General features: G+C 73.0%; 98 protein-coding genes, 2 tRNA genes, 1 pseudogene and 1 riboswitch (2 of these 102 only partly in view). Of the genes and pseudogenes, 63 read left to right on the top strand and 38 right to left on the bottom strand.

Features of this window, described 5'->3' with window-relative positions; all coding sequences use genetic code 11:
* Positions 1 to 190 carry the start of a S41 family peptidase gene (locus F0L17_RS09900; RefSeq protein ID WP_155070780.1) on the bottom strand. The gene continues 3,221 nt to the left of window position 1, outside the view, so the window shows 190 of its 3,411 coding nt (coding positions 1-190); the start codon lies at positions 188 to 190; its stop codon lies beyond the left edge, outside the window.
* Between the two features lie 154 nt (positions 191 to 344).
* Positions 345 to 752, bottom strand: a complete 408-nt coding sequence (locus F0L17_RS09895; RefSeq protein WP_155070779.1) for an SsgA family sporulation/cell division regulator — start codon at positions 750 to 752, stop codon at positions 345 to 347.
* A gap of 349 nt (positions 753 to 1,101) precedes the next feature.
* Here F0L17_RS09895 and F0L17_RS09890 point away from each other — a divergent pair, with 349 nt between their 5' ends.
* The 3 genes from F0L17_RS09890 to F0L17_RS09880 all read left to right on the top strand — a co-directional run bounded on the left by F0L17_RS09890 (position 1,102) and on the right by F0L17_RS09880 (position 3,988).
* Entirely contained in the window at positions 1,102 to 2,280 is a 1,179-nt protein-coding gene (locus F0L17_RS09890; protein ID WP_162466019.1) for a serine hydrolase, read from the top strand.
* A gap of 21 nt (positions 2,281 to 2,301) precedes the next feature.
* On the top strand, positions 2,302 to 3,117 hold the full coding sequence (locus F0L17_RS09885; RefSeq protein WP_155070778.1) for an SDR family NAD(P)-dependent oxidoreductase: 816 nt from the start codon (positions 2,302 to 2,304) through the stop codon (positions 3,115 to 3,117).
* A 202-nt stretch (positions 3,118 to 3,319) separates the two neighbouring features.
* On the top strand, positions 3,320 to 3,988 hold the full coding sequence (locus tag F0L17_RS09880; protein ID WP_155070777.1) for a lytic polysaccharide monooxygenase auxiliary activity family 9 protein: 669 nt from the start codon (positions 3,320 to 3,322) through the stop codon (positions 3,986 to 3,988).
* A gap of 199 nt (positions 3,989 to 4,187) precedes the next feature.
* Here F0L17_RS09880 and F0L17_RS09875 read toward each other — a convergent pair whose 3' ends face one another.
* From F0L17_RS09875 to rsmI, 6 genes and pseudogenes are all read right to left on the bottom strand, one after another.
* Positions 4,188 to 5,159: a 4-(cytidine 5'-diphospho)-2-C-methyl-D-erythritol kinase gene (locus tag F0L17_RS09875; RefSeq protein ID WP_155070776.1), complete on the bottom strand. Its 972-nt coding sequence runs from the start codon at positions 5,157 to 5,159 to the stop codon at positions 4,188 to 4,190.
* Entirely contained in the window at positions 5,156 to 6,043 is an 888-nt protein-coding gene (rsmA, locus tag F0L17_RS09870; protein ID WP_162466018.1) for a 16S rRNA (adenine(1518)-N(6)/adenine(1519)-N(6))-dimethyltransferase RsmA, read from the bottom strand. The genes F0L17_RS09875 and rsmA overlap by 4 nt, the downstream gene beginning before the upstream one ends.
* On the bottom strand, positions 6,040 to 7,569 hold the full coding sequence (locus tag F0L17_RS09865) for a ubiquitin-like domain-containing protein (RefSeq protein ID WP_338018024.1): 1,530 nt from the start codon (positions 7,567 to 7,569) through the stop codon (positions 6,040 to 6,042). The genes rsmA and F0L17_RS09865 overlap by 4 nt, the downstream gene beginning before the upstream one ends.
* Positions 7,570 to 7,749: 180 nt before the next feature.
* On the bottom strand, positions 7,750 to 8,616 hold the full coding sequence (locus F0L17_RS09860) for a TatD family hydrolase (protein WP_155070775.1): 867 nt from the start codon (positions 8,614 to 8,616) through the stop codon (positions 7,750 to 7,752).
* A 74-nt stretch (positions 8,617 to 8,690) separates the two neighbouring features.
* Positions 8,691 to 8,987 (bottom strand): annotated as a pseudogene (locus F0L17_RS09855) (hypothetical protein); the annotation flags it as partial.
* Between the two features lie 119 nt (positions 8,988 to 9,106).
* Positions 9,107 to 9,967 carry a 16S rRNA (cytidine(1402)-2'-O)-methyltransferase gene (rsmI, locus tag F0L17_RS09850; protein WP_162466017.1) on the bottom strand — a complete coding sequence of 287 codons (861 nt, stop codon included), beginning with the start codon at positions 9,965 to 9,967 and terminating at the stop codon, positions 9,107 to 9,109.
* 107 nt (positions 9,968 to 10,074) lie between these two features.
* On the opposite strand from rsmI, the gene F0L17_RS09845 reads away from it, so the two are divergent.
* The 3 genes from F0L17_RS09845 to F0L17_RS09835 all read left to right on the top strand — a co-directional run bounded on the left by F0L17_RS09845 (position 10,075) and on the right by F0L17_RS09835 (position 12,634).
* Positions 10,075 to 11,847 carry a dolichyl-phosphate-mannose--protein mannosyltransferase gene (locus tag F0L17_RS09845; protein WP_155070774.1) on the top strand — a complete coding sequence of 591 codons (1,773 nt, stop codon included), beginning with the start codon at positions 10,075 to 10,077 and terminating at the stop codon, positions 11,845 to 11,847.
* A gap of 68 nt (positions 11,848 to 11,915) precedes the next feature.
* On the top strand, positions 11,916 to 12,413 hold the full coding sequence (locus tag F0L17_RS09840) for a DUF2975 domain-containing protein (protein ID WP_155070773.1): 498 nt from the start codon (positions 11,916 to 11,918) through the stop codon (positions 12,411 to 12,413).
* Positions 12,413 to 12,634, top strand: a complete 222-nt coding sequence (locus F0L17_RS09835; RefSeq protein ID WP_155070772.1) for a helix-turn-helix domain-containing protein — start codon at positions 12,413 to 12,415, stop codon at positions 12,632 to 12,634. The genes F0L17_RS09840 and F0L17_RS09835 overlap by 1 nt, the downstream gene beginning before the upstream one ends.
* Positions 12,635 to 12,803: 169 nt before the next feature.
* Here F0L17_RS09835 and F0L17_RS09830 read toward each other — a convergent pair whose 3' ends face one another.
* Both F0L17_RS09830 and F0L17_RS09825 read right to left on the bottom strand, forming a co-directional pair.
* A complete protein-coding gene (locus F0L17_RS09830) occupies positions 12,804 to 13,196 on the bottom strand; it encodes a hypothetical protein (protein ID WP_155070771.1) in 393 nt (130 codons plus the stop codon).
* 384 nt (positions 13,197 to 13,580) lie between these two features.
* Positions 13,581 to 13,814, bottom strand: coding sequence for a hypothetical protein (locus F0L17_RS09825; RefSeq protein ID WP_155070770.1), 234 nt, complete (start codon positions 13,812 to 13,814; stop codon positions 13,581 to 13,583).
* 509 nt (positions 13,815 to 14,323) lie between these two features.
* Here F0L17_RS09825 and F0L17_RS09820 point away from each other — a divergent pair.
* The 3 genes from F0L17_RS09820 to F0L17_RS09810 all read left to right on the top strand — a co-directional run bounded on the left by F0L17_RS09820 (position 14,324) and on the right by F0L17_RS09810 (position 18,938).
* Positions 14,324 to 15,976 (top strand): penicillin-binding transpeptidase domain-containing protein, encoded by a 1,653-nt coding sequence (locus tag F0L17_RS09820; protein WP_155070769.1) that lies wholly within the window; start codon positions 14,324 to 14,326, stop codon positions 15,974 to 15,976.
* Between the two features lie 284 nt (positions 15,977 to 16,260).
* Positions 16,261 to 16,902, top strand: a complete 642-nt coding sequence (locus F0L17_RS09815) for a hypothetical protein (protein WP_155070768.1) — start codon at positions 16,261 to 16,263, stop codon at positions 16,900 to 16,902.
* A 182-nt stretch (positions 16,903 to 17,084) separates the two neighbouring features.
* Positions 17,085 to 18,938, top strand: coding sequence for an ABC-F family ATP-binding cassette domain-containing protein (locus tag F0L17_RS09810; RefSeq protein WP_155070767.1), 1,854 nt, complete (start codon positions 17,085 to 17,087; stop codon positions 18,936 to 18,938).
* An 81-nt stretch (positions 18,939 to 19,019) separates the two neighbouring features.
* Here the strand turns inward: F0L17_RS09810 and F0L17_RS09805 are convergent, their stop codons facing one another.
* Entirely contained in the window at positions 19,020 to 19,490 is a 471-nt protein-coding gene (locus F0L17_RS09805) for a hypothetical protein (protein ID WP_155070766.1), read from the bottom strand.
* 365 nt (positions 19,491 to 19,855) lie between these two features.
* Here F0L17_RS09805 and F0L17_RS09800 point away from each other — a divergent pair, with 365 nt between their 5' ends.
* Together F0L17_RS09800 and F0L17_RS09795 are read left to right on the top strand one after the other, a co-directional pair.
* Positions 19,856 to 21,847 carry an outer membrane protein assembly factor BamB family protein gene (locus F0L17_RS09800; protein ID WP_162466016.1) on the top strand — a complete coding sequence of 664 codons (1,992 nt, stop codon included), beginning with the start codon at positions 19,856 to 19,858 and terminating at the stop codon, positions 21,845 to 21,847.
* A gap of 295 nt (positions 21,848 to 22,142) precedes the next feature.
* Positions 22,143 to 22,859, top strand: coding sequence for a response regulator transcription factor (locus F0L17_RS09795; RefSeq protein ID WP_155070764.1), 717 nt, complete (start codon positions 22,143 to 22,145; stop codon positions 22,857 to 22,859).
* Positions 22,860 to 22,899: 40 nt separating this feature from the next.
* Here F0L17_RS09795 and F0L17_RS09790 read toward each other — a convergent pair whose 3' ends face one another.
* A complete protein-coding gene (locus F0L17_RS09790; RefSeq protein ID WP_162466786.1) occupies positions 22,900 to 23,220 on the bottom strand; it encodes a hypothetical protein in 321 nt (106 codons plus the stop codon).
* A 137-nt stretch (positions 23,221 to 23,357) separates the two neighbouring features.
* Entirely contained in the window at positions 23,358 to 25,028 is a 1,671-nt protein-coding gene (locus F0L17_RS09785; protein WP_155070763.1) for a sodium:solute symporter family protein, read from the bottom strand.
* 119 nt (positions 25,029 to 25,147) lie between these two features.
* Here F0L17_RS09785 and galT point away from each other — a divergent pair, with 119 nt between their 5' ends.
* From galT to F0L17_RS09765, 4 genes are all read left to right on the top strand, one after another.
* A complete protein-coding gene (gene galT, locus F0L17_RS09780; RefSeq protein WP_162466015.1) occupies positions 25,148 to 26,263 on the top strand; it encodes a galactose-1-phosphate uridylyltransferase in 1,116 nt (371 codons plus the stop codon).
* Complete coding sequence (gene galE, locus F0L17_RS09775; protein ID WP_162466014.1) at positions 26,260 to 27,288, top strand: UDP-glucose 4-epimerase GalE; 1,029 nt, start codon at positions 26,260 to 26,262, stop codon at positions 27,286 to 27,288. The genes galT and galE overlap by 4 nt, the downstream gene beginning before the upstream one ends.
* Positions 27,289 to 27,299: 11 nt before the next feature.
* Positions 27,300 to 28,511, top strand: a complete 1,212-nt coding sequence (gene galK / locus F0L17_RS09770; RefSeq protein ID WP_155073419.1) for a galactokinase — start codon at positions 27,300 to 27,302, stop codon at positions 28,509 to 28,511.
* Between the two features lie 302 nt (positions 28,512 to 28,813).
* On the top strand, positions 28,814 to 29,575 hold the full coding sequence (locus tag F0L17_RS09765; protein WP_162466013.1) for a LuxR C-terminal-related transcriptional regulator: 762 nt from the start codon (positions 28,814 to 28,816) through the stop codon (positions 29,573 to 29,575).
* A gap of 83 nt (positions 29,576 to 29,658) precedes the next feature.
* Here the strand turns inward: F0L17_RS09765 and F0L17_RS09760 are convergent, their stop codons facing one another.
* A complete protein-coding gene (locus F0L17_RS09760) occupies positions 29,659 to 30,165 on the bottom strand; it encodes a MarR family winged helix-turn-helix transcriptional regulator (RefSeq protein ID WP_155070761.1) in 507 nt (168 codons plus the stop codon).
* Positions 30,166 to 30,337: 172 nt separating this feature from the next.
* Between F0L17_RS09760 and F0L17_RS09755 the strand changes: the two genes are divergently transcribed.
* Positions 30,338 to 30,700 carry a VOC family protein gene (locus F0L17_RS09755; RefSeq protein WP_162466012.1) on the top strand — a complete coding sequence of 121 codons (363 nt, stop codon included), beginning with the start codon at positions 30,338 to 30,340 and terminating at the stop codon, positions 30,698 to 30,700.
* A gap of 124 nt (positions 30,701 to 30,824) precedes the next feature.
* Here the strand turns inward: F0L17_RS09755 and F0L17_RS09750 are convergent, their stop codons facing one another.
* Together F0L17_RS09750 and F0L17_RS09745 are read right to left on the bottom strand one after the other, a co-directional pair.
* Positions 30,825 to 31,493 (bottom strand): TetR family transcriptional regulator, encoded by a 669-nt coding sequence (locus tag F0L17_RS09750; protein ID WP_162466011.1) that lies wholly within the window; start codon positions 31,491 to 31,493, stop codon positions 30,825 to 30,827.
* Positions 31,494 to 31,500: 7 nt separating this feature from the next.
* A complete protein-coding gene (locus F0L17_RS09745) occupies positions 31,501 to 32,505 on the bottom strand; it encodes an acyl-CoA desaturase (protein WP_155070760.1) in 1,005 nt (334 codons plus the stop codon).
* Between the two features lie 230 nt (positions 32,506 to 32,735).
* Between F0L17_RS09745 and ppc the strand changes: the two genes are divergently transcribed.
* The gene (gene ppc, locus F0L17_RS09740; RefSeq protein ID WP_162466010.1) at positions 32,736 to 35,567 is read left to right on the top strand and encodes a phosphoenolpyruvate carboxylase; all 2,832 of its coding nucleotides are present in this window, start codon (positions 32,736 to 32,738) and stop codon (positions 35,565 to 35,567) included.
* Between the two features lie 101 nt (positions 35,568 to 35,668).
* Here the strand turns inward: ppc and F0L17_RS09735 are convergent, their stop codons facing one another.
* The 8 genes from F0L17_RS09735 to F0L17_RS09700 all read right to left on the bottom strand — a co-directional run bounded on the left by F0L17_RS09735 (position 35,669) and on the right by F0L17_RS09700 (position 45,850).
* Positions 35,669 to 36,562, bottom strand: a complete 894-nt coding sequence (locus F0L17_RS09735) for an LPXTG cell wall anchor domain-containing protein (RefSeq protein WP_155070759.1) — start codon at positions 36,560 to 36,562, stop codon at positions 35,669 to 35,671.
* 313 nt (positions 36,563 to 36,875) lie between these two features.
* On the bottom strand, positions 36,876 to 37,466 hold the full coding sequence (pth, locus tag F0L17_RS09730; RefSeq protein WP_155070758.1) for an aminoacyl-tRNA hydrolase: 591 nt from the start codon (positions 37,464 to 37,466) through the stop codon (positions 36,876 to 36,878).
* A 181-nt stretch (positions 37,467 to 37,647) separates the two neighbouring features.
* Complete coding sequence (locus F0L17_RS09725) at positions 37,648 to 38,238, bottom strand: 50S ribosomal protein L25/general stress protein Ctc (RefSeq protein WP_155070757.1); 591 nt, start codon at positions 38,236 to 38,238, stop codon at positions 37,648 to 37,650.
* 231 nt (positions 38,239 to 38,469) lie between these two features.
* Positions 38,470 to 39,447 carry a ribose-phosphate diphosphokinase gene (locus F0L17_RS09720; protein ID WP_162466009.1) on the bottom strand — a complete coding sequence of 326 codons (978 nt, stop codon included), beginning with the start codon at positions 39,445 to 39,447 and terminating at the stop codon, positions 38,470 to 38,472.
* A gap of 100 nt (positions 39,448 to 39,547) precedes the next feature.
* On the bottom strand, positions 39,548 to 41,014 hold the full coding sequence (glmU, locus tag F0L17_RS09715; protein ID WP_162466008.1) for a bifunctional UDP-N-acetylglucosamine diphosphorylase/glucosamine-1-phosphate N-acetyltransferase GlmU: 1,467 nt from the start codon (positions 41,012 to 41,014) through the stop codon (positions 39,548 to 39,550).
* A gap of 186 nt (positions 41,015 to 41,200) precedes the next feature.
* Positions 41,201 to 42,193: a coiled-coil domain-containing protein gene (locus F0L17_RS09710; protein WP_202917857.1), complete on the bottom strand. Its 993-nt coding sequence runs from the start codon at positions 42,191 to 42,193 to the stop codon at positions 41,201 to 41,203.
* A gap of 340 nt (positions 42,194 to 42,533) precedes the next feature.
* Entirely contained in the window at positions 42,534 to 44,840 is a 2,307-nt protein-coding gene (locus F0L17_RS09705; RefSeq protein WP_162466785.1) for an SUKH-4 family immunity protein, read from the bottom strand.
* Between the two features lie 5 nt (positions 44,841 to 44,845).
* Positions 44,846 to 45,850 carry an SMI1/KNR4 family protein gene (locus F0L17_RS09700; protein ID WP_155070755.1) on the bottom strand — a complete coding sequence of 335 codons (1,005 nt, stop codon included), beginning with the start codon at positions 45,848 to 45,850 and terminating at the stop codon, positions 44,846 to 44,848.
* Positions 45,851 to 46,146: 296 nt separating this feature from the next.
* Between F0L17_RS09700 and F0L17_RS09695 the strand changes: the two genes are divergently transcribed.
* Positions 46,147 to 46,653, top strand: coding sequence for a YwqJ-related putative deaminase (locus tag F0L17_RS09695; protein ID WP_155070754.1), 507 nt, complete (start codon positions 46,147 to 46,149; stop codon positions 46,651 to 46,653).
* Entirely contained in the window at positions 46,650 to 47,177 is a 528-nt protein-coding gene (locus F0L17_RS09690) for an SUKH-3 domain-containing protein (RefSeq protein ID WP_162466007.1), read from the top strand. The genes F0L17_RS09695 and F0L17_RS09690 overlap by 4 nt, the downstream gene beginning before the upstream one ends.
* Before the next feature lie 66 nt (positions 47,178 to 47,243).
* Here F0L17_RS09690 and F0L17_RS09685 read toward each other — a convergent pair whose 3' ends face one another.
* Positions 47,244 to 48,671, bottom strand: coding sequence for a sensor histidine kinase (locus tag F0L17_RS09685; protein ID WP_155070753.1), 1,428 nt, complete (start codon positions 48,669 to 48,671; stop codon positions 47,244 to 47,246).
* Between the two features lie 176 nt (positions 48,672 to 48,847).
* Here F0L17_RS09685 and F0L17_RS09680 point away from each other — a divergent pair, with 176 nt between their 5' ends.
* The 8 genes from F0L17_RS09680 to F0L17_RS09645 all read left to right on the top strand — a co-directional run bounded on the left by F0L17_RS09680 (position 48,848) and on the right by F0L17_RS09645 (position 61,791).
* Complete coding sequence (locus tag F0L17_RS09680) at positions 48,848 to 49,549, top strand: helix-turn-helix domain-containing protein (RefSeq protein WP_155070752.1); 702 nt, start codon at positions 48,848 to 48,850, stop codon at positions 49,547 to 49,549.
* Positions 49,550 to 49,556: 7 nt separating this feature from the next.
* Positions 49,557 to 49,628 (top strand) — tRNA-Gln (locus F0L17_RS09675).
* A 404-nt stretch (positions 49,629 to 50,032) separates the two neighbouring features.
* Positions 50,033 to 50,821, top strand: coding sequence for an ATP-binding cassette domain-containing protein (locus F0L17_RS09670; protein ID WP_162466006.1), 789 nt, complete (start codon positions 50,033 to 50,035; stop codon positions 50,819 to 50,821).
* Complete coding sequence (locus F0L17_RS09665; protein ID WP_155070751.1) at positions 50,818 to 53,394, top strand: ABC transporter permease; 2,577 nt, start codon at positions 50,818 to 50,820, stop codon at positions 53,392 to 53,394. Before F0L17_RS09670 ends, F0L17_RS09665 begins: the two co-directional genes overlap by 4 nt.
* Positions 53,395 to 53,582: 188 nt before the next feature.
* Complete coding sequence (gene mfd, locus F0L17_RS09660; RefSeq protein ID WP_155070750.1) at positions 53,583 to 57,125, top strand: transcription-repair coupling factor; 3,543 nt, start codon at positions 53,583 to 53,585, stop codon at positions 57,123 to 57,125.
* A gap of 169 nt (positions 57,126 to 57,294) precedes the next feature.
* Entirely contained in the window at positions 57,295 to 58,278 is a 984-nt protein-coding gene (locus F0L17_RS09655) for an aldo/keto reductase (protein WP_155070749.1), read from the top strand.
* Positions 58,279 to 58,474: 196 nt separating this feature from the next.
* A complete protein-coding gene (locus F0L17_RS09650; RefSeq protein ID WP_162466005.1) occupies positions 58,475 to 59,749 on the top strand; it encodes an ATP-grasp domain-containing protein in 1,275 nt (424 codons plus the stop codon).
* Between the two features lie 8 nt (positions 59,750 to 59,757).
* Complete coding sequence (locus tag F0L17_RS09645; protein ID WP_162466004.1) at positions 59,758 to 61,791, top strand: CocE/NonD family hydrolase; 2,034 nt, start codon at positions 59,758 to 59,760, stop codon at positions 61,789 to 61,791.
* 121 nt (positions 61,792 to 61,912) lie between these two features.
* Here F0L17_RS09645 and F0L17_RS09640 read toward each other — a convergent pair whose 3' ends face one another.
* The gene (locus F0L17_RS09640; RefSeq protein ID WP_238419312.1) at positions 61,913 to 62,527 is read right to left on the bottom strand and encodes a DUF4352 domain-containing protein; all 615 of its coding nucleotides are present in this window, start codon (positions 62,525 to 62,527) and stop codon (positions 61,913 to 61,915) included.
* 200 nt (positions 62,528 to 62,727) lie between these two features.
* Here F0L17_RS09640 and F0L17_RS09635 point away from each other — a divergent pair, with 200 nt between their 5' ends.
* The 5 genes from F0L17_RS09635 (at position 62,728) to F0L17_RS09615 (ending at position 68,671) form a co-directional block, all read left to right on the top strand.
* A complete protein-coding gene (locus tag F0L17_RS09635; protein WP_155070747.1) occupies positions 62,728 to 63,837 on the top strand; it encodes an N-6 DNA methylase in 1,110 nt (369 codons plus the stop codon).
* Positions 63,838 to 63,954: 117 nt separating this feature from the next.
* Positions 63,955 to 64,605: a hypothetical protein gene (locus tag F0L17_RS28025; RefSeq protein ID WP_155070746.1), complete on the top strand. Its 651-nt coding sequence runs from the start codon at positions 63,955 to 63,957 to the stop codon at positions 64,603 to 64,605.
* Positions 64,602 to 65,999: a protein kinase domain-containing protein gene (locus tag F0L17_RS09625; protein ID WP_162466003.1), complete on the top strand. Its 1,398-nt coding sequence runs from the start codon at positions 64,602 to 64,604 to the stop codon at positions 65,997 to 65,999. The genes F0L17_RS28025 and F0L17_RS09625 overlap by 4 nt, the downstream gene beginning before the upstream one ends.
* A gap of 199 nt (positions 66,000 to 66,198) precedes the next feature.
* Positions 66,199 to 67,191: a glycosyltransferase gene (locus tag F0L17_RS09620; protein ID WP_162466002.1), complete on the top strand. Its 993-nt coding sequence runs from the start codon at positions 66,199 to 66,201 to the stop codon at positions 67,189 to 67,191.
* A gap of 1 nt (position 67,192) precedes the next feature.
* A complete protein-coding gene (locus tag F0L17_RS09615; protein ID WP_238419309.1) occupies positions 67,193 to 68,671 on the top strand; it encodes an alpha-2,8-polysialyltransferase family protein in 1,479 nt (492 codons plus the stop codon).
* A 146-nt stretch (positions 68,672 to 68,817) separates the two neighbouring features.
* Here the strand turns inward: F0L17_RS09615 and F0L17_RS09610 are convergent, their stop codons facing one another.
* Positions 68,818 to 69,900: an acyltransferase gene (locus tag F0L17_RS09610; RefSeq protein WP_338018250.1), complete on the bottom strand. Its 1,083-nt coding sequence runs from the start codon at positions 69,898 to 69,900 to the stop codon at positions 68,818 to 68,820.
* A 378-nt stretch (positions 69,901 to 70,278) separates the two neighbouring features.
* Between F0L17_RS09610 and F0L17_RS09605 the strand changes: the two genes are divergently transcribed.
* The 3 genes from F0L17_RS09605 to F0L17_RS09595 all read left to right on the top strand — a co-directional run bounded on the left by F0L17_RS09605 (position 70,279) and on the right by F0L17_RS09595 (position 72,461).
* Positions 70,279 to 70,929, top strand: coding sequence for a SurA N-terminal domain-containing protein (locus F0L17_RS09605; protein ID WP_155070744.1), 651 nt, complete (start codon positions 70,279 to 70,281; stop codon positions 70,927 to 70,929).
* Between the two features lie 88 nt (positions 70,930 to 71,017).
* Positions 71,018 to 72,070: a nucleoside triphosphate pyrophosphohydrolase gene (locus tag F0L17_RS09600; protein ID WP_162466001.1), complete on the top strand. Its 1,053-nt coding sequence runs from the start codon at positions 71,018 to 71,020 to the stop codon at positions 72,068 to 72,070.
* 28 nt (positions 72,071 to 72,098) lie between these two features.
* Entirely contained in the window at positions 72,099 to 72,461 is a 363-nt protein-coding gene (locus tag F0L17_RS09595; RefSeq protein WP_155070743.1) for a DUF6479 family protein, read from the top strand.
* A gap of 260 nt (positions 72,462 to 72,721) precedes the next feature.
* Here the strand turns inward: F0L17_RS09595 and F0L17_RS09590 are convergent, their stop codons facing one another.
* On the bottom strand, positions 72,722 to 73,159 hold the full coding sequence (locus tag F0L17_RS09590; protein ID WP_162466000.1) for a DUF4190 domain-containing protein: 438 nt from the start codon (positions 73,157 to 73,159) through the stop codon (positions 72,722 to 72,724).
* 198 nt (positions 73,160 to 73,357) lie between these two features.
* A complete protein-coding gene (locus tag F0L17_RS09585) occupies positions 73,358 to 73,948 on the bottom strand; it encodes a VanZ family protein (RefSeq protein ID WP_238419308.1) in 591 nt (196 codons plus the stop codon).
* A gap of 240 nt (positions 73,949 to 74,188) precedes the next feature.
* Here F0L17_RS09585 and F0L17_RS09580 point away from each other — a divergent pair, with 240 nt between their 5' ends.
* Positions 74,189 to 75,688, top strand: coding sequence for an MFS transporter (locus F0L17_RS09580; RefSeq protein ID WP_155070742.1), 1,500 nt, complete (start codon positions 74,189 to 74,191; stop codon positions 75,686 to 75,688).
* Positions 75,689 to 75,702: 14 nt separating this feature from the next.
* Here F0L17_RS09580 and F0L17_RS09575 read toward each other — a convergent pair whose 3' ends face one another.
* Positions 75,703 to 76,155, bottom strand: coding sequence for a DUF4190 domain-containing protein (locus tag F0L17_RS09575; RefSeq protein ID WP_155070741.1), 453 nt, complete (start codon positions 76,153 to 76,155; stop codon positions 75,703 to 75,705).
* Between the two features lie 187 nt (positions 76,156 to 76,342).
* Between F0L17_RS09575 and F0L17_RS09570 the strand changes: the two genes are divergently transcribed.
* The 9 genes from F0L17_RS09570 to F0L17_RS09530 all read left to right on the top strand — a co-directional run bounded on the left by F0L17_RS09570 (position 76,343) and on the right by F0L17_RS09530 (position 87,549).
* Positions 76,343 to 77,626, top strand: a complete 1,284-nt coding sequence (locus tag F0L17_RS09570; RefSeq protein ID WP_162465999.1) for a cytochrome P450 — start codon at positions 76,343 to 76,345, stop codon at positions 77,624 to 77,626.
* Positions 77,627 to 77,842: 216 nt separating this feature from the next.
* Positions 77,843 to 78,841 (top strand): transglycosylase family protein, encoded by a 999-nt coding sequence (locus F0L17_RS09565; protein WP_274389090.1) that lies wholly within the window; start codon positions 77,843 to 77,845, stop codon positions 78,839 to 78,841.
* A gap of 238 nt (positions 78,842 to 79,079) precedes the next feature.
* A riboswitch (cyclic di-AMP (ydaO/yuaA leader) is annotated at positions 79,080 to 79,270 on the top strand.
* Positions 79,271 to 79,273: 3 nt separating this feature from the next.
* The gene (locus F0L17_RS09560; protein ID WP_155070739.1) at positions 79,274 to 79,978 is read left to right on the top strand and encodes a LysM peptidoglycan-binding domain-containing protein; all 705 of its coding nucleotides are present in this window, start codon (positions 79,274 to 79,276) and stop codon (positions 79,976 to 79,978) included.
* Between the two features lie 268 nt (positions 79,979 to 80,246).
* Positions 80,247 to 81,536 carry a phosphopyruvate hydratase gene (eno, locus tag F0L17_RS09555; RefSeq protein ID WP_162465998.1) on the top strand — a complete coding sequence of 430 codons (1,290 nt, stop codon included), beginning with the start codon at positions 80,247 to 80,249 and terminating at the stop codon, positions 81,534 to 81,536.
* 141 nt (positions 81,537 to 81,677) lie between these two features.
* Positions 81,678 to 82,190, top strand: coding sequence for a septum formation initiator family protein (locus tag F0L17_RS09550; RefSeq protein ID WP_162465997.1), 513 nt, complete (start codon positions 81,678 to 81,680; stop codon positions 82,188 to 82,190).
* Positions 82,191 to 82,288: 98 nt separating this feature from the next.
* Positions 82,289 to 82,846: a DUF501 domain-containing protein gene (locus tag F0L17_RS09545; RefSeq protein ID WP_155070738.1), complete on the top strand. Its 558-nt coding sequence runs from the start codon at positions 82,289 to 82,291 to the stop codon at positions 82,844 to 82,846.
* A gap of 2 nt (positions 82,847 to 82,848) precedes the next feature.
* Complete coding sequence (locus tag F0L17_RS09540) at positions 82,849 to 83,829, top strand: Ppx/GppA phosphatase family protein (RefSeq protein ID WP_162466783.1); 981 nt, start codon at positions 82,849 to 82,851, stop codon at positions 83,827 to 83,829.
* Positions 83,830 to 84,669: 840 nt separating this feature from the next.
* Positions 84,670 to 86,052 (top strand): NAD(P)/FAD-dependent oxidoreductase, encoded by a 1,383-nt coding sequence (locus F0L17_RS09535; protein WP_155070737.1) that lies wholly within the window; start codon positions 84,670 to 84,672, stop codon positions 86,050 to 86,052.
* Positions 86,053 to 86,247: 195 nt separating this feature from the next.
* Positions 86,248 to 87,549: an SAM-dependent methyltransferase gene (locus tag F0L17_RS09530; protein ID WP_155070736.1), complete on the top strand. Its 1,302-nt coding sequence runs from the start codon at positions 86,248 to 86,250 to the stop codon at positions 87,547 to 87,549.
* Between the two features lie 127 nt (positions 87,550 to 87,676).
* On the opposite strand, the gene F0L17_RS09525 is transcribed toward F0L17_RS09530, so the two are convergent.
* Positions 87,677 to 90,214, bottom strand: coding sequence for an ABC transporter permease (locus F0L17_RS09525; RefSeq protein ID WP_155070735.1), 2,538 nt, complete (start codon positions 90,212 to 90,214; stop codon positions 87,677 to 87,679).
* A 112-nt stretch (positions 90,215 to 90,326) separates the two neighbouring features.
* Entirely contained in the window at positions 90,327 to 91,115 is a 789-nt protein-coding gene (locus F0L17_RS09520) for an ATP-binding cassette domain-containing protein (RefSeq protein WP_162465996.1), read from the bottom strand.
* A 376-nt stretch (positions 91,116 to 91,491) separates the two neighbouring features.
* On the opposite strand from F0L17_RS09520, the gene F0L17_RS09515 reads away from it, so the two are divergent.
* Positions 91,492 to 91,573, top strand: a tRNA-Leu gene (locus tag F0L17_RS09515).
* Between the two features lie 361 nt (positions 91,574 to 91,934).
* Here the strand turns inward: F0L17_RS09515 and F0L17_RS09510 are convergent.
* The gene (locus F0L17_RS09510; RefSeq protein WP_155070734.1) at positions 91,935 to 92,534 is read right to left on the bottom strand and encodes a hypothetical protein; all 600 of its coding nucleotides are present in this window, start codon (positions 92,532 to 92,534) and stop codon (positions 91,935 to 91,937) included.
* Positions 92,535 to 93,064: 530 nt separating this feature from the next.
* Here F0L17_RS09510 and F0L17_RS09505 point away from each other — a divergent pair.
* The 9 genes from F0L17_RS09505 to F0L17_RS09465 all read left to right on the top strand — a co-directional run bounded on the left by F0L17_RS09505 (position 93,065) and on the right by F0L17_RS09465 (position 100,343).
* Positions 93,065 to 94,255 carry a helix-turn-helix domain-containing protein gene (locus F0L17_RS09505; RefSeq protein ID WP_162465995.1) on the top strand — a complete coding sequence of 397 codons (1,191 nt, stop codon included), beginning with the start codon at positions 93,065 to 93,067 and terminating at the stop codon, positions 94,253 to 94,255.
* 109 nt (positions 94,256 to 94,364) lie between these two features.
* Positions 94,365 to 94,832, top strand: a complete 468-nt coding sequence (locus F0L17_RS09500) for a hypothetical protein (protein WP_155070732.1) — start codon at positions 94,365 to 94,367, stop codon at positions 94,830 to 94,832.
* Positions 94,833 to 95,181: 349 nt separating this feature from the next.
* Positions 95,182 to 95,616 (top strand): hypothetical protein, encoded by a 435-nt coding sequence (locus F0L17_RS09495; protein WP_155070731.1) that lies wholly within the window; start codon positions 95,182 to 95,184, stop codon positions 95,614 to 95,616.
* Positions 95,613 to 96,263, top strand: a complete 651-nt coding sequence (locus tag F0L17_RS09490) for a hypothetical protein (protein ID WP_155070730.1) — start codon at positions 95,613 to 95,615, stop codon at positions 96,261 to 96,263. The genes F0L17_RS09495 and F0L17_RS09490 overlap by 4 nt, the downstream gene beginning before the upstream one ends.
* Before the next feature lie 175 nt (positions 96,264 to 96,438).
* A complete protein-coding gene (locus F0L17_RS09485; RefSeq protein WP_155070729.1) occupies positions 96,439 to 96,846 on the top strand; it encodes a roadblock/LC7 domain-containing protein in 408 nt (135 codons plus the stop codon).
* 174 nt (positions 96,847 to 97,020) lie between these two features.
* Entirely contained in the window at positions 97,021 to 97,485 is a 465-nt protein-coding gene (locus tag F0L17_RS09480; protein WP_202917856.1) for a glycine-rich domain-containing protein, read from the top strand.
* Positions 97,486 to 97,517: 32 nt separating this feature from the next.
* Complete coding sequence (locus tag F0L17_RS09475) at positions 97,518 to 98,195, top strand: class I SAM-dependent DNA methyltransferase (RefSeq protein WP_338018022.1); 678 nt, start codon at positions 97,518 to 97,520, stop codon at positions 98,193 to 98,195.
* Between the two features lie 188 nt (positions 98,196 to 98,383).
* On the top strand, positions 98,384 to 99,154 hold the full coding sequence (locus F0L17_RS09470; RefSeq protein ID WP_338018021.1) for a phosphotransferase: 771 nt from the start codon (positions 98,384 to 98,386) through the stop codon (positions 99,152 to 99,154).
* A 349-nt stretch (positions 99,155 to 99,503) separates the two neighbouring features.
* A complete protein-coding gene (locus F0L17_RS09465) occupies positions 99,504 to 100,343 on the top strand; it encodes an SDR family NAD(P)-dependent oxidoreductase (RefSeq protein WP_155070728.1) in 840 nt (279 codons plus the stop codon).
* Between the two features lie 111 nt (positions 100,344 to 100,454).
* Here F0L17_RS09465 and F0L17_RS09460 read toward each other — a convergent pair whose 3' ends face one another.
* The gene (locus tag F0L17_RS09460) at positions 100,455 to 101,093 is read right to left on the bottom strand and encodes a choice-of-anchor C family protein (protein ID WP_420802468.1); all 639 of its coding nucleotides are present in this window, start codon (positions 101,091 to 101,093) and stop codon (positions 100,455 to 100,457) included.
* A gap of 351 nt (positions 101,094 to 101,444) precedes the next feature.
* Between F0L17_RS09460 and F0L17_RS09455 the strand changes: the two genes are divergently transcribed.
* Together F0L17_RS09455 and F0L17_RS09450 are read left to right on the top strand one after the other, a co-directional pair.
* Positions 101,445 to 102,308: a Bax inhibitor-1/YccA family protein gene (locus F0L17_RS09455; protein ID WP_155070727.1), complete on the top strand. Its 864-nt coding sequence runs from the start codon at positions 101,445 to 101,447 to the stop codon at positions 102,306 to 102,308.
* 184 nt (positions 102,309 to 102,492) lie between these two features.
* Positions 102,493 to 102,849 (top strand): hypothetical protein, encoded by a 357-nt coding sequence (locus F0L17_RS09450; protein WP_162465994.1) that lies wholly within the window; start codon positions 102,493 to 102,495, stop codon positions 102,847 to 102,849.
* On the opposite strand, the gene F0L17_RS09445 is transcribed toward F0L17_RS09450, so the two are convergent.
* The 3 genes from F0L17_RS09445 to F0L17_RS09435 all read right to left on the bottom strand — a co-directional run bounded on the left by F0L17_RS09445 (position 102,833) and on the right by F0L17_RS09435 (position 106,531).
* Complete coding sequence (locus F0L17_RS09445; protein WP_420802467.1) at positions 102,833 to 103,765, bottom strand: hypothetical protein; 933 nt, start codon at positions 103,763 to 103,765, stop codon at positions 102,833 to 102,835. The two genes, F0L17_RS09450 and F0L17_RS09445, sit on opposite strands and share 17 nt — an antisense overlap.
* 335 nt (positions 103,766 to 104,100) lie before the next feature.
* Positions 104,101 to 105,321 carry an acetyl-CoA C-acetyltransferase gene (locus tag F0L17_RS09440; protein ID WP_155070726.1) on the bottom strand — a complete coding sequence of 407 codons (1,221 nt, stop codon included), beginning with the start codon at positions 105,319 to 105,321 and terminating at the stop codon, positions 104,101 to 104,103.
* A 67-nt stretch (positions 105,322 to 105,388) separates the two neighbouring features.
* Entirely contained in the window at positions 105,389 to 106,531 is a 1,143-nt protein-coding gene (locus tag F0L17_RS09435; protein ID WP_155070725.1) for an SGNH/GDSL hydrolase family protein, read from the bottom strand.
* Positions 106,532 to 106,747: 216 nt separating this feature from the next.
* Between F0L17_RS09435 and F0L17_RS09430 the strand changes: the two genes are divergently transcribed.
* Positions 106,748 to 108,163: a cystathionine beta-synthase gene (locus F0L17_RS09430; protein WP_162465992.1), complete on the top strand. Its 1,416-nt coding sequence runs from the start codon at positions 106,748 to 106,750 to the stop codon at positions 108,161 to 108,163.
* 264 nt (positions 108,164 to 108,427) lie between these two features.
* Here the strand turns inward: F0L17_RS09430 and F0L17_RS09425 are convergent, their stop codons facing one another.
* A complete protein-coding gene (locus tag F0L17_RS09425) occupies positions 108,428 to 108,871 on the bottom strand; it encodes a hypothetical protein (RefSeq protein WP_155070723.1) in 444 nt (147 codons plus the stop codon).
* Between the two features lie 213 nt (positions 108,872 to 109,084).
* On the opposite strand from F0L17_RS09425, the gene F0L17_RS09420 reads away from it, so the two are divergent.
* The 5 genes from F0L17_RS09420 to F0L17_RS09400 form a co-directional block, all read left to right on the top strand.
* Positions 109,085 to 109,942 (top strand): MurR/RpiR family transcriptional regulator, encoded by an 858-nt coding sequence (locus F0L17_RS09420; RefSeq protein ID WP_155070722.1) that lies wholly within the window; start codon positions 109,085 to 109,087, stop codon positions 109,940 to 109,942.
* Positions 109,943 to 110,126: 184 nt separating this feature from the next.
* A complete protein-coding gene (locus F0L17_RS09415; protein ID WP_162465991.1) occupies positions 110,127 to 110,747 on the top strand; it encodes a hypothetical protein in 621 nt (206 codons plus the stop codon).
* A 269-nt stretch (positions 110,748 to 111,016) separates the two neighbouring features.
* The gene (gene hutU / locus F0L17_RS09410) at positions 111,017 to 112,717 is read left to right on the top strand and encodes a urocanate hydratase (protein ID WP_155070721.1); all 1,701 of its coding nucleotides are present in this window, start codon (positions 111,017 to 111,019) and stop codon (positions 112,715 to 112,717) included.
* Positions 112,718 to 112,800: 83 nt separating this feature from the next.
* On the top strand, positions 112,801 to 113,991 hold the full coding sequence (locus tag F0L17_RS09405; protein WP_155073395.1) for an allantoate amidohydrolase: 1,191 nt from the start codon (positions 112,801 to 112,803) through the stop codon (positions 113,989 to 113,991).
* 29 nt (positions 113,992 to 114,020) lie between these two features.
* Positions 114,021 to 115,343, top strand: partial view of a formimidoylglutamate deiminase gene (locus F0L17_RS09400; protein ID WP_162466780.1) — the 5' portion only. It continues 57 nt past the right edge of the window; the window shows 1,323 of its 1,380 coding nt (coding positions 1-1,323); the start codon lies at positions 114,021 to 114,023; the stop codon falls past the right edge of the window.

Here is a 115,343-nt window from a genome sequence, read left to right as displayed (position 1 = left end):
CGGGGGCGAGCGGGGCGAGCCACAGGTCGTCCTCCGCGGTGAAGCAGATCAGCTCGCCGTGCAGGTGCGGAAACCTGAGGTAGGCGCCCGGGGAGCCGGACGGGCCGGGAAGGCGGGCGGAACCCGCGGAGGTCGGGGCCACCGGGGTGGAAGGGCCTGGGGATCCGGATGTCGCGGTCACCCCTCCCATGGTCGACAGCGGAACCACCTGCGGCAACTTCGGGGGGCACCGCGCCGGCTGGTGTGATCCGGGTCTCACCGCGGGGTTCCGCGCCCCGACCGCGCGCCGAGCGGAGCGGAGCGGGGAAGGGAGGAACCGGGAGAGGGGAGAGGGGGGCCGGGACTCAACCGAGCAGGGACGTCAGCCCCCGGTCGAGGTCCAGCTCCATGTGCTCCGTGCCGGACGGCACCAGCTCGTACGTGCCGTGCAGGAAGCGCAGCAGGTGGCCGGTGTCGAACTCGACCACCGCCACTCCCTCCGGGGCGCGCAGCTCGATGACGGTCTTCTCCGCTCCGGACGGCCGGACGTTCACGTCCCCCGGTCCCACCCGGGCGCGCATGCCGTTCTCCAGCAGCTCGCGGGAGAACACCCAGGCGACCTCCTGGCCGTCGAGCGAGACCTCGGAGGGGAAGACCAACTGCACGGCGAAGGGATCGTGCCGGTCGTAGCGCAGTCCCACGGCGATCTCGCGGGTGACCGACGGGACGGTGATCAGACGGGCCTGGACGGTGTGGTCGACAACTGCGGGCATCGGATGCTCCTTCCGGGGGGGCCTGCTTTCCTTCGTCCCCGTCGAGGCGTTTTCATGACGCCCTACCGTGGGTAATCACGACGGGTTTCGTGAGGGTTCCGTGAAGGTCGGGTATTTCTCCGCCTTCCCTGGTGGTGGAGGCCAAACCCGAGGGTGGCGAAACGGCCTCCGTGCCCCCTCCCGTGCCCCTCCCGTGCCCTTTCCGTTCCCTCTCCGTGCCCGTCCGCCCCGCGCGCCCCGTCCGGTCGTCGTCGCCGCCGGATCCGACCCCAGGTCGGTGGCGCCTCCTCCCACATAGGACGATGGGGGAGCACACACCACCTTTCCGACCGGCGGGAGCAGAACCACAGTGGCGGACGTCCAGGGCACGGTCGCGGACGGCTACGAGCCGGTCCGCGACGCCTTCCGCGCCAACCTGACCGAACGCGGCGACCGCGGCGCGGCCGTGGCCGTCTACCGGGACGGGCACAAGGTCGTCGATCTGTGGGGCGGCCTGGCCGACCCCGACGGGCGGCAGCCGTGGACCGAGGGAACCGCCCAGGTCGTCCGGTCCGTCACCAAGGGACCGGCCGCCGCCGTCCTCCACCTGCTCCACCAGCGCGGACGGCTGGACCTGGACGCCCCGGTGGGCACCTACTGGCCGGAGTTCAAGGCGGCGGGCAAGGAGCGCGTCCCGGTCCGCCACCTGCTCACCCACCGCGCGGGACTGCCCGCCCTCGACGCTCCGCTCACCCCCGAGCAGGCCCTCGACGGCGTCTCCGGTCCGGCCGCCGTCGCCGCCCAGGAACCCGCGTGGGAGCCGGGCACCGCGCACGGCTACCACGCGCAGACCTACGGCTGGCTGCTGGGCGAGGTCGTCAGACGGGTCACGGGACGCTCCCTGGGCCGCTGGTTCGCCGACGAGGTGGCCGCGCCGCTCGGCCTCGACGTGTGGATCGGCCTGCCCGAGGACCAGGCCCACCGGGTCGGTCGGATCGCGGAGGTGGAGGCCCCGCCCGCGCCGGCCTCCGCGGGGCCGCGGGTCCGCCCCAAGCGCGAGGTCGTCGAGGCGTGGCGCGATCCGGACTCCCTCACCCGCCGCGCCTTCGGCACCATCGATCCCCAGCCCGACGAGAACGCCCCCGCCTACCGGGCCGCCGGGTTCGCCGCCTCCGGCGGTGTGGCCACCGCCCGTTCCCTGGCCCGTTTCTACGCCGCGCTCATCGGTGATCTGTCAGACGGCACCAGACGGCTGTACGCCCCCGCCACCCTCACCCAGGCCCGCACCGAGGAATCGGCGGGCCCCGACCGCGTCCTGCGGGTCGCCACCCGCTTCGGGCTGGGCTACATGCTCCACGGGCCGTCCTGCCCGATGCTCGGCCCCGGCTCCTTCGGACACCCGGGCCGGGGCGGATCGCTGGCCTTCGCCGACCCCGAGAGCTCCCTGGCCTTCGCCTACGTGACCAACTCCCTCCGCACGTCGGTCACGTCGGATCCGCGCGCCGGTGCTCTCGTCCGGGCCCTGCACAGGGTGGCGACAGAGGGCTGATCACGGCCTTACGCTGACCCGATGCGGCGATTCGAGGGACGTCTCCAGGGGTACGCGGCGCTGGTCACCGGCGCCGGGCAGGGCATCGGCGCGGCGGTCTGCCGGCGGTTGGCCGCCGAGGGCGCCCGGGTGCTGGCCACCGACGTCGACGGCGAACGGGCCGAGCGCACGGCCCGCGAGGTGGCCGAGGCGGGCGGGCAGGCCGGTCACACCGTCTGCGACGTGGGCGACGGCGACTCGGTGCGGGCGGCCGTGGGGTACGCGGTGGAGCGCTTCGGCGGCCTGGACGTCCTGGTCAACAACGCCTACGGCATCCACCCCGACGCCCCGCTCTTCGAGGATGCCTCGGAGGAGGAGTGGCAGCGGGACCTGGACCTCACGCTCACCGGCGCGTTCCGCTGCGTCCGGGCCGCCCTGCCCCACCTGGCCGCCGCTTTGGACCGGCGCGGGGCGATCGTCAGCGTCGGGTCGGTCAACGGCGAGCGGGACTTCGGGGGGCACGCCTACAGCGCGGCCAAGGCGGGCCTGGCCTCCCTCACCCGCACCCTGGCCGGGCACGCCGCGCCCCGGGGCGTGCGGGTCAACCTGGTCGCGCCGGGCACCATCGCCACACCGGCCTGGGAGGGGAGGGACGAGGCGCTGGAGCGCGCGGCCCGGGAGTATCCGCTGGGCCGGGTGGGGCGTCCCGAGGACATCGCCGCGGCCGTCGCCTTCCTCGCCTCGTCCGACGCCTCCTGGATCACCGGGGTCACCCTTCCGGTGGACGGCGGACTGTTGACCTCCAACCTCGGACTGCGCCGTGCCCTGGGGGGCGAGGAGGCCCGAGGCGGCGACTGACGCGGACGCCGTGGCGGTCGCCGGGCCGTGACGGGCGGGGCGGTGCCGATGAACCCGGCATTTCGGCGTTTCGGCCAACCCTGGGATTTCGGCCACCCTAGGGGTCCGGAGGTTTCCACTCCGTGTCGTCGGGTAAAGCCCACGTGACATGGGAGCGCTCCCATAGCCCGGGAACCCCACACCGGAAAACGGAGACCGCACAATGCATTGTCATGAACGGGTTGAATCGCCCCGCTGGACCGTCCGCGTCTTAGTGGCGCTCTTCGCCGGGATCCTGGCCCTGATCCCCTGGACGAACGACGCCTCCGCACACGGCGGGATCGTCAATCCCGCCTTCCGGGCCTACAGCTGCTGGGAGCGTTGGGGCAGCGACCACCTGAACCCCGCCATGCAGCAGGAAGACCCGATGTGCTGGCAGGCGTGGCAGGACAACCCCAACGCCATGTGGAACTGGAACGGCCTGTACAAGAACGGGGTCGGCGGCAACTTCCAGGCGGCCCTCCCCGACGGCCGGCTCTGCAGCGGCGGCCTCGCCGAGGGCGGACGCTACCGCTCCCTGGACGCCGTCGGTCCGTGGAAGACGACGGACGTCCGCACCAACTTCACGATGCACCTGTACGACCAGGCCAGCCACGGCGCGGACTTCTTCCGCGTCTACGTCACCAAGCAGGGCTTCGACGCCACCCGCGAGGCACTGGGCTGGGACGACCTGGAACTGGTGAAGACCACGGGTCGCTACGCCCCCGCCCAGAACATCTCCTTCGACGTCAGCGCCCCGGGCCGCAGCGGACGCCACATCGTCTTCACGATCTGGCAGGCCTCGCACATGGACCAGTCCTACTACCTGTGCAGCGACGTGAACTTCCGCTGACACCGGTGACCCCGATCCGCCGGGCCGCATCCTCGGCGCCATCGGTAGTGGTGGGGGCCCCGTCGGGCGCGAACGCGCCCGGCGGGGCCCCGTCGTTCCCTCTCCCGTCCCGCCCTCACCGCGCGGGGCGGCCCGCCCGCGCCACCGGCAACCGGACCACCGCCCGCACCCGGCCGCCTCGCGCCCCGGACGCCCCTGCTCACTCCGCCGGAGGCAGCACCGTCGCGCCCGGCGCCGGGCCCGTGGCGGTGTGGGCGGCGCGGCAGACGTCCTCGGCGCGCAGCACCCGGGCGATCTCCGTCGCCGAGGCGGCGTCCTCGGCCAGGAACGCGCAGGTCGGCCCGGAGCCGGAGACCAGCGCGGCCAGCGCGCCGGCCTCCGTCCCCACGGCCAGGGTGTCGTCGAGGGAGGGCAACAGCGAGATCGCCGCGGGCTGGAGGTCGTTGGCGAGGTTCGCGGCCAGCAGCTTGGCGTCCCCGGAGCGCAGCGCGGCCAGCAGGACGGGGGAGGGCTCGGGCTCGGGGACGGCGTCGACGCCCGCGCCGGGGCCGCGTTCCCGGCGCAGCCGGTCGCACTCGCGGTAGACGGCCGGGGTGGACAGCCCGCCGTCGGCGACGGCGAACACCCAGTGGAAGGAGCCGCCGACGTCGAGCGGCGTCAGCAACTCGCCCCGGCCCCGCCCCAGGGCCGCCCCGCCGACCAGGGAGAACGGCACGTCCGACCCCAACTCGGCGCAGAGGGCGAGCAACTCCTCGCGCGGGGTGCGGGTGCCCCACAGCGCGTCGCACGCCAGCAGGGCCCCCGCCGCGTCCGCGCTGCCCCCCGCCATGCCGCCCGCGACGGGGATCTCCTTGCGGATGTGGAGCCGGACGTCCGGTGAACGGCCGTGCCGCAGGGCGAGCGCGTCGGCGGCGCGCACGGCCAGGTTGGTGCGGTCCAGCGGCACCTGGTCGGTGTCCGGTCCCCGACAGGTGACGGAGGGCCCCTCACCCGGCTCCGCGGGGGAGGCGGTGACCTCGTCGTACAGATCGACGGCGAGGAAGACGTTCGCCAGGTCGTGGAAGCCGTCCGGCCGCAGCCCGCCGACCGCGAGCTGCACGTTGACCTTGGCGGGGACGCGTACGGTGACCGGCGTCCGCGCGGCGGTCCCCGCACCCTGGACGGTGCTCATGCGATGGTGCCCTTCCGCTCCGCGACGGCCGCGAAGTCCTCGATCGTCAACGACTCCCCCCGGGCCCGGGGATCGACCCCCGCCGCCCGCAGCGCCTCCTCGGCCGCGGCGGCCGAACCGGCCCAGCCCGCCAACGCCGCCCGCAGCGTCTTGCGGCGCTGCGCGAAGGCGGCGTCCACCACGGCGAAGACCTCCTCGCGGCGGGCGCCGGTGCGCGGCGGCTCCCGCCGCACCAGCGACACCAGCCCGGAGTCCACGTTGGGCGCGGGCCAGAACACGTTCCGCCCGATCGCCCCGGCCCGCCTCACCTCGGCGTACCAGGCGGCCTTCACCGACGGCACCCCGTACACCCTGGAGCCGGGCTCGGCGGCGAGCCGGTCGGCCACCTCCGACTGGACCATCACCAGACCGTGCTCGATGCTCGGGAACGTCGCCAGCATGTGCAGCAGCACGGGCACGGCGACGTTGTAGGGCAGGTTGGCGACCAGCGCGGTGGGTGCCGGGCCGGGCAGTTCGGTGACGCGCATCGCGTCGTGGTGGACGAGCGCGAAGCGGTCGGCGCGGTCGGGCAGCCGGGCCGAGACCGTCGCGGGCAGCGCCGTCGCCAACACGTCGTCGATCTCCACCGCCGTCACCCACGCGGCCTGCCCGAGCAGCGCCAGCGTCAGCGACCCCAGGCCCGGACCGACCTCGACCACCACGTCCTCGGACGTCACCCGCGCGGTCCGCACGATCCGGCGGACGGTGTTGGCGTCGATGACGAAGTTCTGGCCGCGCTGCTTGGTGGGGCGCACGCCCAGCGCGGCGGCCAGCTCGCGGACGTCGGCGGGCCCCAGGAGCGGGTCGGCGCCGGGGGAGACGGGAGGGACGGGGACTGAGCTCACCGGTGCAGTTTACGGCCGCACACCGGCCACGGGCTCGCGCCCTTCTGCACGTACAGCTTCTTCGCCCGGTAGGTCTGCTCGGCCGGCGGGGCGTCCTGCGGGCGGCCCTTCCCGCCCAGGCTCCGCCAGGTGGGGGTGTCGAACTGGTACAGCCCCCCGTGGGTGCCGGAGGGGTCCACCGCGTCCGGGCGCCCGCCGGACTCGCAGCGGGCCAGGGCCTCCCAGTCCAGGTGGTCGGCGCCGCGCACGGAGGAGGGCGGCTCCTTGGTGCCCACGCGCACGATCCGCGGCGTGGGCTCGCGCACCACCTTGGTGCCGGTGTGCCGCGGCTCCTGCCGCACGCCGTTGACCGTGCGCACCCGGTACGTCGTCCGCCGCAGTCCCGGCGAGCCCTCCCGGTCCACCACCTCCGTGCCCCGCGGCAGGGTCGGGTCCGCGCGCCGTTCGGTGGGGAACGGGATGGGCTCGTCGTGCACCTGCTCGGTCTCGGTGACGCGCAGGACGGTGACGGTCTGGCCCTCGCGCGGGAAGGAGTCCAGGGGGACGGAGACGGTGTCCTCGCCGCGCAGCTCCACGTCCGCCGCGTCCAGCACCTCGCGCACGGTCGCGGCGTTGGTGCGGACGGTGCGCTCGCGTCCGTCGGCCAGGACGGTCACGGCCCGCTCGGTGCGCACCGTCAGCGTCAGCCCGTAGCGTCCGACGGACCGGTCGCCGGGCACCGACAGGTACGCCCCCTCGGTGCGCACCCCGACGTCGCGCAGCGCCTCGGCCACGGTGCGGGCGGTGGTCCACACCCGCCGCCGGTGGCCGTCCAGGGTGAGGACCAGGGGACGGCCGTAGCGGACGGTGACGCGGTCGCCGTGGGCGAGCGGTTCGCCGGGGGCGGGGGAGACGGCGTCGTGCGCGCCGATCCGCACGCCCTCGTCGGCCAGCAGCTCGGAGACGTCGTCGGCGAAGGTGTGCAGGGTGCGGGGCTTCCCCTCGACCGTCAGCTCGACGGCCTTGTCGTCGGCGACGAAGGCCGAGGTGCCGCCCGCCAGGAAGGCGACGACGCACGCCTGCGGCACCAGTCTGCGCAGGTCCTCGGGGAACCGGCCGGCCTTCCGCTCCCGCGCGGCGCGGCGTGCGGCGGCCCGGCCGCCGCCGGCCTGGCGGGGCATCGGGGCGGGGGGCGCGTACGCCCCGGCCACCCAGGTCGGTTCGGGCGCCGCGAGCGGTTCCGGGGGGCCCTCCGGCAGTTCGGTGTGCCGGGTGTGCTCGGTGTGCTCGGTGTGCTGGGTGTGCGCGCCGGGCGCGCCGTGACCGCCGTCCGGACACGCGTCGTCGTACGGGGGAGGGGGGCCGTAACCGCCGCCGTACGGCTCGTACCCGGGGCCGGACTCGTACGCGGGCCGGTAGGTGTCGTACGGGTTCCGCTCGTATCCGGGCCCGTGCTCCGGGCCGTCCTCCGGGTACGGCCACGGCCGGTGCGGAGGTGCGGAGGGGTACGCGTACGCGTACTGCTGGATCCCCTGCGGGTGGCTCACGACGTACTCCCAAGCGGTCCGGGTGGCGGGCCGGGACCCTAGCGGAGTGTGCGTCACTCTCCCAAGTCGTACGACTACCCACAGGTGTGAAAAGCGTTCGGTCCCCGCTCCGGCCGGCGCTCCCGGCGCACGCGGGAGCCTCCGCGCCGCCCCCGCGGCGGCCCTGCGGCGACCTCGGCGTCACCAGCCGAAGGCGCGGACGCCGTTGGCCGCCACGTGCTCCGCGAGCGTGTCCACGGACAGGCCCTTGACCTCGGCCATCGCGCGCAGCGTGTACGGGATCAGATAGGGGGCGTTCGGCCGTCCCCGGTACGGCGCCGGCGTCAGGAAGGGCGCGTCCGTCTCCACCAGCAGCAGCTCGGGCGGGGCGACGGCCAGGGCGTCGCGCAGCGGCTGGGCGTTCTTGAAGGTGACGTTCCCCGCGAAGGACATGAAGTACCCCTTCCGCGCGCACACCCCGGCCATCTCCGCGTCGCCGGAGAAGCAGTGGAAGACGGTCCTCTCGGGCGCCCCCTCCTCCTCCAGGACGCGCAGCACGTCCTCGTGGGCGTCCCGGTCGTGGATGACCAGCGCCTTGCCCAGCCGTTTGGCCAGCTCGACATGGCGGCGGAAGGAGTACTCCTGGGCGGCGCGGCCCCCCTCGCCGGTGCGGTAGTGGTCCAGTCCGGTCTCGCCCACGCCCAGGACCTCCGGGCGGGCGGCCAGTTCGGCGATGCCGTCCAACGCCTCGTCCAGGGCCCCGCGGCCCCCTTCCGCCTCCAGCCGCGGCGCCTCGTTGGGGTGCAGGGCGACGGTGGCCCACACGGCGTCGTGACCGGCCGCGGCCTCGGCCGACCAGCGGGAGCGCTCCAGGTCGCAGCCGACCTGGACCAGGGTCGTCACGCCCACGGCGGCCGCCGCCGCGATCGCCTCCTCGACCGTGGCGTCCTGCATGTCGAGGTGGGTGTGCGAGTCGGCGACCGGCACGTCCAGCGGTACGGGCGGCGGCGCGGGCTGCACGGGCTTCGCCGACTTCGCGGCGCTCGTCGGCTTCGCGGACTTCTCCATGCACGCGATCCTAGGACGCGCTTCCGCGCGCCTTCACCGGCCGCCTCGCGCCCCGCGTCCGCGCGCGGTCACCCGGGGGGTGGGGCGTGCTCGGCCGAGGACACCCGCCCCGGCCGCATGATCCGCACCACGTGCGTCTCGCAGTTCGGGCACACCGGACGCGTCAGCGGCGACGGCACGCGCCGCCCGTCGGCGGGGTCGTGGTAGGTGACGAACGGGCGTCCGTCCAGGTCGGTGTGGTGTCGGATCTCATACGCCTGCTCCCAGCCGTACCCGCAGCGCATGCAGGCGAAGGAGTACTCCTCGTGGCCGCCCCGTGACGCGGTGGTCGGGGTGGTGGGGGCAGCCGTGGGGATCCTGGGGTCGATCATGGGAACCTCCTCCCACTCTCCTACCAGGAGACTCCTTTTCGGGCGGAAATGCACGGGTGTGCGGTGAAATTCTCGGGCTGGTTCCGTCCGGCCCGTCCGGCCCGTGCCGACCGCCCCGCTCAGGGTCCTGCCGGCCCCCGGGCGTTCTTGGCCGCCACCACGGCGTCGAACACCTCCCGCTTGGGTATCCCGGCCTCGCGCGCCACCGCGGCGATGGCCTCCTTGCGCCGCTCCCCGGCCGCCTCGCGCACCGCGACCCGGCGCACCAGCTCGGCGGCGTCCACGTCTCCCGGCTCCGGGGCGGGAGCGCCCTCGACGACGACCGTGATCTCGCCCCGCACCCCCTCCTCCGCCCAGGCGGCCAGCTCCTCCAGCGTGCCGCGCCGGACCTCCTCGTAGGTCTTGGTCAACTCCCGGCACACCGCGGCCCGGCGCCCGGCGCCGAAGACCTCCGCCATGGCGGCGAGGGCGGCGGTCAGCCGGTGCGGCGCCTCGAAGTACACCAGGGTGCGCCGCTCCCCGGCGCACTCGCGCAACCGCGACAGCCGCTCACCCGCCTTGCGCGGCAGGAACCCCTCGAAGCAGAAGCGGTCCACCGGCAGTCCCGACACCGCCAGCGCCGTCAACACGGCGGACGGCCCCGGCACGGCCGTCACCCCGATGCCGCGCTCCACCGCGGCGGCCACCAGCCGGTAGCCGGGGTCGGAGACGGACGGCATCCCCGCGTCCGTCACCAGCAGCACCCGGGCGCCGCCGGCCAGCGCGTCGGCCAGCTCCGGGGTGCGCGCGGCCTCGTTGCCCTCGAAGTACGACACGATCCGGCCGGTGACCTCGACCCCCAGCGCCTGGGTGAGCCGCCGCAGCCGCCGCGTGTCCTCGGCGGCGACGACATCGGCCTCCGCCAGTTCCCGCGCGAGCCGCGGCGGGGCGTCGGAGACGTCGCCGATGGGGGTGCCTGCCAGTACGAGTGTTCCGCTCACCCCGCCATCCTCCCAGCTTCCGCGGCTCCGCCCGGAGCCCGTCCGTCACCCGCCGAAGCCCTCGCCCTCCCGCGGCGCCGCGCCGCGGGGGGAGGGCGTTCCCTACGATGGCCCGCGTGACCAGTGACACCGCGACTCAGGCCCGGCACGGGGAGTCCGTCGAGGAGCGCCCCACCGCGTGGCGGGCACGGCTGCGGCGCTACGGCTACGCGGCGCCCCCTCGCCCCGGCGCCCGGGAACGGCTCGTACCGCCCCAGCCGGAGCCCGGCGGCGGCCGGGTGTGGGGGGCGTTCGGGCTGGCCGCGGAGGACGCGCGGCGGCTGGGGCGCCTGACGGGGTGGGGCGGCCCGCTCCTGGTCACCCTGTTCGCCGGGATCCTGCGCTTCTGGAACCTCGGCTCGCCGCACGCGGTGATCTTCGACGAGACGTACTACGCCAAGGACGCCTGGTCCCTGTACCGACTCGGCTACGAGGGCAGTTGGCCGGAGAAGGCCAACGAGACGATCCTGGAGAACCCCGCCGCCGCGCCGCTGAGCGAGGCCGCCTCGTACGTGGTCCACCCGCCCGTGGGCAAGTGGGTCATCGCCCTGGGCGAGGCGATGTTCGGTCTGACGCCCTTCGGCTGGCGCTTCATGGTCGCGGTGCTGGGCACCCTGTCGGTGCTGATGGTCTGCCGCATCGGCCGCCGCCTGTTCCGCTCCACGGCCCTGGGCTGTCTGGCCGGTCTCCTGCTGGCGGTGGACGGGCTGCACCTGGTCATGAGCCGCACCGCGCTGCTGGACCTGGTGCTGATGTTCTTCGTGCTGGCGGCCTTCGGCTGCCTGCTGGTCGACCGGGACCGCGCCCGCGCCCGACTGGCCGCGGCGCTGCCCCCCGACGGGCGGCCCGACGCGGAGGTCGGCGACCGGCTCGGCCTGGGGGCGCGCCCGTGGCGCCTGGCGGCCGGGGTCTGCCTGGGCCTGGCCTGCGCCACCAAGTGGAGCGGCCTGTACGTCCTGGCGGCCTTCGGGGTCCTCACGGTGCTGTGGGACGTGGCCTCCCGTCGCACCGCCGGGGCCCGGCGCCCGTACCGGTCGGCGCTGCGCCGCGACGCCGGACCGGCGTTCCTGTCGTCGGTGCCGGTGGCGGCCGTCACCTACCTGGCCGGCTGGGCGGGCTGGTTCGCCGGCCGGGACGGCTACTTCCGCACCTGGGCGGACGACCGCCGCGGTCTGTCGCCGGACTCGCTGGCCCTGCCCTTCACCGACCTGAAACTGCCCCTGCCGCAGTTCGACATGACGTGGGTCCCCGCGTCGCTGCGGAGCCTGTGGCACTACGAGGCCGAGGTCTACCGGTTCCACGTGGGGCTGACGTCCGAGCACACCTACCAGTCCCACCCCTGGAGCTGGCCGGTGACCGCTCGCCCGGTGTCGTACTTCTACGAGTCCTCCGAGCGCGGCGAGAACGGCTGCACCGCCGACTCCGGATGCGCCCGCGAGGTGCTCGCGCTGGGCACCCCGCTGTTGTGGTGGGCGGCCTGCTTCGCGCTGCTGTACTGCCTCTACCGCTGGGGCCTGCGGCGCGACTGGCGGGCGGGGGCGATCCTGTGCGGGGTGGCGGCGGGCTGGCTGCCGTGGTTCCTGTACCAGGAGCGCACGATCTTCTACTTCTACGCGGTCGTCTTCGTGCCGTTCCTCTGCCTGGCCCTGGCCATGGCGGTCGGCGCGCTCCTCGGGCCGCCCGGGAGCACGGAGCGGCGGCGGACGGCGGGTGTCGTCGGCGCGGGCGTGCTGGTGGTGTTGATCGTGTGGAACTTCGTGTACTTCTACCCGATCTACACCGGCTTGGAGATCTCCAAGGACGCCTGGCAGAACCGCATGTGGCTGGACACCTGGATCTAGGGTCCACCCCTTGCCGACCCTATCGAATTTCGATAGCTTCCTATCGTTGGTCGATGGGAGGAGCGACGATGGGAAAACCGACCGTGCTCGCGCTGCGCGCCGTGCTCGTGGCACTGCTCGCCGGCTCGGTGTTCGTCCAGACGGTGATGGTGCCGCTCCTGGCCACCGACCTGGAGGAACTCGACACGGGCTCGGCCCACCTGCGCGTCCCCATCCTGGTGATCGTCCTCCTGGGGGCCGTGACGGTCCAGGTCGTCCTGGTCTGCGTGTGGCGACTGGTGACCATGGTGCGTCGCGGAACCGTGTTCTCCCACGCCGCCTTCCGCTACGTGCACATCGTGCTCGGCGCGTTCACGGCCGCCGCGCTCCTGGTGTTCGCCCTCGCGGTCCTGTTGGCGCCGGGCGAGGCCGTGGCCCCGGGCATCGTGCTCCTGCTGTGCGGGACCTCCCTGGCCGTCTTCGGCGTCGCGCTCATCGTGCTCGTGCTGCGGATGTTGCTCGCCCAGGCCGTCGCACGCGATGTCGAGGCGGCGCGGATGCGGGCCGAGCTGGCCGAGGTGATCTGATGCCGATCGCCGTCGACATCGACGTGATGCTGGCCAAGCGGAAGATGACCGTGGGCGAACTCGCGGACCGCGTCGGGATCACCCCCGCCAACCTGGCGGTGCTCAAGAACGGCCGCGCCAAGGCGGTGCGCTTCGCGACGCTCGCCGCGCTCTGCGAGGTGCTCGAGTGCCAACCGGGCGACCTGCTGCGCTGGGAGCCCGAGAGGACCGCGGACGGATGACGCCGGCCGCCTCACGGCGGCGGTCTCGCCCCGCGAGGCGGACGCGGTGGTCCCGGACGGACCCCGGGCGACCGGTCCCGTCCGGGACCGGTCCGCGCACACGCGGCGCCGCCCGCCGGAGAACCGGCGGGCGGCGCTGCGAACTGTTCCTGCAGAGGGGGGAAGGACGTCAGTCCTGGAGCTTGGCCTTCTGGCCGGTCTCCTGCTCGGCCTTCTGGCCGGCCTTCTGGTCCTGCTCGCCGGCCTGCTTCTGGCCCTGCTCGGCCTTCTGACCCTGACCCTGGCCCTGACCCTGCTCCTGCTTCGGGGCAACGACGATGTCGGAGTCCTTCTCGACCTTGACGGTCTTCTTGATCGTGGTCTCCTCCTCGTAGTTCCGCGAGCAGTCGAGGTTGTTGGCTTCGCTCGACAGGATCAGGAGGTTGATGACCTCCAGGTTCGGGCAGGGCAGGATCTGCGCGTCATTGCTGAACTTGGCCTCGCCGGCGTGGGCGCTGGCGGCCCCGCCCGCGAGGAGCATGGCAGCGGTGAAAGAAACGGCGAGCGTCTTCTTCAGCTTCATTCGGTCTTGTCTCCTTGACGAGAGAAGGAAAGGTCCGATGTTCCCCGGCCGCCGCCGAGCGGCCGGGGAATCGGTTTCCGGAGCACTGTCACCATGCGGCCGTTCCACCGGAAGGCGGGAGTGACCCCCACACCGGCGACATTAACGGAACGAAACTCGGATTGCTCGCTTATGCGTTTCTGCGTGTCCTGCGGAAAGTCGGCCGATGGGGTCGCCGAACGGCGTACGGGGCGGGCCGCCAAGTGTTGTTGCGCCACACGGGTGTCACTGTTCGGTTGATATGGGGAATGTGGGTGCGGCTGTGGGCCGGAGAAAGCGGAAAGGCCGCCCCCGGAGCAGTGGGGGCGGCCGTCACCTGCCGTGTCGTGTCCTCGGAGGGTTTCCTCAGCCCTTGAAGAACTTGTAGACCTCGATCGAGGTCTTCTTCTTGTGGTTCCGCGAGCAGTCGAGGTTGTTGTTCTCGCTCGACAGGATCGGGATGTTGAGGATCTCCAGGTTCGGGCAGGGCAGGATCTGCGCGTCATTCTGGAACTTCGGGTCGGCGTGGGAGACGCCGGCGCCGGCGAGCACGAGCGCCGTGGCGGAAAGTGCGACGGCGGCGGTGCGCTTCAGCTTCATGGCATGTACCTCCAATGTACGAAGCCGCTTCTCAAGCTTGCGACCGCAATGCTAGAGCGATTTCCCCGGAGGTGCGGTAGGCGTCGCCGCGCACCACCCGCCTGTTTTCCTTGATTACGCGGTTCGGGCCCGCGCCGCCGGGCGGCGGCGCGGGCCCGAACGGTATTGCCGGGAAGGAGGAACGACCTTCTGCGTCACAGTGGAAACGACGCGGGGTTCGGGGAGTTGTGCCGACATACGGGTGAACGGACGTCCGTCGCCCGCATGCGGGGGCCTCTCTCGCGCGCTTTTAAATAGGAAAAGAATACTTTTCTTTCGTGGGGGAGAAAGGGAGACGGGGCGGCGTCCGGCCCGGACGACACGGCCGCGTTTCCACCCGAACAGCCGCCGAACACCCGGCGGCGGCACTTCGGGACACCTGGATCGGGGCGTGTCACGCCGGTGCTCTAGGGTGCCTCGCACGGGCCTCGGTAGCGATGTTCCGGGGCGGGGCGGAGGTTTGGACACCCATGCGTGACGGTCGGAAGGTGGCGGTGGTCGGAGCGGTCTTCACCGCCCTGGTCGGAACCGCCGGGTTCGGGGCGTACACCCTGATCGGGGACGGTGGCGCACCCGGTGACGGGGGCGGGCGGGACGTGACGGTCGCGGACGGCGGGACCGCCGCGGCGGTCGAGACCGGCCCGCCGACCCCGAAAGAGGTGCGGACGGTCGCCGAGGAGTTCCTCGACGCCTGGCAGAACGGCCGGACCGAGGAGGCCGCCGAGCTGACGGACGACGGCACCGCCGCCGCCGAGGCCCTCACCGGCTTCCGCGAGGACGCCCGCGTCTCCCGGGTGACCCTGGAGCCGGGCGCCGCCACCGGCTCCGAGGTGCCCTTCACCGTCCGCGCCCAGGTGCGCCACGACGAGGCGGAGCAGCCCGGCGAGTGGACCTACGAGTCGGCGCTGACGGTCGTGCGCGACACCGGGACCGGCCGGCCCGTCGTCGACTGGGAGCCGTCCGTCCTCCACCCGGAGCTCAAGGCCGACCTGCGCCTGGAGACCGGTGAGACCGAGGCCCCACCGATCAGGGCGCTGGACCGCAACGGCACCGAGCTGACCGCCGAGGCCCACCCCGAACTGGCCGCGATCCTGGCCGACCTGCGCAAGCGGTACGGCGGCAAGGCCGGCGGCGAGCCCGGCGTCGAGACCCGGATCGTCGACGCGTCCGGCAAGAAGGTCAAGACGCTCAACGAACTAGACGAGGGCACCCCCGGCGAGCTGCGGACCACCATCGACGCGCGGGTGCAGAAGGCCGCGGTGCGGGCCGTCACGAGCAAGCCCAAGGCGTCGGTCGTCGCCCTGAAGGCCAGTACCGGCGAGATCCTGGCGGTCGCCAACAACCCGGCGAACGGTTTCAACACCGCCTTCCAGGGGTCCCTCGCCCCCGGCTCCACGATGAAGATCGTCAGCGCCTCGATGCTCATCGAGAAGGGCCTGGCCTCCAGCTCCGAGCAGCACCCGTGCCCGAAGTACTTCACGTACGGCGGCTGGAGGTTCCACAACCTCGACAAGTTCGAGATCAAGGGCGGCACCTTCGCCCAGTCCTTCGCCGCCTCCTGCAACACCGCCTTCATCAGCCAGGCCGAGAAGCTGGCGGACGACGACCTGACCCGGCAGGCCCGCGACGTCTTCGGCATCGGCCTCACCTGGAAGGTCGGCACGGTCACCTTCGACGGATCGGTGCCCGTGCAGACCGACGCCCCGATGGCGGCCTCGCTCATCGGCCAGGGCGGCGTCCGGGCCAACCCGCTGATCATGGCCTCGGTGTCGGCGACGGTGAAGAGCGGCACCTTCCACCAGCCCTACATCGTCTCCCCCGAGGTGGACGGCCGCACCCTGACCAGGGCACCGCGCACCCTCTCCCCGGCCGTCTCCCAGGAGTTGCGCTCCCTGATGCGGCTGACGGCCACCAGCGGTTCGGCCGCCCAGGCGATGGCCGGCACCACCGGCGACATCGGGGCGAAGACCGGATCGGCGGAGGTCGACGGCCAGGAGAAGCCCAACGCCTGGTTCACCGCCTACCGCAACGACATGACCGCCGCGGCGGTCGTCCCCGCCTCCGGCCACGGCGGCACCAACGCGGGACCGATCGTCCGCCAGGTGCTCGACTCCGTCGACTGAGGCGGCCCGGTCCCACGGCCCGGTCCCACGGCCCGGACCCACCCCGTACGGCCCGCGCGGGAACCTCCTCGCGCGGGCCGCTCCCGTCCGGGCCACGTCCCGCCGCCTCTCCGCCGCGGGGGCGCCCGTCCGCCCGACGGGGCGGGGCGGAGGGAGATCGCGGTGGGTGAACTCTCCGTGACGAACACCTCCCCGAAGCCGTCGCGGAGCGATACGGTACGGCCCCGAAACGCAAGGCCGAAGCCGCCGAACCACGCGGTTTCGGAAGGAGGGGGGACCCGTCCGTGCCCACTGACTACGCGTGCCAGGCGGCAGCCGAGCAAGCGGCCCGGGGCATCGCGCCCGTACGGGCGCACCTGGTGCCCGCCCAGCGGAACGCTCCGCAACAACAGGAGGAGGTCTCGGTCGTCATCCGGTCCTTCCTCGGACCGGACGCCTCCGGAAGGCCGCCGGCCGACAACGCCCCGCCCCGCGTCGAGCCCGTCGACCCCTACACCGGCGCGGCCGTGCTCCTCGGCTTCCTCGACGGGCTGCGGGCCGACCTGAGCGGTGCCCTGGTCGACTGGTACTCCTCCGTCCACACCGACCTCCCCCTGACCCTGGGGGCGCCGGGCGCCGAGCAGCGCGGCCGGACCTCGGCCCGCGTGCCCAACGGCTGGCAGACCCTGTCCGACCTCCAGACCAACGCCCAGGACGTGCTGACCGTCCTGTCGAACCGGCCCGGAGGCCAGGTCGGCCCCGCCGAGCTGAGCTGGCGGTTGGCCCTGCTGGAGGACGTGTTCGCCGGTGCCCTGCGCCGCATGGGCGTCCCGGACGGGACGTCGGTGGAGAGCGCCGCGGAGCTGACGAGCGCCGCCGGCTCGCTGTTCGGCCTCAGCCGGCCGACCCCCCGGTCGACCTCGGAGCGGCAGGGCCGGTCGTACTGAGCCCGTACCGAGCCGTACCGGGCCGGGGCGGCTCGGGCGGCCGGCGACCGCCCGGCGGGGCGCTCCCGGCGGGCGGGGGGGGCGGGCATGGGCACCGGTCCCGGGACGACGACTAGGCTGAGGAACCGACCAGCCCACCCGAGACCACACCAGTCCGGCACGCGCCGGGCAGCGGGAGCCCCATGGCCACGAACCTCGTCAATCTGGAAACCGTCGGCAAGGTGTACGGCACGCGTACGTTGCTGGACGGCATCTCCCTCGGCGTCAGCGAAGGGGACCGGATCGGCGTCGTCGGGCGCAACGGCGACGGCAAGACCACGCTCGTCCGCATCCTGTCGAAGCTGGAACCCGCCGACGACGGGCGGGTCACCCACGCCGGCGGGCTGCGGCTGAGCGTGCTCACCCAGCACGACTCGCTCGACCCGGACGCGACCGTCCGCCACGAGGTCGTCGGCGACATGGCCGACCACGAGTGGGCCGGGGACGCCCGCGTCCGCGACATCCTCACCGGCCTCTTCGGCGGCCTGGACCTGCCCGGCTTCCCCCAGGGCCTGGACACCGTGATCGGCCCGCTCTCCGGTGGCGAGCGGCGGCGCATCGCGCTGGCCAAGCTGCTCATCGCCGAGCAGGACCTGATCGTGCTGGACGAGCCCACCAACCACCTCGACGTCGAGGGCATCGCCTGGCTCGCCGGACACCTGCGGGCGCGCCGCTCGGCGTTGGTCTGCGTCACCCACGACCGTTGGTTCCTGGACCAGGTGTGCACCCGCATGTGGGACGTGCAGCGCGGCACGGTGCACGAGTACGAGGGCGGCTACAGCGACTACGTCTTCGCCCGCGCCGAGCGCGAGCGCATCGCCGCCACCGAGGAGGCCAAGCGGCAGAACCTCGTCCGCAAGGAGCTGGCCTGGCTGCGGCGCGGCGCCCCGGCCCGCACCAGCAAGCCCCGCTTCCGGGTCGAGGCCGCCAACGCGCTGATCGCCGACGTGCCACCGCCGCGCGACAGCGCGGAGCTGATGAAGTTCGCCAACTCGCGGTTGGGCAGGACCGTGTTGGACCTGGAGGACGTGACCGTCCAGGCCGGCCCCAAGGTGTTGCTCAAGCACCTCACCTGGCAGCTCGGCCCCGGCGACCGCGTCGCGCTGGTCGGCGTCAACGGCGCGGGCAAGACCTCCCTGCTGCGGGCCATGGCGGACGCGGCGTACAGCGGCGGCGAGCGGCAGCCCGCGGGCGGCCGGATCAAGGTCGGCCGGACGGTGCGGCTGGCGTACCTCTCCCAGGAGGTCGCCGAACTCGACCCGACCTGGCGGGTGCTGGAGGCCGTGGAGCAGGTGCGTTCCCGCGTGGACCTGGGCAAGGGCCGCGAGATGACCGCCTCCCAGCTGTGCGAGCGCTTCGGCTTCGGCAAGGAGAAGCAGTGGACGCCCGTCGGCGACCTGTCGGGCGGTGAGCGGCGCAGGCTCCAACTGCTGCGGCTGCTGATGGACGAGCCGAACGTGCTGTTCCTGGACGAGCCGACCAACGACCTGGACATCGAGACCCTGACCCAGTTGGAGGACCTGCTCGACGGCTGGCCCGGCTCGCTGGTCGTCATCTCCCACGACCGCTTCTTCGTCGAGCGGACCACGGACCGGGTGTACGCGCTGCTGGGCGACGGCACGCTGCGGATGCTGCCGCGCGGCGTCGACGAGTACCTGGAGCGCCGCGAGCGGATGCGGCAGGCCGGTACCGTTCCCCAGGCGCCGACGTCCCGGACCTCCGGCGCGCCCGCCGGGACGGGAGGCTCCGGCGGTTCGGCGGCATCCGGCGGGGCGGCCAAGCCCGCGGCGCTCTCCCGGGCGGCGCAGAAGGAGTTGCAGCGCATCGAGCGCAGGTTGGAGCGGATCGGCGAGCGGGAGGCGACCCTGCACGCCGAGATGGCCGAGCACGCCACCGACTTCGAGAGGGTCGCCGGACTCGACGCCGAACTGCGACAGTTGGCGGGCGAGCGGGACGAGTTGGAGACGCGCTGGTTGGAGTTGGCCGAGGAGGGCTGACGGCGTCGACGGCGGTGCCCGTACGGCAGAGGGCGGGTGGACCGGATGGTCCGCCCGCCCTCTGCCGTACGGTGCGGTCGGTCACCCGCAGTGGACGCCGTAGGACGGGCTGGAGCCGCTGGCGATCGGCTGCTCGGAGCTGACCTGTGCGTGGACGTGGATGCACTTGCCGGCGGCGTAGAGCTCCACCGGGCCCGCGTAGTAGCTGAAGGTGCCGTAGTCGCTGTCGTTGGGCTGCCCGGCCCAGTCGCAGAACGCGCCGGGGGTGCTCGTCTTGCAGCGGAACAGCGTGACCGCGACGTAGTTGGGCGTGCCGTAGCCGCCGGCGGCGGTCTTGACGGCCACGGCGCAGTTCTTGCCGGTGGACGAGTCGTAGTAGAGGTAGATGTTGCCGTAGAGGGTCCCGGCGTCCGTCTTGATGGGGTAGCTGTTGATCTGGCCGCCGGGGCAGCCGTAGGCGCCCGCGGAGGCGGCGGGCGCGTTGACGATGCCGAAGGCGCACATCGCGAGCATCGATATCAGGACGGAGACGACGCGCTTGGAGCTTCTCACCGGTTCCCCTCAATTGGATGATCTTGAAAAGAAGCCCTCAGCCTAATGATCGTCACCTTTCCCGGAAACCGTTGGTGAGCGATTTTCCGCCTCGCCCCGCCCGCCCGGCCGGGGTCGGGCGGAGCGAGGCGCTCCCGGGGGGCGGGCAACGGTAACGCCGGGGTCGCGGACCGGTCTCGCCCAGGGGATCGGCCGGAACCGGAGGCGGCCTTTTTGGTGTCCGGTGGTAGAAAGAGTGCCGTTCCATCGTCGGTGTCAACTGGCCGAAAAACATCGAGAAGTGGCGGACCATGTCCGATTCGCTCTGCCCTACGGGGGCTTGAGGGGCTGGGCAACCGGTCCGCGCGTGAATGAGGAAGACCACCATGTCGCAGCCGCCACCACCTCCCAACCAACCGTCGCCGGACGGCTTCGGCGCACCACAGGAGCCGCCGGCGTCCGCCGGCGCAGAGCAGCAGGACGGGCCCGAACAGGCCGAACGACCGGAGCGGTCGGACGGGACGGAACGGTCGGAGGGAGCGGAGCGGCCCTCGCTGAGCAAGTCCTCCCAGCCTCCGTCCGACGAGTCGCCGCAGGGCCCTCCGCGGACCCCGACGCAGGTCGCGCCGCAGGTGGCGCCGTCCGACCAACCGCCGTCGGGCGGTTTCGGCGCGCCGCAGGAGCCGACGACGCCCTACGGGCAGCCACCGCAGCCCCCAGGACAGCCGGGTTCGCCGGGGCAGCCGCCCTCGTACGGCTACCCGCAGCAGCCGGGCGGGGCGCCGGCCTACGGTCACCCGGGGCAGCCCGGCCAGGGCCCGTACGGTCAGCCGCAGGGATACGGGCAGCAGCCGCCGTACGGTCAGCCGCAGGGATACGGGCAGCAGCCGCCGTACGGCCAACCGCAGGCGTACGGACAGCAGCCGCCGTACGGGTACGGGCAGTACGGCCAGTACCCGACGCAGCCCATGACCGCCGGCAACGGCGGGGGCGGCAACAGGAACAAGGTGATGATCGTCGTCGCGGCGGTCGTCGCGGTCCTGTTGGTGGCCGGTGGCGGCGTCTGGTTCCTGGCCGGCCAGGGCGGTGAGGACGAGCGGGCCAAGGGCGACAAGAGCACCGGCGAGGGCACCACGGACGGCGGCACCGGAGCCGAGGGGGAGAAGAAGGGCGCCGAGGGCGGGACGGAGGTGATCGACGCCGAGGTCGCCTGGGAGGTCGAACCGCCCGAGGTGGACAAGGACGACATCCTCACGGACGTCCCCGGCACCTGGTTCGTGGGCGACAACCTCGTCAAGACCACCACGACCTCCACCACGGCCTACGACATGGAGACCGGCGAGGAGGCGTGGTCCATCGAGATGCCCCGCCCGAAGAGCTGCGCCGCGGCCTACGAGACGTCGGGCGACAAGACCGTGGTGCAGTACGGTCGGCGCTGCGAGTTCATCATGGGCATCGACCTCGCCAAGGGCGAGGAACTGTGGAAGAAGGAACTCCCCTCGAAGCGCGAGAGCGCCTCGGAGTTCAGCTACACCGAGATGGCGGTCAGCGGCAACATGGCCGCCGCCGCCTGGATCGGCAACGCGGTCGGCTACGACCTGACCACCGGCAAGGAGCTGTGGCAGCAGGAGCAGGGGTCCGAGTGCAAGGACCGCGGCTACTCCGGCGGAGCGCAGCTCATCGCCAAGATCGAGTGCGGCTTCGGTGGTGCGCAGAAGGTCCAGGGAGTGGGCCAGGGCGGCAAGAAGGCGTGGGAGTGGAGCGTTCCCAAGGGCATCGACGTCCGCAAGGTGTTCTCCACCGACCCGGTGGTGCTCGGTGTCAACGCCGGCGGTGAGTCCAGCATCGACATCACGGACCTGATGATCCTGTCGAAGGACGGCGAGCTCCAGCGCAAGATCTCCATATCCAAGGAGCGGCACGACCTGGGCTGCCGCGGCATCTCGCTCGGCAACTGCCCCGGCACGGTGGTGGACGGCGACACCCTGTACCTCACCTCGCAGCCGCACCAGGGTGACGCCGAGTACGGCCGTACCAACGAGGTCATCGCCTTCGACCTCACCAACGGCAAGCCGAAGTGGCTGGGCGAGCCGACCGACGGGGGCCAGATCGTCCCGGTGGCGGTGGAGGACGGCACGCTGATCGCGTACGAGCTCCCCGACTACCGGAACCCGGGCCAGGTCGTCGCGCTCGACCCGAAGACCGGCGAGGCGTCCCCGCGGATGGAGATGCCGGACGACGCGGTGAAGAAGGAGTACGACATGGCCACCGGCACGGACGTGGCCCCGTACTGGAAGGACGGTCGCCTCTTCCTGGTGAACCACAAGTTCTACGCCCGCGCCGGCCTGAGCAACATGGCGATCGTGGCCTACCACTGACCGGGTGCCGCCCGCCCGCCCCGCCCCACGGGGCGCGGGGGCCGACGGGCGGCGAACCGGGGGTGATCGAGCCGGTCGGTCCGGGGAGCGGCGAGGCGGCCCCGCGTCCCCCCTGTGGGGGAACGCGGGGCCGCCCGCGTGCGTTCGGGTCGGATCCCGTCGGGATTCCGGAGTTCTTGTCCGAAGGGGAGCGCCGTGCCGGGCGAGCGTGTAGCTTCCGGGGGCATGGCGGAGCCGGGCCGGGGTGGGCCGGTACGGAGCCCGGCCCGCGGCGGACCGGACGACAGGGGTGTGGATGACCGTGCGGCTCGTGGTGGTCGACGATCACCGCCTGCACGCCGAGGCGCTCGCCTCGGCGCTGAGATTGCGCGGACACCGGGTGCTGGCCGCCGCCGCGCCGGCCGCGGGGGCGGCCGAGTTGGTGATCGGCCGGGCACCGGAGGTGTGCCTGTGGGGGACGACGGCGCCCGCGGGGCCGGGCGCGTTCGACCCCGTGGCGCGGATCAAGCGGGAGAGGCCGCGGGTCGCGGTGGTGGTGCTGGGGCCGGTGCCCGACCCGCGGGGCATCGCGGCGGCGTTCGCGGCGGGCGCGTCGGGCTACGTGCGGCACGACGAGCGGATCGAGGGCGTCGAGCGCGGCATGGTCAGGGCGCGCGCCGGGGAGGTGGCGGTGGCACCGCAACTGCTCCAGGGCGCCTTCGCGGAGTTGCTCGACCCCAGTGCCGAACCGGACGACGAGGGCGCCCGGCTGCTGCGGATGCTCACCCCGCGGGAGGTCGAGGTACTGGTGCGGGTGGCGGAGGGGGAGGACACCCGGCGGATCGCGGTGGGCATGGGGATAGCCTCCAGCACCGCCCGTACGCACGTGCAGCGGGTGCTGATGAAGCTCGGGGTCGGCTCGCGGCTGGAGGCGGCGGCGCTCGCGGCCCGCACCGGGCTGCTGGACCGGGCCACCGGCTCCGGCGCGGCCGGGGCGTTCGGTGCGGGAGGAGGAGGCGAGGGGACGGGCTGACGGGCCGGTCCCCTGCCGCGTCGGACGCCCCGGCCGGGGCTCATCGGGCGTCGGGCGCTCCGGCCTCCGGTCCGGTCCCGGGGCCGGGGCCGGGCCCCGGCCCCTCCTCCGCCTCCCGTCGCGGCGGCGGCGGAACGGTCGGGCTCAGTCGCAGCCAGAGCAGGAACAGCAGCCCGAGCGCGAGCATCGACAGCCCGGTCCAGAGGTTGATGTTGATGTCCTGGGCCTTCCTCAGGTCCTCGTCGGAGACGAAGAACCCGGCGAGGGTGACCAGGACGCCGTAGACCACGAAGAGCACGCCGATGACGCGGCGGATGTCGAACAGTCGGGCGGCGCTGACCGAGCGCCCCTCCAGCTCGATCTCCTCCTCGCGCCAGTCCGTGCCCGGGGTGCCGGGCGCGCCGGTCTCGTGGGGGTCCTGGGAGCCGTGGGGTCCGGTCGGGTCGTTCTTGCCGTTCGTCACGGTGGATCACATCCTTCGCTGTGCGGTGCGGGCGCTCAGAAGGAGAACGGGATGTAGCACAGGGCGGCGAGCACGAGAGCGCCCCAGCCCAGCAGTGCGGGCCTGCGGTACCACGCCTCGTCGCCCGCCGCCGCCGGCTCGGCCACGCCGGGCGCCCGGGTGCCGTACACCAGACCGGCCAACTGCTCGACGGGCTTCGGTTTGGTGAAGAGGGTGACGGCGCCGACGACGACGGCGCCGACGACGAAGGCGATGATGGCGGAGACGAAGTTGGCGCCCTGGTCGGAGGGGATGTCGACCAGCCCGCCCCGGTAGAACCAGAAGTAGTTGATCATCGCCGCGACCGTGCCGGCCAGCAGTCCCCAGAAACCGGCGGCGGGCGTCATCCGCCGCCAGAACATGCCGATGATGAAGACGGTGAACAGCGGCACGTTGAAGAAGGAGAACAGCGTCTGGAGGTAGTTCATGATGTTGCTGAACGTCGCCGCGATGAACGCCGTCCCCATGCCCAGCAGCACGCCGACGGCGGTGACGACCCGGGCGGTGGTGACGTAGTACGAGTCGGGGCGGCCCTTCACCAGGTAGGCCCTCCAGATGTCATGGGTGAACACCGTGTTGAAGGCCGAGACGTTGGCGGCCATGCCGGCCATGAAGGCGGCGAGCAGACCGGTCACCGCGATGCCCAGCACACCGTTGGGCAGCAGGTCCCGCATCAGCAGCGGGATCGCCTCGTTGTACTCCAGGCCGCTGCCCGGGCCGATGTCGGGGGCGACCACCAGCGCGACCAGGCCGGGGATGACGACGAGCGCCGGAATGAAGATCTTGGGGAAGGCCGCGATCAGCGGGGTGCGCTGGGCGGCGGAGAGGTTCTTGGCGGACAGGGCGCGCTGCACCTCGGCGAAGTTGGTCGTCCAGTAGCCGAAGCTCAGGGCGAAGCCCAGGCCGAGCACGATGGTGAGCCAGTTGGCGCCGAGCGGGTTGTCCGAACCGATGCCGGTGCCGCCCCAGGCGGAGACGAAGTTGTCGCCCTGCGAGGCGGTGAGCGAGTCGCGCAGCCCGCTCCAGCCACCCACCCGGGTCAGGGCGAGGACGGTCAGCGGGATCAGCCCGGCCAGGATCACGAAGAACTGCACGACCTCGTTGTAGATGGCCGAGGACAGGCCGCCCAGGGTGATGTACAGCAGCACGAACAGGCCCGCGACGACGATGGAGACCCACTGCGGCCAGCCCAGCAGCGCCTCCAGGACGATGGCGAGCGCGTAGAGGTTGACGCCCGCGATCAGCACCGAGGCGGCCGAGAACAGCACGCCGCTGAGCAGGTGGGAGGACGGGCCGAAGCGGTGCAGCAGGAACTCGGGCACCGAGCGCACCCGTGACCCGTAGTAGAAGGGCATCATCACCAGACCGAGGAAGACCATGGCCGGGATGGCGCCCACCCAGTACCAGTGCACGGTGTAGACGCCGTACTGCGCGCCGTTGGCGGCCATGCCCAGGATCTCCAGGGCGCCGAGGTTGGCCGCGATGAAGGCGAGGCCGGTGACCCAGGCGGGCAGCGAGCGGCCGGAGAGGAAGAAGTCGAGGCTGGTCTTGATGCTGCGCCGGGCCGCGAACCCGACTCCCAGGACGACGAGGAAGTAGATGGCGAGGATCGCGTAGTCGAGCGCGTTCGTGGGGAGCCGGAGATCCTGGGCCAACTGGTGGGGCATGAGCAGGTCGCCTCCATGGCGTGACGGGGCCGGTGTGGGGGGGAGCCCCTTGACGTCAATGTTCACTCATGGTTTTTTATGTTCGATTATGTTTGGGTCGTAGTATAGGGAGACCCCAGGTGAAGAAGACCCCGACCCGCCTCGCCGATGGCCGTGAACTCGTCTACTACGACGTTCACGACACCGCGGGACGCGACGCCGTCGACCGGCGCCCCCTGGACGCCGTCGCCACGGCGTCGGAGATCCGCCACGACCCGTTGCTCGACGAGTGGGTCGCCGTCACCGCGCACCGTCAGGCACGTACGTACCACCCGCCACAGAATGAATGCCCGCTCTGCCCGTCCCGGAACGGGCGGATGACGGAGGTCCCCGCCGAGGACTACCAGGTGGCCGTCTTCGAGAACCGCTTCCCGTCCCTGGCGGGCCCGCCCGGCCCGGCGACGGCCGAGGACCCCGGAGGGCTCTTCCCGCACGCTCCGGGCGCCGGTCGGTGCGAGGTGGTCTGCTTCACCTCCGACCACGACGCCTCCTTCGCCGACCTCACCGACGAGCGGGCCGCCCTGGTGCTGGACGCCTGGACCGACCGCACCGCCGAACTGTCGGCGCTGCCCGGAGTACGGCAGGTGTTCTGCTTCGAGAACCGGGGCCGGGAGATCGGCGTCACCCTCGGCCACCCCCACGGCCAGATCTACGCCTACCCCTTCGTCACCCCGCGCACCGAGCGGACGCTCCGCTCGGCCGCCGCCCACCGCGAGCGCACGGGCGGCAACCTCTTCGACGACGTCGTCGCCGCCGAACGCGCCGAGGGACGGCGGGTGGTGATGGACACCGACCACTGGACCGCCTTCGTGCCGCACGCCGCGCGCTGGCCCTACGAGGTGCACCTGTACCCCAGGCGGCGGGTGCCGGACCTGACGGAGTTGGACGACGCCGCCCGCGGGGAGTTCCCCGGTGTCTACCTGGAGCTGCTGCGGCGCTTCGACCGGATCTTCGGCCCCGACGAACCGCCCACGCCCTACATCTCCGGCTGGCACCAGGCGCCCCTGGGGCCGGAGGGGGAGAAGGAGTGGTCCGGACGGGCGGACTTCGCCCTCCACCTGGAACTTTTCACGATCCGACGCACGTCCGGCAAGCTGAAGTACCTGGCCGGCTCGGAGTCCGGCATGGGCGTGTTCATCAACGACGTGCCGCCGGAGACCGCGGCGGAGCGACTGCGAGAGGTGGCGAGCGAGTGAGCGGCAGGTATCTGGTGACCGGCGGTGCCGGTTACGTCGGCAGCGTCGTGGCGGCGCACCTGCTGGAGGCGGGACACCGGGTGACGGTCCTGGACGACCTGTCCACCGGCTTCCGGGAGGCGGTGCCCGCCGGCGCGGAGTTCGTCGAGGGCCGCGTCCAGGACGCCGCGCGCCTGCTGGACGGCCCCCCTGCCGCCGGCGGGGACGGCCCCGCCTACGACGCGGTGCTCCACTTCGCGGCCAGTTCGCAGGTCGGCGAGTCCGTCGTCCGCCCCGAGAAGTACTGGAGCAACAACGTCGGCGGCACGATGGCGCTGTTGGACGCCATGCGCGGGGCGGGCGTGCGCACCCTGGTGTTCTCCTCCACGGCCGCCACCTACGGCGAGCCCGAGGAGGTCCCCATCCCCGAGGACGCCCCCACCGCGCCGACCAACCCCTACGGCGCCTCCAAGCTCGCCGTGGACCACATGATCGCCGGCGAGTGCGCGGCCCACGGCCTGGCCGCCGTCTCGCTGCGCTACTTCAACGTGGCCGGCGCCTACCGCGGCCCGAGCGGAACCGTCCTGGGGGAGCGGCACGACCCCGAGTCGCACCTCATCCCGCTGGTGCTCGACGTCGCCCTCGGCCGGCGGGAGGCGATCTCCGTCTACGGCGACGACTACCCCACGCCCGACGGCACCTGCGTGCGCGACTACATCCACGTCGCCGACCTGGCCGAGGCCCATCTGCTGGCGCTGGTCGCCGCCGAGGCGGGCGAGCACCTGGTGTGCAACCTCGGCAACGGCAACGGCTTCTCCGTCCGCGAGGTGATCCGGACGGTCCGCGAGGTCACCGGCCACCCGATCCCCGAGAAGGTGGCGCCGCGCCGGGGCGGCGACCCGGCGTTCCTGGTCGCCTCCGCCGACCGGGCCAGGAGGCGGCTGGGCTGGCGGCCGTCCCGCCCCGAACTGAAGGACATCGTCGCCGACGCCTGGGCCTTCGCCCGGGGGCGGGAGACGCGGAGCACGTCGGGAGGCGGAGCGTGAGCGATCCGGTGATGGCGGCGGAGGCCGCCCAGACGGCGGAGGCGGTCGAGGGCTTCCGCGCGGTCCACGGTGGTGATCCCGCCGGGGTGTGGGCCGCTCCGGGCCGGGTCAACCTGATCGGCGAGCACACCGACTACAACGACGGTTTCGTGATGCCGCTGGCGCTGCCGCACACCGCCCGGGTGGCCGCCGACCGGCGTGACGACGGGGCGCTGAACCTGTACTCGGCCGACGTGCCGGACGGCACGGCGCGGCTGACCGTCGACAAACTCGCGGCCGAGCGCGAGGCCGGGCTCGCGTCCGGCGGGGGCGGGGGCTTCGGCGGCTGGGCCGCCTACCCGGCCGGCGTGGTGTGGGCGATGCGCGAGGAGGGGCTGCTGCCCGGGGACGGCGCGGGCGCCGACCTGTACGTCCGCAGCGACGTGCCCGTCGGCGCGGGGCTGTCCTCCTCGGCGGCCCTGGAGGTCGCCACGGCCGTGGCGTTGAACGACCTGTACGGGCTGGGGCTCTCCCCGGAACGGATCGCCCTGCTGTGCCGCCGTGCCGAGAACGACTTCGTCGGCGTTCCCAGCGGGATCATGGACCAGATGGCGTCGGCCTGCTGCACCGCCGGGCACGCGCTGTACCTGGACACCCGTGACCTGACGCGCCGCCAGGTCCCGCTCGACCTGGCCGCCGAGGGGCTGCGGCTGCTGGTGGTGGACACCCGGGTGCAGCACGCGCTGGGCGACGGCGAGTACGCCCGCCGCCGGGCCGGTTGCGAGGAGGCCGCCGCCGCCCTGGGCGTGCGCGCCCTGCGCGACGTGCCGTACGAGGAGCTCGACGCGGTGCCGGCCCGGCTGGCCGATCCGGCCCTGCTTCCCCTGGTGCGCCACGTGGTCACCGAGAACCGACGTGTGCGGCGGGTCATCGACCTGCTGGACGCGGGGGAGACCCGTGCCGTCGGCCCGGTGCTGACCGAGGGCCACGCCTCGCTGCGCGACGACTTCGCCGTCTCCTGTCCCGAGCTGGACCTGGTGGTGGAGACGGCGAACGCGGCGGGCGCGCTGGGCGCCCGGATGACGGGCGGCGGCTTCGGCGGCTCGGCGATCGTCCTGGTGGAGGCGGCCGGGGCGGAGTCGGTCGGAGCGGCGGTCACCGAGGCGTTCGCCGCGGCGGGGCACCGTCCCCCGCGACTGTTCGAGGCGCTTCCCTCGACGGGGGCGCGTCGTCTGGACGTGTGACCACTTCTCGTCGGAAACGATCACTCGGTGCCGGGGGAGGGGCACATACCGCGCCAGTGGTGTCCGAACGGGCCGCCGGACCGGACAGTTTTCCCCAACCCTCTTCCCATGCCGGACCCCCGCCGTACGCTGATGAGCAGCACCGGTGGGGGCCGGTGCGCATCAGGGGGCGAGACACGCCGGATGACGGTGTCCGGCGCGGGTACCGGCAGTGCACGGCGGCGGCTGTGCGGCCGAGCCGGTCCCAGCGCCGGGCGCCGCGCCGGCACGGGCGGGGTCCTCTACGGCGGCAGGGGGTGTGCGTGCAACGTATCCGGGTTCTCGTGGTGGACGACCACCGCATATTCGCCGAGTCGCTCGCCGCTGCGCTCGCGGTGGAGCAGGACGTGGAAGTGGCCGCCGCGGGCAGCCTCCCCGCGGCCCTGCGCGCCCTGGAGCGGGCCGGTGCCGAGGGGCGTCGGTTCGACGTGCTGCTGGTCGACGCCGAGTTGGGCGATGCGCGCCCGGAGGCGCCGGGCGCGGCCTGTCGGACGGGGGAGTTCTCCGGTGGCGCGGAGGCGCCGGGCGCGGCCGGCGGGATGCCCCTGGTGGCGCGGGTCCACACCGTCCACCCCGGTGTCCGCACGGTCGTGCTCGCCGAACGCGACGATCCGGGGCGCGCGGCCGCGGCGCTCCAGGCCGGGGCGTCGGGCTGGGTCGCCAAGGACTGCTCGCTCTCCCGGCTGCTCCAGGTGGTCCGGGGCGTGCTGCGGGACGAGACGCACCTGCCGCCCGCGCTGTTGACGGGGGTGCTGCGCGAGTTGACGGCGGCCCGCCGGCACCGCACCGAGAGCGAGCGGCTGGTGGAGTCGTTGACGCCGCGCGAGCACGAGGTGCTGCGGTGCATGGTGGCCGGGCTGGGGCGCAAGGCGGTCGCCGAGCGCCTCTACCTCTCCCCGCACACCGTCCGCACCCACATGCAGAACGTCCTGGGCAAGCTGGGGGTGCACTCCACCCTGGCGGCGGTGGCGCTGGCCCGGCGGGCGGGGGTCTGTCCGGCGGATCTGGAGCACGTGGCGACATAGGTGCCGTGGGAGACGGGGCGGCACCACGATCGTGTGTCAGGATCATGACAGCCGGACGGGCGTGCCGTCCCCGGGGCCGGTGCCTAGTCGTGGCCCGCGGAGAGGTTGTCGAAGGGGGCGGTGAGCTGCCGCAGCAGTCCGGCCAGCTCCTCGCGCCGGTCCGGCGAGAGCCGGGCGAGGATCGCCCTCTCCTGCTCCAGCAGTCCGGCCAGGGCGCGGTCGGCGCGGTCGCGCCCGGAGTCCGTCAGCCGCACCAGGACGCCCCGCCGGTCGCTGGGGTCGGGCAGCCGCTCGACGAGCCCCTTCTTCGCCAGTCGGTCGATCCGGTTGGTCATCGTCCCGGAGGTGACCAGGGTCTGGGTGAGCAGTTGCCCGGGGGAGAGCTGGTAGGGGGCGCCGGCCCGGCGCAGCGCGGTCAGCACGTCGAACTCCCAGGGCTCCAGGCCGTGCTCGGAGAACGCGATGCGGCGCGCCCGATCGAGGTGGCGGGCGAGCCTGCTGACCCGACTGAGCACCTCCAGGGGCTCCACGTCGAGATCGGGGCGCTCGCGGCGCCACGCTGCCACCAATCGGTCGACCTCGTCCTGCATGTGACCAGTGTAGTAGTTCTGTCGATGTTAAGTCTCTTGACATCAAGATAACTGGAAGGGGAGGCTCTCCCCGTGGCCCTCCCCGGCACCCTCGTGCCGTTCCGCCGGATCCTCGCCGTCGCCCGCAAGCCCGCCCGAGCCGCCCGCGGGCCCGTCCGAGAAGGAGAAACCCGTGTTGGAGACGCTCGACCACGTCCAACTCGCCGCCCCACCCGGCTCCGAGGACGCCCTGCGCGCCTACTACGTCGGGGTGCTCGGCATGACCGAGACCCCCAAACCACCCGTGCTCGCGGCCCGCGGCGGTTGCTGGTTCGAGGCGGGCGACGTCCGGCTCCACCTGGGGATCGAGGAGGACTTCCGACCCGCCCGCAAGGCCCACCCCGGCATCCGGGTGAGGGACGTCGAGGCCGTCGCCACCCGCCTGGAGGCCGCCGGCCACGAGGTCGTCCGGGACGACACCCTCCCCGGCCACCGCCGCTTCCACACCACGGACCCGGTCGGCAACCGTCTGGAGTTCCTGGAACCGACCGGCTGACGTCGCGCGGAACGCGCCGAGGCACGGGGACACCCCGACGTGGGAGGAGCCCGGCACGGAAGACGCGGAGGCGGTGGCGGCGCGCCGCGCGCCGCCACCGCCTCCGCGTGCGAGGGGATCCGACTCAGCTGCGTCGGTGACCTATCAACCGCGGCTTCTGCTCCAGCCCGTCCAGCCCGTGCCACGCCAGGTTCACCAGGTGGGCGGCGACCTCGGGCTTGTTCGGCTTGCGGGCGTTCAACCACCACTGCCCCGTCAGGGCCACCATGCCGACCAGGGCCTGGGCGTACAGCGGTGCCAGTTTGGGGTCGAAGCCGCGCGCCTCGAACTCCAGGCCCAGGATGTCCTCCACCTGGGTGGCGATGTCACTGATCAGCGAGGCGAAGGTGCCCGTCGACTGGGCGACGGGCGAGTCGCGCACCAGGATGCGGAAGCCGTCGGTGTACTGCTCGATGTAGTCCAACAGGGCGAAGGCCGCCTGCTCCAGCAGCTCGCGCGGATGGCCGCCGGTCAACGCGCCCGTCACCATGTCCAGCAGCCGGCGCGTCTCCCGGTCGACCACGACCGCGTACAGGCCCTCCTTGCCGCCGAAGTGCTCGTAGACCACGGGCTTGGAGACCCCGGCCGTGGCCGCGATCTCCTCCACCGACGTCCCCTCGAAACCACGTTCGGCGAAGAGCGCGCGACCGATGTCCAGCAGCTGCTCGCGGCGCTCCTTCCCCGTCATGCGACGGCGCCCCCGTCGGGTCGAGCCCGCTGCCCTGTCCTTGGTACTGCTGTCGTCGGTCGCCACTCCTCCATCATGCCGCTTTCGCGGTCTCCTCCTTGCGACGGGCGTTGATCCGCTTGTCCGACGGCCACCGCACGTCGTACGCCCAGCCGGCCTTCTCGAACCAGCGGATCAGTCGGGCGCTGGAGTCGATCTGCCCCTTGAGCACGCCGTGCCGGGCGCAGGTCGGATCGGCGTGGTGCAGGTTGTGCCAGGACTCCCCGCAGGAGAGCACCGCCAGCCACCACACGTTGCCCGAGCGGTCGCGCGACTTGAACGGACGCTTGCCGACGGCGTGGCAGATGGAGTTGATCGACCAGGTGACGTGGTGCAGCAGCGCCACCCGCACCAGGGAACCCCAGAAGAAGGCGGTCAACGCGCCCTGCCAGGACATCGTCACCAACCCGCCGACCACCGGCGGGATCAGCAGCGACACGGCCGTCCACAGCACGAACTGGCGGGAGATGCGGCGGAGCGCCGGGTCCTTGATCAGATCCGGGGCGTACTTGTGCTGCGGGGTCTGCTCCTCGTCGAACATCCAACCGACATGCGCCCACCACAGGCCCTTGAGCAGGGCGGGAACGGTCTCGCCGTAACGCCAGGGGGAGTGGGGGTCTCCTTCGGCGTCGGAGAACTTGTGGTGCTTGCGGTGGTCGGCCACCCAGCGCACCAACGGGCCCTCGACCGCCATCGACCCGGCGATGGCCAGGGCGATCCGCAGCGGCCTCTTCGCCTTGAACGAGCCGTGCGTGAAGTAGCGGTGGAAACCGATGGTGATGCCGTGGCAGCCCAGGAAGTACATGCCGACCAGGAGCCCGAGGTCCAGCCAGCTCACCCCCCAGCCCCAGGCGAGCGGGACCGCGGCCACCAGGGCGACGAAGGGAACGGTGATGAACAGCAGCAACGTGATCTGCTCGACGGAACGGCGCTGTTCCCCGCCGAGCGTGGCGGACGGCAGCGGAGTCTCCCCGGGGGAGGCCGAAGGCCCACCCGGGTCCTCGGGGTTCTTGCGAAGTACGTCCGGACTGATGGTCATAGGTGACTCTCGTGTGAAGCTGGGGGACGGGGGATCGCGGCACCGCGGTGCCGCTTTACCTACGGTTCCGTAACCTACGGCAACGTAAGCATGGCAGTCACGGGGGATGGAACAACAGGGCCGCATGATGGACGGGATGATCCGTGCGGCCCGGTACCGGCCTATCCTGGTGGCCGTCGGACAACGCGGTCCGTGACCTGCCAGAAGCATCGCCGCAAGGAGCCGCACCTGTGAGCAGTGCCGACACCTCCTCGACCTCCGGTGGTACCAACCCCGCACCGGGTGGGGAGGTCCCCACGCCGGGCGTTCCGGGTACCCCGGAGACGGCCCGGGAATCCAGTGACCCCGAAACCACTTCCGAGACCAGCAGCGCCCTGCGGGCCGACATCCGCCGACTGGGTGACCTCCTCGGCGAGACCCTGGTCCGCCAGGAAGGCGCCGACCTGCTGGAACTCGTCGAGCGCGTACGCGCCCTGACCAGGACGGACGGCGACGCCGCCGCCGCGCTGCTCAGCCGCACGGACCTCGCCACGGCGACCAAGCTGGTCCGCGCCTTCTCCATCTACTTCCACCTGGCCAACGTCGCCGAGCAGGTCCACCGCGGACGCGAACTGCGCGCCCGCCGGGCCGCCGAGGGGGGCAACCTCGCCCGCACGGCGGACATGCTCAAGGAGGCCGATCCCGAGCACCTGAGGGAGACGGCCGCGAACCTCGGCGTCCGCCCGGTGTTCACCGCGCACCCGACGGAGGCCGCCCGCCGCTCGGTGCTCACCAAGCTCCGCAAGGTCGCGGAGCTGCTGGAGAACACCGACCCCAACGAACGTCGCCGCACCGACCTGCGACTCGCCGAGAACATCGACCTGATCTGGCAGACCGACGAACTGCGCGTGGTCCGTCCGGAGCCGGCCGACGAGGCGCGCAACGCCATCTACTACCTCGACGAGCTGCACCGCGGGGCCGTCGGCGACGTCCTGGAGGACCTGGCCGCCGAACTGGAGCGCGCCGGCGCCCCGCTGCCGCCCGCCACCCGCCCGCTGACCTTCGGCACCTGGATCGGCGGTGACCGCGACGGCAACCCCAACGTCACCCCCGACGTCACCTGGGAGGTGCTGCTGCTCCAGCACGAGCACGGCATCACCGACGCCCTGGAACACGTCGACGAGTTGCGCGCCGCCCTGTCCAACTCCATCCGCGTCAGCGGCGCCACCGAGGAGCTCCGGGAATCCCTCCGACGGGACCTGGAACTCCTGCCGGAGATCAGCCCCCGCTACAAGCGCCTCAACGCCGAGGAGCCCTACCGGCTCAAGGTCACCTGCGTCCGGCAGAAGCTGATCAACACCCGCGAGCGGTTGGCCGAGGGCGATCCGCACGTACCCGGCCGGGACTACCTGGGCACCGGCGAGCTGCTGGACGACCTGGGGCTGGTCCAGAAGTCGCTGCGCGAACACCGCGGCTCCCTGGTCGCCGACGGTCACCTGGAGCGCGTCCTGCGCACCCTGGCCTCCTTCGGCCTCCAGCTGGCCACCATGGACGTGCGCGAGCACGCCGACGCCCACCACCACGCCCTGGGACAGCTCTTCGACCGGCTCGGCGAGGAGTCCTGGCGGTACGCCGACATGCCGCGCGACTACCGGCAGCGGCTGCTGGCCAAGGAGCTGCGCTCGCGCCGCCCGCTGGCCCCCACCCCGGCGCCGCTGGACGCCGCCGGCGCCAAGACCCTCGGCGTCTTCGAGACGATCCGCAGGGCGTTGGACACCTTCGGCCCCGAGGTCATCGAGTCCTACATCATCTCCATGTGCCAGGGCGCCGACGACGTGTTCGCCGTCGCCGTCCTCGCCCGCGAGGCCGGACTGGTCGACCTGCACGCCGGTTGGGCCCGCATCGGCATCGTGCCGCTGCTGGAGACCACCGACGAGCTGCGCATCGCCGACGAACTGCTCGACCAGATGCTGTCCGACCCCTCCTACCGGCGGCTGGTCGCCCTGCGCGGCGACGTCCAGGAGGTCATGCTCGGCTACTCCGACTCCTCCAAGTTCGGCGGCATCACCACCTCCCAGTGGGAGATCCACCGCGCCCAGCGCCGGCTGCGCGACGTCGCCCACCGGCACGGGGTGCGGCTGCGCCTCTTCCACGGCCGCGGCGGCACCGTCGGCCGCGGCGGCGGCCCCACCCACGACGCGATCCTCGCCCAGCCCTGGGGCACCCTGGAGGGCGAGATCAAGGTCACCGAGCAGGGCGAGGTCATCTCCGACAAGTACCTCATCCCCTCCCTGGCCCGGGAGAACCTGGAGCAGACCGTCGCGGCCACCCTCCAGGCGTCCGCCCTGCACACCGCGCCGCGCCAGTCGGACGAGGCGTTGGCCCGTTGGGACGCCGCGATGGACGTGGTCTCCGACGCCGCCCACGCCGCCTACCGGAGGCTGGTGGAGGACCCGGACCTGCCCGCGTACTTCTTCGCCTCCACCCCCGTCGACCAGCTCGCCGACCTCCACCTGGGGTCCAGGCCGTCGAGGAGGCCCGACTCCGGCGCGGGTCTGGACGGGTTGCGGGCGATCCCGTGGGTGTTCGGCTGGACGCAGTCGCGGCAGATCGTGCCCGGCTGGTTCGGCGTCGGCTCCGGGTTGCGGGCCGCCCGTGAGGCGGGACTGAACAGCGTGTTGGACGAGGCGTACGAGCGCTGGCACTTCTTCCGCAACTTCCTGTCCAACGTCGAGATGACGCTGGCCAAGACCGACCTGCGGATCGCCCGCCACTACGTGGAGACGCTGGTCCCCGCCGAGCTGCGGCACATCTTCGCCACCATCGAGGCCGAGCACGACCTGACGGTGCGCGAGGTGCTGCGCATCACCGGGGAGGAGGAGCTGCTGGACGCCAACCCGGTGCTCAAGCAGACCTTCGCCATCCGCGACGCCTACCTGGACCCGATCTCCTACCTCCAGGTCACGCTGCTGGCCCGGCAGCGCGAGGCGGCACAGCGCGGTGAGGACCCCGATCCGCAGCTGAGCCGTGCCCTGCTGTTGACCGTCAACGGTGTCGCGGCAGGGTTGCGCAACACCGGCTGACACCGCCGCGTCCGGTCCGGACGACGCGAAGGGCCTCTCTCCCGCCGACGGGAGAGAGGCCCTTCGTCTTGGTCTTCGACCGTGCGCCGTGCGCGGTCGGATCAGTGCTGCGCGGCCCTGCGGCGGCGCAGCACCAGGTACGAACCCACGCCCAGCAGGGCCGCGGCGGCCGCGGCGAGCGCGGCGGCCGGGATCGAGGAACCGGTCTCGGCCAGGTTGCCGTCGCCGTTCGGCTGCTCACCCGGTGCGTCGCCGGTGGTGCCCTCGGTGGTGTCCTCCGAGCCGCCGGTGGTGTCCTCCGTGCCACCGGTGGTGTCGCCGGTGGTGCCCTCGGTGGTGTCCTCCGAGCCGCCGGTCGTGCCGCCGGTGGTGTCCTCCGAGCCGCCGGTCGTGCCGCCGGTGGTGTCCTCCGTGCCACCGGTGGTGTCACCGGTCGTGCCGCCGGTGGTGTCCTCCGTGCCACCGGTGGTGTCGCCGGTCGTGCCGCCGGTGGTGTCCTCCGTGCCACCGGTGGTGTCGCCGGTCGTGCCGCCGGTGGTGTCCTCCGAGCCGCCGGTCGTGCCCCCGGTGGTGTCCTCCGAGGCGGGGCAGGTGTGGGACAGGTTGAACTTGTCCTGCGGGACCTTGCCCTTGACCTCGGCCTCGATGTCGACGAGCTTCGCCCCGGGCTCCGAGGCCACGTAGGCGTGCTTGTCGGACGGAGGACCGAAGTCGGTGATCGTCTGGGTACCGCCGGGTTCGAACGTGACCGTCAGCTTCACGAAGTCGGCCTTGCCGCCCGGCAGCACGAAGTGCCAACCGTCCTTGTCGGCCGGGACGGTGGGACAGTCGTCCTCCTGCGGCGCCGCGCCGTCGTTCTCGGTGGCCGTGCGCGGCAGGGGCTGACGCAGCTCGGGGGTGTAGGTGCCGGTCGCGAACGCGGGGGCGGCCGGGGCCAGCAGCAAGGCGGCTGACGCGGCCACTGCCGCGGCACGCGTCGACGTAAGGGTGCGCATGAACTACCACCTTCGGTGGCGGGGGACATCACGGACGTGCGGGGGGTGGATCGGTAGCCTCCAACGCCCCAGCGGTCCGGTCAAGCGAGATACGCCCCGCATCTGCCGCTGTGTCACTTTCGCCCACCAAAAGGGAAGACAACGATCTCATCACTATGGGCGCGTGCGTGATTGAACCGCCGAGATCGAGGAACGCGCAGCTCACCCGGGTACGCGGCAGCACCGCGAACGCCGCGTCCGTCAGGGCCGGCCCCAACGGCCCGGCCGCCCGTGCCGCCCGGTGCGTCCGCGGGCCGTCCGCCCCGGGACGCCGTCAGGAGTTGTAGGCGCCCTGGGCCCGTTCCAGTCCTTCGACCAGCAGGCACTCCACGGCGTCGGCGGCCCGGTCCACGAAGTAGTCCAGCTCCTTGCGCTCGGTGGAGGAGAAGTCCTTCAACACGAAGTCGGCCACCGGCATCCGGCCCGGCGGGCGGCCGATCCCGAACCGCACCCGGTGGTAGTCCGGCCCCAACGCCTTGGTGACGGACTTCAGGCCGTTGTGACCGTTGTCGCCGCCGCCCCTCTTCAGCCGCAGCGCCCCGTAGTCGATGTCCAGTTCGTCGTGGACGACGACCAGGCGGTCGACGGGCACCTTGTAGAAGTCGCGCAGCGCGGTGACGGGGCCGCCCGAGAGGTTCATGTACGACATCGGCTTGGCCAGCACCACGCGCCGGCTGCCCGTCCCCGGAACGCCCAGTCGGCCCTCCAGCACCTGCGCGCGGGCCCGGTGGGTCCTGAACCGTCCCCCGATCCGCTCCGCGAGCAGGTCGGCGACCAGGAACCCCACGTTGTGCCGGTTCGCCGCGTACTGGGGGCCGGGGTTGCCCAGGCCCACCACCAGCCAGGGGGTGTCGGCGTCGCTCATCGTCGTCCTTTCCTGGGGCGGGCCGCCGCCACGGGCGACGGGGCCGGCCGGGGGCGGATACGGGTGTGGGCCCGCACGGTGGTGCGGGCCCGGAAGGCCGCCGTCCCGCCCGGAGGGGCGGAACGGCGGCCGGGGATCCGGAGGGAACCGGAAGGAACGGCGGCGGGAGCGCCGCCCGGGGTCACTCCCCGGCGCCCTCGCCCTCGGCGCTCTCGCCCTCGGTGGGCTCCGAGGCCTGGGCCGACAGCACGTTGAGGACGACGGTGTCCTCGTCCACGGCCAGGCTGCTGCCCTTGGGCAGCGGGATGTCCTTGGCCAGGACGGAGTCGCCCGCGGCCAGTCCCTCGATGGAGACGGTGACCGACTCCGGGATGTGGGTGGCCTCGGCCTCGACCGACAGCGTGTTCAGCACGTGCTCCAGCAGGTGCTGGCCCGGGGCCAGGTCACCCTCGGTGTGCACCGGGATCTCGACGGTGACCTTCTCGCCCTTCTCCACCACGAGCAGGTCCACGTGGACCAGGAAGCCGCGGATGGCCTCACGCTGGACGGCCTTGGGGATCACCAGCTCCTGACGGCCCTCGATGTCGAGCGTGATCAGCACGTTCGAGTTCTTCAGGGCCATCATCAGGTCGTAGCCGGGGAGGGCCACGTGCACCGGGTCGCCGCCGTGGCCGTAGACGACACCGGGGACCTTCTCCTGGCGGCGCAGCCGGCGGGAAGCGCCCTTGCCGAACTCCTTGCGGATCTCGGCGGAAATCTTGACGTCAGCCATGACGCACTCCTCGTCTCTCTCAAGTCGGTTCTGTGGCGGTTGCCAGAGCTACTCGGCCACGACTGACCTGCTGCGAAGAGCGCGTCGATTACGGACACCGTGCCGCTTCGGACACGGCTCCCTCGCCGAGCAACTCCACGATTCTACCGCCCCGGCTCCCCGGGCCGGACACACCCGGGGCGCCGCACCGGGAACCACCCGGCGCGGCGCCCCGCGAAGGCGTTGGACCGATCACGCCTGTTCGTCGAAGAGGCTGGTCACCGAGCCGTCCTCGAACACCTCGCGCACCGCGCGGGCGATCGTCGGCGCCATCGACAGCACCGTGATCTTGTCGACGTCCACCTCGCTCGGCGTCGGCAGGGTGTTGGTGAAGATGAACTCGCTCACGTTCGAGTTCTTCAGCCGGTCCGCCGCCGGACCGGACAGCACGCCGTGCGTGGCCGCCACGATCACGTCCTCGGCGCCGTTGGCGAACAGCGCGTCCGCCGCCGCGCAGATCGTGCCGCCGGTGTCGACCATGTCGTCCACCAGCACGCACACCCGACCCCGCACGTCACCGACCACCTCGTGGACGGTGACCTGGTTGGCCACGTCCGGGTCGCGGCGCTTGTGCACGATCGCCAGCGGCGCGCCCAGCCGGTCGCACCAGCGGTCGGCGACCCGCACCCGGCCCGCGTCCGGCGAGACCACCGTCAGCTTGTCGCGGTCCACCTTGCCGCCGACGTAGTCCGTCAGCACCGGCAGGGCGAACAGGTGGTCGACGGGGCCGTCGAAGAAGCCCTGGATCTGGTCGGTGTGCAGGTCCACCGTCAGGATCCGGTCCGCGCCGGCCGTGCGCAGCAGATCGGCGATCAGCCGCGCCGAGATCGGCTCGCGGCCGCGGTGCTTCTTGTCCTGCCGCGCGTAGCCGTAGAACGGCACGATCACGGTGACGCTCCGGGCCGAGGCCCGCTTGAGCGCGTCCACCATGATCAGCTGCTCCATGATCCATTTGTTGATCGGAGCGGTGTGGCTCTGCATCAGGAAGCAGTCGGCACCACGGGCCGACTCCTGGAACCGCACGTAGATCTCACCATTGGCGAAATCGAACGCCTTCGTCGGGACCACGCTGACACCGAGATGCCCCGCGACCTCCTCTGCCAGCCTGGGGTGGGCGCGGCCGGAGAAGAACATCAACTTCTTCTGGCCGGTCGTCTTGATCCCGGTCACAACACAATCTCCTTGCCAGCATCGTTTCGTCGGGGCGCACCACGGTGTGCGCTTCTCACGGTACGCCCTGTCCGGCGCGGTTCCGCCGGGTCGGCCCAGGTCACTCCGGGGTCGCGGGGGTTTTGTCGGTCTTCTCCTCGGCGGCCCGGGCCGCCCGCGCGGCGGCGCTCCCGGGGCGCTTTCTGGCCACCCAGCCAGGGATGTTGCGCTGCTGGCCGCGCGCGACGGCCAGGGAACCCGGGGGCACGTCCTTGGTGATCACCGACCCGGCGGCGGTGTAGGCGCCGTCCCCGACGGTGACAGGAGCCACAAACATGTTGTCCGAGCCCGTCTTGCAGTGCGAGCCGATCGTGGTGTGGTGCTTGGTCTCCCCGTCGTAGTTCACGAAGACGCTGGCCGCGCCGATGTTCGTGTACTCGCCGATCGTGGCGTCGCCCACATACGACAGGTGCGGCACCTTCGTGCCCTCGCCCACCTCGGCGTTCTTCATCTCCACGTACGTGCCGGCCTTCGACTTCGGCCCCAGCCGCGTCCCGGGCCGCAGATACGCGTACGGCCCCACCGACGCGTCCGGGCCGATCTCGGCGGAGTCGGCGACCGCGTTGGACACCACCGCGCCCCCACCCACCCGGGTGTCGGACAGCCGGCAGTTCGGGCCCACCTCGCAGCCCTCGCCCAGGTGCGTGGCGCCCAGCAGTTGCGTGCCCGGGTGCACCAGCGCGTCCCGCTCGTACGTGACCGTCGCGTCTAGCCACGTCGTGGCCGGATCCACCACGGTCACGCCGGCCAGCATCGCCCGTTCCAGCAGCCGCTCGTTCAACAGCCTGCGCGCCTCGGCCAACTGCACCCGGTTGTTGATCCCGACGATCTCCCGGTGGTCGTCCGCCACGCACGCGCCCACCCGGTGCCCGTCGGCGCGCAGGATCCCCAGCACGTCGGTGAGGTACTCCTCGCCCTGGCTGTTGTCGGTGCTCAGCCGGCCCAGGGCGTCGGCCAGCAGCCGGCCGTCGAACGCGAAGACGCCCGAGTTGATCTCGCGGATCGCCCGCTGCTCCTCGTCGGCGTCCTTGTGCTCCACGATCGCCGTCACCGACCCGTCGTCGGCCCGCACGATCCGGCCGTACCCGGTGGCGTCCGGCACCTCGGCCGACAGCACCGTCACCGCGTTGCCCTCGGCCTCGTGGGACGCGGCCAGCCGGCCCAACGTCCCGCCCGTCAGCAGGGGGGTGTCGCCGCAGGTCACCACCACCGTTCCGGCCGGCTCCACACCGTCGTCCGCCAGCGCCCGGAGCGCGGTGCGCACCGCGTGCCCGGTGCCCCGCTGCTCGGCCTGCACCGCGGTGCGCGCCTTCGGGTCCACCACGGACAGGTGCTCGGTGACCTGTTCACGGCCGTGCCCCACGACCACGACCAACTCCCGCGGGTCCAGCTCGCGGGAGGCGGTGACGACGTGGCCGACGAGCGATCGTCCGCAGATGTCGTGGAGGACCTTGGGCCGGGCGGACTTCATGCGGGTGCCCTCACCCGCTGCGAGAACGACGACGGCTGCCGGGCGGTTGGCGCTCACGGGTGTGCCCTTCGGCTTCGGGACGGAACGGTGGATCGAACGACGGGGACGGCACCGGACGGACACGGCATCCGCCCCGCGTACACCCCAAGCATCCCCGGCGGACACCGCCGGTTCACGGGGAGGACCGCGGTGGAACCGTGCGGGAAGATGTGGTGTCCTCGGCAGGATACCGGGGGGAGCCGGTCATTCCGCCGGTGCCCCCTGGCCCGGGACCGTCCCGCCCCCCGGCCTCTCCGACGGCTCGGCCGGGTGCCTCGACTCCACGGAACCTTCGCTTCCGTCGGCTTCGCGGCCCTCGTCCGCGCCCCGACCGGTGAGCGTCGCCAGACCGGCCCGCACATGCGCCATGTGCCGCCGCATCGCTTCCGCGCGCTGCTCGTGGGCGGACAGGATCCGCTCCGTCTCCCGCTCGATCCGCTGCTGCCGCAACCGAGCCCGGGCCAGCAGGTCCGCGGCCCGCGCCTCGGCCTCGTCCTGCAGCCGCCGCGCCTCGGCCTCGGCCTCCGCCCGCTCCCGCCGGGCACGGTCCAGGAGCGACTCGCCCCGTCCGGTCAGATCCGCCACCCGCGCCGCCACCGTCGACTCGCGCGCCGCCAGCGCGCGGTCCAGCGCCTCGGACTCCTCGGCCTGCTTCCGCTCCTGGGCCAGCAGCAGCGCCTCGCACCGCTCGGCCGTCTCCCGCAGCCCCCGCTCGGCCTCGTCGCGCGACCGGCCCGCCTCGTCCCGCGCCGCCGCCCGCACCTCCGCGGCCGCCTCGCGCGCCGAGGCCACCACGGCCTCCGCCGCCGCGTCGGCCTCGGCGCGCACCCGCGCCGCCTCGTCGTGCGCCGCGTCCCGCCGGGCACGAGCCTCCGCCTCGGCACGCTCCCGCGTCTCCCCGGCCTCCGCCTCGGCGCGGGCCCGCAGCTCCCCGGCCTCGGCCTCCACCTCCGACAGCAGCAGGCCGGCCCGCTCGCCCAGCGCCTCGAACGAGGGCGGGGGCAGCGCGGCCACCGCCGACCGCAGCCGGTCCGCCTCCCCCTCCAACTCGCCCGCCAGCACACCCAGCCGGGTCAGACGTTCCCGTGCCTCCTCCAGATCCCGATACAGCTCGTCCGCGAAGCGATCCACCTGCTCGGGCCGGTAACCGCGACCCCGTACGACGGTGAAGCCGTGAGGCGACTTCGAAGCAGACATGGTGAACCCCTACCTCCACGCGATCCGGCGGACATCCCACCCAGCATGCGCCATGAGGCGCGGCAGGTCATAAACGACACAAACCGTACGAACGGCAGGGGAAGCGCGCGGCACCCGACGCGCCCCCGACCACACACCTCCCCCCACCGCCGCGTTCCCATCCGTACGGAATCGTCCTGTGAGCCACCCGACACCACATCCGACCCGCATCCGACCCGCATCCGACCCGCATCCGACGCGGCGTCCGGACACGGTGGTGCCCGGCCCCCGACGAGCGGGGACCGGGCACCACCGACGACACGGCCCGAGGACGAAGACCGCCGGAAGACCGCACCAGGGCCTACAACAGGCCGTCCCACATCTGCTCGAGCAACACGGACCACCAATTCTCCGGCCCCGCCAACGCCGCCGGGTCCAAACAGGCCAACATCCCCTGGAAGTCCACCGTCCAACGCCCCGCCTGCTCCGGCGTCAGACCGAACCGCAGCCGCCACATCCAGCCCAACAGCGCCATGCAGCGCACGAACTCCGGCAGACCGCTGTTCACGAACTGCGGCACCGCCGGCCGCCCGCTCGGATCGCCCTCCAGCGGCACCGCCACGATGTGCGCCGTCCCGTACTGCACGCACAGCTGACGCCCGTAGTCGTTCCCCACCACCAGGTACGACGCCGCGTCCGAACCGGGGAGCACCCCACGTTCCCGCGCCAGCTCCGCCAACGTGGGAACCGGCCGCCCCGGCTGCGCCTGCGCCCAGAAGAACGGCCCGAACTCCAGCGGCAGTCCCGCCCACACCAACGTCTGTCCGACCACGTCCGGCACGCCCTGACGGGACACCGCCCGCTGGTCGAAGCGGAACACCCCCTGCGGACCGAACGCCTCCACCAACTCCTGAGCCAGCCCCTGCGGCGGCACCGGCGGGGCCGGCTGGACCGGCGGCAACGGGGCGCGCACCGGAGCCGGCCGCGCCGGTCCGTCCGCCACCTGGTGCAACTCGCCCTGGTGCTCGATCAGATGCCGAACCCCCTGCCGGCGGGACGCCACATCACGGCCGTACGGCGCCGTGTGGCTGATCCGGACCCGCGGCCAGCTCTCCCGCACCATGCGCGCGCAGTAACCACCCGGCGCGTCACAGCACTCCAGCTCCGTGTGGAGCTCCAACACCTGCTGCGGCGGAACGTTCATCGCCCGCAGCTCGTGCAGGATCTGCCACTCCGGATGCGGCAGGCCCGGCGCCGAACGACGGATCACCTGTTGCTCCGAACCGTCCTGCGCCCGGTAGCGCAGCACCGCCATGTACCCCGGGCCCACCATCGGCACCCCACCCGGCTGCCCCGGATGGCCGTGACCGGCCCCGCCGTGCGCGGGAGCGGGCGGCGGTCCGGGAGGAGGCGGAGTACCCGGACCGGAGGGAGCCCCCGGTCCGCTCGCCGGTGGCCCGGCGAGCATCGTCGCCGCGTGGTGCACCCCGCCGCCGGACGGGCCGGCCCCGCCCGCCCCCGGAACACCGGGAACACCGGGAGCGCCGGGCGGGGCAGGGGTACCCGGTCCGTTCGCCGGTGGTTCGGCGAGCATCGTCGCCGCGTGGTGCACCCCACCACCGGACGGGCCGCCGTCATCCGCCCCCGCGGGCCTCGGCGCTCCGCCCCCCTGCGAGGCGACGTCGTCCGACGGCACCGTCCGCGTCGGCGCGGGGGAGGGACCACCACCGGACGGATCGGTCGACGACGCGGACCCCCCGCCCCCCGGGGCGCCGGGAGCGCCGGGCGGTGCGGGAGTACCCGGCCCGTCCGCCGACGAGGACGACGGATCGGGCGGCACCCGACCGGAGGTCGAACCGGCTTCCCGACCCTGCGGGTCGTCGAGCGCGGGAGCCACCGCCGTCCTCGGCAACGCGCTGCCGTCCGGCAGCAGCGCCGTCGCCGCCTCCGGGCTCACCCGAGGCGGCGGCGCGTCGTCGTCCTCGTCGCTCCCGCTGATCGGCGGCGCGAACACCGTCGCGGGCGACGGTCCCGTGTCCGCGCCCCGCCCACTGCCGTTGGTGTCCGTCGCGTCCCACGGCGAACCGCCCGCGGACGCCGAGGAACCCGCCGGGGACACGGGCGGGACGGACGAGGAGGACGAGGAACCGGACGGGGCGGACGGGCCGTCCACCGACCGTCCCGACCCGTCCGTCCCCGCCGCGTCGGAGGAGGCGGGGGAAGAAGGACCGGAAGGCGCTGAGGACGGCGGATCGTCCGGTGCCGGAGCCGGTGCCGGCCCGCCACCACGACGATCCGGAATCCCCAGCTGGTCCGCCGCCTCCTGCAACCACTCCGGCGGCGTCAACAGGAAGGAGGTCGCCTCGAGGTCCACCCGCTTCGGCGGGGCCGCCGGCGCCGGCTCCACCACCGCCCCGTACTCCTCCTCGTACCGGCGGATCACCTCGCCCACCGGCAGCCCCGGCCACAGCGTCGTCTCGCCGCTGTCCCGCGCGATCACCAACCGCTGCCGGCCGCCTCCCGTCGACGGACCGTCCGGCCGATCCTCGGCCCACGCCACGAACCCCAGGTCGAACTCCCGCACCCGCACCTCACGGTGCTGGTACGCCGGAACGCCACCGTTGACCCAGCGCTCCGCCCGCTCCTGCGCCTGCGCGAACGTCACCACCGCGCTCACCCCTCCACCGGAACGGCACGGGCGAACCCGCCGTCCACCATCAAGCTCGCCACGGTCTCCAACTCCGGCGGACCACCCGCCAACCGCAGCAGGAACTCGTCGAAGTCCGCGCCGCACGGCAACAACAGCTCCTCCACCCGCTGCGCCACCGTCAACCCGTCACGGTCCCGCGCGTCGTCGTAGGCGCAGAACCACACCGAGCCCACACCCGCACCGCGCACCTTCACCGCGACGATCCCGCCCTGCACGAACCCCACACCCAGGTAGTCCTTGGTCAGGTGATCCCGCAGGCACTTGTTCACGTACACCAGGTCGTTGACCGCCGCCTCCTCACGCACCGTGAAGAACGGCTGGTCCACCAGCAGCCCCAACTCCGCGTCCAACGCCACGCCCACCGGCGCGCAACCACCCGCCGCCTTCAGGAACGACCGGTACGCCTCCGGCAACCGGTACCCCAGCGACTCCTCCACGTCCAGCACCTGCTCCTCGGAGACCGCCACCCGGTGCGGCACCTCGAAGTGCGCCGGACGCGTCTCCCGCAGCGGCCGCGTTCCCCGCTTCCCGTGGTCCACCGCCGCCGTCGCCAGACCACCGTGGTGCCGCAACAGGGCCTTCACCTCGACCGGCACCAGCTCCAGCCGGCGCGAGTGCGCCACGTGGTGCCACGTCCAACCGTGCGGCGTCGCCACCGGCGGCAGGTCCGTCCACAACTCGTGCCCCTCCGCGTGCTGCGCCGCGTTCGCCGACACGTAGTCCGTCAACCGCAACTCGTCGACACCGAAACCCTCCGGAGGCTCCGCGATCTCCACCGCGGCCCTCGCGTACGGGGAGAAATCCGGATAACCCCGCTCGTCCACCCGCACACCCCCCGGGTGGCGGGCGGCCCGCACCGGATCCGGAAAACGCACGACCTGCCCCGAATAGGCCGTGTTCGGCGGCGCGAACTCCCCCTCGAACCGGGTACCGGGAGAGACCCCCAGCCCAGGCCTGCCTGTCGTCATGGCGGTGCCCCTCTGCTGGCAACTGGCTGACGAGCGCCGAAGAGCGCTGACCCGCACAGCCTAAGCGCAACCCCCGCGGCCGGTCCCGCCCCGTCCCACCCCCGAGGACCCCGCCCCGCCCCGCGGAGCACCCACCCCACCGCCCCCTCCGCACACACCACGGCGCACACCCCGCCCCCGCACCACGGCACACGACCGCGACATGCGCCACACAGCCCCAGCTTTCCCAACAGCCCACACATTTGGCACTCTGAACCGACGCCATCGGGGGGATGCGCGGGGAGGAAACGCCGACCATGCACGCCACACGACACCACACCGCGGGACACCCCGGAGACCCCCGCGTCACCTGGGGCGCCCCCGAGGACACCACCCCCGTCCTCCTCCACCGCCGCGACGGCATCATGCCCACCGTCGCCGCCGCCCTCTCCGTCAAGGGCCAACTCCTCACCTGCACCGCGGGCAAAGCCGACCGGCCCCCCACCCACCACCCCCTCGTCCAGGACTACCTCGACACCCTCACCGCCCCCCAGCGCGAACGCCACACCGGGCGCTGCCCCGAGGCCGTCCTCCTCTCCCGCTACCTCACCACCGCCGAAGCCGCCCGCGGCAAACGCGCCGCCCGCAAACCCCTCTCCACCGGAGAAGCCCGCAAGGCCCTCAGAGGCGCCAAGCTCACGACCCGTCGCATCCGCGAGGACGGCGACCCGCACCACGGCAGCTACGCACCGCCCTGCCGCTCCTGCACCGCGCTCCTCGCCCACTTCGGCGTCCGCACAGTCGACCCCACAGGAGAACGGTGACCACCCCCACTCCCACGCCGTCCGTCCCCGATCCCCGCGGTACCAGCACGCGCTTCCCCGTCCCCGTCGACGCCGCGCTCCGCGCCGCCGGCTGGCACCCCGGGCGCCACGACATAGCGCAGGCCGAGATCTGGGCCGACACCCTCCGCGACCACCACTCCCCGGCCGGACACCGCCACGCGATCTTCCCCGCCGCCGTCGAGGCCTGGGCGGAGTTCGGCGGCCTCCACATCACCAGCGCCGAACCCGGCCGCCACATCGCGCCCACGGCATTCCGCATCGACCCCCTACGCGGCATCCACTGGCCCCGCACCCTCTCCGACCTCGGCCGCGCCCTCGACACCCGGATCGCGCCCCTCGGGGAGGAGGACAACGGCAACGCCCTCCTCGCCGTCGACCTCCAGGGCCGCGTCTACAGCATCGACCACACCGGCGACTGGTACCTCGGCCCCACCGTCGACGCCGCCCTCACCACCCTGGTCACCGGCACCCAGCCCATCCGCCTTCCCCGCGACCCCGGCTGACCCGCCCCCGGACCGGGGACGACGCCCGCAGGCCCAGGCCCAGGCCCAGGCCCGCTCGCCCAGGCGTCACCCCCGGGCCGGAATCACCGCCGACACCCGGAAACCGCCCGACTCCGTCGCCCCCGACACGAACCCCCCACCCAGCGCCGTCACCCGTTCGCGCATCCCGACCAGGCCGTTCCCCCCACTGGGCAGCCCCGCGTCGCGCACGCCCGCCACCGGCGCCTCGTTCTCCACCGACACCGCCACCTCACCGGCGCGGTGCGCCAGCCGCACCCGCGTACGCGCGCCGCCCGCGTGCTTGTGCACGTTCGTCAACGCCTCCTGCACCACCCGGTACGCCGTCTGCTCCACCCGCCAGGCGTACGACCGCACCTCCCCCTCCACCGAGAGCTCCACGGCCATCCCCGCCGCCCGCGACTGCCCCACCAGGGCCTCCAGATCACCCAGGCACGGACCCGAGCCGTCCCCCTCGCCGGGCCCCGGCGCCGGCCCACCGGCCCCGCCGTCGAACGACCGCCGCGCCGCGCCCCGCCCCGCGGCGGCGGCCGCCCCCACGACCTCCGCGACCCGCGCCAACGGGCGCTCCTCCGGAACGCCCCCGTCCGTCTCCCGGCCACCCCCGTCCGAACCGCCCGACACCGCCGGCTTCACCTCGTGTGAACGCAGCACCCCCAGCATCGTCCGCAGCTCCGTCAACGCCTGCCGCCCCATGTCACCGATCAGCGCCGCGTTCCTCGACGCCTTCTCCGGATCCTTCAGGGCCACCGCCTGCAACGCCGCGGCGTGCACCACCATCAGACTCACCCGGTGCGCCACCACATCGTGCATCTCACGCGCGATCCGCGTCCGCTCCTCGTTCCGAGCCCACTCCGCGCGCTCCTCGGCACGGTCCGCCAGCAGCGTCAGCTCCCGCTCCAGGCCGTCCGCCCGCTCCCGCAGGCTCTCCACCAACCGCCGCCGCGCCCCCACGTACAGGCCCAGCAGCACCGGCGGAGCCGTCACCCCCAGCACCAACACCAGCGAGAGCACCGGGACGAACCACCGCAGCGACCCGTGGTCGTAGCCCTCCGGCGCCAGGTCGCTCCGCACCGACACCAGGGTGATGATCAGCGTCCCCAACGCCTGCATGCCCGACAACAGCGCGATGATCCGCCGCGGCACCTCCGACGCCGCCAGCGTGTACAGGGACACCACCGCCAGGACGACGCCCATCTCGGTCGGTGTCACCGCGATCGACACCAGCACCACCGCGATCGGCCACCGCCGCCGCAGCACCAGCGTCAGCCCGGCCAATGCCCCCAGACCGACCGACAACCCCACCGGGACACCGGCCTCACGCGCGAACGGAACCCCCTGAAGGCCGCACTCGACGCCGGACACCAGTGCGAGCACCACGTCCAACACCGCGCTTCGGCGCCGTTCCCACCACAGTGGCCCTCGATGCGCACGGCCCCGGTCACGGGCCTCGACGCTTTCCCCCGTCTCGGTCATACCGCCCAGCCTACGACCGCCCGCCACCGGTTTTTCGGGCGCCACCGCCCCAAAAGCCCCCGCATGTGACAGAGGAATGACGGGAGAACAACAGGAGAACAGGCATCTATCACTCGAACTGTTGAATCATCCCTGTTTTCGGTCATCACCCGCTTCCGCGATGCCAGGCTGACGCCATGGCCTTGGCGAAGACGGAGGCGCGGGAACGCGCCCGCGCCCTGCGGCGGGCGGGGAGGACGTACGACGAGATCGCGGCCGAGTTGGGCGTGTCGAAGAGTTCGGTGTCGCTGTGGGTGCGGGATCTGCCCCGGCCCGCGACGCCACCCGACCGGCTGCGCCGCATGCGGGAGGCCCGCTGGGCGCCGCACAGGCGGGAGCGGGCGATCAGGCGTCACCAGACGAAGCTGGCCGCGGCCAACGAGATCGGCCGCATGACGGACCGGGAGCTGTTCCTGGCCGGGGTGGGCCTCTACTGGGCGGAGGGTTCGAAGAGCAAGCCGCACAGAACGCGGGAGGAGGTGGTGTTCGTCAACAGTGACCCGACGATGATCCAGGTGTACCTGGCGTGGCTCTCGCTGCTCGGGATCGTGAGGGAGAGGTGGCAATTCCGGCTGATGATCCACGAGTCGGCGGACGCCGAGTCGGCGAAGCGCTTCTGGGCGGTTCTGGTGGGAGTGGACGCCTCGTCGTTCGAGAGGACGACGCTCAAGAAACACAATCCGAGGACGTCCCGCAAGAACGTCGGAGACGAGTACCGAGGGTGCCTCGTCGTTCGTGTACGAGACGGCGCCGACCTATACCGTCGCATCGAGGGCTGGTGGTACGGCATAGTAGTGGGGGCCAAGCGGCAACCCGAGAGGGTTTCCGGTTTGGTCTGATGTGCCATCCCCTGTGGTGTAATTGGCAGCACGACGGTTTTTGGTGCCGTTTGTCCAGGTTCGAGTCCTGGCGGGGGAGCTTCACACTCGTATGTAAGGGCTCACGACCTCTCGGGTCGTGGGCCCTTCGTCATGCCCCGGGGCGGTCCGGGGTCGCTCCCGCTTGAGGTTGACGTAGGGGAAGGGGGCACCCTCGGGGGTGACTCCCCTAGGGGCAGATACCCCCTTCCTCCTACCCCCACCTCGTCCCGTGGCAGGACGAGGTGGAAGTGGGGGCGTCCCTAGGCTGGCAGTGGGCTACCGGACAGGTGGGGTGGGGGTGGCCCCCCGGCGGACACGGGGCCCGGCACCATCGCGGCGCCGGTTCGGGGGCGGCAGGCTCGTGTGTGCCGGATCCGCGCTCGTCGAGCGCGCGTTCAGTCGGACAACGTCGAGGACTTCCGGGAAGTTCCGACCCTACATAGTCGATATAGGAGACATACCGTGACAACGGCTGTGGTGAATCCCAGGACCGGGGGCAGTGGAGGAAGTACGGCCGTGGCCGCGCGGGCGCGGCAGGTCGTCAAGGCGTACGGCTCCGGCGAGACGCGGGTGACGGCGCTGGACCACGTGGACGTGGACATCGCACGGGGCGCGTTCACCGCGATCATGGGCCCGTCGGGTTCCGGCAAGTCCACGCTGATGCACTGCCTGGCGGGACTGGACTCGGTGACGTCCGGACAGGTGTGGGTCGGCGACACCGAGATCACCTCCCTGAAGGAGAAGAAGCTCACCCGGTTGCGTCGGGACAAGATCGGGTTCATCTTCCAGGCGTTCAACCTGCTGCCGACGTTGACGGCGCTGGAGAACATCACGCTGCCGATGGACATCGCCGGCCGCAAGCCGGAACGGGAGTGGCTGGATCGGGTGGTGGAGACCGTCGGCCTGTCCGGGCGGCTCAGGCACCGGCCCAACCAGCTCTCCGGCGGCCAGCAGCAGCGCGTGGCGGTCGCCCGCGCCCTGGCCGCCCGCCCCGAGATCATCTTCGGTGACGAACCGACCGGCAACCTCGACTCGCGCTCCGGCGCCGAGGTCCTGGGCTTCCTGCGGCGCTCGGTGGACGAGCTGGGCCAGACGATCGTGATGGTGACGCACGACCCGGTGGCCGCGGCGTACGCGGATCGGGTGCTGTATCTGGCGGACGGCCGCATCGTGGACGAGATGCGGCGCCCGACGGCGGAGGCTGTGCTGGACCGGATGAAGAAGTTCGACACGTTCGGGCGGGTGTCATGACCGTTCTGAGGACTTCGCTGCGCAATGTCGTGGCGCACAAGGGCCGCATGCTGCTGAGCGGTGTCGCGGTGGTGCTGTCGGTGGCGTTCGTGTGCGGAACGCTGGTCTTCACCGACACGATGAACACGACGTTCGACCGGCTGTTCTCGGAGACGGCGGCGGACGTGACGGTCTCCTCCCGGGAGGCGGAGAACGACGAGGTGCCGGACACGGGGAAGCCCGCGACGGTGCCGGCGTCGCTGGTGGACGAGCTGGAGGGGGTCGAGGGGGTCGCCTCGGTCTCCGGTGGCGCGTTCAGCACGAGCGTGACGGTGGTGAACGAGGACGACGAGAACGTGGGGTCCACCACCGGCGCCCCGACGATCGCGAGCAACTGGAGCGATGTCGACGAGCGGTCGATGGAGGTCACCTCGGGCCGGTTGCCGCGCGGCGAGGGTGAGGCGGTGATCGACGCGGACACGGCGGAGAAGCACGGCCTGGAGCTGGGCGATGAGCTGCGCACGATCTCGGCGCTGGGCGACTTCCGCTCCGAGATCGTGGGTGTGGCGGCGTTCCGGTCGACGAATCCGGGCGCGACGGTGGTGTACTTCGACACCGAGACGGTGCAGACGAGGTTGCTGGGGGATTCGGACGCGTACACGTCGGTGTACGTGACGGCGGCCGAGGGCGTCGGTGACGGGGAACTGAAGCGGAACGTCGTCGCCGCGTTGGGCGCGGACGGGTACAAGGTCCAGACGCAGGAGGAGTACGCGGCGGAGAGCCAGGAGGACCTGGGGGCGTTCCTGGACGTCATCAAGTACGCGCTGCTGGGCTTCGCGGGCATCGCGCTGCTGGTGGGCGTGTTCCTGATCGTCAACACGTTCTCGATGCTGGTGGCGCAGCGCACCCGGGAGATCGGCCTGTTGCGGGCGATCGGTTCGAGCCGCCGGCAGGTGAACCGGTCGGTGCTGGTCGAGGCGTTGTTGCTGGGTCTGCTGGGGTCGGTGCTGGGAGTGGGCGCCGGTGTGGGGCTGGCCGTCGGCCTGATGGAGCTGATGGGCCTGGTCGGCATGAACCTGAGCACGGACGACCTGACGGTGAGGTGGACCACGCCGGTGGTGGGCGTGGCACTGGGCGTCGTGGTGACGGTGCTGGCGGCGTACCTTCCGGCGCGTCGCGCGGGGCGGATCTCGCCGATGGCGGCGCTGCGGGACGACGGTCTGCCGGCGGCGGGGAGCCGGGTGGGCCGGGTCCGTTCGACCGTGGGCGCGGTGTTGTCGCTGGCCGGCGCGGGTGCGCTGGTGGTGGCGGCGGGTTCCGGGGAGGCGTCGACGGGGTCGGCGTTCCTGGGGCTGGGCGTGGTGCTGACGCTGGTGGGTTTCGTGCTGGTCGGTCCGCTGCTGGCGGCCTTCCTGGTGCGGGTGCTGGGCGCGGTGGTGCTGCGGGTGTTCGGTCCGGTGGGGCGGATGGCGGAGCGGAACGCGCTGCGCAATCCGCGCCGTACGGGGGCGACGGGTGCGGCGCTGATGATCGGGTTGGCGTTGGTGGCGTCGTTGTCGGTGGTGGGCGCGTCGCTGGTGGCGTCGGCGAGCGACGAGCTGGACCGGACGGTGGGGGCGGACTTCATCGTGCAGTCGGACACGTACCAGCCGATCGTGCCGGAGGCGGTGGAGCGGCTGCGGTCGACCGAGGGAGTCGAGCACGTCACGGAGTACCGGATGTTGGAGGCGCGGTTGTCGCCTCCGGACGGTGGGTCGGTGGCGCGGGCGGTGACGGCGGCCTCTCCGACGTACGCGAGTGACCTGCGGGTGGAGACGGTCTCCGGCGAGTTGGCCGACGCGTACGGGCGGGACGCGATGTCGGTGCCGGAGGACTTCGCGGACCGGCACGGTGTCGAGGTCGGTGACCGGATCGAGGTGGACTTCGAGCGTGGCGGTACGGCGGCGCTGACGGTCCGGGCGATCACGGCCGCGGACACGAGCGTGGATCAGGGCGCGATGTACCTGAGCACCGCGACGGCCGAGCGGTACGTGGCCGAGGACCGGATGCCGCTGAACATGATCGTGTTCGCGAAGGCGGAGGACGGTCGGGAGGACGCGGCGTACGCGGCGTTGAAGAGCGAGCTGGAGCCGTTCCCGCAGTACACGGTCCGCAATCAGGCGGATTACAAGGAGTTGCTGGAGGACCAGGTGGGGCAGTTGCTCAACATGGTCTACGGGCTGCTGGCGCTGGCGATCGTGGTGGCGATCCTGGGGGTGGTGAACACGTTGGCGCTGTCGGTGGTGGAGCGGACGCGCGAGATCGGCCTGATGCGGGCGATCGGCCTGTCGCGACGGCAGCTGCGGCGGATGATCCGGCTGGAGTCGGTGGTGATCGCGCTGTTCGGCGCGGTGCTGGGGCTGGGTCTGGGCCTGGGCTGGGGTGTGGCGGCGCAGCGGCTGCTGGCCCTGGAGGGGCTCAAGGTCCTCCAGGTGCCGTGGTCGACGATCGCGGTGGTGTTCGTGGGGGCCGCGCTGGTGGGGTTGGTGGCGGCGCTGGTGCCGGCGTTCCGGGCCGGGCGGATGAACGTGTTGAACGCGATCGCGACGGAGTAGCGGCCGGGGTGGCGATCGGCGGCCCGGTTCCGGTGGGTGGTGTGCGCCCGCCGGGCCGGGCCGTCGGCGTGTGCGGTGCGGCGGCGGCGGGGGAGCGGCCGTCGTAGGCTGGAACCCCCGGCTCGCACCGCGTGTCGGGTTGTTCGTGTTGTCCGGATTCGTTGTCCGCCTTGGGATGGAACGCCGCCATGAGTCTCACCGGTCTTCTTGATGCCGTCGTACGGGATCCCGCTCTGGCGGAGGCGGTGCGGGCCGCCGCCGACGGTCGTCGGCACGAGGTGGATCTGGTCGGGCCGCCGGCGGCGCGTCCGCTCGCGGTGGCGGCGTTGGCGCGGTCGGCGGAGCGTCCGGTGCTGGCGGTGACGGCGACGGGGCGTGAGGCGGAGGATCTGGTGGCGGCGCTGCGGTCGTTCCTGCCGGCCGACGCGGTGGTGGAGTACCCGTCGTGGGAGACGTTGCCGCACGAGCGGCTCTCGCCGCGTTCGGACACGGTGGGGCGTCGGTTGGCGGTGTTGCGGCGCCTGACGCATCCGAGTGCGGACGACCCTTCGGCGGGGCCGGTGAGCGTGGTGGTGGCTCCGGTGCGGTCGGTGATCCAGCCGCAGGTGAAGGGGCTGGGGGACCTGGAGCCGGTGAGTCTGCGCCCGGGGCTGCGGGCGGACATGGACGAGGTGGTGGCGGCACTGGCGGCGGCCGCGTACGCGCGGGTGGAGCTGGTGGAGAAGCGGGGGGAGTTCGCGGTCCGCGGCGGCATCCTGGACGTCTTCCCGCCGACGGAGGAGCATCCGCTGCGGGTGGAGTTCTGGGGCGACGAGGTGGAGGAGATCCGCTACTTCAAGGTCGCCGACCAGCGGTCCCTGGAGGTGGCCGAGCACGGTCTGTGGGCGCCGCCGTGCCGTGAGCTGTTGCTGACGGACGAGGTGCGGGCGCGTGCGGCCGAGCTGGCCCGGGCGCATCCGGAGCTGGACGAGCTGCTGGGGAAGATCGCCGAGGGGATCGCCGTGGAGGGCATGGAGTCCCTCGCTCCGGTCCTGGTGGACGACATGGAGTTGCTGCTGGACGTGCTGCCCGCGGGGAGCATGGCGGTGGTGTGCGATCCGGAGCGGGTGCGGACGCGGGCGGCGGATCTGGTGGCGACGTCGCAGGAGTTCCTCCAGGCGTCGTGGGCGGCGTCGGCCGGTGGCGGCCAGGCGCCGATCGATGTGGGCGCGGCGTCGCTGTGGTCGCTGGCGGACGTCCGGGACCGGGCGCGCGAGCTGGGGATGATGTGGTGGTCGGTGAGCCCGTTCGCCATGGACACGGCGGACGCGGAGGTGGACGGGGACTCGTTGGCGCTGGGGATGCGGGCTCCGGAGAGCTACCGGGGCGACACGGCCCGGGCGCTGGCGGACACCAAGGGGTGGCTGGCGGACGGCTGGCGGTGCGTGTTCCTGACCGAGGGGCACGGTCCGGCGGCCCGCACGGTGGAGGTGTTGGGCGGCGAGGGGATCGCGGCGCGGCTGGTGCCGGAGCTGGACGAGATCACGCCGTCGGTGGTGCACGTGTCGTGCGGGGCGGTCGAGAGCGGGTTCGTGGACCCGGGGCTGAAGCTGGCGGTGCTGACGGAGACGGATCTGACCGGTCAGCGGGCGGCGAGCCGGGACCTGGGGCGGATGCCGGCGCGGCGGCGGAAGACGATCGATCCGCTGACCCTGCAGCCGGGCGACTACATCGTGCACGAGCAGCACGGTGTGGGGCGGTACGTGGAGATGGTGCAGCGCACGGTGCAGGGCGCCACGCGCGAGTACCTGGTGGTGGAGTACGCGCCGGCGAAGCGGGGGCAGCCGGGCGACCGGTTGTTCGTGCCGACGGACCAGTTGGAGCAGATCACCAAGTACGTGGGCGGGGAGCAGCCCGCGCTGCACCGGCTGGGCGGCGCGGACTGGACGAAGACGAAGGCGCGGGCGAGGAAGGCGGTCAAGGAGATCGCCGCGGACCTGATCAAGCTGTACTCGGCGCGGATGGCGGCGCCGGGGCACGCGTTCGCGCCGGACACCCCCTGGCAGCGGGAGTTGGAGGACGCCTTCCCGTACGCGGAGACGCCCGACCAGTTGACCACGATCGCCGAGGTCAAGGCGGACATGGAGAAGTCGGTGCCGATGGACCGGCTGGTCTGCGGCGACGTCGGCTACGGCAAGACGGAGATCGCGGTGCGGGCGGCGTTCAAGGCGGTGCAGGACGGCAAGCAGGTGGCCGTGCTGGTGCCGACGACGCTGCTGGTGCAGCAGCACTTCGGGACGTTCTCGGAGCGGTACGCGCAGTTCCCGGTGAAGGTGCGGGCGCTGTCGCGGTTCCAGACGGACGCCGAGGCGAAGGCGGTGCTGGAGGGGTTGCGGGACGGCAGCGTGGACGTCGTCATCGGCACGCACCGGTTGTTCTCCTCGGAGACGAAGTTCAAGAACCTCGGCCTGGTGATCGTGGACGAGGAGCAGCGCTTCGGCGTGGAGCACAAGGAGCAGTTGAAGAAGCTGCGGGCGAACGTGGACGTGCTGACGATGTCGGCGACGCCGATCCCGCGGACGCTGGAGATGGCGGTCACCGGCATCCGGGAGATGTCGACGATCACCACGCCGCCGGAGGAGCGGCATCCGGTGCTGACGTTCGTCGGCCCGTACGAGGAGCGGCAGATCGGCGCGGCGATCCGGCGCGAGCTGCTCCGCGAGGGCCAGGTGTTCTACATCCACAACCGGGTGGAGTCGATCGACCGGGCGGCGGCGCGGCTGCGGCAGATCGTCCCGGAGGCGCGGATCGCCACGGCCCACGGCCAGATGTCGGAGACGGCGCTGGAGCGGGTGGTGGTGGACTTCTGGGAGAAGAAGTTCGACGTGCTGGTGTCGACGACGATCGTGGAGTCGGGCATCGACATCTCCAACGCCAACACGCTGATCGTGGAGCGGGGCGACACCTTCGGCCTCTCCCAGCTCCACCAGTTGCGCGGTCGGGTGGGACGCGGTCGGGAACGGGGTTACGCGTACTTCCTGTACCCGCCGGAGAAGCCGCTGACGGAGACGGCGCACGAGCGGTTGGCGACGATCGCGCAGCACACGGAGATGGGCGCCGGCATGTACGTGGCGATGAAGGACCTGGAGATCCGCGGTGCGGGCAACCTGCTGGGCGGGGAGCAGTCGGGGCACATCGCGGGCGTGGGCTTCGACCTGTACGTGCGGATGGTGGGCGAGGCGGTGGCCGACTACCGGGCCGCGCTGGAGTCCGGCGGCGAGGCGGTGGAGGAGCCGCCGCTGGAGGTGAAGGTGGAGCTTCCGGTGGACGCCCACGTGCCGCACGACTACGCGCCGGGGGAGCGGCTGCGGTTGCAGGCGTACCGGTCGATCGCGTCGGCGAACTCGGAGGAGGACATCGCGGCGGTCCGCGAGGAGCTCACCGACCGTTACGGGCCGCTGCCGGAGCCGGTGGAGAACCTGCTGCTGGTGGCGGGACTGCGGATGCTGGCCCGGTCGTTCGGTGTGACCGACATCACGTTGCAGGGGTCGAACGTCCGGTTCGCCCCGGTGGAGCTGCGGGAGTCGCAGGAGCTGCGGCTGAAGCGGCTGTACCCGCGGTCGGTGGTCAAGGCCGCGTCGAACCAGGTGCTGGTGCCGCGTCCGACGACGGCCCGGATCGGCGGGAAGCCGGTGGTGGGGCGCGAACTGCTGGCGTGGGCGGGGGAGTTCCTCACCACGGTGCTGGGCTGAGCGCGTCGCGCCCGCGGTGTCCGTCGGGGCGCCGCCGAGGGTGTCCGGTGGGCGCGCGGCGGGCACACGGCGGGACGCTCATGGGAGCGTTTCCGTAGGGGCTGACCTGCCCCGACGTGGGGTGGGCCGGTTCGGTTTCCCGGACCGGCCCGCCCGTAGGATCGCGGTCATGGAACAGCGAGTACTGGGCAGGACGGGCCGTGAGGTGTCCGTCGTGGGACTGGGCACCTGGCAGTTGGGTGCCGACTGGGGCCGGGTGCGCGAGGAGGACGCCCTGGCGGTGCTGGACGCGGCGGTGGAGTCGGGGGTGACGTTCTTCGACACCGCGGACGTGTACGGGGACGGCCGCAGCGAACAGTTGATCGGCCGGTTCCTGCGGGAGCGCGGGGACGCGGACGTGTTCGTGGCGACGAAGATGGGCCGCCGGGTGGAGCAGCGTCCCGAGCACTACAACCTGGCCAACTTCCGGGCGTGGACGGACCGCTCCCGCACCAACCTGGGCGTGGAGACGCTGGACCTGGTGCAGCTCCACTGCCCGCCGACGCCGGTGTACTCCTCGGACGAGGTGTTCGACGCGCTGGACACGCTGGTCTCCGAGGGGCGGATCGCGGCGTACGCGGTGAGCGTGGAGACCTGCGCGGAGGCGCTGGAGGCGATCGCGCGGCCGGGCGTGGCGAGCGTGCAGATCATCCTGAACCCGTTCCGGCTCAAGCCGCTCCAGGAGGTACTGCCGGCGGCGGCCAGGGCCGGGGTGGGGATCATCGCGCGGGTGCCGCTGGCGTCGGGCCTGCTGTCGGGCCGTTACACCCGCGAGACGGTGTTCTCGTCGGACGACCACCGCACCTTCAACCGGCGCGGTGAGGCGTTCGACCAGGGCGAGACGTTCTCGGGCGTGGACTACGAGACCGGTCTGGAGGCGGCGGCGGAGTTCGCCGAGCTGGCGCCCGAGGGGGCCACCCCGGCGCAGACGGCGCTGCGGTGGATCGTCCAGCAGCCGGGCGTGACATCGGTGATCCCCGGTGCGCGCAGCCCGGAGCAGGCGCGGGCGAACGCCGCGGCGGCGGCGCTGGAGCCGCTGCCGGAGGAGACGCTGCGCGCGGTGGAGGAGTTGTACGACCGGCGGATCCGGGCTCAGGTCCACCACCGCTGGTAGGAGCGGGAAGCGGGGCGGCCGTCGGGAAGCGCGGGGCCGGTCGGTGCGACGGGCACCGGCCGGCCTTCCCGCGTCCCGGGGCCACCACGCCACGGCGATCGTCCCATTTGTCGGTGTTACCCCATGTGAGTGAATGCTCACCAGGCCCCCCGGGTAGTCGGAACGACTCGTGGGAAATCGGCACGAGGGAGTCGCTGTGAGTCAGACGAACGTGTTCGTCATCGGATTGGACGAGGAGAACCTTGAGACGCTGCGCGCGGTGCCGCACGCGGTGGACTACCACTTCCACCCCCTGCTGAGCATCGAGGAGCTGCAGCACGGCGAGATCCCGGTGTCGGATCTGCTGGCCAAGGCCGAGAAGGAGCTGGACGCGTTCGACGGCAGCATCGACGCCATCGTCGGCTACTGGGACTTCCCCGTCAGCACGCTGGTGCCGATCCTGGCCGAGCGCTACGGGACGCGCGCCACCAGCCTGGAGTCGGTGGTCAAGTGCGAGCACAAGTACTGGAGCCGGCTGGAGCAGCAGAAGGTCGTCGGCGAACATCCGCGCTTCGCGCTGCTGGACCCGCACGGCGACCCGAAGCCGCCGGAGGGCCTGCGGTTCCCGATGTGGCTCAAGCCGGTGAAGTCCTACTCCTCCGAACTGGCGTTCGGGGTGAAGAACGAGGAGGAGTTCGCCGAGGCGATCGCCGAGATAAGGAAGGGCATCTCCCGGCTCGGCAGGCCCTTCGAGTTCGTCATGGACCGTCTCGACCTGCCGCCGGAGATCGCCGAGGCGGGCGGCCAGGCGTGCCTGGCCGAGGAGTCCCTGTCGGGGGTGCAGGCCGCCGTCGAGGGCTACGTGTACGACGGCGAGGTCACCGTCTACGGGGTGCTGGACTCGATCGACTACCCCGACACCCCCTGCTTCCTGCGCCACCAGTACCCCTCGGCGCTGCCCGGACCGGTGGTGCAGCGGCTGCGGGACGTCTCCAGGCGGGTGATCGAGCAGATCGGCATGGACTGGGCGACGTTCAGCATCGAGTACTTCTACGACGCCGCGAACGACGAGATCAACCTGCTGGAAATCAACCCGCGGCACTCGCAGTCGCACGCCGAGCTGTTCGAGTTCGTCGACGGCGTCCCCAACCACCACTGCATGCTCAGCCTGGCCCTGGGCCGGGACCCGGAGCTGCCCTACCGCCGCGGTCCCTACGAGGTGGCCGCCAAGTGGTACCACCGGCAGTTCACCGACGGCCTGGTGCGGCGGGCGCCCACCCCCGAGGAGGTCGAGCGCGTCGAGCGGGAGATCCCCGGCGTGCGGGTCTCGGTCCAGGCCCGCGAGGGACTGCGGCTGTCCGACCTGCCCGGCCAGGACAGCTACAGCTTCGAGTTGGCCCACATCTTCGTCGGCGCCGACAGCGAGGAGGAGATGCGCGAGAAGTACGACCGCTGCGTGGCCATGCTGCCGTTCGAGTTCGCTGAGGAGTGAGCCCCCTCGTGCGCTACACGACGAGCCTTCCGCACGCCGTGAAGGAGGAGGAGTACGTCCGGATCCCGGTCTCCGACGGGACCCACCTGGCGGCCCGGATCTGGCGTCCGGTCTCCTCCGACACCGAGCCGGTGCCCGCGGTGCTGGAGTACATCCCGTACCGCCGGCGCGACCTGACCTCGGTGCGCGACTCCGTCCACCACCCCTACATCGCCGGGCACGGCTACGCGTGCGTGCGCGTGGACATCCGCGGCACCGGCGACTCCGAGGGGGTGCTGCGCGACGAGTACCTGGAGGTGGAGCAGACCGACGCCGAGGACGTGCTGGCCTGGCTGGCCGAGCAGCCGTGGTGCGACGGGCGCACCGGGATGATGGGCATCTCCTGGGGCGCCTTCGCCGCGCTCCAGGTCGCCGCCCGCCGCCCGCCGAGCCTGGGGGCGATCGTCATCTCCTCCTTCACCGACGACCGGTACGCCGACGACATGCACTACATGGGCGGCTGCCTGCTGTCGGACAACCTGGCCGAGGCGGGGACGATGTTCGCCTACGGCACCTGTCCGCCCGACCCGGCGCTGGTGGGAGAGCGGTGGCGGTCGATGTGGCTGGAGCGGCTGGAGAACACCCGGCCGTGGGTCCTGGAGTGGCTGCGCCACCAGCGGCGCGACGACTACTGGCGGCACGCCTCGGTCTGCGAGGACTACTCGGCCGTCGACGTGCCGGTGCTGGCCTCCAGCGGCTGGGCCGACGGCTACTCCAACGCCGTCACGCGCCTGCTGGAGCACCTGGACGTGCCCCGCAAGGGGCTGGTGGGGCCCTGGTCGCACAAGTACCCGCACCTGGGGCAGCCGGGCCCGGCCGTCGGCTACCTCCAGGAGGTGGTGCGCTGGTGGGACCACTGGCTCAAGGGCATCGACAACGGCGTGATGGACGGGCCGATGCTGCGGGCGTGGATGCAGGAGAGCGTCCCGCCGTCCACCTCCTACGAGGAGCGCCCCGGCCGCTGGGTGGGCGAGCCCTCCTGGCCGTCGCCGCACGTCGAACCCGTGGTGCGCCCGCTGGGCCGGCACCGGATCGGCAGCCCGGAGGAGTGGGAGGAGGGCAGGGCCGGCGAGGAGGAGCTGACGGTGCGGTCGCCGCTGTCGGTCGGTCAGTTCGCCGGGAAGTGGGCCTCCTACAACGCTCCGCCGGACCTGCCGTACGACCAGCGCGAGGAGGACGGCGGCTCCCTGGTCTTCGACACCGAACCGCTGACCGAGCGGGTGGAGATCCTGGGCGCTCCCACCGTGGAGCTGGAGCTGTCGGTGAGCGAGCCGGTGGCGATGGTGGCCGCCCGGCTGTCGGACGTGTCCCCGGACGGCCGCGCCACCCGCGTCACCTACGGGCTCCTCAACCTCACCCGGTCGGGGGACGACGGCCCCGAACCGCTGGTGCCGGGCCGTCGCTACCGGGCGACGGTGCAGCTCAACGGGGTGGCGCAGGCGTTCCCGGCCGGCCACCGCATCCGGCTGTCGCTGTCGACGTCGTACTGGCCGCTGGCCTGGCCGCCGCCGAAGCCGGTGCTGATGACCGTGTACGCGCCCGCCAGCACCCTGACGCTGCCGGTGCGGCCGACCACCGAGTCCGACGAGGTGGACGGGGCGCCGTTCGGCGAGCCGGAGGGCACCGAGCCGATCCGCACCACCCAGGCCACACCTCCCGAGCAGCGCTGGGAGGTCTCCCGTGACCTGGTCGACTACCAGTCGGCGCTGGAGATCGTCAAGGACGGCGGGACGATCCACTTCGAGGACATCGACCTGGACGTCCACCGGCGCGCCTACGAGCGCTACGCGTGGACGGCCGACGACTTCACCTCCGCGCGGGGCGAGTCGGAGTGGACCATGGAGTTCGCCCGCGGCGACTGGAACACTCGGACGGTGACCCGCACGGTGCTGCGGTGCACCGAGGAGGAGTTCGTGGTGAACGCCACGCTCGACGGCTACGAGGGCGAGAACCGGGTGTTCTCCCGCACCTGGAACGAGCGGCTCCCCCGCGACCTGGTCTGAGGCCGGTTCGAGGAGGAGCGGGCCGGGCCCGTCCGGTGCCGGGCGCCGGCCGGCACGGTGCGCCGACGGGCGCCCCGGCCGGCGGGGCCGTCGGGGGGAACGCCCGGGGGCCGTTCGGGGGTCAGAGGGTCAGGCTCCACTGCGCGGGCTCGGTGGTGAAGTCCAGCAGGTCCACCTCGACGTCGAGGTTCTTCGCGCTGGCCGGGGCGTCGAAGGCGTACTCGGCCGTGGCCTTCTTGTTCGGCGGGAGCTTGCCGTCGAAGCCGGAGCCGACCTCGTCGTCGAAGATCTCCTCGGCGGTCACGCCGTTCTCGCCGGCGCGGGCGGAGAGCGTGATCAGGGAGATGTCGATCTTCTCGTCACCGGTGTTCTCCAAGGTGACGGTGATCTTGTGGGCCTTGTTGCCGTCGGTGTGTCCGATGGCGAACTCGCCCGGGGTGTAGGACGAGGCCCCGGAGACGGTGACCTTCAGGCCGCTGCTGTAGGTGGCGGTGTCACCGGCGGCCAGGAGGCCGTCGTTCCCCTCGGCCGCGTCCGCCTCGGCCGCGTCCTTCTCCTCCCCGCCTCCGGCGCCCCCGGCGTCGCCGCCCTTGTCGGCCTCGCCGGTCGGCGCCTTGGTGACGGTGGGCTCCTCCGCCCCGCAGGCGGTCAGGCCGCCCACGGCGAACGCGGCGACGGCCGCGGCGGCGATCAGGCGCTTGCGGGCGGAGCGGAACTGCTGGGCGGACGCGGGCATGTGGAAACACCTTCCGGAACTCATGGACGACGTGGATCTCGTGTTGAGACCCTGTGGCCGTGGCCAGTGCGTCAACTACAGCATGGCGTGTGAACAGAGTCAACATTGATAAAGCGGATCGTCTGACCAATCATGGGGAGGGGTGCGCCGGAAGTCTCCGGGCGCCGCGCGGAGGAGCGGAGGAGGAGGGAGTCGAAGGGATGCCGGACGGCGTGACGGACGCGGCGGGGGCGGCCCCGGCAGTCGAGGTCGCACGGCCGGCCGGGGCGCCGCCGCCGTACGAGGAGGCCTGGCCGGCGATCGGGAGCGCGCCCGAAGGGGCCGCGGTCGCTCTGCTGCGCGCGGGCGAGGAACTGCTGCACCACGGAACGCGGCAGGTGCCCGGCCCCCTCGGCGCCCTCGCCGGTGAACTCGGACGCGCCGACGCGTACGACCTCCTCCTCGACCTCCTCCTCGACCGTCCCCTCGGTCACGGCCCTCGCCCGGGCGCCGCCCACGGCCGCCCCGTGCCGCCGGGGACGGCCGCGCTGATGGCCGCCCTCGCCGGTCCCGTCACCACCGTGCTCGACCCGGCCTGCGGGGCGGGCGCCCTGCTCGCCGCGGCGAGGGGAGCCGACGGGGGCCCCGGACCCCGGGCACTCCACGGCCAGGAGGCCGACCCCGTCCTCGCCCGGCTCGCCGCCCTCCGGCTCGCCCTGCGCGGCGGCACGCTCGCCCACGTGCGCGCCGGGGACGCGCTGCGCGATCCCCCGGGCCCCCGGCCGTCCGTCGACGCCGTGCTGTGCCGCCCCCCGTCCGACACGGCCCGCTGGGCGCCCGAGGAGTTGGCCTACGACCCCCGTTGGGAGTACGGGCTGCCCCCGCGCGCCGAACCCGAACTGGCCTGGGCGCAGCACTGCCTGTCCCGGCTGCGACCGGGCGGCACCGCGGTGTTGCTGCTGCCGCCCGCGGTCGCCTCCCGGCGCACCGGGCGCCGGGTGCGCGCCGCGCTGCTGCGCCGGGGAGCGCTGCGCGCGGTCGTCGCGCTGCCCGCCGGGGCCGGCCCCGCGCACGGCGCGCCGTCGCACCTGTGGGTGCTGCGCAGGCCGGGCGGTGCCACCCCGCGGCCGCCCCGGCTCCTGCTGGTCGACGTCACCGGCGACACCGACGCCCGCGCCGACGTCCGCACCGTGCCGGAGGTCTGGCGGGCCTTCGACCGGGGCGACGCCCTTCCCGCGGCGGCGGGCCTCCGCGCGGCGGTCCCCGCCGTCATCGACCTGCTCGACGACACCGTGGACCTCGCCCCGGCCCGCCGGACGGGACCGCCGTGAGGTGACGGGCCGTCGGACCGCCGTGCATCGGATCGGTATCGGCCCACCGGAGGCGGGCCCGCGCCGTACGCGCCGATGTATACCCTCACATCGAAGGATGTCGGAACAGGGAGTCCCGTGAACGCGATGTACGGCCCGGCCGCGGCCCCGCCCCCCGCACCGCACCGCCCCGGCCCCGGTGTCGGCGGGATCGTGTTGCGCGTGTTCTTCGCGTCGTTCCCGGTGTGGTCGCTCGGGCTGCTGGCGTGGGTGCCGTCCCTGCGCTTCGCGGTCCTCCGCCGGCGCCGCCTGGACTGGGCGGTGTTCGCCGTCTCCGTCGCGCTGACGGTCGGCTACGTGGTGCTGCTGTTCGTCGCCGGCGAGGACGAGGGGAAGGGCACGGTCTCGCTGCTGGCGGGGCTGTACATCATCCTGCTCATCGGGGGAGCCACCGTGCACGGCATCCTCGGCGACCGCTTCCTCCGCGACCCCGCGGCGTACCGGAGCCGGCAGCCCGCGCCGGGGTACCCGGCCCCGCACCCCGCCGCCGTGGCCGACGCCCCCACGGTCCACGTCCCCCCGCGACCCACCTCGCCCGTCGCTCCCCCGGCCGCGTACGGCTACCCGCACCCGTCGCCCCCCTCGCACCCCTCGCCCCCGCCGCATCCGGCGGCGGCCGGTGCCGTGCCCCGGCCGCCCGAGCCCCCGCGCTCGTCGCGGATGCGTCAGGTCGCCTCCGAACTGGACGAGTTGGACGAGCTGCTGCGCAGGAGGGACGGCGGCCGGTGAACGGACGGCTGATCGCGGGCCGGTACGAGTTGACCGAGCCGTTGGGCCGGGGCGCCATGGGACAGGTGTGGGGCGGCCAAGACCGCGGGCTCGGCGGGCGACGGATCGCCGTCAAGCTGATGCACTCCGGCCGGGTCGCCTCGCTCTCGGGCACCACGGACCCCGAGGAGTTGCGCGAACGCTTCGAACGCGAGTGCCGCGCGACCGCGCAGCTCGACCACCCCGGCCTGGTCGCCGTCCACGACGCGGGCCGCGACGGCGAGGAGCTGTTCCTGGTGATGCAGCTCGTCGAGGGCAGCGACCTCCGCGACCACCTCGCCGAGCAGGAGCCCTACCCCTGGCGGTGGGCCGTGGCCGTCGCCGCCCAGCTGTGCTCGGCGCTGGTGGCCGTGCACGAGGTCGGCATCGTCCACCGCGACCTCAAGCCCGGCAACCTCATCGTGCGGCCCGACGGCCGCGTGGTCGTCCTGGACCTGGGCATCGCGTCCGTCCGCTCCGTCGGCGACACCACCCGGCTGACCCGCACCGGCACCCTCCTGGGCACCCCCGTGTACATGGCGCCCGAGCAGGCCACGGGCACCACTCCCGTCGGCCCCCGCGCCGACCTGTACGCGCTGGGCGTGCTGCTGTACGAACTCCTCACCGGACAGGTCCCCTTCGACGCCCCGGAGGCCACGGGCCTGCTGTACAAGAAGCTCCACGACACGCCCCACCCGGTGCGCGACCTGCGGCCGGAGGTGCCCGTCGAACTGGACGCCCTGGTCCGGCGGTTGCTGGACAAGGAGCCCGCCGGCCGTCCCGCCGACGCCCACGAGGTGTACGCGGCCCTCGCTCCGCTGCTGCCCCGGCCCGGGGAGGGCGGCCCCGACCTGCCGCTGGACCCCACCCGGCCGTTCCGTGCCCCGATGGCGCCCTGGCCGCCGCACGGAGCGCGGGGCGCCGCACCGGCCGTCGCCCCCGGACCGGCCCCCACGGTGGTCGTGCCGCCCCCGGCGCCGTCCGGCTTCCCGTCCCCGTCCGGGTACGCCGCGCCGCCGCCGGTCGCCCCCGGCTTCGGCCCGCCCCCGCCCCCGCCCGCGGCGCCCGTCGACCTGAGCGCGACCCTGGAGAAGGCCCGCGGGCTGCTCTCGGCCGGGCACTACACGCGCGTGGCCGACCTCCTGGGCGACGCCCTGCCCGCCGCCGTCGCCGAACACGGCGCGCACTCGCCCGTCGTGCGCAAGCTGCGCAAGCAGTACGCGGCGGTGCTGTTGGACACCGGCCAGTACGCCCGGGCCCTGCCGGAGATCACCCGGCTCGCCGCGGAGTACGCGGCCGAACGCGGCCCGTACGACCCGGAGGTCCTCCAGCTCCGCCGGGACGAGGAGCTGTGCCGGGCGCGGCTGGGCCGGTGACGGCCCGGTCCGTCCCCCGAGCACCCGTACGGAAGCCGTCCCGCCCGCCCGGAGCCACCGACCGTACGCCCAGAATTCACCCGAGCGCCCCCCGCAGGGCACCCACCGTGATCGTCGCGTGGCTACCCTCCACCGCAGACCGGCCGCGGCCCCGCCGCCCGCCCGGCCCGCCGACCTGTCCGTAGCGTCTGGAAGCCACGTGCCGAAGCTCTCAGTGATCGTCCCTTTCCACAACGTCCAGGACTACGCGCAGGACACCCTGCGCAGCCTCGCGGCCAACGCGCGGCCGGGGACGGAGTTCATCCTGGTCGACGACTGCTCCACGGACGCCACGTCGGAGATCCTCGACCGGGCGGTCCGCGAACTGCCGCGCGCCAGACTGCTGCGCCACGAGGAGAACCGGGGCATCGCCCAAGCCCGCAACACCGGCATCGAGGCCGCCGAGGGCGACTACCTGACCTTCCTCGACGGCGACGACTGGTACGCCCCCGGTCACCTGGACGACCTGGTGCGCTCCATCGAGGAGTTGGGCTGCGACTTCGTCCGCACCGACCACGTGCAGACCACCGGGCGCGGACGCCGGATCAAGCGGGCGCCCGCGCGGCGGCGGGACGCCGTGTTGGAGACCCGGGACGCCATCGCGCCGCCCGAGATGGAGACGATGGTCGACTACCCCTTCGTCTGGGCCGGTATCTACCGTCGCGAGCTGTTCGACACCGCCGCGGGGCCGTCGGGCGGGGCGGGGATGCGGTTCGTCACCCACCTGCGCACCGCCGAGGACCGGGTGTTCACCTGGCAACTCCACCTGCGGGCGAGGACGTTCGCCACCGTCGGCCTGCTCGGGGTCTTCTACCGGCGCGGAGTCGCCACCTCCCTGACCCAGATCCGCGACGCGCGGCAGTTGGACTTCATACCGGCCCACGACCTGATCCTGGCCGAGGTCGCCGCCGACCGGGAGGCCGAGCGCTTCCTCCCCAAGATCGTGCGGACCTACTGCGCCATGATCGCCTTCCACGCGGCCGGGGCGCACCGCTACGAACCCGCCGCCGCACGGCGGTTGAAGCACGAGTCGTCCGCCGCGCTGCGTCGTATGCCGCGCGGGGTGCTGGAGGACACTCTGCGCTCCATGGACCACGAACGCGCCAGGACGCTCCGGCGGTTGCTGGGCGGCGCGGCACGGAAGGCTGCCTGAGATGCCCGACACGGTGAGGACGACCGACCACGAGACGCCGGCCCGGGACGAGTCGGCCGCGGACGGCCCCGGCGGACGCACCCGCGTCCAGATCTTCGAGGTCTCCACCCTCTACGGCGCCGCCACGCTCGCCGCCGCCCTGGACGCCGGCCTCTTCGGCCCGCGGCACCGGACCCTGCGCGTGCTGTTGGTCTCCAACAACGCCGAGGTGCCCGAGACCGCCTCCCGGCTGGACGAGATGCGCGGCTGGCACCGACTGGCCGCCCGGTTCGACCGGGTGGTGGACTGGAACGACACCATCCGCCCCCACCACCCCAGCACCTGGAACCCGGCGGGAGGCGACGCCCCGCTGTGGGAGCGGATGTTCCGGGCGAGCTGGCGGCTGGGCGACGGGCCGATCGACCTCGTCGTGGAGTCCGTCCACGTCAGCCCGGCCAGGGCGCTGGCCACCGTCTTCGCCGACGCCTCCCTCCACGTGTACGCCGACGGCCTGATGAGCTACGGCCCCACCCGCGAGAAGCTGCCGCAGACCACCGCCTGCCGCATCCAGCGGCTGCTCCACCTGGACCTCGTGCCCGGTCTGAGGCCGCTGCTGCTCACCGAGTACGGCGTGCCGTCCGAGCTGGTGCCGAACGACGTCTTCCGGACGGTTCTCGACGAACTCGACGACGCCTCCCCGGCGGACGGCGACGGCGAGCTGCCCGGTCCGGACGACGAGGGGGCGCCCACCGCCGTCCTGCTGGGCCAGTACCTGGCCGCGCTGGGCATCCTCACCGTGGACGAGGAGGAGGCCCTGCACGAGCGGATGCTGCGCGGCGCCGCGGCGGCCGGGCACCGCTCCGTCCTCTTCAAACCCCACCCGACCGCGCCCGCCCGCTACTCCAAGGTGCTGGACAAGGCCGCGGCCGACACCGGCGTACGGCTGCTGGTGCTCGACCGTCCGATGCTGGCCGAGACGGTCTTCCGCCGCTGTCGCCCCCGGCTGGTGGTGGGCTGTTTCTCCACGGCGATGCTCACCGCGTCCGCCCTGTACGGGGTGCCCATCGCACGGGTGGGCACCGGGCCCCTGCTGGACCGGCTGACCCCCTACCAGAACAGCAACCGCATCCCCCTGACCCTCGTCGACGCCCTCGTCCCCGACCTGGAGGCGCCGGCCGGCGGAGGGACCGCCGAAGGGGAGGCGCGCGGCGCGGTGGTCACCGACTCCGCGGACGCGGTGCGGGAGGTCGAGGCGCTGGCGAGGACCGTCGGGTACTGCATGCAGGCCGACCGGTACCCCGGGCTGCGCGCCGAGGCCGAGGCGTGGCTGAGCGCCCACTTCGGGGAGGACACCACCCGCTACTTCAAGCGGCGCCGGCTGACCGCGCTGGGACTCCCCGGCGGACTGACGCCCGGCCTGGTGCGCCGGTTGCCGGGCAGCGGTACCGCGCTGCGCGCCGCGCGCCGGGTGCGGCGGGCCGCCCGCAGCCGCGCCGGGTAGTCCGCTACCGGGACGCGATGGGGAGACGGCGGGGAGACGGGGAGGCCGCGGCGGGGCCGGGGCCGTGGTCCGGCCCCGCCGCGGGGCATGGGGGCGGGCGCGTCCCTCGGGCGGCGCGCGGCGCGGTGCCGCCCCCGGCACGCTCGTCAGCCCAGGTACTTGCGCAGCCCCAGCCGTCCCCACAGCGCACTGGCACCGAACGACACCGCGACCGTCACGGCCAGCAGCGCCACGAACAGCGCGCCCGCCACCGGCCAGGACAGGTCCGCGGTGACCAGCGGCTCCACCAGCGCCGAGATGACCATCACGTGCACCATGTAGGCGCCCAGCGAGGCGCCGGCCAACTTCCCCACCAGCGGACGCCACCGCTCGGGCACCCGCACCCGGTTGAGCGCCAACAGCAGCCCGCCGGTCATCACGGCGACGAGGACGTGCGCGTTCGGGATCACGTAGTGGACCTGCGTGTGGTACCAGAGCACCCCGGCCATCGTCAGGACGATCGGCACCGCCCACACCCACCGCCGTCGGACGGGCACCCCGGCGGGGAGGGCGAACAGGAACGCGCCGATCACCGCGTACATCACCTGGTAGAGGCCGAAGCCCCAGCCGAAGTGCGGAACGTCCCAGCCGGTCCACCGCTCCAGGTCCCCCGTCAGGCTCGGCGCGCAGGCGAGCACCAGCAGCACCGCGCCCAGCCCCCACGGCCGCCTCCCGGCCCGTACCAGCACCACGAACGCCAGCGCGATCACCAGGGGGATGTAGGCGTACATGAACCACAGGTGGTACGCGGGCCGCACCGACCCGAAGAGGGCCTCCACCGCCAGCCGGGAGACGGGCCCGTCGTTGGTGCCCCACAACCGGCCCCAGACCAGGTAGAGGGCCGTCCACACCAGCAGCGGCACCGTGTTGCGCACGACCCTCCGCCACATCCGACGGCTGTCGCTCGGCGGCGCCCCGACCAGCACGGCCCAGCCCGCGATGGCGAAGTACATGGGGACCGCGAACGGGTTGAGCGCCTCCACGACGTGCCCGGTCCAGTACACGCCGGGCCCGTTCGCCTCCTCGCGCTCCACCGCGGCTATGAACACCCCGCCGACGTGGCCGAGCATCACCGCGAAGGAGCACACCAACCGCATCAGGTCGATGTCGTACCGGTGCTCCCGGGTGGGCCGGGAGGGCGGATCGGCGGACTGCGCGGGGGCGGGCGGCGGGGGGCCGGGACGGGGCACCCGGAGGTCCCGTGGGTCGCTCTGCCCGGAGCCCGTGCCGATGTCGGGACCGCGCTCCGGGACGTGCACGGCTGTTTCGTTGGACACGGGGGCAACCCTTGGGCATCGGGGTGTACGGAACGGGAACGACGGGCGAACACTGCCGAGTCCCGTCGTGTCCCCGCGCCGCTCCCGCCGCGTCCGTGCTTCTTCCCCGCCCCGGGCCGCCGCTCCGCCCCCGGCACCGTCCGCCCCGCTCGTTCGTTTGCCGAAACAGTGTCGAAACGGTGGTGGGAGCCGCGCGGACTGCCTAGCATCGATCACCGCCGGGACGGCCATGCACAGGTGCTCCCCGCACCGTCCACACCACCCGTTCCACAGCCGCACTCAGGAGGCTTCATGTTCCGCCGCAGGATCTCGCTCTCCCTCTCCGCCGCGGCAGCGGTGCTCGTCGGGGCGCCGTTGCTGACCGCCTGCGGCAGCGAAGCCCACCCCGGCGCGGCGGCCGTCGTCGACGGCGAGCGGATCACGGTGTCCCACGTGCAGGCGCAGGTGCGGGCCGTGCGGGACGCCCAGGGCGAGGACGAGCAGGGCGCCGAACTGGTCGAGAACACCGGGCAGCTCACCCGGGGCACCCTCGGCACCCTCGTCTTCCAGCGGGTCCTGGAGAGGGCCGCCGAGGACGCCGGGGTGGAGATCACCCGGAGCGACGTCCAGCGGGCGCGGGCGGAGGCCGAGCGCAACGTGGGCGGTGCCGAGCGGCTGGAGGAGATGATGATCCGGCAGCGGGCCGTCGCACCCGAGAGGATCGACGAGGCGGTGCGCGCCCAGGTCCTGGTCCAGAAGCTGGCCGAGAAGCTGGGGGCCGACCTCCGGACCCCCCAGGGACAGCAGGCCATGACCGAGGTGCTGGCGGAGACGTCCGAGAAGATGGACGTGACGATCAACCCGCGCTACGGGGCCTGGGACGACAAGGAGATCACCCTCGTCGACACCGAGGAGCCGTGGATCAGGAACGTCTCCGGCCCCGGACCCCAGCAGCCCGCCTGACGCGTCCGACCGCGCCGACCGAGCGGCGTGCCGCCCCCGCGCCGGGTGGCCGGACGGCTGCCGCCGTTCATCGGTTACGTTCGGAAGCGTGAACGCCTCACCAGCCGTCCCGGTCCCCGCCACCGGCCGCATCGTCCTGCTCACCACCAGCCACCGGGTCGCGCCCGGCCTGCTGTCCTGGCCCGCCTGGCAGGCGGTGCGCACCGCCGACCGCGTGCTGTGCGCGGACCCGGACCACCCGCAGCTCCCGTACCTGCGCGAGGCCGGCGTCACGGTGCGGACCGCCCGACCCACCGCCCGCGAACTGGTGGCCCTGTGCGCGGGCGGTGACGACGGCGCCGTCGATGGCGCCGGCACCGGCACCGGCGGCCGCACGGTGGTGGTCCTCGCGGGAGCCGAGGGCGAGCCGGAGCTGACGGACGGACTCGCCCGGCTCGCCGGCTCCGGTCGCGAGGCGATGCCGGAGCTGGAGCTGCTCCCCGGCTCCTACGACCTGCCCGGCGCCCGCCTGCTGGACCTGGTGAGGGTCATGGACCGGATCCGCGCCGAGTGCCCCTGGAGCGGGACACGCACCAACGAGGACCTGGTGAAGTACGGCATCGAGGAGGCGTACGAGCTGGTCGAGGCCATCGAGGAGGGCGACCGCGAGGCCCTGCGCGAGGAGCTGGGCGACGTACTGCTGCAGGTGGTCTTCCACGCTCGGATCGCCCAGGACGACCCCGAGGAACCGTTCTCCGTCGACGACGTGGCGGGCACGATCGTGGAGAAGCTGATCCGCCGCCACCCCCACGTCTTCGGCGACGAGACCGCCGAGACCCCCGAGGAGGTCAAGGCCCACTGGCTGCGCACCAAGGCGGTGGAGAAGCGGCGCGCTTCGGTCACCGAGGGCGTCCCGCTGGGCCAACCCGCCCTCGCCCTGGCCGCGAAGCTGGCGGGCCGGGCCCGTACCGCGGGCATCGACGCGCTGCCCGCCGGGGAGGGCGTCGGCTACGAGCTGCTGGCCCTGGCCGCCCGCGCCGAGGCGGAGGGCACCGACCCGGAGACGGCGCTGCGGGCCGCGGCCCGCGCCTACCGGGACGCCATCCGCGCGGCGGAGGCCGGCGCACGCGGGACGGAGCGGTCGGGGCGCCGGGCCGAGTGAGCCGGCCGGAGGGGGGTACCCGAAGGCCATGAACGGCATCCACGCGGCGGAGCACATTCCCCTGGCAGCTTCCGACCTGACGATCGGCATCGGGCCGCTCGTCGCCGGAGTCCTGGTGGCGTCCCTGCTGATCCTGGCCGTGGTGTACGGACTGCGTCTGCTCAGGCGGGGTGACGAGGGCGTCTCCACGCCCTCCGAGCACCCGGAGAAACCGATCGGCTACGAGGACGGCATCCGGGAGGACGACCCCGTCCCCTCGGACGGGAGGCGCCGGTACCCGCACGAGCTCCAGGAACACGAGGACACCCACCCCGTCGGCCCCGACGACCGGCGCACCTGGGACCCGGGCAGCAGCGGCGGCTTCGGCTCCGGCGGCCCCGGCCACACCTGACGGCGGCGCCCGGCCCATCCCGGGGTCGCGCTTCGACGGCTTCGACTGCTTCGACGGCGCGGCCCCGGGACGGGCCGGGCCGTGCCCTCGCCGCACACGTCCCGTGCCGCCGCCCTCGGCGCCGGGTGGCGGGCCGGATGACGGGTGAGAGCGTCGGGCCCCTGTCGCTCCCCGGCTCCCGGTGCGAACCCGTCGACCGGACCCGGTGATCGTCTCCGGACGCCGTCCGAGGGGCGTCGTGCGGGAGGATCCCCGGGGGCTCAGCCCTCCAGACCCCCCAGGTCCCGGTTGAAGTCGCGTTCGCACTGTTCGCGGTCGGCGGCGGTCTCGGCCCGGTTCACGCAGTCCTCGAAGTTCTTGAACTCGTCGGAGTTCAGGAAGGACACCCCCGCGACGACAAGGGCCACCGACGCCACCAGCCCGAGGCCGCCCACCACGGCCCCGGCCAGCGCCATCCCGCCGTTGGTCGCCTCGCCGCGCTTCGCCCGGCGGCGGCCGACGATGCCGAGCACGATCGCCGCCAGTCCCAGCACGATGCCGCCCAGGAGCGTCCAGAACAGCAGCAGGGCGATCACCCCGAGGACGAGGGCGGCGATGCCGAGTCCGTTGCGGGGCGGCCGTCCACCGGCGGGGCCGGACGGCGCGGCGCCCGGCCCGGGGGTGTGGGGGTGGCCGTGGTAGGGAGATTGCGAAGACACCGGGGCGTCCTTTCGATCGGGTGGGCGGAGGGGTGACGGGCCGCTCGGACCCACGTCCCGCCCTGTCCGTCCGGGCGGGCCTCGGCGACGCGAGGCGCCGTCCGCCCTCACTTCTCGTGCGTCCGACTCGTGTGCCCTGAAGGGGAGTCGGATCCTGGAACGGATGCCCGGGCGCGGTGGGTCGAAACGACGGACCCGTCAGGCGCCCTCGGCCCTCGTGGCGGCACCGGTGCGTTCCCGCCGTGCCCCGCGCCGTCGCCGCCGGCGGCGCGGCGGATGGACGGCGCGGCCCAGCCCGCGGCCGAGCAGCAGGTAGCCCAGGAGCGCGCCGGTGGTGTTGAGGATGACGTCGTCGACGTCGAAGGCCCGACCCGGAACGGCGAGCCCCTGCACCAGCTCGACCGCGGTCGTCACCACCACGGTCGTCAGCGCCACCCGCAGCGGCCCCAGGAGGTGGGGCAGGGCGACGGGCAGCAACACGCCGAAGGGCACGCCCAGCGCGATGTTGCCGCCCAACTGCTTGACGGTGTCGCGGAACGCGGGCTGGTCGAGGTAGGCGCGGATGGAGTCGCCCGGACGCAGGTTGCCGTGTGCCAGGGGCTCCGACGCGTGGGACGGGGTCAGGGTCAGTCGGGCGAGGAGAACGGCGAACAGCACCGTCGCGGCCAGGGCCACCGCCATCACCAGCGCCCGCACCACCGGCGAGCGGGGCGCGGGGGTCTCCTCGCGCGGCGCGGCGGACGTGTCGGTGCCGCCGCTCGTGCTCCTGGACGGAAGGCCGCGCCTCATCCGGTCCACCCCCGGCTCGTGATCGTCCGCGGCGAGACGGTGCGCCCTCCGCACCGTGGACGTCGGATACCCGGGGTGAGGGGACGCATGCGGTACGACGCGGACGCGCCCGCGCGTCGAGCGGAGCCGCCGCCCGCACCGGCCGGGGGGGGCCGGCTCCGGCGCCGGGGGCTCCCCGTCGGTACCGGGCGGTGGTCGGACGCGGTCCCCGAGGTGCCGGGGAGTCCTTAGCATGGCGGAATGGTCGAGCACTCGGCTGAAGCCGACACCCAGTCCCCAGGGACGGCCGGAGCGGGCCGGGTCCGCTCCACCTGGTTGGTCGTCCTCGCCGCGTGCGCCGGACAGTTCCTCGTGGTGCTCGACGTCTCCGTGGTCAACGTGGCGCTGCCCGCCATGCGCTCCGGCCTGGGCATGGACGCGCACCAGCTCCAGTGGGTCGTCAACACCTACACGCTGACCTTCGCCGGGTTCATGCTGCTGGGCGGCCGGGCCGGGGACGTCTTCGGGCGCAAGCGGGTGTTCCTGGCCGGACTCGGCCTGTTCACCGCCGCCAGTCTCGCGGGCGGCCTGGCCGCCGAGCCCTGGCACCTCCTCACCGCGCGGGCCGTCCAGGGCGTGGGGGCGGCCGTCCTGGCGCCCTCCACCCTGACCCTGCTCACCACCTCCGTTCCCGAGGGGCCGGCCCGCGCCCGCGCCATCGGCACCTGGACGGCGGTGGGCGCGGGCGGCGGCGCGGCGGGCGGCTTCGTCGGCGGGGTCCTCACCGACGCGCTCTCCTGGCGCTGGGTGCTGCTGGTCAACGTGCCCATCGGGGTGCTCGTCCTGCTGGCGGTGGCGCTCCGGTTGGGCGGCGACCGAACCGGAGGCGGAGGCCCTTCCGCCGGAGGGGGCGGGAAGATGGACGTGCCCGGCGCGGTGCTGGTCACGGCCGGGCTCGGCACGTTGGCGTACGGCATCGTGCAGACGGAGGCGATCGGCTGGAGCGAGACGGCCACCCTGGTGCCGCTGCTGGGCGGGCCGGTCCTGCTGGGCCTCTTCGTCGCGGTGGAGGCCCGTGCCCGGGCGCCGCTGATGCCGCTGCGGCTCTTCCGGTTGCCGTCGGTCCCGGCCGCCAACGCGGCGATGTTCGTCTGCGGCGCCGCGCTGGTCTCCTCCTGGTACTTCGTCTCCCTCTACATGCAGAACGTGCTGCTGTTCACGCCCCTCCAGGCGGGCCTGGGCTTCCTGCCGCACTCGCTGGCCGTCGTCGCCGGCTCCAAGCTCGCCCCCCGGCTGATGCACCCGCTGGGCGCCAGGAACACCGCGCTGACGGGCGTGACGCTGTCGGCATCCGGCTTCCTCTGGTACGGGCTGGCCATGGGCGCGGACGGCTCCTACGCGGGCACGGTCCTGGGGCCCGGCGTCACGGCGATGCTCGGTACCGGGCTGCTGGCCACCCCGCTGGCCTCCCTGGCCACCTCCGGTGCCCCGTACGGGGACGCGGGGGTGGTCTCGGCGATGGTGAACACCTCCCGCACCATGGGCGGCTCCCTGGGGTTGGCGGTCCTGTCCACGGTGGCGGCCGGCCGCATCACCGGCGACACGCCGGACGCCCTGGCCCCGGGCTACGCGCTGGCCTTCCGCACCGGCTCGGCGGTCCTGGCGGGGTGCCTGCTGCTGATCCTGCTGACGCTGCCGGCGGAGGGCCGCCGTCCGGACCGCGCCCCCGAGGGCGCTCCCGAGGGCACTCCCGAGGGGTGAGGGGCGGGACGCCCTCACCAGAGCCGGTCGCCGAGCTCCTCCACGCACTGCCCGCGCTCGGTGGAGCCGGGGGCGTCCCGCATGCAGGCGCGGAAGTCGTCGAACGCGTCGGAGTTCAGGAAGGCCAGGGTCGCGGCGATGAGGGTGGCGGAGAGCGCCAGGCCGACCAGGCCCGTGACCGCGCCGGCGAGGGCCATCCAGCCGTTGGTCGCCTCGCCCCGCGCGGCCCTGCGGTGGCCGACCAGGCCGAACACCACCGCCAGCACCCCCAGCACCACGCCGACGAGGACGGTCCAGAACAGCGTCAGGGCGATCAGACCGAGGACCAGGGCGGCGATCCCCATCCCGTCGCGGGGCGGCGGCTCGGGAGCGGGCGCCTGCGGCGGGAGCGGTTCGGGCTCCTGGTGGCCCCAGTCCTGCGAGTAGGGGCCCCAGTCCTGCGGGGGCGGGTAGGAGGACGAAGGCACTGTGACCTCCTTCCGGAGGGTGCGTGGCGTTCGTCCTCCCCGCCGTACCCGTGACGCGACGCGGTATGCGGCGGACCGCCCCCGACGGGACGGACCGGACGCGCCGGGAGCACCGTGCCGCGAGGCCGTCGCGCACCGCGCCGACCGGCCGCTCCGACGGTCCGCGAGCCGCGTTAGCGTCGGGGGCGTGCACGACGAGAGAGCCCCCGAGAGAGACGCCGAGGGGACCGCCGGTCCCCCGCCCACCCCGCCCCTGTTCTCCCAGGAATTCGCCACCGACCCGTACCCGACGTACGCCTGGCTGCGCGAGCACGCGCCCGTGCACCGGACCGTGCTGCCCAGCGGGGTGGAGGCGTGGCTGGTGACGCGGTACGCCGACGCCCGCGAGACGCTGGCCGACCCGCGGCTGAGCAAGAACCCCGTCCACCACAGCGAGGCCGCGCACGGCAAGGGCAAGGTGGGCATCCCGGGGGAGCGCAGCGCCAACCTGATGACGCACCTGCTCAACATCGACCCGCCCGACCACACCCGGCTGCGGCGACTGGTGTCCAAGGCGTTCACCCCGCGTCGGGTGGCGGCCTTCGAGCCGCGCGTGCGGGAGCTGGCCGACCGGCTGATCGACGGCTTCGCCGGGCGGGGGCGGGCCGACCTGATCCACGAGTTCGCGTTCCCGCTGCCCATCTACGCCATCTGCGACATGCTCGGCGTCCCGGCCGAGGACCAGGACGACTTCCGCGACTGGGCGGGCATGATGATCCGCCACGGCGGCGGCCCCCGCGGCGGGGTGGGGCGGGCGGTCAAGAGGATGCGCGCCTATCTGACCGAACTGATCCACCGCAAGCGCGGCGACCTGGGCGACGATCTGATCTCCGGGCTGATCAGGGCGAGCGACCAGGGCGAGCACCTGACGGAGGACGAGGCCGCGGCGATGGCGTTCATCCTGCTGTTCGCCGGGTTCGAGACGACCGTCAACCTCATCGGCAACGGCACCTACGCGTTGCTGCGCGATCCCGAGCAGCGGCGTCTCCTCCAGGACGCGTCGGCCGCCGGGGACACCGGGCTGCTGCGGACGGCGGTGGAGGAGCTGCTGCGCTACGACGGTCCGGTGGAGCTGGCGACCTGGCGGTTCGCCACCGAGCCGCTGACGATCGGCGGGCAGCGGATCGGGACCGGCGAGCCGGTGTTGGTGGTGCTGGCCGCCGCGGACCGCGACCCGTCGAGGTTCGACGACCCCGACACGCTCGACCTCACCCGCCGTGACAACCAGCACCTCGGCTACGGTCACGGCGTCCACTACTGTCTGGGCGCGCCGCTGGCGCGACTGGAGGGGAGGGTCGCCCTGGCGTCCCTGCTGGGGCGCCTGCCCGACCTGCGGCTCGCGGTCGATCCGGCCGAACTGCGGTGGCGCGGCGGCCTCATCATGCGCGGCCTGCGGGAACTTCCGGTGGAGTTCGAACCGTCACAGACGTGACGCCACGTCACGAGTGTGACCTTCACGTGATCTACGCGACACTGGCTTGTGACGATCGGACGGGGGGCGCTACCTTCAGCCGTCAACTGCTCGACCCCGATGGCTCCCCACGTACGAGAGGCCCCACACATGCTCTCCGGGAACGGTAGACACCGCCGCCCCCGTCAGGCTCCCGCCGTCTTCGTCACCGCCGGAGTGACCGGCGCGGGAATCGCGATGCCCCTCCTCGGGGCCTCGGGCGCGCAGGCGGCCGACCTCGACACCTGGGACAGGGTGGCGCAGTGCGAGAGCGGCGGTCTGTGGAGCGCCGACACCGGCAACGGTTACTACGGCGGTCTCCAGCTCACCCAGGAGACCTGGGAGCAGTACGGCGGCACCGCCTACGCGGAGCGCCCCGACCTCGCCAGCCGCAGTCAGCAGATCGCGGTCGCCGAGAAGATCCTCGCCGACCAGGGGCCGTACGCCTGGCCCTCCTGCGGGATCAACGCCGGGCTGCGCCACGACACCACCGGCGAGGCGCCCGCCATCGATCCCGATCTCCTGCTGCCCGTCGAGGGCGAGGAGGGGGACGCTCCCGGCGGCGGCGGAGAGGGCGGGGCGGACGGCCCCGGGGAGGCTCCGGGGCGCGGCGACACCTCCGGGACCGGCGCCGCCGAGGGGACCGGTGGCGCGGAGTCGGAGAAGGGCGCCGGCGCCGACGGGACCGACCGTGCGCCGCGGACCGACACCGACGCCGACACAGAAGCCGGTGCCGATGCGGACTCCGACGCCGGGACGGACACCGGTGCCGGGACGGGCACCGACACCGACACCGACACCGAAGCCGGTGCCGAGGCGGACGTCGACGCCGACGCCCGGGAGGGCACCGGCCGGCACCGCGGCGAGCGGGACCCGCGCGAGCTGGAGCTGGAGCGGCAGAAGGCGGTGGAGGGACGGGAGGACGACCGTCGGGCCACGGGGGACGAGCGCCCGGTCGACGAGGACGACCGCATCGACCGTTCCGCGCGCGCCGAGTTCGCCGGTGGCCTGGAGCCGGGCGGGTCCGGCGCGCCGGCGCCGACGACCCACCTGGTGCGTCCCGGCGACTCGTTGGCGTTGATCGCCGAGGAGCACGAGGTCCGGGGCGGCTGGATCGAGCTGTACGAGAACAACAGGGAGGTCGTGGGCGAGGACCCGGACCTGATCCTGCCGGGCCAGGAGCTCGGCCTCGGTTGATCCGAAAGGCCGCTCCCGGATGACCCTCCCGGGTTACCACGGCGTGTCCTTCCCGTCAGGCCTAACGGCGCTTCCCTGACCTGCGGGGATTCACCTCCACGAGGGGCGATAAGGGTGAATGCCCGGGAATCGACATGCTTTGAGGTGTATGTCCCGGTGTGCTTACCGTCGTCTCGCTCGCGACCGCGAGTGCCACCGACCGCAGCGCCGAATCCTGCCGGCGGCCGGTGGGGTAGTCGTCGCGTCAGCGCCGATGGCAGGAGCGGGGGAACCAGGTAGGCGCCGCCGGGGCCGTGCACACGGACGGGCCGTGCGTACGGAGCACGGCGGCTTGGGGTGAAGCCGCGCGGGGACACCGCGTCCCGCGCGGCCGGGCTGCTCACGGCCCGAACCCGACAGCTCACCTCGTAGGCGTCGGTGAGAGGGACGTCGATGCTGTTCTCTGGCAAGGGTCACGACAGTCGTACCGCCCGCGCCGTCAGGGCCGCGGCCCTGACGGGCGCCGCCATCGCCGCCCCGGTGGCGGGCGCGCCGGGCGCTTCGGCCGCCTCCGTGGACACCTGGGAGCAGGTGGCCCAGTGCGAGTCCGGCGGCAACTGGTCCATCAACACCGGCAACGGTTACTACGGCGGACTGCAGTTCGCGCAGTCCAGTTGGGAGGCCGCCGGCGGCACCCGGTACGCGCCGCGCGCGGACCTGGCCACCAAGGAGCAGCAGATCGCGGTCGCCGAGCGCCTGTTGGCCATGCAGGGGCCGCGCGCCTGGGCCTGTGCCGACGCGGGCGGCCTCACGGCCGGGGGGCCGGCGGCGAACGTGGACCCCGACGGCGGCGCCGGGGGGCGGGGGAGTGCCGGGGGCGCGGAGTCCCGGACGTACTCGCACTCCGGGCAGTCCCAGGAGCGGGAGCGCTCGTGGTCCGGCACCGGGACCACCGAGAGCGCCGAGAGCGCCGAGAGCACCGCAGGCGGCATGGAGGACCGGGAGGTCGAGGACGCGTACACCGTGAAGTCCGGCGACACGCTCCGGGCGATCGCCGCCGACCACGGCACCACCTGGCAGGAGCTGTACGAGGCCAACAAGGACGTCGTCGGCGACGACCCCAACCTGATCTTCCCCGGGCAGCAGCTCCGGGTCTGAGTCCTCCGGTCGGTTCGACGTTCGCCCCCACCGGACGGTCACCGGCCGGAGCCGGCCCGGTGCGGTGTGTGTTCCCCCTGTGGGAAGGGCGCGCCGCACCGGGTTTATTCAATTTGGAAACAAACTCATCCCAGCCCCTCTGAGCTGCGGTTTAACCTGCCGTTCCGCCGTATGGCACGGGCTGTCGACAGGGTGGTGCGCACGGGCCGGATAGGCTCAGGGCACTGAGACCTCACACACATGCCCGACATACACGAAGGAGACGCTCGTGCCGTCCATCGACGTCGTAGTGGCCCGCGAGATCCTCGACTCGCGAGGCAACCCCACGGTCGAGGTCGAGGTCGGCCTCGACGACGGCAGCACCGGCCGTGCCGCCGTTCCGTCCGGTGCCTCGACCGGCGCCTTCGAGGCCCTCGAGCTGCGCGACGGGGACAAGAACCGCTACGGCGGCAAGGGCGTCGAGAAGGCCGTCCTCGCCGTGATCGAGCAGATCGGTCCGGAGCTGGTCGGCTACGACGCCACCGAGCAGCGCCTGATCGACCAGGCGATGTTCGACCTGGACGCCACCCCGGACAAGTCCTCGCTCGGCGCCAACGCCATCCTGGGCGTCTCGCTGGCCGTCGCGCACGCCGCCTCCGAGGCGTCCGACCTGCCGCTCTTCCGCTACCTCGGCGGCCCGAACGCCCACCTGCTGCCGGTCCCGATGATGAACATCCTCAACGGCGGCTCGCACGCCGACTCCAACGTGGACATCCAGGAGTTCATGATCGCCCCCATCGGCGCGGAGTCCTTCTCCGAGGCCCTGCGCTGGGGCACCGAGGTCTACCACACCCTCAAGAAGGTGCTGAAGGAGCGCGGCCTGTCCACCGGTCTGGGCGACGAGGGCGGCTTCGCCCCGAACCTCGGCTCCAACCGGGAGGCGCTCGACCTCATCCTGGAGGCGATCAAGCAGGCCGGCTACACCCCCGGCCAGGACATCGCCCTCGCCCTGGACGTGGCCGCCTCCGAGTTCCACAAGGACGGCCGGTACGTCTTCGAGGGCCAGGAGCGCACCGCGGCCCAGATGACCGACTACTACGCGGAACTGGTGGAGGCGTACCCGCTGGTCTCCATCGAGGACCCGCTGTTCGAGGACGACTGGGACGGGTGGAAGACCATCACCGAGCGCCTCGGCGACAAGGTCCAGCTCGTCGGCGACGACCTGTTCGTCACCAACCCCGAGCGTCTGTCCCGCGGCATCGAGGAGGGCGCCGGCAACGCCCTGCTGGTCAAGGTCAACCAGATCGGCTCCCTGACCGAGACCCTGGACGCCGTCGAGCTGGCCCAGCGCAACGGCTTCAAGTGCATGATGTCCCACCGCTCCGGTGAGACCGAGGACGTCACCATCGCCGACCTGGCCGTCGCCACCAACTGCGGCCAGATCAAGACCGGCGCCCCGGCCCGCTCCGAGCGCGTCGCCAAGTACAACCAGCTGCTGCGCATCGAGGAGATCCTCGACGACGCCGCGGTGTACGCCGGTCGCTCCGCCTTCCCGCGGTTCCGTCCCGCCGGCCGGTAACACCGGCGGATCCGGGGAGCGTGACCGCTCCGCCGAGCGCCGCCGCAGCGTCCCCCGCCGCCGTCCCGTACGGTGGCGGGGGACGCTGCGGCACGACGGGCCGCGCGCGACGGCGACAGGGCGACCGACAGGGGAGGCGAGGTGGCCGCGGACCGGGACAGGTTCTCCACCGCGACCAGGCTCAGAGCACTGGGCACGCAGGCGGCGGAACGCGTCTACCGCGCCCAGAACCGCCGGATGCGCGGCCCCCGACGCAGCCGACTCACCGGACGGGCCGCGCTGCTCGTCCTCGTGCTGTGCTCGCTGGTGGTCGCCCTCGCCTACCCGACACGCCAGTACCTCTCGCAGCGCGCGGAGATCGCCGAGCAGCGGCGCACGGTCGAGGAGCTGCGCGAACGGGTCGAGGAGAAACGCGACCAGAAGGCCCGCTGGCAGGACCCGGCCTACGTCGAACGGATGGCCCGCGAACACCTGCTGTACCTCCGCCCCGGCGAGGTCGGCTACCTCCTCCCCGAGGGCACGGAGGACCACGGCGCGGACCGGGGCGCGGACGGCGCCTCCCGGTCCGGACGCTCCACCGCGCCCGGCCCCGCCGACCGCTCCTGGTACCGACACCTGTGGGACGGCGTGGACGCGGCCGACCGGTACCCCTGAACCGACGCTCCCGACCCGGCACCCCGTCCGGTACCCCACCCGGCCGCCGCGCGCCCCGCGCGTCCGGCACCCGACACCCCCGAGGCACCCTGGACCCCATGGAAACGCCCCCGCCCCCGACCGAACCCACCGAGCCCACCGACGCGGACGTCGAGGCGTTCGAACGGCAGCTCGGCCGCCCGCCGCGCGGTCTGCGCGCCATCGCCCACCGCTGCCCCTGCGGACTGCCCGACGTGGTGGAGACCGCGCCGCGGCTGGAGGACGGCACGCCCTTCCCGACGACGTACTACCTCACCTGCCCGCGTGCCGCCTCCGCCATCGGCACCCTGGAGGCCGAGGGCGTGATGAAGGAGATGACCGAGCGGCTGCGGACGGACCCCGAGCTGGCCGCCGCGTACCGCCGGGCCCACGAGGACTACATCGCCCGCCGCGACGCGATCGAGGTGTTGGAGGGCTTTCCCAGCGCGGGCGGGATGCCCGACCGCGTGAAGTGCCTGCACGTGCTGGTGGCCCACTCCCTGGTCGCCGGGCCCGGCGTCAACCCGCTGGGCGACGAGGCGATCGGCATGTTGCCCGAGTGGTGGCGCAAGGGGCCGTGCGTGTGTTCGGACCGGGGGGCCGGGGAACGGCCCGGGGAAGGGGAGGACGCGAAGTGACGATCCGGGTCGCCGCCATCGACTGCGGCACCAACTCCATCCGTCTGCTGGTCGCCGACCTCGACCCGGACACCGGCGCGGCGGTCGACCTCGACCGCCGCATGACCATCGTCCGCCTCGGCCAGGGCGTGGACCGCACCGGGCGGCTCGCCCCCGAGGCGTTGGAGCGCACCTTCGCGGCCTGCCGCGAGTACGCCGAGGTGATCCGCGCGCACGGCGTCACCCCCGAGCGCACCCGGTTCGTCGCCACCTCCGCCTCGCGCGACGCCGAGAACCGGGACGACTTCGTGCGCGGCGTGGTGGAGATCCTGGGCGTCGAGCCCGAGGTGATCACCGGTGACGAGGAGGCCCGGCTCTCCTTCACCGGCGCCACCCACGAGCTGGCCGGCCGCGACCACCTGCCGGGGCCGTACCTGGTGGTGGACATCGGCGGCGGCTCCACCGAGTTCGTGGTGGGCGACGACGCGGTGCGCGCCGCCCGCAGCGTGGACATCGGCTGCGTACGCCTGACCGAGCGTCACCTGTCGCGCGGTGGGGGCTCCTCCACCGGGAACGGGGGGAGCGGGGTCACCGACCCTCCCACCGCCGAGCAGATCGCCGCCATCAGGGCGGACGTCGCCGCCGCGCTGGACCTGGTCGAGCGGACCGTCCCGTTGGCCGAGGCCCGGACGCTGGTGGGGCTGGCGGGCTCGGTCACCACCGTCGCCGGCATCGCGTTGGAGCTGCCCGCGTACGACTCGGAGGCCATCCACCACTCCCGGATCCCCGTCGACCGGGTCGCCGCCGTCACCGAGCGCCTGCTGACCGCCACGCACGACGAGCGCGCGGCGATTCCCGTGATGCACCCGGGCCGGGTGGACGTGATCGGCGCCGGCGCCCTCGTCCTCCAGGCGATCATGGAGCGGACCGGTGCCCGGGAGGTCGTCGTCAGCGAGCACGACATCCTCGACGGGATCGGGTGGAGCGCCGCCGAACGCGGGTGACGGGCGGGTCCGGTCGTGGGTCGGGGCCGCGTGTCCGCCCGAGGGGCCGGGCTCTTGGGGGCGGTTCTCCACGCGGTGCTCGACGCGTGCGTCGCGGTGGTTCCTCCCCGGCGGCGCGGGAGGGGGAGGCGGGTGCGGTCGGCCCGTGAGGCCGACTCCGCGGTGTTGTCCTCCACCACCTCCGCCGCCGCCACCGCGTCCGTCGTCTCCGCGCCCGCTGTCCCCGTGTCCGCCGCCGGGGCGCCCCCGACGACCTCCGACGCCCCGGTCGTCGGTACGCGCCGACGCCCTCGGCCGTCCCTCCGGTGACCCCACCGGCGTCCCTCACGGCCGTCCCTCACGGCGTCCGCGGTGCCGTCGGGCACGGTGTCCCCCGGGCGCTTCGAAGGATCACCCTGTTTCGGATGCTGCGCGCTTTCCAGCCTATGGCGGGCCGGTCGTCGTCGGCGTGAGGCGCACGTCCGGGGGGTGATCCGGGCGGAAGCGGGAGCCGGGGCGCCTCTCGACGGAAAACTTCGTGAAGTTCTTCACAAGGAAAAGCGCGTGAGCGGCTTATGTTACGCGCCGGTAGGGAGGGTTTCGGGGTCCCGACGCCCTCTCGGGCTCGCCCTCGGGGTGTCGGGCGGTCGCGTGCGGCAGGAGTCGCCACCGGCGCGTCCAGCCTCCCTCGGCGGGAAATGCCCCAGCTCACAAGGGGTGTGAAACGTACGGTGAGATCCCCGGGTTCCCGAAGACGGGTGTGGTTCCGATCACGGGCCGGCGGAGTGTAGCAGAAGTGCGGAAAGTGCTTGTGAAGACCCTCACGAAGCTTCGCCCGAACGGGAGGGGATACTCGATGGCATGAGCACCACGGAGCGTCCGCGAATCCTCGTAGTGGGTGGCGGGTACGTCGGTATGTACGCAGCGCGCCGCATCCTCAAGAAGATGCGGTACGGCGAGGCGACCGTCACCGTCGTCGACCCGCGCTCGTACATGACGTACCAGCCCTTCCTGCCGGAAGCAGCCGCCGGCTCCATCTCCCCGCGTCACGTCGTCGTCCCGCTGCGGCGCGTGCTCCCTAAGGCGGAGGTCCTCACCGGCCGTGTCACCGGCATCGACCAGGACCGCAAGGTCGCCACGGTCACGCCGCTGGTCGGCGACGCCTACGAGCTGCCCTTCGACTACCTGGTCGTCGCACTCGGCGCCGTCTCCCGCACCTTCCCGATCCCCGGCCTGGCCGAGAACGGCATCGGCATGAAGGGCGTGGAGGAGGCCATCGGCCTGCGCAACCACGTCCTGGAGCAGCTCGACAAGGCCGACTCCACGAACGACGAGGCCATCCGCCGCAGGGCGCTGACCTTCGTCTTCGTCGGTGGCGGCTTCGCCGGTGCCGAGACCATCGGCGAGGTCGAGGACATGGCGCGCGACGCGTGCAAGTACTACACCAACGTCCGCCGCGAGGACATGCGCTTCGTCCTCGTCGACGCCGCGGACAAGATCCTTCCCGAGGTCGGTCCCGAGCTCGGCAAGTGGGGCCTGGAGCACCTGCAGAAGCGGGGTGTCGAGGTCTACCTCTCCACGTCGATGGAGTCCTGCGTCGACGGCCACGTGGTGCTCAAGAACGGCCTCGAGGTGGACTCCGACACCATCGTGTGGACGGCCGGCGTCAAGCCGAACCCGGCGCTGGCCCGCTACGGCCTGCCGCTCGGCCCGCGCGGCCACGTGGACACCGAGGCGACGCTCCAGGTCAAGGGCACCGACTACATCTGGGCCGCGGGCGACAACGCCCAGGTCCCGGACCTCGTCGGCCGCGAGGCGGGCAACGAGAACGCCTGGTGCCCGCCGAACGCCCAGCACGCGCTGCGCCAGGCCAAGGTGCTCGGCGACAACGTGGTCTCGGGCATGCGGGGCTTCCCGCAGTCCGAGTACCGCCACGCCAACAAGGGCGCGGTCGCCGGCCTCGGCCTCCACAAGGGCGTCGCGATGATCGTCCTGGGCAAGAAGATCAAGCTCAAGCTCAAGGGCCGCATCGCCTGGTACATGCACCGCGGCTACCACGGCATGGCGGTGCCCACCTGGAACCGCAAGATCCGGGTCTTCGCCGACTGGACGCTCGGAATGTTCCTCAAGCGCGAGGTCGTCTCGCTCGGCGCCATGGAGAACCCGCGCGAGGAGTTCTACGAGGCGGCGGCACCGGTCTCCGCGGCCGCCCAGGAGTCGCGGCAGAAGGCCAAGGCCTCCTGACACGACCGGTCCGAGCGACAGGGACACGCGAAGGGGCGCCCGCTCCCTCCCCATCCGGGAGGGCGGGCGCCCCTTCACGTGTCCCGGCGGGCCCGGAGGAGGACGCGGCGGCGCGGACGCATGGGCGGCGGGACGATCCGGGGAGACTTCGGTGTTGAGGGAAGGAGCGCCGGACCCAGCGGAAGGTGGACGGACATGGTTCAGGCCGCGGCACGACTCCTCGGATCCGTCGAGAGAGCACTGGGAGTGCCCCTGCCCGTGCGGGTGAGGGCGTGGGACGGCAGTGAGGCGGGTCCTGTGGGAGCGCCCACCGTCGTCGTACGGCACCGGCGCGCGCTGCGCCGGCTGCTGTGGAAGCCGGGCGAACTCGGGCTGGCCCGCGCCTGGGTGGCCGGAGAGATCGACGTCGAGGGCGACCTGTACGAGGCCCTGGAACGGCTCGCTCCCCTGGTGTGGGAGCGGGACGGGGTCCCCGCCCCGCCGCCGGCCGAGCGGCTCCGGCTCGGCCGTGAACTCCTCGCGCTCGCCGGTCCCCTGCCCCCGCCGCCACCGCCCCGCGAGGAGGTGCGCGGTCGCACCGGGCTGCGCCACACCCTCCACCGCGACCGGCACGCGATCAGCCACCACTACGACGTCGGCAACGACTTCTACGCCCTGGTGCTCGGTCCGTCCATGGTCTACTCGTGCGCCTACTGGGACGGGGAGGGAACGGGGGGCGAGGGCGGCACCACCACCACGCTGGAGGAGGCCCAGCGGGCCAAGCTCGACCTGGTCTGCCGCAAACTGGGCCTGAGACCCGACATGCGGCTGTTGGACGTCGGCTGCGGCTGGGGCGCGCTGGCGACGCACGCCGCCCGTGAGTACGGGGTGAGGGTCACCGGAGTCACGCTCTCCCGCGAACAGGCGGGACACGCCCGCAAGCGCGTGGCCGAGGCGGGACTCACCGACCGCGTCGACATCCGCGTCCAGGACTACCGCCACGTCGACGACGGGCCCTACGACGCCATCGCCTCGGTCGGCATGGCCGAACACGTCGGCGCGGCGCGCTACCGCCTCTACGCGGACCGGCTGTACTCCCTGCTGCGCCCCGGCGGGCGGCTGCTCAACCACCAGATCGCCCGCCGCCCGGAGACGGACGAGGAGGCGTACCGGGTGGATCCGTTCATCGACGCCTACGTCTTCCCCGACGGCGAACTCGCCCCCGTGGGGCGCACGGTGACGATCCTGGAGGAGGCCGGTTTCGAGGTGCGCGACCTGGAGTCGATCCGGGAGCACTACGCGCTGACCCTGCGCCGCTGGGTGGCCAACCTGGAGTCCGACCTGCCCGGTGCGGCGCGACTGGCCGGGCCGGGCAGGGCCCGGGTGTGGCGGCTGTACATGGCGGCCTCGGCCCTCGCCTTCGAGCGCAACCGCATCGGCGTCAACCAGGTCCTGGCCGTGCGCACGCCCGAGAGCGGGGCCTCCGGGCTTCCGCTGCGCACCCGCGAGTGGAGGTAGGGGCAGGGACGCGGACGAGCGGGAGCACGGCGCGGGGCCCGGACCGTTGGAACCCAAGGAGGCGGTCCGGGCCCCGCGCCGCGTGATCCGGAGTTCCACCGGTCACTCGGCCTGTCGCTTGGCCCCGTCACTCGGTCTTGATGGCCTCCAGCATGTTGAGCCGGGCGGCCCGACGCGCGGGCCACAGCGCGGCCAGCACGCCCACCAGCGCGGCCATGGCGAGGAAGACGCCCATCCGGCCCCAGGGCAGCACCAGTTCGTAGGTGGCCAGCGAGCCGGAGATCAGCTCACCGGCGGCCCAGCCGAAGAAGACGCCCAGGCCGATGCCGAGCACTCCGCCGAACAGGGAGATCACCAGCGACTCCAGCCGGACCATCCGCTTGGTGCCGCGCCGGTCCAGGCCGATCGCGCGCAGCATCCCGATCTCCTGCGACCGTTCGAAGACCGACATGGCCAGGGTGTTGACCACGCCCAGCACCGCGACGATCACGGCCATGGCCAGCAGCCCGTAGAGCATGTTCAGCATCATCGTGAACATCTGGGCGATGGACTCGGACAGGTCCTTCTTGTCCTGGACCAGGATCGCCGGGTTGTCGCCGAGCGCCTCCTCCAGCGAGGACTTCACCGACTCGCTCGCCCCGTCGGCGGTCTTCACCATCACCTGCATGCTGGTGACCTGTTCCAGGTGCGGATCGAGGGTGGCGGTGTCGAGCATGATGCCGCGGATCATCTCGTTGCCCTCGTAGACGCCCGAGACGGTCAACTCGCCGCGTTCGCCGTCCTCGTAGACCACCTCGAAGGAGGAACCGACCTTCCAGCCGTGCTCCTTCGCGGTGTCGGTGTCCACGATGACGGACTCGCCGCCCAGGCCCGCGAACGACCCCTGGGTGAAGTCGAGTTCGAGCAGCTCGTCGAGGGCCTCGCCGTTGACGCCGGTGAGCGGCTCGTAGCCGCCGTCGATCCGGGACGGGGAGTTGCGCAGCGGGCTGAGGGCGGTGACCCGCTCCTCCTTCCCCAGGGTCTGCTCGACCTCGGGGGAGAGGGGGGAGTAGTTGGCCATCGAGACGGTGTAGTCGGCTTCGAGCGCCTCCGCGGCCATCTTGTCGACGCCCTTCTGGACGCTGCCCGCGATCACGGTCATGCCGGTGATCAGGGTGAGGCCGATCATCAGCGCGGCGGCGGTGGCGGCGGTGCGGCGCGGGTTGCGCACCGCGTTCAACCGGGCCAGCTTGCCGGAGACCCCGAAGGCGCGCAGCACGGGCGCGGCCGCTCCGATGATCGGACGCGACAACAGCGGGGTCAGCACGAACACGCCGATCACCAACAGCCCGGCGCCCGCGCCCATCGGCATCTCGCCGTCCTCCAGGCCCGTCGCGTACAGCACCAGCGCGGCGCCGGCGCCGGCCAGCAGCGCGCCGACGGTGTTGCGGACGACCAGACCGCGGGTGGTGGCGGGGGCGTGGACGCTGCCCATGGCGGCGACCGGCGGGACCTTGGCGGCGCGGCGGGCGGGCAGCCAGGCCGCGACGACGGTGACGCCGATCCCGACGACCAGGGAGGCGACCACGGTGGTGGGCTCCACGATCAGCGGCCCGTCCGGCAGGGTGCTGAAGGAACCCATCAGCACGCGCATCACGGCGCCGATCCCGACGCCCGCCAGCAGGCCGACCAGTGCGGCGACCGTGCCGACGACCAGGGCCTCCACCAGCACCGAGCGGGTCACCTGGCGGCGGGCGGCGCCCACCGCGCGCAGCAGCGCCAACTCCTTGGTGCGCTGGGCCACCAACATGGTGAAGGTGTTGGCGATGATGAAGATCCCCACGAACAGCGCGATCCCGGCGAAGACCAGCAGCCCGGTGCGCATGCCGTCCATGCTCGCCTCGATCATGCGGGCCTGCTCGTCGGCCAGTTCCTCGCCGGTGGTGGCCAGGGTCTGCTTCGGCAGGACCTCCTCGACGCGCTCGACCAGCTCCCGCTGTTCCACGCCGTCGGCGGCCGTCAGGACGATCTCGCTGTACCGGCCGGGCTGGGAGAACATCTCCTGCGCGGTGGCGGTGTCGAACAGCACGAGGGTGCCACCCGCGGCGACACCGCCGTCGTCGGTGTCGAAGACGCCGACGACCTTCTCCTGGCGGACCGGCCCGTCGACGGACATCCGCACGGTGTCGCCGACGCCGTAGCCGGTGCGCTCGGCGGTCTTGGAGTCCAGCGCGATCTCGCCGGAACGCGTCGGGGCCCGGCCGTCCCGCAGGTCGTAGCGCGGGTCCTCCTTCTTCCCGTCCGGGCCGGCGTCGTAGTTGGCGCCCTGGGTGGACCAGCCCTCGCCGACCAGGTCGCCGTCCTTGTCGGCGAGGGCGGCGAAGCCGGAGACGGACCCGGTGGCGGACTCGACGCCGGACACCCGGCGCAGCCGGTCCAACAGCTCCTCGGGGAGGTCGGGGACGGCCCTGGGGTCGAACTCCTCGCCGCCCCCGGAGTAGTCGGGACGGACGACGACGTCGACGCCCTCGAAGCCCTTGGCGGCGCTCTTGGCGTAGGCGTCGGAGAGGGTGGAGGTGAAGACCATGGTGCCGGCGACGAACGCCACGCCGAGCATGACGGCGAGCGTGGTCATCAACAGTCTGGCCTTGTGCGCGAGCACGTTGCGCAGGGCGGTACGGAACATGGGTGTGGTGATCCTGGGGTCGTTGGGCGGCGCGGCGCTCGGGCGGCGCCGGACGGACGGCCGGGGCGGCCGGTGCGCCGGAGGCGGGCGGGCCCGCGTCCGGGCAGGGGGCTCAGCTCGTGCGGCCCCGCGCGTCGAAGGCCTTCATGCGGTCCAGGACGCTCTCGGCGGTGGGGTCGGCCATGTCGTCGACGATCCGACCGTCGGCGAGGAAGACGACCCTGTCGGCGTACGAGGCGGCCACCGGGTCGTGCGTCACCATCACGACGGTCTGGCCCAGCTCCCGCACCGAGTTGCGCAGGAAGCCCAGGACCTCGGCGCCGGAGCGCGAGTCGAGGTTGCCGGTCGGTTCGTCACCGAAGATGATCTCGGGGCGGGCGGCCAGGGCACGGGCGACCGCCACACGCTGCTGCTGGCCGCCGGAGAGCTGGTTGGGCCGGTGCCTGAGCCGCCCGGACAGGCCGACGGTCTCCACCACCCGGTCCAGCCACTCCCGTTCCGGCTTGCGGCCGGCGATGTCCATCGGCAGCGTGATGTTCTCCAGCGCCGTCAACGTCGGCAGCAGGTTGAACGCCTGGAAGATGAACCCGATCTTGTCCCGGCGCAACCGGGTGAGCTTCTTCTCCTTCAGGGAGGACAGCTCGGTGTCGCCGATCCAGGCCGAGCCGCTCGTGAAGGAGTCCAGTCCCGCCATGCAGTGCATCAGCGTGGACTTGCCGGAACCCGACGGGCCCATGATCGCGGTGAACTGCCCCTGCCGGAACTCCACGGAGACCGAGTCCAGGGCCACCACCTTCGTCTCGCCCTGCCCGTAGACCTTGGTCAGATCGACGGCGCGGGCGGCCGCGGTGCCGGAGGACGCGGGGTGCGCGATGGAGGCGGGACGGGTGCTGGTGGTCACTGGAGGCTGCTCCTGTCACGGCTGCTTGACGGTTCCCGTCCATCGTCCGTGCGAAAACGGCCACCGGCGTCCGTCCCGACTCCGGTCTTCGAGGGCACCTGCGGAGGGAGGTGGAGGGCGCCCGTCATCCCTGAGGATGAGTCCGCACCCTGATGCCTTCCCGTGCCTGGACAGCGACTTTCCGTCATTCCTGGCTCCCGGGAGAGACTCCGCGATCTGCTCCGAAAAGGGGCGCGCGCCGCTGACGCTGGATCAGTTGCCAATAAAATCAGACAACCTGAGGCCGGAGCCCCGTTGTCCGGACAGGCGCCCCCGATAGGCTCGTTGAGCGTCCTGGGGGGAGGGCCGTAGCCAGCCATACGGCCCGAGAGCCGGTGCCCGGATGGTGGAATGCAGACACGACGAGCTTAAACCTCGTTGGCCTACAGGCCGTGCCGGTTCGAATCCGGCTCCGGGCACACCGGCCGTATCCCCCCCGCCGGTGCCCCCACGAGAGCGAGACCGGACCACCCCGTGAGAACGCGGGGAAGCGGACGACCGTTCCCCACGCCGACGACGACCGGTCCGGCGCCGTGCGCTCGTGCCGGGAGCGCGGTCACGCGTTGCTCCGTCACGTCCTGGTGGACGGGGTGCGGGTGTGTACCCGCGGCACGGCCCCGGGCGGGTACCCGTGCCGGGACTGCGCGGAGTTCGTCCTTGGGTTCCCGGTGGCCGCCGTGATGCTCGACTTCCGCCGCGCGTTTCGCGCTCCGCTGGGGGCTGCGACGCGACCGGCGGGCGGTGTCCGTCTCTGGCGGGTGACCCCCTCCGCGAGAGGGCTCACTGGGGGCGCTGGTGGGCTATCTGGTGGAACTGCCAGGTTTCCCCGTTCCGCTCGCAGGTGACCAGGAGCCTCATCGGCCAGGTCTCCCACTGGTGTTGCCAGCGTTCGGCGGCGTCGTCGCCGGTCTGCCACCGAGGGGGCCGGGTGCGTTCGAGAGCGAAGGGCCGTCCGCGGCCGACGCGGAGCGAGAAGGGCGCCGGGCCGTGCCCGTGGGCGTCGGTGCCGTCGGGGCTGGGCACGAACCGGTAAGGGCCGTAGACATGGTTGTCGATCTCGTTCTGGCTGGGGCCGCCGGGCAGCCGATTGGTGCGTTCGGCATCGTCGCTCTGCACGACGGTGAGGGTGATCTTGTCGAGGTGGTCCAGGGCGATGGGGCCGACCAGTTGCACGTCCAGGGTGGCGCGGTCGCCTTCGATGCCGGTGATGGTGATGTTGAACTGCGGGGTGAGTTCGGCATGCCAGCGGTCGTGCTCGATGCGGGCGACGGTCTGCGCGGTGTGGTGGGCGCGCCGAGCGGTCAAGAGGGCGGCGCCGGCCGCGACTGCGCTGGCGACCGCTGCGCCGGCATTGATGGTGTCCGAGGACCAGAAACTCATGGAGAGGGACAGTAGCGGCCGGGGCGCGGGCGTTCCCGGAGAGTCAGGCGGCTTGGATGTAACTGGGGCGGGACGCCTCTGCCCAGAGGGGCAGAAGACGCGCGTACTCGTCGGTGCGCTCCTCGCCGGTGGGTTCGTTCATCAGTCGCCGCATGAGGTTGTTGACGTCATCCGGGACAGGGCACAGCGGGCCGCCAGGCCAGGTCGAGGGGGAATACGGGTCATGCGGTACGGAGGTGGACGGCCCCGGAGTGCACCGCTGCCTCCCGGTGCCGCTACGTGTGGGCGAGTTGCATGTTCACCGGCGCCCTGGTCAACCAGGAGTCGCGCCGCTTGGCGAGGAGGCCCGCGATCCGTTCACCCGCACCCCCACCGGCGGTCACCAGGGCCGGACGGCCGCGTGAGGTAGACGCCTCGGCCCCCGCTTTCAACAGCGGGGGCCTGAGCGTTGCACCCTTCGGGTTACCCGATGGGTACTGTTCTGAGTGTCGAGGTCAGAACGGAGAGTCAGTATGCCTCATGACGGGAACATGCACATCGGCGCGCGGATCGCCGAGCAGCGCAAACTGGCACACCTCACGCAACGCGGTCTTGCCGACCGCGCTCATGTCTCTCATAGCCTGCTTACCAAGGTGGAGGCCGGGAAACGGCCCGCCTCACCCGCCCTGATAGCGGCATGTGCCCGCGCCTTGGGCATCGAGGCGAGTGTGCTGGCCGGACAGCCGTACGCCGATGTTCAGCGCACCGAACGCTTCGACGCGCCGCTGGCCGCGCTCCGAGCCAGCATGGAGAACTGGGATCTGCAACTGGACACCGGAACCCCGCCACGGCCACTGGACGAGCTCGCCACCGAAGTGAGGAAGCTCGGTGAGAAGCGGCGCCGAGCGAACTACCTGGCTGTGGCCACCGATGCCCCCGGGCTTATCGACGAATTGGTGGAAACCTCCACCGAGCACGAGGGCGGTCAGCGGGAGCGAGCCCACCGGTTGCTGGCATACGTGTATCGGTGTGTGCACGATGTGGCGTACGGGCTGGGCCATGTGGACCTCAGCCGCTCGGTGCTGTTCCGCATGCAGTACAGCGCGGAGCGATCAGGCGACCCGTACATGGTCATTCTGACCTCCTACCTGCGCGGACAGTCGTGTTTCAACACCGGCCGGCACGAGGTGGGGCTGCGGTTGATGGAGCGCGCCTTGACGGACGTGGAGGAAGACGCCCGGCGTGGGCAACGGTCGGCGTTGTGCGTCCAGGGCAACTTGCGGCTGCGTGCGGCGATGCTGGCGGCCCGCAGCAACGCTGGGCCGGAAGCCCGTGCCCAGTGGGAAGAAGCATGGGAGATAGCTGGACGGCTGGGGGGCGACACGGAGAACTACGTGATGAGCTTCGGGCCGTCCAACACGCTGATCCACTCGGTGGCTCTGGAAGTGGAGCTGGGAGAGTTCGGGCAGGCCATCAAGGCATCCAGAGGCGTGCACCTGCCGGAGACGTTCGCCGAGAAGTTCCCGGACCGGGTAGGGCACCACTACATCGACCTGGCTCGGGCTCAGTTGGAGACAGGGCAACGGCAGGCGGCGTTTGCGTCGCTGCAAAGGGCACGCAAGGTAGCTCCTCAGCAAACCCGGTTCCATCCGTCGGTGAAAGAGACGGTGACATCGCTGGTACGCGCTGAGCGGGACAGCCGTGACAGCGTCACCGGCTTCGCCCGTTGGATGGGCGTATAGAGGCAGACTCGTCAAGGGGTGGGAGTTGCACAACTTGTGCAACTCCCACCCCTTCCACGTCGGCAGCCTTAGTGACTGTCAGCACACGCTGTGTCACGTGGAGTCGAGTATGGAGAGTGCAACACCGCACAACCCGTTGGCCGTCTTGCTGGTTGAGACCTGCAAGCAGACCATTCTTCCTGCGCTGCGCACTCGTCCGGGCGTGTGGTGCGAGGCGATCAGCACCTTCGTGGACCTTCCGAGGACGGCGTCGCGCCGGGACGGCTACGCGGCCCCGAGCCCCGAGGCGGCGATCCGGTGGATGCGGGCCACGGTGCGCACCGTGGCCTCGGTGCTCGGCCCGCACCAGGCCGGACAGGTGTTGAAGCACTGGGTGGACGGGCCCGGCTCGGCGCGGGCCTGCGACCGGCTGCGCCGGGGCGAGTCCTGCTCGCTGACGCTCTACCCGGGCATCGAGCACCTCACGCTGCAAGCCCGGCCGGTGCGGTTCCTGCCCCTGGCGGCAGCCGACGGCGGCCCTCCGTGCGATAGCGGAGGCAGGCCGCCGCTGCTGCGGGGCAGAAGGACCGTCCGGTGACCGGTACCCCACCCCCCAGGACCGGCCATAGGAGGCCGCCCGGTCGGTTGGGCTGCGCGTGCCTGACGGCGAGGGCCAACCCGGGCGCGCTCCTGGTGACCTTGAGCGTCCTCGGTTTCGCGACCTGGCAACTGTGGCCTCTCGTCGCTTTCCTGTTCGACTGACCGCCGCGTCATCCAGCACCCCCCACCGCCCCGCGACGGCCGGGCCCTCCCCCTTGGTCCGCCGTCGCAGGGACCCCCACCCCCTTCCGTTCTGTCCGTTGCACCGATGCGAAAGGCAATCCGTGACCGCGCCACCCTTGACGCGTCCCGCTCCAGTGGACCCGTCGGACCTCCTCCTCGGCCCTGTGGCTTCCTCCTGGCTCCAGCGGACCGGCCGGTTACCCGCCGTGTTGGCCGCGTGGGGACGCGGCGCGTTGGGCGAGGCGCCCACCGGCACCGCCTGGGACACCGTCCGGATCCCGGCCACGGTGGCGTACGAGACGGTGGCCCGACTCCGTGACGGCGGCGCGCCGGTCGGACCGGTCCTGCTCACGCCGCCGGGTGTGGACTTCCTCGTCGCCGTGGGATCGGCGGGCGGCTGGGACACCCCCGACAGCTCCGTACTGCCCGCCCACACGCTGGTGCTGTTGCCCCACCCGGAGACGTTCGCCGAGCCGTATCACCTGGCCGGGCGGAGCTGGATCGTCCCCCCGACCGGCACCGAGGCCCTGACGGCGGGCCCGGACCTGCGCGACGCCTACCGGGCGGCTCGCGCGATTGCGGTGGAGGTGCAGCGGTGAGCACCGAGGCCGAGACCCGCGGCCCCCTGCCGAAGCCCGGCCCGCCGCCCTACACCGACTGCTGGTCGGAGGAGAAGCTCCTCACCCCCACCGTCGTCGCCACCCCGCGCGGCATCGCCTTCCGCGACGAGGTGCCCCACGACCGCGACGGGTGGGGCGTGCTGTGGGCCCGCCGCGCGCTGAGACGGGGACAGGGCAGGGCCCTCTACGGCACCGTCCACACCCAGCGGCAGCGGGCCGTGATGCGCCGGCTCACATGCCACGTCTGCAACGGGCCGGCCGACCGCGACAGCGCCGGCGTGCTGTGGGTGATCGAGGACCGGCGCGGCGCCTGGGCCGACTGGCCGGAGGGCGTGCCGACGACGCACCCGCCGCTGTGCACCCCGTGCGGGGCCAGGGCCGCGCGGGAGTGTCACTACCTGGCCAGGACTTTGTGGGTGCCGCTGCGGGTGCGCCGGCCCCAGGTCATCGGCGTCCACGGCACGCCCTACCGACTGGACGAGGACAGCGGCCTGCTCCGGCCCGGCGGGGACGATTTCGTCCGCTACGACCAGGAGCCCGAGATCCGGTGGGTCCTGGCCCGCCAGGCGGCCGTCGCGCTGTTCGACTGCACGCTCCTGGACCCCGGCGTGCTGCTCACCACCTGACCGCACCCCGGCAAGCCCCTGTCCCCGGCTCGGACGATCCGACGCCGCTGCCTCGCGACCGAGGCCCGCGGCCGGGGACAGGCCAAGCCGCCCTCCGTCCGTGGCCGCTGGTGCCCCGGCCTCACCCTCCGGGCGGAGGGCCCCTTCCACCACCCCGCACAGAAACGAGTCGCCGATGCCCCTCACGCTGCTTCGCACCGATCCGACCTGGCTCCTGGAGGAGCTGGTGGAGCGCACCCCGCACACGTGCGGCGCGGTCCTGTTGACGACCGACGGTCTGGCCTCGTGCTGGACCGGCATGGAGAGGGACACCGCCGAGCGGTTGGCCGCCATCGCCTCGGGCGTCCACTCCCTGGCCCAGGGCGTCGCGCACGAACTCCAGTCCGCCACGCCCGAGCAACTGGCCCCGAACACCGCCGTGCTCGACCTCGGTGACCGCGCGGTGCTCGTGTGCACCGGAGGGGAGGGCAGTTGCCTGCTGGTCGTCGTCGACGGCGAGGCCGATCACGGAGCCGTCGGCTACGCGATGGCGAAGCTCGCCACCGGCCTCGGCGAGCACCTGGCCACCCCCGCGCGGGCGTAGCTCCGCCTCCTGAGCCCCGCTCCCGGTGCGCGGTGTCCTCGCCGCGAGGGTGGTCACGCCGCACGCCGAGGGGCGGCCGGCCCGGCACACGCTTCCTGCGCAGTCGTCGTGTGCCGGGCCATGCACCGGCCGAAAGGCCAGTCCCTACCGTGCGACTCTCTCATTGGAGGGAACGTGACCGTACAGACCCCTGCACAGGCGACGACCGACCCCCGCGAGGTGGCGGGCGCCGAGACCTTCGACCGGCTCGCCCGGCGCATCGCCACCGAGTACCCCGCCTTCGACAGGCCGTTCGCGGAAAGCATCGCCGGCCAGACGGTGGCGTTCCTCGTCGCTTCCGCCCACGCCGATGAGCCGCCGGCGCCGAGCAAGCCGGTTGATCTCGGATGGCACGAGTTCATCACCGACACCCGTGCGTACATCGAGTTCAGTGACCGGATCGCGGGCCGGTACCCGCACCACGTGCCCGAGCCGTTGGACGAGGCCGAGCACGGTGACGCCCAGGCGGCGCGTGCTCGTACGGTCGCGGCGATCGAGGCCGCCGGGTTCGCCGTCGACGCCGAGCTGTGGCCGGACGTGGCCGACTGCTCGCAGTGTCACGCCGGTTGCCACAACAGCCCGAAGACCAAGGCCGCCTGACCGGCCGGCCCCGCCTTCCGCTGGGAGAGATCGTGTTGGGTGAAACGACCGAAGCAGTGTGGGACCGCTACGCCCGCGGTAAGCGCGGCGTGCCGGAGCGGACCGTCAACGCCGCCGGACAGCGGACGTGGTTCAACTGGACGCAGTACCCCGACCACGGGCCGACGGAGACCGTCCTCGGCTCCCCGGCGAGCGCGCTGGAGTTGGGATGCGGTACCGGCCGCAATGCCGCCCACCTCGCGGTACACGGGGTGGAGGTGACGGCGGTGGACGTCTCCCTCGTTCCGCTGGAGAAGGCCGAGCAGCGGTGGGGACACCTGGGCGGGCTGCGCCTGGTGCACCGCGAGGCCGTGGACTTCCTGCGTGCCACCGACGAACGGTTCGGCGCGGTCTACAGCGTGTTCGGCGCGGTGTGGTTCACCGATCCCGAGGTCCTGCTGCCGCTGGTCCGTCGGGCCCTGCGGCCGGGTGGGGTGCTGGCGTTCTCCCACGAGCCGCCGATCGAGGGATGCTACGGCTGCCAGGGCGGGTACGTGCGCGGCCCGGGCGGGGATCGGCCGTCGGTGGTGCGGCGGTGGGCGTACACCCCGGCCATGTGGGTGGACATCCTCGCCCGATACGGCTTCACCCGGATCACGGCCGATATCGTCGCGCCGCCGCCGGCCAGGAGCGGCGACGTGCCCACCCTTCTCGTCCACGCCCGGGTGTAGCGGGGCACGCGGACTGTTCGACGGTGTCGCGGTCGCTGACGGCGGTGGGACGCGTCCGGTGCACGAGATGCTCCGTGGTCGTGCGGCACAGCAGAGGCTTACGGGGTTGGAGAGGCGGGAACGTGAGTCCGACGTTGGCGGACATGCCGTGCCCGGTGCGTGCGGCCGTGGCGCGACATACGGGCCCGGTGTCCTCGGTACGGCCGGTCACCGCAGGGCACAACAGTCCCCTGTCGGTGCGGCTGGACACCGAGTCCGGGGTGTTGTTCGTCAAGGGTCTGCCGGACACCTCGCCCGGTCGGGTGGCGACGCAACGTCGGGAGTTCGAACTCGGCCGGTGTCTGGAGGGGCTCGGCCCTCGGGCGCGGTGGCAGGTTCGTGCGGGCGGCTGGTACCTGGTGGCGTTCGACCACATCGAGGGCCGGTGTGCCGACTACCGGCCCGGCTCCGCGGATCTGCCCGCCGTGGCCGACCTTCTCCGGGCGGTGAACCGGTACCCCGTTCCTGTGGGGGTCGAGCTGCGTCGCGCGGAACAACGCCTGGCCGCCTATGGCACGACGGAACAGCTACGGCACGTCGCCGGCCACGCGCTGCTCCACACCGACCTGAACCCGGGAAACGTCCTCGTCACCGGGGACGGCACGGCCCGCCTGGTGGATTGGGGGTGGGCCACCCTGGGCGCCCCGTGGCTGGATGCCGCCGCCTGGGCCATCTGGCTCGTGGCCTGCGGACACAGCCCGAGTGCCGCCCACACTTGGGCGGAGCGGGTGCCCGCCTACCGGGCCGCCGCCCCCGAGGCACGGCGCGCGTACGCGGACATGGCCGCGGCGATGTGGGAGGACGTGGCCCGGGGAAGCAGGGCGCCATGGGTGGCGCACATACGGAAGGCAGCAGCCGAGTGGGCGTGCGCGGCGCCCCCCACGGGTCTCGCTGGGGACTCCCGGCCGTCGGTCCCCTGAGGCAGCGTGGCACGGACGCGGGGACGCGGGGACGCGGGGGCGCGGGGAAGCCCGGGGGCGAGCGGGGAGCGGTGTCCGCTTCCGTCCGCACCCCTGCGCGCTCCCTCGTAAGGGGGAATCCCGGATCGCGTCCCGCCCCACTGCCCCGGGTTTCGGTTGAATCCGCGCCGGGGCCCGCACCCGCGGAGCCCCTTCCGCCCCTGGGGAGGAACCGGACGCGAGCGTGCCTCCCCGAGGCCTTCCCTGATGTCTCCTCCGATGTCTCCTCCGACGTTCCCCGCGACGTCCCCACCGGGCCCGTCGCCGTCACCCCACCGCCCCGACCGCCTGGCCCAGCCGGAGTGATCCCATGCCCCTCGCCCTGGTGACCGGTCCCACCGCCGGCATCGGCCGTGCCTTCGCCGACCGCCTCGCCCGCGACGGGTACGACCTGGTCCTCGTCTCGCGCTCGGCCACCGACCTCGGTTCGGTGGCGGCCGAACTGCGCGCCGCGCACGGCGTCCGGGTGGAGACCCTGCCGGGTGACCTCTCCACCGTGTCCGGTTGCCGCCTCGTGGAGGAGCGCGTCGCCTCCGGGCCGCCGGTCGACCTGCTCGTCAACAACGCCGGCACGGCACTGCACAAGCCGTTCCTCCACAACGGCGTCGAGGCCGAGGAGGCTCTGCTGGACCTCAACGTCCGAGCCGTCCTGCGCCTCACCCACGCCGTCCTGCCCGGCATGCTCGAACGGGGCTCCGGCCGGGTGGTGAACGTCGCGTCGTTCACGGCCCTCGGCCCCGCGGGGCTGTCGAGCACCTACCCGGCGAGCAAGGCGTGGGTCCTCTCGTTCAGCGAGGCGCTGGCCCGCTCGGCCCAACTGCGCGGGAGGGGCGTGCGGATGATGGCCCTGCTGCCGGGCTTCACCCGCACGGAGCTGTTCGACCGCTCGGGCTTCGAGACGGCCCACCTGCCCCGCTGGGTCTGGCTGAACAGCGAGCGCGTGGTCGACGTGGCGCTGCGCGACCTGGAACGCGGCCGGGTCGTCAGCATCCCCGGACTCCGCTACAAGGCGGCGTCCTGGGCCCTGCGCCACCTACCCCGCCCCCTGTTGCGCTCCACCTCCTGGGACCTGTGGGCGCCGAACGGCTTCTGGGGCCCGCGCCCGCCCGCCGGAGCCGGCCCGTCGGGCACGGCGGAGCCCGACGGGTGACGGCGGCACCGCCGGTCGTACGGCGCGGGGCCCCGGCATGGTGCGCCGGGGCCCCGCGGACCGGTGGACCGGACGGTCACCGGCGGTCTCGTGGTGTCCGGTCCGCGGCCGTCAGCGGCAGCAGGAGTCGGAGCAGCAACTGTGGACCCTGACGTCGTCGACGACGGGCCCGTGGGCGCTGTTGGCGGTGGTGCTGGCGAAGGCGAGGGTGGTGGTGGGGTTGTTGGCGACGAAGGTGAACTGCCGCGTCACGTAACCCATGTCGGCCCTGGTCTTGCCGGTGGTGTCGAAGGAGAAGTCCTGGAAGTTCTGGCCGTCGACGAGGGCCCTGCCCGTCTTCAGCGGTGACGCGCCGTCGGGGTTGCCGGCGAGCGAGTACGTCACCGTGTACGTCCTGCCCGGGGTGGTGGTGAAGGTCTGGGCCACGGTCCCCGGGGTGGCGGCGTTGAGGTCGAGGGACTGGTCGCCCTCGGCCGCCTGCCAGAATCCCGCGCCGATCAGGTCGACGGCCCCGGAGGTGACCCTCCAGGGGCCCATGGTCTGTCCGGTCCCGAAGCTCTGGAACTTGTCCGCCGCGACCGCCGGGTACTCGAAGCTTCCGTCGTCGAACCTGCTGACGGTGACGGTCGCGGTGGACCGGTTCCCCGTTCCTTCGGCGCCGTGGGCCGGGGCGGCCACCGCGGTGCCGGCACCGGCGAGGAGACCGGCGGTGACGAGTGTGGAGACGAGCGCGGCGGTGTGGGTGCGCATGGACGGCATGAACTCCTCCTGGTCGAGGGGGTGGGAGCCTGCGTCGGTCCGACGGGTCAAATCTCCTCTCCGACCACGCGGACGCCAAGCCCCGGTCACCGGCGCACCGGGGTGCGGAACGCGGCCGTCGGTCCGCGCGCGCCGGCCCCTCGGTCCGCGAGCCGCCCCGCCGGCCGACCACCCGCGCGCCCCGCTCCCGGAGGGCGGTCCCCCGGCGCATCGGCGACGCGGCGCCGGGTACCGGAACAATCACGATTCCTTCCCTCGTTGTTGCCAGTGCACTACCGTGCGGTCTTTGCTAAAGCATTACTCTTGAGGAAGGGCCGCGCGGTGCGGCCATGGAGGAGTGAGATGAGGAGCAGCAACCCGGTCTTCTCGCGACGGGGATTCAGCCGAGACGGCGGCTACGCGGGCTTCGACGCCACGCAGCAGCCGCAGGCCGGGAACCCGTACGCGGCCAACCCGTACGCCACCGGCACCCAGCCCGCCAACCCGTACGCCACCAACCCCTACGCCCAGGCCCAGGGCGCCCCGCCGGCCGCTCCCGCCCGGACGGACCGGATGACGATGGACGACGTCGTCGCCCGGACGGCGATGACGGTGGGCCTGGTCGTCGCCATGGCGACGGTCGCCTGGGTGACGGACCTGTCGCTCGGCCTGGCCCTCGGCGCGATGCTGATCGCGCTGGTCCTGGGCCTGGTGCAGTCCTTCAAGCGCAAGGCCTCGCCTCCGCTGATCCTGGCCTACGCGGCCTTCGAGGGCCTCTTCCTCGGCGCGATCAGCAACTACGTCGACAGCCGGATCGCGAGCGGTGCGGCGATGCAGGCGGTGCTGGGCACCATGGCGGTCTTCGCCGCCGTGCTGTTCATGTACAAGGCCCGCATCATCCGTGTCACGCAGCGCTTCTACCGCTTCGTGATGGCCGCCGCCATCGGCTTCATCCTGCTGATGGGCATCAACCTGCTGTTCGCCGTCTTCGGCGGCGGTGACGGCCTCGGCTTCCGCAGCGGCGGCCTGGGCATCCTGTTCGGCGTCATCGGCATCGTGCTCGGTGCCGCGTTCCTGGCGCTGGACTTCAAGCAGGTCGAGGACGGCGTCGCCTACGGGGCTCCCCGCGAGGAGTCCTGGCTGGCCGCCTTCGGTCTGACCCTGACCCTGGTCTGGATCTACCTGGAGTTCCTGCGTCTGATCGCGATCCTCCAGAGCAGCGACTGACCGGCGTCCGGAACGCCGCTCCCGGCCCGTCGCGGTCGGGACGGCACGGAAAGCGGTGGAGGGCCCCGGGGCATCGCGCCCCGGGGCCCTTCGGCGTGTACGGCCGCCTCCGCGGCGGGTCGGGACGGGCCCGGTGGCGCGGGTTCCGGCGGCGTGGGACACGTCGGGTGCGTAAGGTTGCGACGTGCTCGACGTGACACCTCTGCTGACCGCCGTGGACCGCTTCGCCGACCGGCTGCGCGCCATGCCGCAGAGCGCCCTGGTACGGGGCGCGGCGGCCGAGGGACTGGAGACGGCCCGGGAGTTGGCCGGGCGCGCCCGGCGGATCGAGTTCCCCGACCACGAGCCCGTCCGACTGCCCGACGCGGGGATCTTCGCCGTCGGCGATCAGCTCGCCGTGGCCGGCCACGACCTGGCGGAGGCGCTGCGCACGAACGGCGGCGCGAACGGAGGCGCCCCCGGTGCGGGGCCGGAGGCGTTGGCGGAGGCCGTGGCGCTGGTGGAGGCCGCCGAGGAGCGGGCCCTCACAGCGAGGCGATGACCCGGTCGGCCAGGACGTAGACGCTCTCCCGGCCGCACGCGAAGGTCAGGGCGTACGCGCCGGAGACCCCCGAACCGCCCAGCAGCACCGGTGCGGTGCCCGCACGCAGCGCGGCGGCGAGCCGCTCGGCGGTCTCGCGGTGGCCGGGCGTCATGCAGACGGTGGTGCCGTCGGCGAACACGTAGACGTCCAGCGTGCCCAGCGGGCCGGGGCGCACGTCGGTCAGGGGGGTGCGGGCCTCGGCCAACTCCGCCAGGCGCCGGTGGGTCTCCTCGTGGTCGGCGGGCGGCCGGACCGGGGCGACGGGCTCGCCCCGGAGGTCGTAGCCGGGGTGCGAGGGGTGCCGGCGGCGGGCGGCGGCCAACTCGGGGGAGTCGGCCCCGGCGTCCTCCGGTCCGCCGGCCGCGGCCCTGTCGGCACCGCCGTTCTGGTCGATCTCCTCATCGGCCGTGCCGGTGTCCGTCTCCTCGACCGTGTCGGGCGCGCCGGTCTCGGCGGAACCCCGCGACGGGGCGGCGGTGCGCGGCGCGTCCCGGTCCGACTGACGCGGCACGAACAGCTCGCCCTCGTGCGCTTCGCCCAGGGCGCGTTCCAACAGTGCGTCGAGCAGCGCCGAGTCCAGACCGGTCCCCTCGTACTCGGTGCCGCGGCCCTCCAGCAGCCCGTGTTCGGCGCGCGCGTCGCGTGCCTCCTGGGCGGCCCAGAACGCGCGGGCCTCGGCCAGTTCGCGCTCGCGTTCCTCGGCGAGGGCGTCGGCGACGGCGGAACGGATCTCGTCGGCGTCCGGGGAGGTCCGGGCCGCCGGGACGGTGGCCCGGGCCAGGGCGCCGCGCGCCTCGGACGCGGCGAGCTGCACGCGCAGCTCGGTGAGCTGGCGGCGCAGGCCGCGGACGGTGTGCAGGGCCACGCCGCCCAGCGCCGTGGCAACGGCGGCGGCCAGCAGCAGGATGAGGGATATGGCGCTCACTGACGTACTCCCGGTTGAAACTCCGACCCCTGAATTCCTACCGCAGCCCGACGGGAATCTCCTGTCGAACGGTGGGAACCGCACCCCCGAAAGGGCGCCCCGGGGAGCCCGTGCGGACCAACGCGCCCCCTGTGAGCAGGGAAGACACCGGGCCCCCAGGACATTGATCACATCCTGGGGGCTCTTCGGTCTCACCGGTGCATCGGGGGTGTTTCGGGTCACATCCCGGGCGCCGGCGAGTGACGCGCGCCACAGCGCGCAATCCGTGGGCCGAGGGCGGGAGTTCAGCTCAGGCGCTCGATGACCATGGCCATGCCCTGACCGCCGCCGACGCACATCGTCTCCAGGCCGAACTGCTTGTCGTGCCACTGGAGGGAGTTGATGAGCGTGGTGGTGATCCGGGCGCCGGTCATGCCGAAGGGGTGACCGACGGCGATGGCGCCGCCGTTGACGTTCAGCTTGTCCAGGTCGATGCCCAGGTCGCGGTAGGAGGGGATCACCTGGGCGGCGAACGCCTCGTTGATCTCCACCAGGTCGATGTCGTCGATGGTCATGCCGGCCAGCTTCAACGCCCGACGCGACGCCTCGACCGGCCCCAGCCCCATGATCTCGGGCGACAGGCCGGAGACGCCGGTGGAGACGATCCGGGCCAGCGGGGTGATGCCCAGTTCGCGCGCCTTGGTGTCGGACATGACGACCAGCGCGGCGGCGCCGTCGTTGAGCGGGCAGCAGTTGCCGGCGGTCACCAGGCCGTCGGGACGGAAGACGGGCTTGAGGCCCTGCACGCCCTCCATCGTCACGCCCGCGCGGGGGCCGTCGTCCCGGGAGACCACGGTGCCGTCGGGCAGGGTGACCGGGGTGATCTCGCGCTCCCAGAAGCCCTCGGCGATGGCCTTCTCGGCGAGGTTCTGCGACCGTACGCCGAACTCGTCCATCTCCTGGCGGGTGACGCCCTTGAGCCGGGCCAGGTTCTCGGCGGTCTGGCCCATGGCGATGTACACGTCGGGCAGTTCGCCGTCCTCGCGCGGGTCGTGCCATCCCTCGCCGCCGGACTCGGCGCGGGCGGCGGTGCGGGCCTCGGCGTCGGCGAAGATCGGGTTGTGGGTGTCGGGCAGACCGTCGGAGGTGCCCTTGACCGAACGGGAGACCGTCTCGACGCCGGCCGAGACGAACACGTCGCCCTCGCCCGCCTTGATGGCGTGCATCGCCATGCGCGTGGTCTGCAGCGAGGAGGAGCAGTAGCGGGTGACGGTGCAGCCCGGCAGGTGGTCCATCCCCAGCTGCACGGCGACGACCCGGCCGAGGTTGTGGCCCTGCTCGCCGCCGGGCAGGCCACAGCCCAGCATCAGGTCGTCGATCTCGGTCGGGTCCAGCTGGGGGACCTTGTCGAGCGCGGCCTTGACGATCCCGGCGGTCAGGTCGTCCGGGCGGACCTCCTTGAGCGAGCCCTTGAAGGCGCGTCCGATCGGCGAACGGGCTGCGGATACGATCACGGCTTCGGGCATCACGGCTCCCGGGAACGAGGGGTGAGGGCTGTGGTCGCTTGGAAACTACCGTTCCGTAGGGCGGCGGTCACGTCCCGCCACGTGTGATTCCGACCTCTTTTCTAAGCGCTTGCTCAGCCTCGCTGTCGGGTCCGCCGGCCACGGGCGTCCCCCCTTCGGCCGGGGGCGCCGTACGGGCCGCGTCCGCTTCCGCCGCCGACAGCCGTCGCCGGCGGCGCCGCCTCAGCAGCGCCCAGGGGCCGCGCGCCGCCGTGACCTCCGTACCGCCCTCCCCGGCGGCCACCGCGGCCGCCCGGGCGACCGGGAGGAAGCCCTCGCGCAGGCCCGCGTCGGGGCGCTCGTCCTCCGGCCACAGGCCCAGCGCGGCGCAGAGCGCGGGAAGGAAGGCCATGGCGGCGGTCGCGTACCCCTCCGCCGAGGGGTGGTAGCTGTCCGGGCCGAACAGCTCCCTGGGGTTCGCCTCGAACTCCGGGCCCAGCAGGTCGCCCAGCGAGACGGTGCGACCGCCCGACTCCACCACCGCGATCGTCTGCGCCGCCGCGAGTTGGCGGCTCGCCCGGCGGACCAGCCACCGCAACGGCCGGGCGACCGGCTCGACCGTCCCCAGGTCCGGACAGGTGCCCACCACGACCTCGCACCCGGCCGCCCGCAGCCGCGCCACCGCACCCGACAACAGCCGCACCGAGACGGCGGGCGGCACACGAGCGGTGACGTCGTTCGCACCGATCATGATCACGCACACGTCCGGCACGTCCCCGTCGTCACCGCCGGTACCGACGCCGCCCGCCACGGCACCACCGCACTCGCCGACGAGCCGCGTCACCTGGCGGTCCAGGTCGTCCGAGCGCGCTCCCGACACCGCCACGTTGCGCAGCAGCACCGGCCGCTCCGCCACCGCCGCCAGCCCCGAGGCCAACAGTGCCCCCGGGGTCTGCCGCGCCCGGTGGACGCCCTGCCCGGCGGCGGTGGAGTCGCCCAGCAGCGCCAGCCGCAGCGGCACGGCCCGCGCGCCGGGGCCGTCGGAGGCGAACGCCGCGCCGTACAGCCCGTCGGCCGACGGCGGCGCCCCGTCGGACCCGCCCACCCGCCGTCTGGCCAACCGTGCCTGTGCCACCAGCAGCCCGAGTGCGGCGCCGCCGAGCAATCCCACGCCCCCGCCCCCGTACGCCGCCGCCGTCACGATCCTGCGCGCCACCCTCGCCCTGGACATGGTTGTGGACACCGGGCCCTCCGATCCGCCGCGCCCGCGGTCCCGCGGCACCCCGTACGCGACTCCCCACGCGCTCCACACGCGTCACCGAAACGTCACTACCGGTGTGTTGCCCGCCGGCGGCCGTCGTGCAACGCGCGTCACCGGGACTCCGACGCCCCCTAGGCTGGCGGTACGGGCAGGCGACGGCGACTGCCCCCGATCGCGGAGAACCAGGTGCAGTATCACGAGTCGATGATCGAGCTTGTCGGCAACACCCCGCTGGTCAAGCTGAACAGTGTGGCGGCCGGCATCCAGGCCACCGTCCTGGCGAAAGTCGAGTACTTCAACCCCGGCGGTTCGGTGAAGGACCGCATCGCGCTGCGGATGATCGAGGCCGCCGAGCGCTCCGGTGAACTGAAACCGGGCGGCGTCATCGTCGAACCCACCTCCGGCAACACCGGAGTCGGGCTGGCGATCGTCGCCCAGCAGAAGGGGTACCGCTGCGTCTTCGTCTGCCCGGACAAGGTGTCCACGGACAAGATCAACACCCTGCGGGCCTACGGGGCGGAGGTGGTGGTCTGCCCCACGGCCGTCGACCCCGAGCACCCCGACTCGTACTACAACGTCTCCGACCGGCTGGTGCGCGAGACGCCCGGCGCGTGGAAGCCCGACCAGTACAGCAACCCGAACAACCCGCGCTCCCACTACGAGACCACCGGCCCCGAGCTGTGGGAGCAGACGGAGGGGAGGATCACCCACTTCGTGGCGGGCGTCGGCACCGGCGGCACCATCAGCGGCACCGGCCGGTACCTCAAGGAGGTCTCCGGCGGGAAGGTCCGCGTCATCGGCGCCGACCCGGAGGGCTCGGTGTACTCGGGCGGTTCGGGGCGGCCGTACCTGGTCGAGGGCGTGGGCGAGGACTTCTGGCCGGACGCCTACGACCGCGGTGTGGCCGACGAGATCGTCGCCGTCTCCGACAAGGACTCCTTCCGGATGACGCGGCGGCTGGCCCGTGAGGAGGGCCTGTTGGTCGGTGGCTCCTGCGGCATGGCCGTCGTCGCGGCGCTGCGCGTGGCCGAGCGCCTGGGCCCGGACGACACGGTCGTGGTGCTGCTGCCGGACGGCGGGCGCGGCTACCTGTCGAAGATCTTCAATGACGAGTGGATGGCCGACTACGGCTTCCTGGAGGAGGGCGAGCCCACCCTCTCCCGCGTCGGCGACGTCCTGAGCCACAAGGAGGGCGGGCTGCCGTCGCTGGTGCACATGCACCCGGACGAGACGGTCGGCGAGGCCATCGAGGTGCTGCGCGAGTACGGCGTCTCGCAGATGCCCGTCGTCAAGCCCGGCGCCGGACACCCGGACGTGATGGCGGCGGAGGTCGTCGGCTCGATCGTCGAACGCGAACTGCTGGACGCCCTGTTCACCCAGCGGGCCGGGCTGGACGACCCGCTGGAGAAGCACATGAGCGCGCCGCTGCCGCAGGTCGGCTCCGGCGAGCCGGTCGCCGACCTGATGGCGGTGCTGGAGGGTGCCGACGCGGCGATCGTGCTGGTCGAGGGGAAGCCGACCGGCGTGGTCAGCCGCCAGGACCTGTTGGCGTTCCTGGCCCGCGGGGCCGGCGCGGGGACGACGGAGCCGAGGCGGGGGTAGGGGCCCAAGGCCCGGGGGCGCAGGTGGTACGCGGCCGTCACGGTCCCGCAAAGAGGGGTTAACACCCGTCGGGCACCGTGGTGTCCAACGGCGCGGGGAACTCCGGAGCGGCTCCCGGACACCTTCGAGCGCCCTGGTCGTGGACCGGTCCCCGAACCGGCCGCACGGCCTCGCGGGGACCGCCGTCGTCCCGCCCTCGGTGCTCACGCCGGGGTGCGGCGGTCCCCGCGCGATCCCCCCGCCTCCGCGCGGTCGGCGGGTCCGTCAGTCGTCCCAGCCCTCCGCCGCCGCGTCGCGTCCCTCGCGGCGGGAGCGGGACCACGGCAGGCTCCTCGTGGCGTGGACGGCGTTGACGCCGAAGATCCCGGCCCAGCAGACCAGCAGGCCGGGCAGGCCCGCGTTGTCCCCGGCGATCGCGGAGAGCGGGATGGCCAACACCAACGAGATCGCGGCGAGGGCGAAGACGGCTCCCGGTCCCTCCCAGGCGACCGGTTCCCGGGGCGAGCGGGCACCGTGGGCGAGCACCACCTGCTGTTCGGCCACCGCGCGTCGCACCCGGCGCTCTATCACCGACTCCAGTCGCCGGTCGACCTTCTCCAGGAAGGAGTCGACCAGCTCCGACTCGTACTCCGGCCCGAGCTCCCCGCGTGTCCGCAAGGTGGCGTCGAGCTCTTTCCGCAATTCGGGGTCGGGGTGACGGGCATCCATGGCACCGACGCTACGCGGGCGCGGCCACGGCGGCACTGGGGGTAGCCCCCGCTTCCCCCGGGGGCCCGCAGGGGCCCGTCCGGTCCCGTGACCGGACGGGCCGCGCCGGTTCCGAGGGCCGATACTGAATAGAGTCATGCGGAGCGGGGGAGCGCTGAAGAGGAGCGGAGGAGGGGCGGACGGAATGCGGGTGCACGAGCGCGAGGGGACACGATGAGCGGCGCGAGCGCCCGGCTGCTGAAGCTGTTCGAGGGGCACCGGTTGACTCCCACCCAGCGGCGGATCGCCCACTGCATGGTGCGGCGAGCCGACGACGCCCCGTTCCTGTCCAGCGTGGAGCTGGCGGAGCTGGCCGGGGTGAGTCAGCCGTCGGTGACCCGTTTCGCCGTGGCGCTCGGCTTCGACGGCTACCCGGCGCTGCGCAGGCACCTGCGCGAGTGGCAGCCCGCCGTCGCGGCGGACGGGGCCGGCGAGGGGAGGGACGGCGGCGCGGACGGCCGCAACGCCTACCAGCAGGCCGTGCACGCCGAGATCGAGAACCTGCGGCAGCTCGCCGCGCAGCTCGCCGATCCGGCTCCCATCGCCGAGGCCGGACGGCTGCTGGCCGCCTCCCGCCCCCTGCCCGTCCTGGGGCTGCGGGCCGCCGCCGCGCAGGCCCGCGGCTTCGCCTACTTCGCCGCCAAGGTCCACCCCGACGTGCGGTTGCTGGACGAGGGCGGCTCGATGCTGGCCGACCGCGTCGACGCGGCGGCGCGGGCCGGGGCGAGCGCCCTGCTGTGCTTCGCCCTGCCGCGCCACCCGCGTGAGACGGCCGACGCGTTGGAGCACGCCCGCGGGGCCGGGCTGCGGATCGTCACCGTCGCCGACAGCGCCTTCGCGCCCGTGGTCCGCCCCGGCGACCTGCTGTTGCCCGCCGCCGTCGGGACCGCCCTGTCCTTCGACACCGCCTGCGCGCCGATGCTGCTGGGGCGGGTGCTGCTGGAGGCGATGTGCGACGAGCTGCCGGACGCACAGGCCCGACTGGAGGAGTTCGACGCCCGGGCGGCCGAGCGGGGGCTGTTCGTCGAGTGAGGCGCCGCGGCGGGCGGGTCCGGCCGACAGCGTCGGGGGGTACGCCCTCTTGGCCGGGTGGCCCGCGCGGATCCTCAGGAGAATCTCATCGTTCCTCATTACGCTTCGGTTCGACGGACCGTGGCCGGTCGCCCTGACCCGGCCGGCCGGCGGGTGAACGGAGTAGGACACGAGGAGGACTGCTGTGGCGCGCGGGGCGTATGCGCTGGCGAGAGTGGCGGTGTACGTGCGGACGGCGGGCACCGCGCTGTGGTGGACCGGAGTGGTGGCCGCGGGAGTCGGTCTGGCCTTCCCCGGGCTGACCGGACGGCGGATCGGGGTGCTGGGCGGGGCCGCGCTCTTCCTCGTCGCGGCCGTCGTCGCCTTCCTGGCGCGTCGCGGCCGCTGTGTGGGGATGATCGGCGCCGCCTCCACGGCGGGCAAGTGGGTGGTGCTGCACGACCGCGCGGTGACCGTCCGCACCTGGCTGCGGAGCCGCCGGTGGTGGCTGGTGGCCGCCTTCGCCGCGGCGGTGGGCTCGTCCTGGGCCGTGCCGGCGGCGGGCGGCATGCTGCTGGCGGGGGCCGGCGCGGGACTGTGGGCCAAGGCGGTGTGGCTGGGCCGCTGGGAGCGCCGCAACGAGAAGCTGCTGTGGGTCCGCCCGGAGTGGGCGGCCGGACGCAGTCCGGCGCGCAAGGACGTGCGCGGCTGGATGACCACCGGGCCGCTGGCCGGAGACGCCGCGCCGGGAGGCGCGCGCCGTCGTCCCGCCGTCGCCGGCCGGGAGCGTCGTCCCCGGGCCAGGGTCACCGCGGCGGCGAGGTGAGCGCGTCCCGCTGATCCCCGCCGGGTCCACCGGGCCCACTGGGCGGTCGGAGGTGCCGTCCGGACCCACGGCGGCCGTGCCGCCGGCGGTGCGGCCGCCGTTCCGCGTCCGGCCCCCGCTTCGCCCCCGCTCCCGGCCCGCGTCCGAGGCCGGGGGCGGGCCGGGAGCGGGGGCGGCGTTCCCGACGCTCCGGTCCCGCGCCCCGTTGACTAGTTCTATTCACGCAATAGAGTGTCTGTAGTTACCGATTCAATCGGAGGGCAGGGACCATGACACAGGCGTCAGGACCACGACCCGTGAGGGCCCCGCGCGGCACCGGGAAGACCGCCCGGGGCTGGCAGCAGGAGGCCGCCCTGCGGATGCTGATGAACAACCTCGACCCTGAGGTGGCCGAGCACCCCGAGAAGCTCGTCGTCTACGGCGGCACCGGGAAGGCCGCCCGTGACTGGCCCTCCTTCGACGCCATGGTCCGCACCCTCACCACCCTGGGCCCGGACGAGACGATGCTCGTCCAGTCGGGGCGCCCGGTCGGGGTGATGACCACCCACGAGTGGGCGCCGCGCGTGCTGATCGCCAACTCCAACCTGGTGGGCGACTGGGCCACCTGGGAGGAGTTCCGCCGCCTGGAGGCCCTCGGCCTCACCATGTACGGCCAGATGACGGCCGGCTCCTGGATCTACATCGGCACCCAGGGCATCCTCCAGGGCACCTACGAGACCTTCGCCGCCGTCGCCGCCAAGCGGTTCGGCGGCTCCCTGGCCGGGACGATCACCCTCACCGCCGGGCTCGGCGGCATGGGCGGCGCCCAGCCGCTGGCGGTCACCATGAACGACGGCGTCGCCATCTGCGTCGACTGCGACCCGCGCGCCATCGAGCGCCGCATCGAACACCGCTACCTCGACGTGCGCGCCGACTCCCTCGACCACGCCCTGTCGCTGGCCGGCGAGGCCCGCGACGCCCGGCGCCCGCTGTCGATCGGTGTGCTGGGCAACGCCGCCGACGTGGTGCCGCGCCTGCTGGCCATGGGCGCGCCCATCGACATCGTCACCGACCAGACCTCCGCCCACGACCCGCTGAGCTACCTGCCGCTGGGCGTCGACTTCGCCGACATGGCCTCCTACGCGGCCGAGAAGCCCGCCGACTTCACCGTGCGGGCGCGGGAGGCCATGGCCCGCCACGTGGAGGCCATGGTCGGTTTCCGGGACGCGGGCGCCGAGGTCTTCGACTACGGCAACTCCCTCCGCGGCGAGGCGCGCCTGGCGGGCTACGAGCGGGCCTTCGAGTTCCCCGGCTTCGTGCCCGCCTACATCCGGCCGCTGTTCTGCGAGGGCAAGGGCCCCTTCCGGTGGGCCGCGCTCTCGGGCGACCCGAAGGACATCGCCGCCACCGACCGCGCCGTCCTCGACCTCTTCCCCGAGAACGAGTCCCTGGCCCGCTGGATCCACCTGGCCGGGGAGCGCGTGCGCTTCCAGGGGCTGCCCGCCCGCATCTGCTGGCTCGGCCACGGCGAGCGGGACAGGGCGGGGGAGCGCTTCAACGACATGGTCGCCTCCGGGGAGATCTCCGCGCCGATCGTCATCGGCCGCGACCACCTGGACTGCGGCTCGGTGGCCTCCCCGTACCGCGAGACCGAGGCCATGCTCGACGGCTCCGACGCCATCGCCGACTGGCCGCTGCTCAACGCCATGGTCAACGTGGCCTCCGGCGCCTCCTGGGTCTCCGTCCACCACGGCGGCGGTGTCGGCATGGGCCGCTCGATCCACGCCGGGCAGGTCACCGTCGCCGACGGCACGCCGACGGCCGGTGAGAAGATCCGCCGGGTGCTCACCAACGACCCGGGCACGGGCGTCATCCGCCACGTCGACGCCGGGTACGAGCGGGCCGAGGAGGTCGCCGCCGAACGCGGTATCCGCGTCCCGATGCGGGAGGGCGACGACGGGAACGGCGGGAACGGTGGGAACGCCGCATGACCACCGGACCGACCCCGGCCCCCACGCCCGGCTCCGCCTCCACCGCCTTCCGGGAGTGGAAGCAGGGCGCCTCCTTCCACGCGATGTGGCGCGAACTGCTGCCCGTCGGACGGGCACCCGGCGGTGGCTACCGGCGTCACGCCTGGACCGACGCCGACGCCGAGTGCCGCGCCTGGTTCCGGGAACAGGCCGCCGCGCGCGGGCTGACCCACGAGGTGGACCGCAACGGCAACCAGTGGGCCTGGCTCGGCTCCCCGGAGGACGGCGACGCCGTGGTGACCGGCTCCCACCTGGACTCCGTGCCCGACGGCGGCGCCTTCGACGGCCCCCTCGGCGTGGTCTCGGCCTTCGCCGCCCTCGACGAACTGCGCGCGCGGGGCGCACGCCCCGCCCGGCCGCTGGCGGTGGTCAACTTCGGCGACGAGGAGGGCGCCCGCTTCGGCCCGGCCTGCGTCGGCTCCCGGCTGACCACCGGCCGGCTCACCCCCGAGGCGGCCCGCGAACTCCGCGACGCCGACGGCGTCACGCTGCCGCGGGCCATGGAGCGCGCCGGGTACGACCCCGAGGCGATCGGCGCCGACCCCGAACGGCTCGCCCGCGTCGGGGCCTTCGTCGAACTCCACATCGAGCAGGGCCGCCGTCTCGTCGACGCTCCCGACGACCGGCCGGTGGGCGTCGCCTCCGCGATCTGGCCGCACGGCCGCTGGCGGTTCGACTTCCACGGCGAGGCCAACCACGCCGGGACCACCCGTCTGGAAGACCGCCGCGACCCGATGCTCACCTACGCCAACACCGTGCTGGCCGCCCGGAAGAAGGCCCGGCTGGCCGGGGCGCTGGCCACCTTCGGCAAGGTCGCCGTGGAACCGAACGGCGTCAACGCCATCGCCTCCCTCGTCCGCGGCTGGCTCGACTCCCGCGCCGCCGACGAGGCCACCCTCGCCGCCGTCGTCGCCGAGATCGAACGCGCGGCCGTCGAGCGCGGAGCGCGCGACGGGGTGCGGGTGGAGGTCGTCCGGGAATCCTTCACCCCCGTCGTGGAGTTCGCCCACGGGCTGCGCGACCGCATCGCCGCCCGGCTCGGCGGCGCGCCACTGCTGCCCACCGGGGCGGGGCACGACGCGGGTGTCCTCTCCGCCGAGGTGCCCACCGCCATGCTCTACGTGCGCAACCCCACCGGCGTCTCCCACTCGCCGGCCGAGATCGCCGAGGAGGACGACTGCGCCGCCGGGGTGCGGGCGCTGGCCGACACCCTGGAGGACCTGGCGTGCCCGTGACCCCGGACGGACCGGCCCCGGCCGGGACCGTGTCCGATGCCCCGCCCACGGCCGCGCCCGAGGCCGTCTACTGGGCCGAGCACGCCTGGACCGGCGGAGCCGTCGAGGCGGGCACGGTCATCGAGACGGCCGGCGGCCGTATCACCGCCGTGCGCACCGGGGTGGAGACCCCGCCGCCGGGCGCCGAGCCGCTGCGCGGCCTGACCGTCCCCGGACTGGCCAACGCCCACTCCCACGCCTTCCACCGCGCCCTGCGCGGTACCGTGCAGACCGGCTCGGGCACGTTCTGGACCTGGCGCGAGGTGATGTACTCCGTCGCCGACCGCCTCACCCCCGACGGCTACTTCGCCCTCGCCCGGGCCGTGTACGCCGAGATGGCCCTGGCCGGCATCACCTGCGTCGGTGAGTTCCACTACCTGCACCACGGCCCCGGCGGCACCCCCTACGGCGACCCCAACGCCATGGGGCACGCCCTGATCGCGGCGGCGGCCGAGGCCGGTGTCCGCATCACCCTCCTCGACACCTGCTACCTGGCCTCCGGGCTCCTGACCGCCCACCGGGGCGCGGAACTCGACCGCCACCAGCTCCGCTTCGGCGACGGCACCGCCGACGCCTGGGCCGAGCGCGTCTCCGCGCTGCGCCCGCAGGGCGACCACGCCCGGGTGGGCGCGGCGATCCACTCCGTGCGCGCCGTGCCCGCCGTCGAGGCCGGCACCGTCGCCCGCTGGGCCCAGGAGCGGAACGCACCCCTCCATGTCCATCTCTCCGAACAGCCCGCCGAGAACGACGCCTGCCTGGCCGTCCACGGCCGCACCCCCACCCGGCTCCTGGCCGACCACGACGTCCTCGGCCCCCGGACGACCGCCGTCCACGCCACCCACCCGACCGCCGCCGACATCGCCCTCCTGGGCGGCACCGGCACCGGGGTGTGCGTGTGCCCCACCACCGAACGCGACCTGGCCGACGGCATCGGCCCGGCGGCCGACCTGATGCGCGCCGGCTCCCCGCTGTGCCTGGGCAGCGACAGCCACGCCGTCATCGACCTGTTGGAGGAGGCCCGCGCGATGGAACTGGACGAACGGCTGCGCACCCGCACCCGCGGCCACTGGACCGCCGCCCAACTGCTGGGCTCGGCCGGCGAGAGGGGCCACGCGGCCCTGGGCTGGCCGGAGGCGGGACGCCTGGAACCCGGTCGGCTCGCCGACTTCGCCACCATCGCCCTGGACTCGGTGCGCACCGCGGGCCCCCCGCCCCGGCTGGCCGTCGAGACGGCGGTGTTCGCGGCGACGGCGGCCGACGTACGCCACACGATCGTCGGCGGTCGCCATGTGGTGCGCGACGGAGCACACCGA

The sequence above is a fragment of the Streptomyces taklimakanensis genome (assembly GCF_009709575.1).
GTDB classification, from domain to species: Bacteria; Actinomycetota; Actinomycetes; order Streptomycetales; family Streptomycetaceae; genus Streptomyces; species Streptomyces taklimakanensis.
This window is presented reverse-complemented; position numbering and strand designations above follow the sequence as displayed.

What these genes read in the sequence shown, in the direction of transcription:
- F0L17_RS09860 (WP_155070775.1), bottom strand. Translation starts at nt 8,616, where the DNA reads ATGGAGAAGTCCGCGAAGCCGACGAGCGCCGCGAAGTCGGCGAAGCCC.
- F0L17_RS09725 (WP_155070757.1), bottom strand. Translation starts at nt 38,238, where the DNA reads ATGGCTGACGTCAAGATTTCCGCCGAGATCCGCAAGGAGTTCGGCAAG.
- F0L17_RS09875 (WP_155070776.1), bottom strand. Translation starts at nt 5,159, where the DNA reads ATGAGCACCGTCCAGGGTGCGGGGACCGCCGCGCGGACGCCGGTCACC.
- F0L17_RS09605 (WP_155070744.1), top strand. Translation starts at nt 70,279, where the DNA reads ATGTTCCGCCGCAGGATCTCGCTCTCCCTCTCCGCCGCGGCAGCGGTG.
- F0L17_RS09665 (WP_155070751.1), top strand. Translation starts at nt 50,818, where the DNA reads ATGACCGTTCTGAGGACTTCGCTGCGCAATGTCGTGGCGCACAAGGGC.
- F0L17_RS09500 (WP_155070732.1), top strand. Translation starts at nt 94,365, where the DNA reads ATGGAGAGTGCAACACCGCACAACCCGTTGGCCGTCTTGCTGGTTGAG.
- F0L17_RS09505 (WP_162465995.1), top strand. Translation starts at nt 93,065, where the DNA reads ATGCACATCGGCGCGCGGATCGCCGAGCAGCGCAAACTGGCACACCTC.
- F0L17_RS09835 (WP_155070772.1), top strand. Translation starts at nt 12,413, where the DNA reads ATGCCGATCGCCGTCGACATCGACGTGATGCTGGCCAAGCGGAAGATG.
- F0L17_RS09425 (WP_155070723.1), bottom strand. Translation starts at nt 108,871, where the DNA reads ATGGATGCCCGTCACCCCGACCCCGAATTGCGGAAAGAGCTCGACGCC.
- galK (WP_155073419.1), top strand. Translation starts at nt 27,300, where the DNA reads ATGGCGGCGGAGGCCGCCCAGACGGCGGAGGCGGTCGAGGGCTTCCGC.
- F0L17_RS09525 (WP_155070735.1), bottom strand. Translation starts at nt 90,214, where the DNA reads ATGTTCCGTACCGCCCTGCGCAACGTGCTCGCGCACAAGGCCAGACTG.
- F0L17_RS09795 (WP_155070764.1), top strand. Translation starts at nt 22,143, where the DNA reads ATGACCGTGCGGCTCGTGGTGGTCGACGATCACCGCCTGCACGCCGAG.
- F0L17_RS09760 (WP_155070761.1), bottom strand. Translation starts at nt 30,165, where the DNA reads ATGCAGGACGAGGTCGACCGATTGGTGGCAGCGTGGCGCCGCGAGCGC.
- F0L17_RS09580 (WP_155070742.1), top strand. Translation starts at nt 74,189, where the DNA reads ATGGTCGAGCACTCGGCTGAAGCCGACACCCAGTCCCCAGGGACGGCC.
- F0L17_RS09560 (WP_155070739.1), top strand. Translation starts at nt 79,274, where the DNA reads ATGCTGTTCTCTGGCAAGGGTCACGACAGTCGTACCGCCCGCGCCGTC.
- F0L17_RS09530 (WP_155070736.1), top strand. Translation starts at nt 86,248, where the DNA reads ATGGTTCAGGCCGCGGCACGACTCCTCGGATCCGTCGAGAGAGCACTG.
- F0L17_RS09830 (WP_155070771.1), bottom strand. Translation starts at nt 13,196, where the DNA reads ATGAAGCTGAAGAAGACGCTCGCCGTTTCTTTCACCGCTGCCATGCTC.
- F0L17_RS09810 (WP_155070767.1), top strand. Translation starts at nt 17,085, where the DNA reads ATGGCCACGAACCTCGTCAATCTGGAAACCGTCGGCAAGGTGTACGGC.
- F0L17_RS09825 (WP_155070770.1), bottom strand. Translation starts at nt 13,814, where the DNA reads ATGAAGCTGAAGCGCACCGCCGCCGTCGCACTTTCCGCCACGGCGCTC.
- hutU (WP_155070721.1), top strand. Translation starts at nt 111,017, where the DNA reads ATGACACAGGCGTCAGGACCACGACCCGTGAGGGCCCCGCGCGGCACC.
- F0L17_RS09615 (WP_238419309.1), top strand. Translation starts at nt 67,193, where the DNA reads ATGCCCGACACGGTGAGGACGACCGACCACGAGACGCCGGCCCGGGAC.
- F0L17_RS09585 (WP_238419308.1), bottom strand. Translation starts at nt 73,948, where the DNA reads ATGAGGCGCGGCCTTCCGTCCAGGAGCACGAGCGGCGGCACCGACACG.
- F0L17_RS09885 (WP_155070778.1), top strand. Translation starts at nt 2,302, where the DNA reads ATGCGGCGATTCGAGGGACGTCTCCAGGGGTACGCGGCGCTGGTCACC.
- F0L17_RS09535 (WP_155070737.1), top strand. Translation starts at nt 84,670, where the DNA reads ATGAGCACCACGGAGCGTCCGCGAATCCTCGTAGTGGGTGGCGGGTAC.
- F0L17_RS09800 (WP_162466016.1), top strand. Translation starts at nt 19,856, where the DNA reads ATGTCGCAGCCGCCACCACCTCCCAACCAACCGTCGCCGGACGGCTTC.
- F0L17_RS09745 (WP_155070760.1), bottom strand. Translation starts at nt 32,505, where the DNA reads ATGACCATCAGTCCGGACGTACTTCGCAAGAACCCCGAGGACCCGGGT.
- F0L17_RS09405 (WP_155073395.1), top strand. Translation starts at nt 112,801, where the DNA reads ATGTGGCGCGAACTGCTGCCCGTCGGACGGGCACCCGGCGGTGGCTAC.
- F0L17_RS09880 (WP_155070777.1), top strand. Translation starts at nt 3,320, where the DNA reads ATGCATTGTCATGAACGGGTTGAATCGCCCCGCTGGACCGTCCGCGTC.
- F0L17_RS09465 (WP_155070728.1), top strand. Translation starts at nt 99,504, where the DNA reads ATGCCCCTCGCCCTGGTGACCGGTCCCACCGCCGGCATCGGCCGTGCC.
- F0L17_RS09680 (WP_155070752.1), top strand. Translation starts at nt 48,848, where the DNA reads ATGGCCTTGGCGAAGACGGAGGCGCGGGAACGCGCCCGCGCCCTGCGG.
- F0L17_RS09455 (WP_155070727.1), top strand. Translation starts at nt 101,445, where the DNA reads ATGAGGAGCAGCAACCCGGTCTTCTCGCGACGGGGATTCAGCCGAGAC.
- F0L17_RS09420 (WP_155070722.1), top strand. Translation starts at nt 109,085, where the DNA reads ATGAGCGGCGCGAGCGCCCGGCTGCTGAAGCTGTTCGAGGGGCACCGG.
- F0L17_RS09565 (WP_274389090.1), top strand. Translation starts at nt 77,843, where the DNA reads ATGCCCCTCCTCGGGGCCTCGGGCGCGCAGGCGGCCGACCTCGACACC.
- F0L17_RS09820 (WP_155070769.1), top strand. Translation starts at nt 14,324, where the DNA reads ATGCGTGACGGTCGGAAGGTGGCGGTGGTCGGAGCGGTCTTCACCGCC.
- F0L17_RS09840 (WP_155070773.1), top strand. Translation starts at nt 11,916, where the DNA reads ATGGGAAAACCGACCGTGCTCGCGCTGCGCGCCGTGCTCGTGGCACTG.
- F0L17_RS09655 (WP_155070749.1), top strand. Translation starts at nt 57,295, where the DNA reads ATGGAACAGCGAGTACTGGGCAGGACGGGCCGTGAGGTGTCCGTCGTG.
- F0L17_RS09460 (WP_420802468.1), bottom strand. Translation starts at nt 101,093, where the DNA reads ATGCGCACCCACACCGCCGCGCTCGTCTCCACACTCGTCACCGCCGGT.
- F0L17_RS09640 (WP_238419312.1), bottom strand. Translation starts at nt 62,527, where the DNA reads ATGCCCGCGTCCGCCCAGCAGTTCCGCTCCGCCCGCAAGCGCCTGATC.
- F0L17_RS09735 (WP_155070759.1), bottom strand. Translation starts at nt 36,562, where the DNA reads ATGCGCACCCTTACGTCGACGCGTGCCGCGGCAGTGGCCGCGTCAGCC.
- F0L17_RS09700 (WP_155070755.1), bottom strand. Translation starts at nt 45,850, where the DNA reads ATGACGACAGGCAGGCCTGGGCTGGGGGTCTCTCCCGGTACCCGGTTC.
- F0L17_RS09710 (WP_202917857.1), bottom strand. Translation starts at nt 42,193, where the DNA reads ATGTCTGCTTCGAAGTCGCCTCACGGCTTCACCGTCGTACGGGGTCGC.
- F0L17_RS09510 (WP_155070734.1), bottom strand. Translation starts at nt 92,534, where the DNA reads ATGAGTTTCTGGTCCTCGGACACCATCAATGCCGGCGCAGCGGTCGCC.
- F0L17_RS09845 (WP_155070774.1), top strand. Translation starts at nt 10,075, where the DNA reads ATGGCCCGCGTGACCAGTGACACCGCGACTCAGGCCCGGCACGGGGAG.
- F0L17_RS09785 (WP_155070763.1), bottom strand. Translation starts at nt 25,028, where the DNA reads ATGCCCCACCAGTTGGCCCAGGATCTCCGGCTCCCCACGAACGCGCTC.
- F0L17_RS09485 (WP_155070729.1), top strand. Translation starts at nt 96,439, where the DNA reads ATGCCCCTCACGCTGCTTCGCACCGATCCGACCTGGCTCCTGGAGGAG.
- F0L17_RS09545 (WP_155070738.1), top strand. Translation starts at nt 82,289, where the DNA reads ATGGAAACGCCCCCGCCCCCGACCGAACCCACCGAGCCCACCGACGCG.
- F0L17_RS09595 (WP_155070743.1), top strand. Translation starts at nt 72,099, where the DNA reads ATGAACGGCATCCACGCGGCGGAGCACATTCCCCTGGCAGCTTCCGAC.
- F0L17_RS09685 (WP_155070753.1), bottom strand. Translation starts at nt 48,671, where the DNA reads ATGACCGAGACGGGGGAAAGCGTCGAGGCCCGTGACCGGGGCCGTGCG.
- F0L17_RS09440 (WP_155070726.1), bottom strand. Translation starts at nt 105,321, where the DNA reads ATGCCCGAAGCCGTGATCGTATCCGCAGCCCGTTCGCCGATCGGACGC.
- F0L17_RS09435 (WP_155070725.1), bottom strand. Translation starts at nt 106,531, where the DNA reads ATGTCCAGGGCGAGGGTGGCGCGCAGGATCGTGACGGCGGCGGCGTAC.
- pth (WP_155070758.1), bottom strand. Translation starts at nt 37,466, where the DNA reads ATGAGCGACGCCGACACCCCCTGGCTGGTGGTGGGCCTGGGCAACCCC.
- mfd (WP_155070750.1), top strand. Translation starts at nt 53,583, where the DNA reads ATGAGTCTCACCGGTCTTCTTGATGCCGTCGTACGGGATCCCGCTCTG.
- F0L17_RS09895 (WP_155070779.1), bottom strand. Translation starts at nt 752, where the DNA reads ATGCCCGCAGTTGTCGACCACACCGTCCAGGCCCGTCTGATCACCGTC.
- F0L17_RS09635 (WP_155070747.1), top strand. Translation starts at nt 62,728, where the DNA reads ATGCCGGACGGCGTGACGGACGCGGCGGGGGCGGCCCCGGCAGTCGAG.
- F0L17_RS09695 (WP_155070754.1), top strand. Translation starts at nt 46,147, where the DNA reads ATGCACGCCACACGACACCACACCGCGGGACACCCCGGAGACCCCCGC.